The following is a 111,241-nucleotide window of genomic DNA, read 5'->3' as shown; positions in this document are numbered from 1 at the left end:
CATCGGACGTCTGCCGGGCTCGGTGCAGGACCAGCCGCAAGTCGTCAACGTCATTCCTCAAGCGCAATTGAAGCAGCAGAACACCACGTCCGTTGAGCAGGCGCTGCGCAACGTGCCGGGCGTCACGGTCGCCATCGGTGAAGGCGGCGGCGGCTTCAACGGCGACCAGTTCCGCGTCCGCGGCTTCGAGGCCAAGGGCGATCTCTATGTCGATGGCCTGCGCGATTTCGGTGTGTACGTTCGCGACAGCTTCGCCACGGAGGAGGTCCAGGTTCTGAAGGGTCCGTCCTCCGAGAGCTTTGGCTCCGGCACCACCGGTGGTGTCATCAACCTGCGCCAGAAGACAGCCCATCTCGGGGACGCCAACAGCGTCGACTTCAGCGTCGGAACCGACAACCTTTTTCGCGGTGTCGTCGACATCAACAAGCAGGTCAACGCCACGACCGCGATGCGCGGCGTCGCGCTCTATCACGATCAGGACATCCCCGATCGCGACCATGTCGAATCCGAGCGCTGGGGCTTTCTCGGCTCGATAGGATTGGGCCTCGGCACGGACACGACGTGGACCCTCAACTACCTGCATCAGTCCGGCGAGCGCACGCCCGACTATGGCGTGCCGAACGTAGTCGCCTCCCATCACGCGACAGGCGGTGCGCCGGTAACCGAGCTTGGCGTCGATCGCTCGACCTTCTATGGACGCGTCACCGATCATGACGAGACGGATGTCGACATCATCACGTCCAAACTGCAGCAACGGGTGAATGACGGGCTCACGCTTTTCAACGATAGCCGCCTCGCATTCTATCAGCGCGATTTCTCGACCACGGTTCCCGGTTGCGCGAATTTGGACGCAACGACCCCAAGCACGTGCACCGACAAGTTCCTTGCCGGCGACAATCCGAACGTCAGTTTTGGCGGTGGCAATCCGACGATCATGCAGGAGTCCTGGGGCTTCCAGAACGTCTCCAGCGCCCTGCTTCGGTTCAACACCGGCGCCCTGCGCCACGAAGCTGTGGCGGGTGTGGATGTCTTCTATCAGGAGGATGATCGGCCCGGATACGGTCAGGCTAACAAAGTTGCAAACTCGCCGATCAGAAATCCCGGCCTTCGCTACGCCAACGGCTACGACATCATTCCCAATCCTGCCAACGATCGCTCCAGCGAAGGTTTCGAAATTGGCCTGTTCGCGAGCGACCGCGTTTGGCTGACACAGGAGTTGTCCGTGCTCGCCGGCGCTCGCTGGACCAGCTTCGAGTATGACTTCTTCTTGCGCGGCGGCGCTCAGACCGTCCCCGGTACCGCAGTGGTCGCGGCTGATCGCCACTCGGAAGGTGACGTGTGGAGCCCCAAGGTCAGTGTGATCTGGGAGCCCACCAGTGCTGAGACCTACTATGTGTCCTGGGCACGGTCGGCCGCACCCATTGGCCAGTTTGCGACCAACGCACTGAACCCGATCGCAAATGATGACACTCAGGATGCGGTCGAAGAGCACGAAACCTGGGAAGCGGGCCTCAAGTACAACTTGCTCGACGGACGTCTCGGATTTACCGCCGCGATCTTCCAGGTCGACAAGAACAATGCCGTCGTTCCGGATCTGGATAGTCCCGGTGACGTCGTTCTGACTGGCGAGGCGCAGCGTGTTCGCGGCGTCGAATTCGGCCTCACGGGCCAGGTAACGAGGGCGTGGACCATCGCCGCTGGCTACACCTATCTCGACAGCAAGATCACCGACTCGGCGGCCACGAACCCCGCCACCCATAAATCAGTCATCGGCAACGAGATCGGCGGCGTGCCGGACAGCGCCTTCAGCATCTGGACCACCTACAATCTCTCCGAGAGCGTTATTTCGGGGCCTGGCAAGTGGATCGTCGGCGGTGGCATTCTCTATCAGTCCGACATGTTCGCCGTGAACAACAGCGCCAACCAGTACATCATTCCGGAGCTGTTCAGCCTTGATGCTATGGTGGCCTACGAGATCGAGGGCTGGAGGCTCGCCGTCAACGGCTACAATCTGACCGACGAGCTCAACTACGACCAGTCATTCAACAATCGCGCCATCCCCGGAGCGGGGACGACGGCCATCTTTTCGGTCGGCAAGAAGTTCTGAGGCGCGCGGACCTCGGTCGATTAGGATCCTGGGAAGGGCGCTGTCAGGCGCCCTTCTCTCGTTTTGCGGGCGGGCGCTTCGTCGAGATACGGGGAGGCAATTCCTGCTTTATCTTGATGCCATAGGTCATATATTGCTGGCCGCGGAGGCTGGAGCGCGCGGTATGGCGGCGGATATCAGGATCGAGGACGATTTCGAGCTGGCGGTGGCCGAGGGCCTCTCGTTCCGCACGCTCTATGTCCGCGTCCTCGAAAGCGAGCGTGTGCTGGCGCCCGAGATTTCCGCCGACGAGTTGCGCCAACGCGCGGTCGAAGGCTCCATTGATGCCCAGATCGGCTGGGCGCGCCGCCTGTTGCATGGCGCAGGCGTTGACCGCGATCCGGATGCCGCCTTGCGCTGGTTCAAGCTGGCGGCGCGAAGCGGCGATGCCGAAGCCCTGAATATGGTCGGCCGCTGCTACGAGATCGGCTGGGGCGCTGAGCCCGATCTCGCCGAGGCCGCCGACTGGTATCGTCAAGCCGCCGACAAAGGGCACGCCTGGGGCGAATTCAATCTCGCGAGCCTCTACGCCCAGGGCCGCGGTGTGCTGTTTGACGAGGCAAAGGCGCTGACGTTGCTCGTGCGTTCGGCCCGGCGCGGCAACCCCAAGGCCATGAACATGATCGGCCGCTTCCGGGAGGCGTCAGACCTTCCTCGCCGGCGCGCGCGGTCAGCCGCGCTCTGGTATAGATGGGCGGCGGAGCGCGGTTGTTTCCGCGGCCAGTTCCATCATGCCCGCTATCAGGTGGCCGATGGCCGCGTGAGCGACGGAATCCGCTGGTTCCGTGCGTCCTTGGCACAAGCGCCCGCGGATTTTCGCAGTGAGGTGCTCCACATGCTGAGCGCGCATCCCGCGCCCGAGCTGCGGGAGCTGGCATCCACGGAGCACGCGCGCGAACGGGGGACCAACGGGTGAACGTCAATGTGCGCGATGTCGCCACCGACCGCGCGGCCGAGGCCAACCGCCGCGCCCGGTGGATGCGCCAGCTCCGCCAGTGGCATTGGATCAGCGGCGCCGTGAGCCTCGTCTCCATCCTGCTGTTCGCCATCACCGGCATCACGCTCAACCATTCGTCAGCTATTGAAGCCAAGCCCGTGGTGTCGACGCAGGAGGCGGCGCTCGACAACGCCGTCGTCGAGGCGCTGGCGAAAGAACCGCGAACGGGCCGCACGCCCGTCCCGGCCCCCGTTGCCGCCGCCGTTCTCGCCGCCATCGGCATCGACGTCGTGGGCCGCGAGGTCGAGTGGTCGGAGACGGATGCCTACATTCCGCTCCCGCGTCCGGGTGGCGATGCATGGGTGTCGGTCGAGCGCGACACCGGCGCGTTGACCTACGAGCGGACCGACCGCGGCTGGATCTCTTACCTCAACGATCTGCACAAGGGCCGCCACACGGGCTCGGCCTGGAGCCTCTTCATCGACGTGGTCGCGCTCGCGAGCGTCGTCTTTTGCATCACCGGTCTTCTGCTGCTGCAGATGTACGCCAAGGGCCGCAGCATGACATGGCCGCTGGTCGGCGTCGGCATTGCCGTTCCCGTGCTGCTGGCCTTGCTCTTCATTCACTGAGTTTCCGATCCACAAGCGAAGGTGATCAATGCGCATACTCTTTTCGTTCGGTCTCACCGGGCTCATGGCGGCTCCCGCCCTTGCTGCCGACATGGAGATCTCGATCGAGGTTCCGAAGCTCGACGTGGCCGAGTATCACAAGCCTTACGTCGCCGTTTGGCTCGAGGGGCCCGACAAGAAGGTCGCCGCCAATCTGGCCGTCTGGTACGACATCGCCAATCCCAAGAAGGAAGGCGACAAGTGGCTCAAGGATCTGCGCCAGTGGTGGCGCCGCGCCGGTCGCGAGTTGAAGGTGCCGGCCGATGGATTGACGAGCGCTACCCGCGCCCCCGGCGGTCATACGGTGAAGTTCGACGGCACGAGCGCCGCCCTCAAGGATCTCTCCGCCGGACAGTATGAGCTGGTCGTCGAGGCGGCGCGCGAGGTCGGTGGACGCGAGGTGCTGCGCATCCCTCTGCAATGGCCGCCCAAGGAAGGCACCGCTTTGAGCGCCAAGGGCGAGCATGAGCTCGGCTCTGTTGCCGTCAACGTGAAGCCCTGATCCGACGAGGAGACCGACCCATGAAGTCCATCATTCGCACCGCCGTCGTCCTCGCGCTTTCCGCCGTCGTGCCTGTTGCCGCGCATGCGCACAAAGCATGGCTGCTGCCGTCGTCGACCGTGCTGTCGGGCACGGACGATCTCGCCGTCACCATCGATGCCGCGGCGTCCAACGACCTGTTCTATTTCGATCACCGTCCCCTGCAGCTCGACAGCCTGGTTGTCACCGCGCCGGACGGATCGAAAGTCGCAGCCGAGAACGCCAGCACCGGCAAGTATCGCTCGACCTTCGACGTTCCCCTCAAGGCGCCGGGCACCTACCGCGTCGCCCTTGTCATGGACAACCTGTTCGCGACCTACAAGGACGGCGGAAAGGAAAAGCGCTGGCGTGGCAAGAAAGAAAATATCGCCAAGGAGATTCCCGCGTCAGCAACGGATCTCGTGGTGACGCAAAGCACGCGCCGCCTCGAGACGTTTGTGACCGCCGGTGCCCCCGACGAAGCCGCATTGAAGCCCATCGGCGCCGGCCTCGAGCTTGAGCCCGTCACGCACCCCAACGATCTCGTCGAGAAAAGCGAGGCCGAGTTCAAGCTGCTGCTCGACGGCAAGCCGGCACCGGGCGTGAAGATCGAGATCGTGCGCGGCGGCATCCGCTACCGCAACCAGCTCGGCGACGCGACGGTGACCACCGACGCCAACGGCGTCTTCAAGTATACGTGGCCGGAACCGGGCATGTACTGGCTCGAAGCCTCCGTCGAGGACGACAAGGCCACCGTCGAGGGAGCCAAGCAGCGCCGCGCCGGATACGCCGTCACGCTCGAGGTGCTGCCCGAGTGACACGCGCCGGAAGAGAGACGCAAGCCGCAGAGAGCGAGCGGCGCGTGCTGATCCCCGAACGAATCGCGCCGCCGCCGTTTCCGGGTGAGCTGCGCGTCCTCGCCGTGAAGAAGCTCGGCGGCGAGACCATGGGCACCACTTGGTCCGTCACGCTCGCGGTTCGGCCCGGAACGGATCCCGCTCCGCTCCGGCGGGGCATTGAGGCGGTGCTCGCGCGCGTCATCGATGAGATGAGTCCGTGGAGCCCGGCGTCCCATATCTCGCGCTTCAACGCCGCGCCGGCCGGCTCGTGGCATCGCCTGCCGGCTGCTTTCTTCAAGGTTCTTGTGGCGGCGCTGGCCTGGGCCGGGCGCACGGACGGCGCTTACGATCCGACCGTCGGCGCGGCCGTCAACCTGTGGGGCTTCGGTCCCGAGCCGGCGCATGCGGCGGTGCCGGACGCTGAAACGGTTTATCGCGCACGCGCACGCGCCGGGTGGCAGCGCGTCGTCGTCGACCGCGAGACCCGAAGCGCGATGCAGCCCGGTGGGCTGTCGCTCGATCTTTCGTCGATCGCCAAGGGCTTCGCTGTCGACGAGGTTGCCCGCTTCCTGCAGAGCCAAGGCGTCGTCAACATGCTGGTCGAGATCGGCGGCGAGCTGCGCGGAGAAGGCGCGAAGCCGGACGGCACGCCGTGGTGGGTGGCTCTCGAACGGCCGCGTGCCGCAAGCGCCGAACCCGAAATTCCCGAAACGCTTCTCGCGCTTGCCGGCCTTTCTGTTGCCACCTCCGGGGACGAGCGCCGCTACTTCGATGTGGACGGTCGCCGCTACGCGCATACCATCGATCCGGCGACCGGTGCGCCGCTAACGCATGATCTCATCTCTGTGACCGCAGTTGCCGAGGATTGCATGACCGCCGACGCGGTTGCCACGGCCCTGCTCGTGCTCGGCCCCGAGAAGGCACCGGCCTTCGCGGTGGAGCATCGTTTGGCCGCCCGTTTTGTCCGGCGGGACGGCGGCCGATTGGCGGAGCAACTGAGTCCCGCCCTCGCCGCCATGCTTGACTGATCACCACCGAACGGCCACATGTGTGGGCGACAAAGACCATACGCATTGGGCTTGACCGCCCGCGAATCTTTAGGCTTTCCTGAGGCATGCGCCTGTTGGCTCGCCAGTTTCTGCGCCTTCTCGTTGTTGCCGCCGCCATCAGCGTCAGCGGCATCAACAGCTATGCCGGCGTTCTGGCAGCATTCGACGTGCATGAGCACGGTCATCACGGGCTGCATAGCCATCCTGCTCACGACCACGGGTCCGCACGCGATGTGGACCACGCAACGCTCGATCAGGATCATGACCGTCAGGATCCGGCCTCGAGCGAGCAGCCGTGCACGCACGTGCACGTCCACTGCTGCAGCACGTTTGCGGTTGCCGCGAGCGAATGCGGCCTGAAGTCTGTGACCTTTGCGCCCGCGGCGATTCCGTTTGCGAACTCTCACATTCCGCCCGGGCAGCTCGCCGCACCCCTTTTCCGCCCACCGCGCACGTCGGCCTGATCTCCCGCTCCCGCTTGCTCTCTGTGCTGGCTGGAGCGTCGTGAAGATCGGCGACCTGACAGGGTCTTGAGCGCTTTGCTGCATCCGCCTCGCGTCGCGAGCCGGAAGCAAGCTCCCATCCCATTGTTGGATCGCTGAAGTCTCCTTCGATTTCGAGGCTTGCAGCATGACCCGTCTGGGCTTGACCATTTTCGCCGGCTTCGCGCTCGCCGCGGCCGCGCTCTCGACACCCGCTCTCGCACACGGCGACGACGGAGGCGACCATGGAGCGCCGCCCGCCGGATCCGCTGCGCCCGCGGCGCCAAGGATCGTTGCCGAAAGCTCGGATCTCGAGCTGGTCGCCATCGCGAAAGGCCATGACCTCACCATCTACCTCGATCGGCGCGCCACCAACGAGCCCGTCGACGGCGCCAAGATCGAGGTCATGGGCGAAGGCATCCCGCAAACTGTCGCCAAGGAGATCGGCGACGGCACGTACGAGATCGAAGGTGAATGGCTGGACGCGCCGGGCTCGAAGCCTCTCACGTTCACGGTCGCCGTCGATGGCACCATGGACCTGCTGGCAGGTGTTCTAGTGATTCCGGACGAGGCGGAGGACCACGGCGGCACAACGTCGGTGTGGTCGACGCTCGTCTCCCGTCCCGAATTGTGGCTCTTGGCGCTTGCGCTCGTCGTCGGCGGGTTCGTTCTCGGATTTGCATTCCGCCCCGCGCGGCGGGAAGACCCGGCACCGCTATCCGAAGCCCAATCCGCGCCGCAGCAGGCTTCGGCCCCGAAAGCGCTGAAGAATGCCGCCGGGATCGTGCTTGCCGCAGCGTTCGTCGCATCCGTCCTGCCATGGCCGGCCATCGCCCACGAGGGGCACGATCATGGCGCCGAGGCCGCGCCCGCCCTGCCTGCCGGCACGGCACCGACCAAGCTGCCGACGGGCGAGGTGTTTATGCCCAAGTCGACGCAGCGCCTTCTTGAGGTGCGCACCCAGCCCGCGGCGCCCGAAAAAGCGCAGGCCGCCAGCGAGCTGGTCGGCACCATCATCGCCGATCCGGCGCACGAGGGCCGCGTCCAGGCACCCATGGATGGCCAGATCGAGCTGGCGCAGGGCCAAGTGTCCTTCGTCGGCAAGGAGGTCGAGGCCGGAGACGTGCTTGCTCACCTCGCGCCCGCGATGCCCGTCTACGAGCGGGGCACGCTCGCGCAGGTCACCGCCGACGTCGAAGGCAAGCTGCGCATCGCCGAGCAGAAGCTCGCGCGTCTGGAGCGCATCTCCGGCGATTACATCCCCCAACGCGAGATCGACGACACCAAGACCGAGATCGAGAGTTTGCGGCAGCAGAAGCGCGTGCTCGAACCGAAGAACGAGGAACGCTTGGAGCTGAAGGCGCCCGTCTCCGGCATCATTTCCCTCGCCACGGTTCGCGCCGGCCAAGTCGTGAGCGCCCGCGACACTCTGTTCGAGATTGTCGATCCGAAGCGCATCTGGATCGAAGCCATCGGCATCCCGGGCACCGATGATGAAAGCCAGATCTCCGCCGCCGCCGCTCTCGATGCGGAAGGACACAAGATCCCCCTCACCTTCATCGGCCGCGCCCCTGCCCTTCGCCAGCAGGCCCTGCCGCTCCTGTTTCGTGTCGACGACGCCCACGCGTCGCTCACGATCGGCGGCACCATAAAGGTGCTCGTGCAGCATGGCGCGCCCGTGGAAGGCTTCATTGTGCCGGATGCAGCCATCGTTCGCGCCGGCAACGGGCTGCCGCAGGTCTGGGTCAAGGTCGCGCCGGAGCGCTTTGCGCCGCGTCCGGTGCGCGTCGCGCCGCTGGATGGCGAGCGCGTTGTGGTGACCAGCGGTCTGCAGAAAGCCGACCGCGTCGTCATCCGGGCCGCCGAGCTGATCAATCAGGTTCGCTAGGAGAAACGGCACATGTTCAACGCCATTGTCCGCGGCAGCCTTGCGAACCGCCTTCTGGTGTTCGTCGCTGCCATCGCCATGAGCATCTACGGTCTCGTGACGCTTGCCCGTCTTCCGGTCGACGTGTTCCCGGACCTGAACCGGCCGACCGTCACCCTGATGACCGAGGCGGAAGGTCTCGCGCCGGAAGAAGTGGAGCAGCTCGTCACGTTTCCCATCGAGACGGCCATGAACGGCATGGCGGGCGTGTCGCGCGTCCGCTCGGTCTCCGGCGTCGGTCTGTCCATCGTCTACGTGGAGTTCGACTGGTCGGCAGAGATCTATCTGGCGCGCCAGCAGGTCGCCGAGCGCTTGCAGCTCGTGCGCGAGCAGCTTCCGCCGAATGTATCCGCGCAGATGGGGCCGATCTCGTCGGTCATGGGCGAGATCATGCTCATCGCCATGTCGAGCGAGAAGGCGGATCCGATGATGCTGCGCGAGATCGCGGATTTCACCGTGCGACCCCAGCTGCTCACGGTGCCGGGCGTTTCCCAGGTGATCCCCATCGGCGGCCAGGTGCGCCAATATCGCGTCATTCCCGACCCGCGCCGCATGTCCGGCCTCGACATCAGCTTCGCGTCCATCGAGCAGGCGATCAAGTCGTTCGGCGTCAACACCGGCGGCGGGTTTGTCGATCAGAAGACGCGCGAATACCTGATCCGCAACATCGGCCGCTCCACCCGTATCGAGGATCTGCGCAATCTTGTCGTCGCGTACCGCAACGGCCAGGGGGTGACGTTGAGCCAGGTTGCGGATGTCGATTTCGCTGCCCGCACCAAGCGCGGCGACGCAGGTCTCAACGGCAAGCCGGCTGTCATTCTCGGCGTGCAGAAACAGCCCAATGCCGACACCGTGACCATCACGCGCGAGATCGAGGCCATGCTGCCGGAACTTCAGCGCGTCATGCCGGATGGCGTGCGCGTCACGGATATTCAGTTCCGCCAGGCAACATTCATCGAGAGATCGATCGACAACGTGAAGCGCGTGCTGGTGGAAGCACTCGTCGTCGTCGCCGTCGTGCTCTTCGTATTTCTCCTGAACTGGCAGACGACGCTCATCTCGTTGCTCGCCATCCCGCTCTCGGTGCTGACGACCGTCATCGTGTTCGAGTTCATGGACCTGTCGATCAATACCATGACGCTCGGCGGCCTTGCGATCGCGATCGGCGCACTCGTCGATGACGCCGTAGTTGACGTCGAGAATATCTATCGAAGGCTAGGGCTTCACCGCGCGGAGGGCGGCCGTGACAAGCGCCCGATCGAGGAGGTCGTCGCCGCGGCGTCAATCGAGGTCAGAACGGGCATCCTCTACGCCACGGCCATCATCGTGCTTGTGTTCCTGCCGCTGTTCGCGCTGTCGGGCATCGAGGGGCGGCTCTTTGCCCCGCTCGGTATCGCCTTCATCGTTTCGATTCTGGCGAGCCTCCTCGTTTCGATGACCGTCACGCCGGTTCTCGCCTACTGGCTGATTCCGCGCATGAAGCATTTGGCCGAGCACGAAAGCCCGATCGTACGTGTTCTGAAGCGTTGGCAGAAGCGCGGCCTGGAGCGGTGCTTCGAGCGTCCGGCATTCGTCGTCGGCATGCCGGTGGTGGCCGTGCTGGCGGCGATCGCGGGCGGAATCATGTTGCCTCGCGCGTTCCTTCCGTCTTTCAACGAGGGCACGGTGTTGGTCAGCGTCATCCTGCAGCCGGGCATCAGCCTCGCCGAGTCCGACCGCATCGGGCGATTGGCGGAAAAGATCGTAGCCGAGGTGCCCGAGGTGCATTCGGTGGGCCGCCGCACGGGGCGCGCCGAGCTCGACGAGCACGCCGAGGGCGTCCACAACAGCGAGCTTGACGTCGATTTGCGCCCGTCGGAGCGCAGTCGTGAGGCCGTGCTGGCCGATGTCCGTGGGCGCCTGTCCGTGCTCCCGGCCTCCATCACCGTCGGCCAGCCCATCGCGCACCGGCTCGATCACATGCTCTCCGGCGTGCGGGCTCAGATCGCGCTCAAGATCTACGGTGACGATTTCGACACCCTGCGCGCGCTCGCGTCCGATATTGAAAACCGCCTGCGGCGCATTCCCGGCATTGTCGATCTTCAAACCGAAAAGCAGGTCCGCATCCCGGAGCTGCAGGTCCGCGTCGATTACGGGAAGGCCAAGCGCTATGGGCTCAACCCGAGCACGATCACGGAGCAGCTCGAAACACTGTCCAATGGCCGTGTCGTCTCGGAGATTATCGATCAGCAGAAACGCTTCGACGTCGTGCTGCGCCTCTCGGACGCCGACCGCACGACGCGCGCGCTTGGCGAGATGCTGATCGAGAGCCCGGCCGGGCGCATCCCGCTGAAGAACGTGGCCGAGGTCATAGAGACGGACGGACCGAACCAGATCTTGCGCGAGAACAGCCGGCGCCGCATCGCCGTGCTGGCCAACACCGACGGCTCCGACATGGCGCGCATCGTCGAGGCCATCCGCGCCGAGATCGCAACCGCTCCGCTCCCGCAGGGCTACTTCACGCGCCTCGAAGGCCAGTTCCAGGCTCAAGAGGAGGCCTCGCGCCTCATCGCGCTGCTGTCCGCCGTCTCTTTGGCGCTCATCTTCGTGGTGCTCTACACGCGGTACCGCTCGACGGCGCTCGCCCTCATCATCATGGGCAACGTGCCGCTGGCGCTGATCGGCAGCGTGGCGGCGCTTTGGATCGCGGGGCAGCCGTTCTCGGTCGCGAGCGCCATTGGCTTCATCACGCTGACCGGCATCGCCACCCGCAACGGCATCCTGAAGATTAGCCACTACATCAACCTCGTGCTCTTCGAGGGCGAGCGCTTCGGCCGCGAGATGATCATTCGCGGAACCCTCGAGCGGTTGACCCCCGTCTTGATGACGGCGCTCGCCGCCGGCATCGCACTGCTTCCGCTGATGATCGGCGCCGACGAGCCGGGCAAGGAAATCCTGCATCCGGTCGCCATCACCATTTTCGGCGGACTTTTCACCGCCACCCTGCTCGACGCCTTCCTCACGCCGGTCCTGTTTCTGCTCTTCGGCAGGAAGCCGCTGGAACGGCTCACAGTGGAGCGGGACGCCTCAGTTCACGCCGAAGCTTTCTAGTCCAACACAAAAGGAGACCCTTGATGATCAGACAACTTGCGCTGTCGCTGGCGGCCTTGGCCTTTGGAGCGGGCATTGCGCTCGCCGATGAGGGTCATGACCACGGAAAGGCGCACGACCACGCCGCCAAGCACGGCGGCATCGTCGAGCACACCGGCCACCATCATCTCGAGCTCGTCGCAAAAGGCGGCGCGCTGGAGCTCTACGTGACGCACGAGGACGGCGACGCCGAGGACGCAAGCGCCGCCAAGGCAACGGCGACCGTACTTGCCGACGGCAAGACCGAGCAGGTTACGCTGACGCCGGCTGGCGGCAACGGCCTCAAGGGCTCGGGCGGCTTCAATGCCGGCAAGGGTACGACGGTCGTGATTTCCCTGACCATGCCGGGTCACGAGCCGGAGCAGGTGCGTTTCAAGCTCGATTGAACGAGCCGCACGTGCTGCACACGAGGGCCGCGTTCGCGCGGCCCTTTTTTTGTTGCCTGACGTTCAGCTTCGGCCAACGTCTTTATGTCGCCGAATTTTCGCCGCTTATTCGCCGTTTGTTGCGAGCGAGCGGTAGAGGGCCTCCTGCTCCGGGAATCCGTCACTGAGCGGAACAACTACGAATTTGGGAGTGAGGTCCTATGCATCTGAAGATATGAATTTTTCTGCTGCTCTGACACGCATTCTGGTCGTTGCGATGTATTGCGCACCCGGATTGCGTTCAGTAAGAAGATTAAGCGTTGTCGGCCCCTGGGACCGTCGGCATCTCGAGTAAACCTCTCACGCTTTGAAACCCTCCATCGCGGGACAGCGGTCTTATGACTGGCAAAGCTGACAGGCGTCGCCCGCTCGTTGTCGTGGCCGTATTGTTCGGCGCGATTACAGCTGCGCTCGTCGCTCCGGTGATAATCGGCGCACGCCGGGGCGAGCCCATACCCGGCTCCATCGTTCGCGCCGACTCCCGCGATGCCGTCACCATCAATGCGCCTCTGTCGTTGTTTGCTTCGCCCTCGGTCGTGCTCGAAAAAGGCACGGTTGCACTTGTGAGCCCCGCTGCCGAAAGCCGGGTTGGCGCCCTTTTGCGCACCTTGGTGCTCGGCGGCGGCGCGGATCTCGTCCTCGACGGCGCCAGGCTGGTTGTCGACCGGAGGGCGGGAGTGACGGGCCTCGCGGGATCGCCCGCCAAGGCCGAGCTGGGTGCGGCTCCGGCCGACCTGCAGCCTGTCGTGGCGTCTCTGTCGAGCTTCAACTTCCGCAGTCTCGCCATTCTGGATTCGACCGTTGCCATCGACACCGGTCGCGGCGCGCCGGAGGAGATCAGCGTCCTCAACATCGAGATTGTGCCCGCCGGTCGCGGTCTCGTGAGCGCCAAAGGGCAGATCGAGTACCGCGGCGAGCGCCTGGACATCGACGCAGCCTTTGAGCGTACGGAAAGGACGCCGGCACCCCCGATCGAGGTTCGAGCCTCCGCCAAGGGAGGGCTGGCGACGGCCTCGTTCGATGGCCGCCTGTCGCAGACCGATCACGGGCAGATCGTAGCCGAGAACGCCGAGCTTGCCGTTTCGGACTTGCGCGGCTTTGCGGATTGGCTCGGCGCCTCGTGGCCCGATGGACCGGGTCTCGGCGCCTTCACCGCCAAGGGCCTGCTCACGCTTGAGGAGCGGCTGGTCTCGTTCGAGCACGCCGAGTTCAACCTCGACGGCAATGCCGCGACGGGAACGCTCATGATGAAGCTCGGCGCCGAGCGCCCCTCTCTTGAGGGCACGCTGGCGTTCGCCACCTTCGACGTCGCGCCATACTATGCCTCCCCGTCGCGTCCTTATGCGATCGCGCTGGCCTCGAGCTGGCTTTCGGCCATTCCGATCCCCGGTCTCGCCTCGCGCTCGTTCCTTACCGACATGGATGCCGACATCCGCCTCTCGGCCGGTAATGTGGTGCGGGGCCCCGATCGCCTCGGGCGCTGCGCCGCCAGCCTCTCCGTCAAGGGCGGCAAGCTTTATGGTGAGCTCGCCGAGCTCGAGCTGGAGCAGGGCGGTCGCGGTGAAGGCCAGTTTACCGTCGATGCGACAGGCTCCGATCCGCGCTACACACTGCGTGCCGAAATGAGCGACATCGATCTCGCAACGGTCGTTGCTCCGTACTTCGGTCCCACGGTGATCGACGGATCCGGCGACATCAGGCTCGACCTCAGCGCAGCCGGATCGAGCGAAGTCGCCGTAAAGAAATCGCTTGCGGGCAAGCTGTCGCTTGAAATGAGCGAAGGAGGCCGCATCGGCGTGGATCTCGCCGCCCTGCCGGCGGCTGCGACCGCATCGGCTCCCGTCGCGGGCTGGGGGGCGGTCGGAGCTGGATCGACGACGTTGAGCAGTTTGACGGCCAATTTCACCGCATTTCGAGGCGTCTTGACCACTGACACCGTCGAAGCGGCAACAAACGACCGCAGGATTGTCGCGTCCGGGGCCGTCGACGTCGACAACAGTGCCGTTGATCTCGAGATCTCCGTCGCGGGCGTCACAGTGGCCCCGGCGGCGGATCCTTCGGCCGGGTCCCAGGATGTGTTCAAAATTCATGGACCCTGGTCAGCACCGGCCATAACGCGCGCCGGGCCCGGCAAGGCCGCCGGAGCAACATCGGCAGGCGCCGATCCGGGTTGACGGACCCCCCCGCGACTTCCCATCTTCGGCACAAGGCCGCCGGACGGAAACCGCATGACACTGACACCGGACGAAATTCAACGCTACAAGCGCCACCTCGTGCTGCACGACATCGGCGGGCAGGGCCAGGCGAAGCTCAAGGCTGCGCGCGTGCTCGTGGTTGGCGCCGGCGGTCTCGGCAGTCCGGTGCTGCTCTACCTTGCGGCCGCCGGCGTGGGCACCATCGGCGTCATTGACGACGACGACGTCTCGCTCGACAACCTTCAGCGCCAGATCGTTCATGCGACGTCGTCGGTTGGGACGCCGAAGGTGGCGAGTGCCGAGGAAACCCTGGCGCGCCTCAATCCGCATGTTGCGGTCGAGACATTCCGCGCGCGCCTCGACGCCGGAAACGCGGCAGAGATCATCTCGCGCTTCGACATCGTTGCCGACGGATCGGACAACTTCGCGACTCGCTACCTCGTTTCGGACGCGTGCTATTTCGCGCGCCGCACGCTCGTTCATGCCGCCGTCGGTCCGTTCGACGGCTATCTCACCACCCTGAAGCCCTTCGCCAACACAGCGGACGGCAAGCCCTATCCCACCTACCGCTGCCTCTTTCCTGAGGCCCCGCCGCCGGGCACGGTGCCCAACTGCTCCGAGGTCGGCGTCCTCGGATCCGTGGTGGGCGTGATCGGTGCGCTGCAGGCGACCGAGGTGATCAAGGAGCTGACGGGCGTCGGTGAGGGCCTGGCCGGCCGCCTCTTGCTCTACGATGCGAAGGAGCCGCGCTTCGAGACCATGCGCATCGCGTGGGATCCCGAGAACCCGCTCACCGGCGACACCCCGACGATTGCCGATCTCTCGATCCACAAGCCCGGTGAGCCTGTTCCCGCCGTGACAGAATGATGCCGCTTTCTCCGCCATGACCTGAGCTCGATTTCGAGTTGATCATGAGCTATCGGGTGACGCGCCGGCTGCTGCAGCGCCCGGAGCCGGAGAGCCGCGCGATGACCTTCCTTGCCGACCTGTTCTGGAGCCTGTTTTTCCTGTTGCGCGGCACGGTGGACGCGCTTCTGCGCCGCCACCGCCGGAGCTACGTCACCTCCATCGATATCAGGGCGCCACGCGCCATCGTTTGGCAGGCATCGTCGGCCAACAAGATCGTCTTCGAAGGCCCTCCCCGCATGGAGATCGAGACGGCGCTCCGCCCCGGCACCTCGGATGTTTACGAGGGCACGGTGAGCTACGGCGAGATGGTCGTTCCGATGGCCTATCGGCAAATCGAAAGCAGGCCGCAGGAGGCGCTCCTGATCGAGGTCCTGAAAGAAGGCAGCGCTCCCAGCATCGCGCTCGGGCGGGACTACTTCGTCGGCTGCAAATTCGAGGACAAGAGCGACAGCACGGTGCTGACCACGGTGCACGAGCTCACGCACGACAACTTCCTCGGCCGCGTTCTCATCCCGCTCGGGGCCCGCCACAATGGGCGCCGCCTGCGCGACCATTGCGAGGCGCTCGCCGGCGCGCCAGCGCGGCCCACGAGCAAGATCTTCTCCGCGCTTCTCACCGGTGCTCTCACCTACGCGAGCTTCATCTATCTCTTCGATTGGATGTTTGCAGCCATGCTCCTCGTGCTCTTGCTCATCCACGAGGCCGGCCACGCCGTCGCCATGCGTTGGGTCGGACTTCCGGTGCAAGGCATTTATTTCATTCCATTTTTCGGGGGCGTCGCGGTATCTGCTGCCCCTCACAGGAGCGAAGCGGAGCGCGGCTTCGTGGCACTGATGGGCCCGGGCTTCAGCCTCATCACGACCGGGGCTTTCGTCTTCGCCGCGGCCCTCTCCGGCGAGCCGCTGTTCCAGCATTTGGCCCTCGTCAGCGCCATTCTCAACGGTATCAACTTGGCGCCGGTCCTGCCGCTCGACGGCGGCCATGTCCTCGACTCGGCGCTCTCGAGCTCGGATCCGGACATCGTTGCGATCATCAACATGCTGGCCCTGATCCTGGGTGTCGGGGCCTCGGTCTATCTCGAATGGTATGTGTTGACGGCGCTTCTCGTGCTGACGGCACCCATGCTCTTGCGGTCGGGAAAGACGAAGCGGCGCGCGGAGCCCATCACGCCCTCGGGCCGCAACTGGCTGGTCGCCGGCTACCTGGCTACGCTCGCCTTCTACATCGCCGTCGTCGCCCACTACATGGCGTGAGCGCGGCCTTCGCGCGCGCGAGCATCCCGCTAGAACATCGCGGGATGCACCTTGTCGGGCGGCGCGTGTCCGTCAAGGAACGCCTTGATGTTGATGATCACCTTCTCGCCCATGTCGATGCGCCCTTCGATGGTGGCGCTGCTCATGTGCGGCAGCGCGACCACGCGGTCGGAAGCGATGAGCTTCGGATTGATTGCCGGCTCGTGCTCGTAGACGTCGAGCCCCGCGCCCGCGATCGATCCCGCCTCGATCAGCCTGGCGAGTTCGTTCTCGTCGATCACCTCGCCGCGCGCCGTGTTGACGATATAGGCCGTGGGCTTCAACAGCTTGAGGCGTCGCGCCGAAAGCAGATGGTAGGTCGCGGGCGTATGCGGGCAGTTGATCGACACGATGTCCATGCGCGTCAGCATCTGGTCGAGGCTCTCCCAATAGGTCGCCTCGAGGTCTTGCTCGATCGCCTGCGCGATCCGCTTGCGGTTGTGATAGTGGATCTGCAGTCCGAAGGCCTTGGCGCGCTGAGCCACGGCCTGTCCGATGCGGCCCATGCCAACGATGCCGAGGCGCTTGCCGAAGATACGGTTGCCGAGCATCCACGTCGGCGACCAGCCGGCCCACTTCGTCTTCGGGTCCTTGAGATACGCCGCTCCCTCGGGCAGCCGCCGCGGCACGGCGAGGATCAGCGCCATGGTCATGTCCGCCGTATCCTCGGTCAGCACGCCGGGCGTGTTGGTGACGGTGATCGCCCGGTTGCGCGCCGTATCGAGGTCGATGTTGTCGACGCCGGTGCCGAAGTTGGCGATCAGCCTCAGCTGCGGCCCGGCCTGCGAGATGACCGCCCGGTCGATCCGGTCGGTGACGGTCGGCACCAGCACGTCAGCCGTCTTCGCGGCCTCTGCGAGCTGCGCTTGCGTCAGCGGTTTGTCATCGGCGTTGAGGCGGGCGTCGAAGAGTTCGCGCATTCGGGTCTCTACAACGTCGGGCAGCTTCCGCGTAACGATGACGACTGGCTTCTTCTGAGGGTTGGGCATATCTCTTCCACCGGCGGGGTATTTCGAGGTCTGGGGTGTGTCTAACAGAAGGTCACGCCCGTGACAAAGTCATGGATTGTCTGGGGGGCCGGAAACGCCGGGCCGAGGGCGGTGTGGAGCGGACAATGCGTTTGAGGAGCCGAAAGGCCGTTTGGTTGGCAATGCTGTCCGCGCTCTTAGGAGTTGGCGAGGCTTCAGCAGGAGGTGCGGAAACGCCAGCGCCCGCCGATCCGGCTGCCGCGGGTCCGGCGGCCGGCAGCAGCGGAAGCGGCCTGCCTCTGCCGCGGTTCGTGAGCCTCAAGGCGGACCGGGTCAACCTGCGCTCCGGCCCGGGAACCGAGTATCCGACGTCCTGGGTCTATCGGCAGGCCGGTCTGCCGATGGAGGTGTTGAAGGAGTTCGAGGGCTGGCGCCAGGTGCGGGATTCCGAGGGGGCGACGGGATGGGTCTCGCAGTCGCTCTTGTCCGGGCGGCGCACCGCCCTCATCACGCCATGGGACAAGAAGCCCGACCAGCCTGTCCCGCAAATCCCCGTGCGCAACAGCGACAGCGAGCGTTCGCGCGCCGTCGCCATCGTCGAGGCGGGCGTCGTGGCCAACATCCACACGTGCGATGGGCTTTGGTGCAGCGTGACGATCGATCGGTTCCGCGGCTATCTGCCCCAGAAACAGCTCTGGGGCGTCTACCCGAACGAGATCGTGAAGTAATGGCCAATCGCGAGGGGCGGGATCAGCCCTTCGGCACCAGCCGCACGACGACGTCGATGTGGCTGACTTTCATGCCTTCGGGCGGCTCGGGCAGTCCGTCGACCCGAATCGAATCGCCCGGGATATCCATCAACTCGCCATCCGCCTCGATGAAGAAGTGGTTGTGGTTCGAGGTATTGGTGTCGAAGTACGCTTTTCCGCCGTCGATGGCGAGCTCGCGCAGAAGACCCGCGCCGGTGAACTGGTGCAGCGTATTGTAGACGGTCGCGAGAGACACATGCTCGCCCGCGGTCAGCGCCTCCGCATGCAGCATCTCCGCCGAGACGTGCCGGTCCTCGCCGCCGAACAGCAGCATTCCGAGCGTCACGCGCTGGCGCGTCGGGCGCAGACCCGCCTCCCTCAGCCGTTTCGCAATGGCGGACTGAAGGGGTGCAAGCCCGGCTTCGGCCAGACTGTCATCGCCCGATGTCAAATCGTCGGAAATGTCTTCGTTCATGCCCGTGATCACGTGCCAACGGTCGCTGTATAGGCCCTAGCAGTCAAGCTCTTCGCGAAGCAGCCTGACGGCGATCGGGACCGGATTCCTCAACTACGTCAGTATAGAAGCAGTGCGCCTGGATCGCAACCCGCCCTCCAAGGTGCTGTTTTGGGGGGAGTTTCGACCCGTAGCCGAAGCATAGGATAGCAAAACCCCGCCGTCCTGTGCTTTGGACAATACGTCACCTTTTCCATTGGGCGACTTGACGGTGCCCCTGATTATCGATTGAACGTCAGTCGGATGTGCTAGGACAACGCGGCTTTGCGTGTGTCTGGAAAGATGTCGTCCCCGCAACTGATGACCGCGCTGTGACACGCAGGGCATCAGGCGGCGCCGAGCATGGCGCAGCCGGGGGACTGGCACGTGTGAGAGGGACGAAGCTGATCGATGGCCGAGCGCCGTTCTAGCTATGAGTATGAGGATTTGTTGGCGTGTGGGCGCGGCGAACTGTTCGGCCCGGGCAATGCGCAATTGCCGCTGCCGCCCATGTTGATGTTCGACCGCATCGCGCATATCTCCGAAAACCAGGGCACGCACGACAAAGGCCAGATCGTGGCTGAGCTTGCCGTCGAGGGCAACGCGAGGTTGGACTGGTTCTTCAAGTGCCACTTCCAAGGCGATCCGGTTATGCCGGGTTGTCTGGGGCTCGACGCCCTGTGGCAGCTCACCGGTTTCTTCTTGGGCTGGCTTGGTGCGCCTGGACGTGGCCGCGCTCTGGGCGTCGGCGAGGTAAAATTCACCGGCATGGTTCTCCCTTCGGTCAAGAAGGTCGAGTATGTGGTGGACCTGAAGCGTGTGATTCTGCGCCGCCTGAAGCTCGCCATCGCCGATGGTGTGATGAAGGCGGACGGCCAGGTGATCTACACGGCGACCGACATGCGCGTCGGCCTGTTCGAGGCAGGGGAAGCGCCGGCCGCCGTTTGAGCCGGTAGCGCAGCGGAAAATACGTATAAGATGGCGTTCGGGACTACGGCAGGCGGGCGAGGAAGGGGTTGTCGATGAGACGTGTGGTCGTCACCGGCATGGGGATCGTGTCCTCGATCGGGAACACGACTCAGGAGGTGCTCGCCTCCCTCAGAGAGGGCAAATCCGGAATCGTTCGCGCCGAAAAATACGCTGAGCTCGGGTTCCGCTGCCAGGTGCATGGTGATCCCAAGCTGGATTGGGAATCTCAGGTTCCGCGCAAGCCCAAACGCTTCATGGAAGCGGGCGTGGGCTGGAACTATATCGCCATGGATCACGCGATCCGCGATGCGGGGCTCGAGCAGGGCGACATCGTCAACGAGCGCACCGGCATCGTCGTGGGCTCGGGTGGTCCCTCCACGCGCGCCATCGTCTGGTCGGCCGACACCGCGCGCGAGAAGGACCCGAAGAAGGTCGGGCCCTTCGAGGTGCCCAAAGGAATGTGCTCGGGACCCTCCGCTGCACTCGCGACGAGTTTCCAGATCAAGGGCGTCAATTATTCCATCTCGTCGGCATGCTCGACCTCGGCGCACTGCATCGGCAATGCGGCCGAGTTGATCCAGTGGGGCAAGCAGGATGTGATCTTCGCCGGCGGCTGCGAGGAGCTGGACTGGACGTTGTCGGTTCTCTTCGACGCCATGGGCGCCATGTCGACCCGCTACAACGATACGCCGGCAACCGCGAGCCGCGCTTACGACAAGAACCGCGACGGCTTCGTCATCGCCGGCGGTGCCGGCGTACTTGTGCTCGAGGAGCTGGAGCACGCCAAGGCTCGCGGCGCCAAGATTTACGCCGAGATCGTGGGCTATGGCGCCACTTCGGACGGCTATGACATGGTGGCCCCGTCGGGCGAAGGCGCGGTGCGCTGTATGCGTCTCGCCATGAAGGGCCTCGACGGCAAGGGCGTTGGCAAGGTCGACTACATCAATCCCCACGCCACCGCGACGCCGGTCGGTGATCAGAAGGAGATCGAGGCCATCCGCGAGGTGTTCGCTGGTACCGAGATCCCGAAAATTTCTGCAACCAAGTCCCTTACGGGACATTCACTGGGCGCCATTGGCGTGCAGGAAAGCATCTTCTCGCTGCTCATGATGAACAATGGCTTCATCTGCGAAAGCGCGAACATCGAGGAGCTGGACCCGGCTTTCGAGGATATGCCGATCGTCCGGAGTCGCATCGACAACGCCGAGCTTAACTGTGTGATGTCGAACAGTTTCGGTTTTGGCGGAACAAATGCGACGTTGATCTTTAACCGATACGGCGGCTGAAGGCTTGCACGGCGCCGTCCGAGGAGGCATTCGCCCCCTTCGAAAGATGGCCCGGCATGAAGGTTTATAGAAACGGACGCGGCTGGTTCGAAACTGGCCGCCATTTTGGTATGAGTGTGAGGTCATCCATGGCCGAGTTTGATGTTGCAATTCCCGGTCCGCTGATGGCGGGCAAGCGCGGCCTGATCATGGGCGTCGCCAACGACCGCTCGATCGCCTGGGGTATCGCGCGGGCCCTCGCGGGCCAAGGCGCAAAGCTGGCCTTCAGCTATCAGGATGGCGCCTTCGGCCGCCGCGCGGTGCCGCTCGCCAAGTCCATCGGCGCCGAGATCATCGAGCCGTGCAACGTGCAGGATCTGGCCACCGTCGACAACGTCTTCGCCAAGGTGAAGGAAGTGTGGGGCAGTCTCGACTTCGTCGTGCATGCGCTAGCCTTCTCCGATCCGCGCGAGCTCGCGGGCCGCTACGTCAACACCACGCGCGACAACTTCGCCAACACCATGGTGATCTCCTGCTTCTCCTTCACGGAGATCGCGCAGCGGGCCATGGCGCTGATGCCGAATGGCGGCTCTCTCCTGACACTGAGCTACGGCGGCGCCACGCGCTCGGTCCCTTCCTACAACGTCATGGGCGTTGCCAAGGCCGCGCTCGAAGCATCCGTGCGCTACCTCGCCGCCGATCTCGGCCCGCAGAATATCCGCGTCAACGCACTCTCTGCTGGCCCCATGCGCACGCTCTCCGGTGCCGGCGTGTCGGATGCCCGCGTGATCTTCAATTTCCAGAAGGAGCACTCGCCGCTCCGCCGTACGCCGAGCTTGAATGACGTCGGCGGATCCGCGCTCTATCTGCTGTCCGATCTCTCGGCGGCGGTGACGGGCGAGGTGCACTTCGTCGATTGCGGCTACAGCACCATTTCCATGCCGAGCCTCGATGCGCTGAAGACCGCCGACCAGGAAGCCGCCCGCGCTGGCCGGCCGCCTTCGGAAGCGGCTGAATAGCACCCGGGTTGACCGCCGGGACGCTTCCGGGCAATCAAGGGGCCCCATGATTGGTGTCTTCGATTCCGGCCTCGGCGGGCTCACGGTTCTCCGCGCATTGACGGCGCGCTTTCCCGAGCAGCCTTTCGTCTACCTTGGCGACCACGCACACGTCCCCTACGGCAACCGCCCGTCCGAGGAGATCATCGATCTCACGCGCGCTGGCGTCGAGCACCTGTTCCGGCGCGGCTGCAAGCTGGTGCTCCTCGGCTGCAATACGGCGACCGCCGTCGCTGCGCGCCGCCTGCAGACGGCCTGGCTACCCGCGACGGCATGGAAGGCCGCCGGCCACAACGTCGTCGGCATTGTCGCGCCGACCGTCGAGGCGGCAACGCAAACGCCGTGGGCCGTCACCACGCCCCAGTATCCGCAGAAATTCCTGACCGACCGCATTGCCGTCTTCGGCACCACGCGCACCATCGCCTCCAACGTCTACGCAGAGGAGATCCGAAAGCGCTGCCCCAAGGTCACCGTGCTGCAGCAGGTCTGCTCGGAGTTGGCAGGCGCCATCGAGGAGGGTGAGACGGAAGCCGATCTCGAGCGCCTCGTCGTCGCCGGTATCGACGGTGCCATGCGCGAGGCCGGTGGCGAGCCGCCTCACCGCGCGATATTGGGCTGCACGCATTTTCCGCTTGTCGAGCATTTGTTCCGGCGCCATCTGCCGTCTGCAACGCGCATCCTCTCGCAGCCTGAGATTGTCGCCGATAGTCTCGAGGACTACCTCTCGCGCCATCCGCACTACAAGGGTGACAGTGCCCCGGGGGGGCGCCTCCAGCTGCTCACCACCGGCGATCCCGAGGAGGCGAGCGCCCGCGCCCGCGTCTTTGCCGGAGACGGATTGAGCTTCGTCCACCTTGGCTCGTGACGCGCTCTATGCGCTGCGATCCGTCGCGTTGCTCGCCGCGTCGCGCCGCTCCTGCGCCTTGCGTCTGAGGTGGATGCCGATCTCGGGGCTGGCAATCTCGAGCCGGTGAAAATCCTCGCGGTGCAGCTTCAAGAGCCTGCATTTCGTCTTGGTGACGAAAGAGCCCTGCGTCAGCTCCTGCTCCAGCATGGCCACCACGCCGAAAAAGTCTCCCTTCGCGTACGTCTCCACCGAGCCAGAAAGGGTTCGCGTCACCTGCCCCCAGGCCACGAAATACATCGCGTGACCCTCCGCTCCTTCGCCGAGAACTTCGATGTTCGGCGGCAGGTTGTGCGCGTGCAAGAGCGGCATGACCTTTTCGACCGCGCTCGCATCGAGCTCTGCGAGCAGCGGGATGCGCGACATCAGCGACCACGTGACGACGAAATCGCGCCGCCCGAGCTCCTGCGCAAATCCGGCGGAGATGATAGCGACCGGAAGCGCCAGGATGCAGAGACCAATCACCATCACCACCGAGCCGAAGACGCGCCCGAGCGGCGTGATCGGCGTGATGTCGCCGTAGCCCACCGTCGTCAGCGTCGCGATGGCCCACCACGCCGAATCCGGCACGCTCCCGAATTTGTCGGGCTGCACCGAGCCTTCGATGTAGTAGATGCCGGTGGAAGCGAAAAGCACGACCGTGGTCAGCAGCAGGCCGGCGCCGATCAGCGCCCGTTGCTCGTTGACGACGACGCGCAAAAGCGTGTGCATGGCCGGCGAGTAGCGCGAGAGCTTGAAGAAGCGGAGCAACCGCAGCGCCCGCAGCACCCTGAGATCGATGTTGAGCAGCATGCTGAGGAAGAACGGCAGGATCGCTGCGAGATCGATCAGCAAGGCAGGTCTCAGCGCCAGCTTGAGACGGGCCCGCCATGCCGGCAGCCGCTTGAGAAACGGAACCTCGACCGCGGTCCACAGCCGGAGGCCGTACTCGATACTGAAGACCGCGACCGAGAAGATCTCGAAGGCTTGGAAGTAAGGGCCATAGGCGGCCGAGAGCGACGGCACCGTCTCGGCAACGAACGCCGCGATGTTGAGCAGGATCAGAGCGACGATCGCCGTATCGAACACGCGGCTTGCGAGGCTGTCGCCATGTCCGATTTCGATGATCTCGTAGATCCGCCGCCGCCAGGTGGATTGGACATGGAGCGCCCGCCGCACGGCGCCGTGCCCGGCGCGCATCCGGACACGCAGCGGCACCGTTCTCGCGGCTCGTCGTTTTGCGGGCCCCTTCGTGCGCGCCTGATCCATTCCCCCTGAAACCCTCGTTTGTTAGGAGAGCAAGGGAATTCTAAGCTCCGCTCCCGCAACTGTCTCGCGCAGGCTCCAGGACTCGCTCGCGAGCGTTAAGAGCGCAGGGCCAGGATGCTCGCCGAGCATAGGAGAGGACGAAATGGCCGAAACGACGCCTATTTGCGACTTCGGTTGGAAGGCCCCGGCCTTTCGGCTGCCAGCGACGGACGGCAGGATCTACAGTCTCGACGAGCTCAAGGGCCCGAACGGCACCCTGGTCATGTTCATCTGCAATCACTGTCCTTATGTGCAAGCCATCATCGACCGCATTGTGCGCGACGCCGGCGACCTTACCGCCCACGGCATCGGGACGGTCGCCATCTCATCGAATGATGCGCTGACCTATCCCGAGGACAGCCTCCCGCGCATGAAAGAAGAGGCGGCCACGCGCCGGTTCCCGTTTCCCTATCTGTATGACGAGAGCCAGGATGTGGCACGGGCTTACGGCGCCGTCTGCACGCCCGACTTCTTCGGCTTTAACCGTGATCTCGGCCTCCAGTATCGGGGCAGATTGGACGCCAGCGGCCGCAACCCCGCCCCTTCGGGGAGCCGTCGGGAGCTCTTCGAGGCCATGAAAACCGTCGCTGAGACGGGCCATGGCCCGGCCGAGCAGGTGCCCTCCATGGGCTGCTCCATCAAATGGAAGGAGAACTGACCCTCTGTCGCGGCCGAAAAGCCCGAAAACCGGCCAAATCCGTTGACCGGCCAGGGGCCTCGCCGTTATAGACGGGCCACCGGACCGCGATCGTTCCGGACCCTAGTCGGTCTGAAACGCAAATCGCCGGTCCAACCGAAACGCCGCTCGGGACGCGTGTTCCGGGCGGTGAACGCATTTGAGCTTGCGCTTGCACGGCTGGGAGCGTGTCCGCGATCGAGAGAGCGGGCTGCGGATCGGGCGAAGGCGCAGACACATTTGTCAGCAAGTCACAGCAAAGTCATGGAGCCGCCCGACAGTGGGAAGGCCCAAAAAGAAGGACAGCCTCGATGGCAAATACCAAGTCGGCAAAGAAGGCCGCGCGCCAGATGGTGCGCCGGACGGAAGTCAACAAGACCCGTCGCTCGGCCGTTAAGACGGATGTTCGCAAGGTCGAGGAAGCCATCGCTTCCGGCGATAAAAACGCTGCAATTGCAGCGCTGAAGACGGCTCAACCCTCGCTCGTGCGCACCGCTCAGAAGGGTGTGATGCATCCCAAGACGGCGAGCCGCAAGGTGTCTCGTCTCGCGCAGCGCATCAAGGCGATGGGCTGACGCCCGCTTTCTCCCGCACTCATTTCGCGAACCCGATCGTCCGCAAAATGAGTGTGCTCTGTTCGCCACATGGAAGGCCGCGCGGCAGAATCGCCGGCCCTCCGATCTCCCCTCTAAGTGACGGATTCATGAGGGTGACCGGCCGGGGGCCAATCCATCGCTCCCCGCGCGCCCCTCTCGCCGCCCCGCCCGCCAAACAAAAAAGTGGCCTCCAACGGCGTGTCATAGGTTTGCCGCATTTCAAAATCGGCCGCTCTTTCCCGCTTCCAATTAAGCTTTAGCCTCAACGAGTTTCCCCACTGGTCCTGTGGAGAGGACTCAAGTTTTCCACGTTGCACCCACCGCTCGTCCCCGCACTCTGGGGCCCTTTCTCCACCCATCCCGGCGCTTGCTAAGAGGTTAAAGACCCCTTAAAAGAGTCCCTGTCAGCGCGACGGGGCTGGACGGGCTGTTAATGCCTAGTATCGCCCCGCCCGGACTCAGGGTTTAGTTGCGTAGCGTCATCCTGAAATCTTCGGTACTTCAGTGGAGTACAAGTATCCTGCTGGTTTTAGCAGGGTGCCGGTGCTGCTTTACTGATCAATACTGATAGTTGTTTTGATTAACTGTGCCAGTTCGGGACGCTAATCCTGAGTTCGGCATTGAGGGTTGAGGGTAAGGGTTTGGCCGATCGCGTCAATATTGAGGATGTGCCTGTGGATGAAACCTGGGCGCGTCTTGGAGCTGACGCGGGGTCTGTTCTGGTCGATGTGCGGACTCGAGCGGAATGGACCTTTGTCGGGACTCCTGATCTCGGCACGCTGAACAAGCGTGTGTTGACCGTCGAGTGGCAGACGTTTCCCGACAACCGGGTTGACCCGGACTTCGTCGAAAAGCTGTCGAGCCAACTCGAAGGTGCCGGTGTGTCGAAGGACGCTGAGCTGTTCTTCGTCTGCCGGTCGGGGGCGCGCAGCCGGTCGGCTGCGATTGCCATGGCGGGCGCTGGCTATACGCGCTGCCGCAACGTGGCGGATGGCTTCGAGGGTCCTCTCGATCCCACCCAGAAACGAGGACAAGTCGCGGGCTGGAAAGCAGCCGGGCTGCCCTGGCGGCAGGGATAGAGCGTCTCAAGGGACTGGCCGGGCTCGTTTGGGCGAACGGGCGAAGCCAAGGACTGTCTGCCTTTGCGGAAGGCAGGCGTAACAAGTGCGGGGTAAGAAGAAATGCAAGCCATCTCGAAAGCGGAGCTATCTTTTTCTGCGCCTGAACGGGCCATGCGTGCGCCGTCGGGCGATCTGGTCGTCGGTGATGCGAAAACCGCAGCCGAGGGCGACAGCGCCGAAGGCAAGGGATTGAAAGTGCGAGCCATGCTGCGCGCACGCCTCGGCGAAGACATCTATGTGAGCTGGTTCAAGGCGCTCGAGTTCGATTCCTTCGACGGCAAGACCGTCAAGGTCTCGGTGCCTGTCGTGTTTCTCCGCAAGTGGATCGAGTCGCACTACATGGAGGAGCTCCTGAAGTGCTGCAAAGCGGAGTTCAAGACCGCTCAGCAGGTTTCGGTTTCGGTTCGCCAGCCGGGCTCCAACGCGGCCCGCAGTGTCGGCCGTGAGGTCGAGCCGCTGAAAACCGCGCGTGAGGCGGTGGCCGAGCCGCGCGCCATCGGCATTTCCGAAGCCGTGCGGATGCCGGCGATCCGCCCCGTGGCCGGACGCACCAGCGTCGACGGCTTCGAAGGCTCGCCTTTGGATCCGCATCACACCTTCGACAACTTCGTCGTCGGCCCCGCGAACCGCATGGCCCACGCTGGTGCCATTCAGGTTGCGGAGACGGTGCTGACGGACAATCCCGCCTTCAATCCGCTCTACCTCTATTCGTCGGTAGGCCTTGGCAAGACGCACCTTCTGCAGGCCATCGCCTGGGAAGTGAAGCGTCGCGCCGAGAACGCGCAGGTGCTCTATCTCACGGCCGAGCGCTTCCGCTATCAGTTCGTCGAGGCGCTCCGGGCGCAGGATCCGCTCTCCTTCAAGGAGAAGTTCCGCTCGATCAACATTCTGCTCATCGACGACCTCGAGTTCATGCAGGGCGAGAAGACCGAGCAGGAGTTCGATCACATTATAAATGCCCTGCTCGACGGCGGTCGCCAGGTTGTCGTTGCCTCGGCACGCCATCCGGCGCAGATCGAACGCTTAAACGAGCGCATGCGCTCGCGTCTTCAGCGCGGTCTGGTGGCGGAGATCGGCGGCTTCGATCATGAGCTGCGCCAGCGCGTTCTCGATCAGCGCATCGCCGAGAAGCGCGCGGCCGATCCCGGCTTCGAGCTGTCGCGCGAGGTCGTGGATATCCTGGCCAGCCGGCTGACGGAGAGCGGCCGCGAACTCGAAGGCGCCGTGAACCGGCTTTACCTCACATGGCAACACATGCGGGCGCCCATCACGCCCGACATCGCCGAAAGTGTGGTGCGCGACCTGTTCCAGGGCGTCGAGCCGCGCCGCATCAAGATCGAGGACATCCTGCGCATCATCTCGCGTCACTTCGGTGTTTCGAAGGGCGATTTGCTGTCGCAGCGCCGTCACCGCTCGGTGGTCTGGCCGCGCCAGATCGGCATGTACCTCGCCAAGCAGCTGACCCACCGCTCGCTGCCCGAGATCGGCCGCCGTTTCGGCAATCGCGATCACACGACCGTTCTGCACGCAATTCGCAAGATCGAGACCGTGATCGCTGGGGATGCCGGCCTCAGAGATGAAATTGACGAGTTGAAGAAGCTCATATCCCACTAGGTGTAATGGACTGACATAATTGAGAGTTTAGGCACGGGGTGCGGTGTGACGAGGGAGATCGGCGCCGCGCTCTAGCGGGGCGGGAGCGGCGTCTAACGATGCTGCTCCCGATGTTTATTGGCAGGTCCGCATCAAAAGCGTGCGCCGAGCAACGGAATGCGCGAACAACGGCGCAGGACCCCTTGAAATTCAAGGCGCAATCGGGGCAAGTTGTGCCTCCACGCCATTACTTTCATCCATGACGAAAGCTGGGCTATTCATCCATCCGCGTATCGGAGGACGTCGGGCTACCTTTTGTCCACCTGCGATCTCGTGCTTCACTGGGAAGCGGAAAAACGTCGAGGCGAACGATGCGGCTTGTGATCGAACGCGGTGAACTCTTGAGAGCGCTCGGACATGTGACGAGCGTCGTCGAGCGCCGCACGACCATTCCGATCCTCTCTAACGTGCTGTTGAAGGCATCCGGCCAGGCGCTCGAGCTCAAGGCGACGGATCTCGAGCGCGAGGTGATCGAGGAGGTCCGCGCCGAGGTCGCAGCACCGGGCGCCGTCACGGTTCCCGCCCACATCCTGCATGACATCGTGAGGAAGCTCCCCGAAGGCAGTCAGGTCGACATTCGCCGCGACGCCGAGAAGGAGCGCCTGACCCTTGCCGCCGGACAGGCCCGCTTCGCTCTGCAAACGTTGGGCCCCGAGGATTTTCCCGATCTCAACGCCGGCGATCTCGGGACCACCTTTGAGGTCGCCGCGAAGGACCTGAAGCGCATGATCGACAAGACGCGCTTCGCCATCTCCACCGAGGAGACGCGCTACTATTTGAATGGCATCTACTTCCACATCGCCGATGCCGGAAAAACGCCGACGCTGCGCGCCGTCGCCACCGATGGCCACCGTCTCGCCCAGGCGGAGCTTCCGCGTCCCAAGGGCGCCGAGGGCATGCCCGGCGTGATCATTCCGCGCAAGACGGTGCACGAGCTGCATCGCCTGATCGAGGAAAGCGCCGAAACCGTCAAGGTTGCGGTCTCGGCATCCAAGGTGCGCTTCGAGATCGGCTCCGTGACGCTGACGTCGAAGCTCATCGACGGCACCTTCCCCGACTATGGCCGCGTCATTCCGCAAGGCAACGACAAGGAGCTGCGCGTCGCCAACGCCGACTTCATAAGCGCCGTCGATCGTGTCTCCACCATTGCCAGCGAGCGCGGGCGCGCCGTGAAGCTCAACATCTCACAGGGCAAGCTCGTGCTCTCCGTCAACAATCCCGAGGGCGGCAGTGCCACCGAGGAGATTGGCGTCAACTACACCGCCTCGCCGCTCGAGATCGGCTTCAATGCCAAGTACCTGCTCGACATCGCCGGCCAGCTCGAAGGCGATGAGGCCCGCTTCCTGTTGGCCGATCCCGGCTCGCCGACCATGATCCGCGGCGCCGAGGATCTGACGGCGCTCTACGTCCTGATGCCGATGCGCGTGTAGGTTTGTCGCAAGCCTCCGACACAGAAGCTTCATCCGCGCCGCAAGCCGCGCCCCGCCTCTGGATCGAGCGACTAGGGCTGACGGGCTTCCGCAACTATGCGGCGCTCGCCATGGAGCTCGGCCCGGATCCGGTTGTGCTGACCGGCCCCAACGGGTCCGGAAAGACCAATATTCTCGAAGCAGTCTCCCTCCTCGCCCCGGGACAGGGTTTGCGCCAGGCCCCCCTCGCCGATCTTGCCTGGGCCGGAGGCGATGGCAGCTGGTCGGTGTCGGCGCTCGTTCACACCGCGATCGGTCCCGTCACCATCGGCACCGGACAAGCCGCGGCCGCGATGCAGAGTGACCGCGCGACGAGCCGCATCGTGCGCATCGACGGCGAGACGAAGTCCGGCTCCGGCACTCTCGGCGAGTACGTTGAAATGGTCTGGGTCACGCCCGCCACCGACGGGCTCTTCACCGGGCCGGCGTCCGAGCGACGCCGCTTTCTCGACCGCCTCATCGTTTGCTTCGATTCCGGCCATCGCACGCGCGCCGGCCGTTTTGAGCGCGCCATGGCGCAGAGAAATCGCCTGCTCTCGGATGGCATGACACGCGGCGCCCAGCTCGACGGTCTCGAGGTTGTCATGGCGGAGATGGGGGTCGCTGTGGCGGCAGCGCGCGCGGAGGCCGTCGCGGCCCTCGCATCCGTGATCGCCGCCCGTCGCGTACGCGATCCCGCGAGCCCCTTTCCTTGGAGCCTGGCGCATCTCGAAGGAGCCATCGATCGCGATCTCTCACAACGCGCCGCCGTCGACGTGGAGGATGCATACGCGCGCCTCCTGCGCGACGTGCGCGAGCGCGACCGCGCCGCGGGACGTGCGCTCGACGGCCCGCACCGCAGCGACTTTGTCGTGACGCACGGCCCCAAGGCCACGGCGGCAAAGCATTCCTCTACGGGTGAGCAGAAGGCGCTCCTGATCGGCCTCCTGCTCGCGCATGCCGAGCTGGTCAGGGCGCGCCGCGACGGCCTGGCGCCCATGCTGTTGCTCGACGAGGTCACGGCTCATCTCGATGCGGATCGCCGCGCTGCGCTGTTCGAGGAATTGCTACGCCTCGGCACCCAGGCCTGGATGACGGGAACCGACAGTCAAGCCTTTTCGAGTCTGACGGGAAAGGCCCAGTTTTGGCGTGTGGCGGACGGCGCGCTCACGCGCTCCGGCTAATGCCGGGTGGACTTGCGGACGCACCAAGTCAATTAATTGAAATAAAACGGAAAATAAGCGTGGGCGGGTGGCCGTTTTTCGCGCTTTTTTGCGCCGTTCGAGGCCGTCATATGATAGACTTGAAACCAATCACGAGAAACGTCGCGACAGGCACCGAATGAGCGCTCAACCCGCTAAGAAAACACCCGCGCCCGAAGACTACGGCGCCGACAGCATCAAGATGCTGAAAGGCCTCGAGGCCGTGCGCAAACGCCCCGGCATGTACATCGGCGATACCGATGACGGCTCGGGCCTGCACCACATGATCTACGAAGTCGTCGACAACGCCATCGACGAGGTGCTGGCGGGGCACGCCAAGGTTTGCGACGTCACGCTCAATCCCGACGGCTCCTGCACCGTGCGCGACGACGGTCGCGGCATCCCGACCGGCATCAAGCAGGACGACGACCACGATCCGAAGCGCTCGGCGGCCGAGATCGTATTCACGGAGCTGCACGCCGGCGGAAAGTTCGACCAGAATTCGTACAAGGTGTCCGGCGGCCTGCACGGCGTCGGCGTATCCGTCGTCAACGCGTTGTCGACATGGCTCCGTGCGCGCATCTGGCGCGAGGGCAAGGAGCATGTGATCGAGTTCCGCGACGGCGCCGCGGCCGGTCCTTTGAAAGTCGTGGGCGACGCCAAGGACGAGCGGGGAACGGAGGTCACCTTCCTGCCGAGCACGGCCACCTTCTCGAAGGTGGAGTTCGATTACGCGACGCTCGAGCATCGCCTGCGCGAGCTGGCGTTCCTGAACTCCGGCGCCAAGGTCGTGCTGACCGACGCGCGCCATGCGGACATCAAGCGCGAGGAGTTCGTTTACGACGGCGGCACATCGGCCTTCGTCCGCTTTCTCGACCGCTCGAAGCAGGCGCTCATTTCCGAGCCCATCATGATCCGCACCGACAAGGATCGCGTCGGCGTCGAGGTCGCGCTGTGGTGGAACGACAGTTACCACGAGAACGTGCTCTGCTTCACGAACAACATCCCGCAGCGCGACGGCGGCACGCATCTCGCAGGCTTCCGCGGCGCGCTGACCCGCGTCATCAACAAGTACGCGGTCGACAGCGGCATCGCCAAGAAGGAGAAGGTCGACCTCTCGGGCGAGGACGCGCGAGAAGGTTTGACCTGTGTGCTCTCCGTCAAGGTTCCGGACCCGAAGTTCTCGAGCCAGACCAAAGACAAGTTGGTCTCGTCCGAAGTGAAGCCCGTCGTCGAGAGTGTGGTCTTCGAGGAGCTGTCCGCTTGGTTCGAGGAGCACCCGAAAGAGGCGAAAGCCATCGTCGGCAAGATCGTCGAGGCCGCGCTGGCCCGCGAGGCGGCGCGCAAGGCGCGCGAGCTCACGCGCAGAAAGAGTGCGCTCGACGGCATGCGCCTGCCCGGTGGGCTCGCCGAATGCCAGGATCGTGATGCCGCCAACACGGAGCTCTTCATCGTCGAGGGCGACTCGGCCGGCGGCTCCGCCAAGCAGGGCAGGAAGCGCGAATATCAGGCCGTGCTGCCGATCCGCGGCAAGATCCTGAACGTCGAGCGCGCACGCATCGACAAGATGCTCTCCTCCGAGCAGGTGACCAACATCATCGGCGCCCTCGGCACCGGCATCCGCGACGACTTCGATCTCTCGAAGCTGCGCTACCACAAGATCATCATCATGACGGACGCCGACGTGGACGGCGCCCACATCCGCACGCTGCTCTTGACCTTCTTCTATCGGCAGATGTCGGAGCTGGTGGAGAAAGGTCACGTCTACATCGCCCAGCCGCCGCTCTACAAGGTGAGCCGCGGCAAAAGCGGCACCTACCTCAAGGATCTGCGCGCGCTCGAGGATTACCTCATCGACAGCGGGCTCGAGGACAACGTCCTCGTCGCTGGCGGCGAGGAGCGTGCCGGAAAGGACCTGCGCGACATCGTCGAGCAGGCACGCGGCATCACGAGCCTCATCGATCAGCTCCACTCGCGCTACGCGCGCCCCATCGTCGAGCAGGCGGCCATCGCCGGCGCGTTCGACCCGACGCTCCTGCAATCGGCAACCTCCGCAAACGCTGCGGCCGCCACCGTCGCCGCGCGCTTGAACGAGGTGGCCGAGGAAACGGAGAAGGGTTGGTCCGGCGTCTACGGCAACGACGGCTTCCTGTTCCGCCGCGAGGTGCGCGGCGTGACCGAGGTTCACGCGCTCGACCGCGCGCTGCTCGCATCCCTGGATGCGCGCCGCCTGAACGAGAAGCGCAAGCATCTGGCCGAGGTCTACGGCTCGGGCACCAAGCTGCGCCGCAAGTCGGAGACGCTGACCGTCCATGGCCCCAAGACGCTCCTTGACGCCATCTACGAGGCCGGCCGCAAGGGGCTCTCGCTGCAGCGCTACAAAGGCCTTGGCGAGATGAACCCCGAGCAGCTCTGGGAGACGACGCTCGACCGCGACGTGCGCACGCTGCTGCAGGTCAAGATCGGCGACGTGTCCGAGGTGGACGAGATCTTCTCCAAGCTGATGGGCGACGTTGTCGAGCCGCGCCGCGAGTTCATCCAGGAGAACGCCCTCACCGTCGCCAATCTCGACGTCTAGCCTGCCGTCACGCCGCGGCAGGCGTCGGGGAGATCCGCGCCTCGCTGACCTCGTCCGTCCAGACTTTGAACGCGTTGAGCGTGTGCTGGCCGAACGTGTGCAGGAGTGATACGTCGGTCGCATCGCGTCCGTGTGCGACGACGATACGCCCGATGCGGGGCTTGTTGTGCCGCGCATCGAATGTGCACCAGCGCCCTCCCAGATAGACCTCGCACCACGCGCTGAAATCCATCGGCGCCGGATCTTTCGGCACCCCGATGTCGCCCAGGTAGCCGTTGACGTAGCGCGCCGGGATGTTGAGGCAGCGGCAGAGCGCGATGGTGAGATGCGCGAAGTCACGGCACACGCCGATGCGTTCCTCGTAGGCTTCGGCCGCGGAGCGCGTCGCGCGTGCATGCTGGTAGCCGAAGGCCAGCCGCTCGTGCACGAAATCGACGATCGCCTGCACGCGAGTCCATCCCGGCTTGAGGGTGCCGAAGCGCTGCCAGGCCATCTCGCTCAACTGATCGGTCTCGCAATAGCGGCTGCCGAGCAGGTAGACGAGAACGTCGTCGGGAAGCTTCGAGATCGGCACTTCGGGAAGGCTCTCGTCGATGAAATCCGGCAGCCCTGTGTCGCGAATGGTCCCGTCGAGCGTGAAGCTGAACTCGCCCTTGGGCACCACCATGCGCCGGCAGATATTGCCGAACAGATCGCGATACACCCTGACGGGGACCTCCGGGCGGGTTAGGAATGGACCCTCGCCCTTGAGATCGGCGCGTCGGCCGTCGCGAATGTCGAGAAGGGTGATGAGCGGCGTCGCTTGCGGAACGGTGATGGCGATATCGAAGCCGTAGTTGATCAGCATAGATGAGACCCTCTTCAGCTACGCATAACGCCACCATAGGCCCGCGCGTTCCAATCGGAAAAGCCCGAAAAATGTGCACTTGAATGCCGTTTCGCGCTAACGCAGTCTGCGTCGGCCATAGAGGCTTGCATCTGTTGGGAAAGCCGCGCGAACAAAGGTCTCGAGGTCCGATGAGTTTGCCAGTGCCGTCCGACATCCCTCGCCCGTTCGATGCCGTCATGCTTGACGCGGGCGATGGGCATTGGCTCTACGTGGAGGAGGTCGGCACGCGCGGCGGCGTCCCGGCGCTGTTCCTCCACGGCGGCCCCGGGAGCGGATCGCAGCACACCCATCGCTTGCTCTTCGATCCTGCCAGATTTCACGCGGTTCTGTTCGATCAGCGCGGCGCCGGCCGTAGCCATCCCTACCTCTCGACGCACGCCAACACCACGCAGCACCTCGTGGCCGACATCGAGCGTATCCGGACGCATATGGGCTTCGACAAGATGCTGATCGTCGGCGGCTCCTGGGGATCGACCCTCGCCCTCGCCTATGCCGAGACTCACCCCGAACGCGTCTCGGCGCTTGTGCTGCGCGCCGTGTTTCTCGGCACCGACAGCGAGGTCGATTGGGCCTTTCGCCAAGCCCCGGCCGAGATCCGCCCGGATCTCTACGAGACCTTCGTCGCGGCATTGCCCGAAAACGAGCGCGCCGATCCGCTCGCGGCTTATGTTTCCCGCCTAACCAGCACCGATCCCGCCATCCGCGATCCCGCCGCGCGTCATTGGTACCGGTTCGAGCGCATCCTATCGGAGTTCGCGCCCGGCGCGATCATGCTTCCCGAGACGCTGTCCGTTGAAGGGCGTGTTCCGCCGACGCCGATCATCGAGGCGCACTACATCGCCAATCATTTTTTTATGAAGCCCGGCGAGCTCCTGCAAGGTGCTCATCGTCTCGGCGGGATCCCCGGTGTGATCGTGCAGGGCCGCTACGACCTCCTCTGCCCGCCGCGCGCCGCTTTCGAGCTGGCCAGGCGCTGGCCCGGGTGCCGCCTCGACATCGTGCCGAGCGCCGGACACGCCATGACGGAACCGGGCGTCTTCGAGGCGATGAAGCGCGCCATCGACAAGCTTGCGGACAAGCGCTAGACCCGCCGCCATGTCGGTCACCGTCACAGCATTCTACAAGTTCGTTTCGCTCGCAGAGCTGCCGGAGCTGCGCGAGACGTTGCTCGCTCTTGGCCGGGACCATGAGATCAAGGGGACGATCCTTCTGGCGCCGGAAGGCATCAACGCCACCATTGCCGGCCCGGACGAAGGCATCCGCCAGGTGCTCGCGCATCTGCGCGCCGATCCGCGCTTCGCGGATCTGGTGAGCAAGGAGTCCTACGCCGACGAAATGCCCTTTGGCCGTCTCAAGGTGAGGCTGAAACGCGAGATCGTGACGCTCCGCCGGCCCGAGGCTGATCCCGCGCGACGCGTCGGCACCTACGTCAAGCCGGAGGACTGGAACGCACTCCTCGCCGATCCCGACGTGCTCGTCATCGACACGCGCAACGCCTACGAGGTCGGCATAGGCACCTTCGAGGGTGCCATCGATCCCGCCACGCGGGCCTTCAGCGAGTTTCCCGATTTCGTGGCCGCCAACCTCGACCCCGAGAAGCACAAGCGCGTTGCCATGTTCTGCACCGGAGGCATCCGCTGCGAGAAGGCGTCCGCCTTCATGCTCTCGCAAGGCTTCCCCGAGGTTTATCACTTGGAAGGCGGCATCCTGAAATATCTGGAGACGGTCCCGCCTGAGCAGAGCATGTGGCGAGGCGAATGCTTTGTCTTCGACGAGCGCGTCGCGCTGGAGCACGGCGTGCGCCCGGGCACCCATGCCATGTGCAAGTCGTGCGGCGCTCCCGTTCCGCGAGACGCCGAGACCGGCGGTGCGGGGTTATGCCCACGCTGCTCAGTCGGTGACGAGCTTTAAGCCGGCGATCGACGCTACGAGGAGCGCCAGAAAGACGATGCGCCAGAGCGTCACCGGCTCCGCGAAGTAGAGAATGCCGATCGCGGCCGTCCCGATCGCGCCGAGGCCGCCCCAAACGGCATACGCGGTGCCGAGTGGGATGGTCGCCGTGGATTTCGCCACGCATGTGAAGCTCAGCCCGGCCAGCGCCAGCACCAACAGCGTCGGCCAAAGTCTGGTGAAGCCGTCGGAGTAGCGGATGGCGGTGGTGAACGCGACCTCGAGCAGGCCGGCGAGCGCAAGATAGATCCAGCTCATTCGTCGTCTACCGCCTACCTGTACGTGCCCCAGCGGCGATCGTCCTCAGCCATTTCACTGTTGTCGTTGTCGGCGTGCCGGCTTGGCTCGGCGATACGGAGCGGCGCCCGGATGAGTAGACTTTCGAACAGCCGCACGAAGCTTTCGATTGCGAGCAACATGGCGGTCTCCTTTGCCCTTTGAATGTGTCAGCCAGTTGAGTTGCAGGCAGCGTGCGCCCTTTGTGCGCCAGGAACAAACGCCGTTGCTTTACAGGACATGTAAGATTTTGTTACATGCGCCATGGCGCGAAATCTTCCACCGCTCAATGCATTGAAGGCTTTTGAAGCCGCGGCCCGGCATGAAAGCTTTACGGCCGCCGCGGCCGAACTCAACGTCACGCACGCCGCCGTCAGCCGCCATATCCGCGAGCTGGAAGGCTGGCTCGGCACCAAGCTTTTCCTCCGCACCGGTCGCGGCGTCGAGCTGACGGAGCGCGGCAAAAGCTACGTCGCCGATCTCACGCGTGGTTTCGATATCCTCGCTGCGGCGACCGAGAACGTCTCCGGTCGCCGGCGCCGCCGCCGACAGAAGCTTTCCGTCAGCGTGGAGCCGTCGTTCGCGGCGCTCTGGCTGGTTCCTCGCCTCGGCCGCTTCACGGTGGCCAATCCCGAGATCGAGCTCATCCTCGACTCGACCCACCGCCTTGTCGATTTCTCACGCGACGAAGCCGACGTGGGCGTCCGCTACGGTCGCGGCGTGTGGAGCAATGTCGCCGCCGACCGCTTGGCCGCAACCAATCTGACGCCGGTCTGCAGTCCCGCGCTGCTGCGCGACAGGAGCATACGCATTCCCGCCGATATCCCGCCCGACCTCCTGCTCCAGGAGGAAACGCGCCGGTACTGGAACGAGTGGTTGTCGGCGGCCGGCGTTGCCGAACGCATCTCGCCGGAGGGGCCGACGTTGGGACTTCATCTCACGGTTCCGGCCGCCGAAGCGGGACAGGGCTTCGCGCTGGCCGACGAGGTGATCGCCGGCGACGCCCTCGTGGGAGGCCGCCTGGTGCGGCCGTTCGCGGTCGCGATCCGGGACTACGGCTACTATTTCGTGCGCGGCGCCGGCAGGAAGGAGACAAAGCCGATGACGGCCTTCCATGTCTGGCTGAATACGGAGATTGCTCAGACCCTGCAGGCGGTGGCGAACGCGACGGAAAAGGCGGCATCCGCCATCGCACCAGCCACGAAGCGCCGCGGGCGCTGAACGATCGGAAAGCTAGCCCCGTCGCCGCGACCCGAGCCACAGCCCGATGATCAGTCCGACGATGCCGCCCACCGGTCCGATGGCGAAAATCGCGGTCATGCTGCGCTCGCCTTCGAACTCGGAGAGCCCGAAATAGCTGCCAAGCAGTATCGTCGCTGCGGCCGCAAGAACCCATCCGGCGATTGCGCCGGCAAGGCCCAGAAGGACTGTGATCAGCGCTTTCATCACAGGATGAACTTCGAGAGATCGGTGTTCTTGGCCAGTTCGCCTACGCGGTTCGTAACATAGGCCGCATCGATCGTCACCGCATCGCCGCTGCGGTCGGACGCCTCGAACGAGATCTCGTCGAGCACGCGCTCCATCACCGTCTGCAGGCGCCGCGCGCCGATGTTCTCGACCGTCGAATTGACGAGCACGGCCGTATCCGCCAGCGCGTCGATGGCGTCCTCTGTAAATGCGATGGTGAGGCCCTCGGTGGCCATCAGCGCCGTGTACTGCTTGATGAGGCTCGCCTCGGGCTCGGTCAGGATGCGGCGGAAATCCTCGCGCGAGAGCGCTTTCAGCTCCACGCGGATCGGTAGCCGCCCCTGCAGCTCGGGCAGCAGATCGGCGGGCTTCGCCACATGAAACGCGCCCGACGCGATGAACAGCACGTGGTCCGTCTTCACGGGACCGTACTTTGTCGAAACGCTCGTGCCTTCGATGAGCGGCAGAAGATCACGCTGCACGCCCTCGCGCGACACTTCGGCGCCCGAACGGCCCGTTTCTCCGCGCGAGCAGATCTTGTCGATCTCGTCCAGGAACACGATGCCGTTGTTCTCCACCGCCCGGATCGCTTCGCTCGTGATCTGCTCGTTGTCGACCAGCTTGTCGCTTTCCTCGGCAATCAGCAGCGTGTAGCTGTCCTTGACCGTCACGCGCCGAGGCTTCGTGCGCCCGCCCATCATCTTGCCGAAGATGTCGCCGATGTTGACGGCGCCCATCGAGCCGCCCGGCATTCCGGGGATGTCGAGCATGGGCAGGTTGGGCCCCGCGTCGGCCACGTGGACTTCGATCACCTTGTCGTTGAGCTCGTTGCCGCGCAGCCGCTTGCGGAATGAATCGCGCGTCCCCGGCGATGCGGTCGGCCCGACCAGCGCGTCGAGCACCCGCTCCTCGGCGTTCTTCTCGGCCTGTGCGCGCACCTCGCGGCGTTTGGCGTCCCGCACGAGCTGCAGCCCTACCTCCACGAGATCACGGATGATGCTCTCGACGTCGCGCCCCACGTAGCCGACCTCGGTGAACTTGGTCGCCTCCACTTTGAGGAACGGCGCCCCCGCAAGCCGCGCCAGCCGCCGCGCGATCTCGGTCTTGCCGACGCCGGTCGGCCCGATCATCAGGATGTTCTTCGGCAGCACCTCGTCCTTGAGCGGACCCTCGAGCTGCTGGCGCCGCCAGCGGTTGCGGAGTGCGATTGCAACCGCCCGTTTGGCGTCGCCCTGCCCCACGATGTAGCGGTCGAGCTCGGAGACGATTTCGCGCGGTGAGAACGTGGTCATGGATTGTTCCGTCAAGCGGGGGGAATGGCATGCCGAACCGCATCGAGCGGTAGCAGCGGAAGGATGGCGCGTCGTAGCGATCGCCATCCCGCGGAAAGTCCGAGCACGAGCCCGGCAAGCAGAAGCAGTGTCAGCGACAGCCCCATGCCTTGCTCGACACTCTGCGAAAGAAGGTAGCCGATCGCAATGCCGGCGTAGGTAAGCCCCGACACCAGCAGGGCCCGCCGGTCGATAATCACGGCGACAAGCCCGAGCAGCGCAAATAGCACGAGGATCGCCACCGCCTGCAGAGTCTGCATCTCTCCGACATGCCCTGTGATGGCAGGGATCACCGCGTGCACGATCATCGGCGCCGCGACGAGATGCAGCCAGAACGCAATGTCGGCGCGCCGCGTTTCACGCCTCGGATCGCTGGCGTCGAAGCGGAGCGCGGCGGCGAATACGGCCAGCCCGAACAGCCCCGTCAGCAGCGACCAGTTCGCCCGCGTCCAGTCCGGCGCCAGCGCGCCGAACAGTCCGGCGAGCGCACACACGATCCCGCATGCCAGGATCGCCATGTCGATGGGAACCCGGAAGCGCCGCTCGTGCACGAACGCGGCCACCGCAACGGCGAGTCCGGCGAACAGGGTCCACAGCCCCGGCACCCACTCGGCGGACGTTTCGCTGTGCGCGAATATGCTGCCTGCGAGCGTGAAGCCGAGGTAGGCGGCCCCGCCTGCGAACATAAGCGCAAGCGTGATGGACGGCAGCGCGAGGCGCATGCGGCGCGAGAAGAACTCGGAGAGCGCCCACGCCGAGACCATCGCCAGAACGGCGAAGCCCGGCCGGAACTCGAGCACGTTCGCGAGGCCGAACAGCGAAGCGACGAGCAGCAGCACGCCGATCGTCACGAACACGTCGTTGAATCCGCCGATCAGGCGGAACTTCTCGTCGTCGGGGTCCGCAGCGGCTTCGACCGGAGGCGCGTCGGCTGGACTGGCGCGGGAGATTTCGCGCAGCCGCTCCGCCTGCTCTGCCGTGAGCACGCCCTGCGCAACCGCCGCATCGATATGCTCGTCTCTGATCATGGAGACTCCGAAATCACGTTGAGGCCTAGTCCGTAACCAGCTTCAGCCCGGCGATAGAGAGAATGAGCGTCGTGAGAAAGACCATGCGCCAAAGCGTCATCGGTTCGTCGAAATAGAGAATACCGATGACCACCGTGCCGATGGCGCCGATCCCTCCCCACGCCGCGTAGGCAGTGCCGAGCGGGATCAGCTCCGACGCCTTGGTCACGAAATAGATGCTGACGGTCGCCAGCGCCAGCACCAGCAGGCTCGGCCAAAGCTTCGTGAACCCCTCGGTGAAACGCATCGCCGTCGTGAACGAGATCTCGAACGCACCGGCGAGTAGCAGGTAGACCCAGGCCATGAGGCAGCTCCCGAGGAAGGGTGTCGTGTCCGCGCCGTGTTACTTCGACGACGGCAGGCTTTCGACGACGAGGTTGTCATTCGTATAGACGCAGATCTCGCCGGCAATCGCCATGGCGCGCCGCGCGATCGCCTCGGCGTCGAGCGGCTGGTCGAGAAGCGCGCGGGCTGCGGCCAGCGCGTACATGCCGCCCGAGCCGATCCCCATCACGTGGTGCTCGGGCTCGAGCACGTCGCCGGTGCCGGTGAGCACCAGCGTCACGTCGCGGTCGGCGACGATCATCATCGCCTCGAGGCGGCGCAGGAAGCGGTCCGTGCGCCAATCCTTGGCCAGCTCCACGGCCGCCCGCATGAGCTGGCCGGGGTATTGCTCGAGCTTGGCCTCGAGCCGCTCGAACAGGGTGAACGCGTCCGCGGTTGCGCCTGCAAATCCGGCGATAACGCCGCCTTTACCGAGCTGGCGCACCTTGCGGGCGTTGGCCTTGATGATGGTGGCCCCGAGGCTCACCTGTCCGTCTCCGGCAATGACCACCCGCCCGTCTTTGCGCACGGTGAGAATGGTTGTTGCGTGCCAGGAGGCGCCGTCGGTGGAGCTGTTCGGGGTTCTGGTCATAAATCCTGTGCCACGAAAGGGTGGAGCGCGCCCGAAAAGGCGCGGGAGGCGCTCTGGAACCGGGCCCCTGAAGCTGATAAACGCTGGGGTTCGTTAAGGCAACAACGGCAGGCGCGATAGCCGCTCCTGCCCATTGAGGATCGCCCGTGAAGCGGCAAGCCACCATCGCCCGCAGGACCAAGGAAACGCAGATCACCGCCACGGTGGATCTCGACGGCACCGGCGTGTCGGAAATTACGACCGGCATCGGTTTTCTGGATCACATGCTGGAGCAGCTCGCTCGTCACGGGCTGATCGACATCAAGCTCGAGGCCAAGGGCGACCTGCACATCGATTTCCATCACACCACCGAGGATGTGGGCATCGTGCTCGGCCAGGCGGTGGCGAAGGCGCTCGGCGACAAGCAGGGCATCGCGCGCTATGCGGACGTGCATCTTCCGATGGACGAGACCCTGACGCGCGTCGCCCTCGACGTATCCGGCCGCCCCTATCTGATCTGGAAGGTCGCCTTCTCACAGCCCAAGGTCGGCGAGATGGACACCGAGCTTTTCCGCGAGTGGTTCCAGGCGTTTGCCCAGAACTCTGGCATCACGCTCCACATCGAGAATCTCTACGGCGAGAACAATCACCACATCGCCGAGACCTGCTATAAGGGCCTGGCGCGTGCGCTCCGAGCGGCGATCGCGCTGGATCCGCGGCAGGCAGGCCGCGTTCCGTCCACCAAGGGAATGCTGGCCTGATGTTGGGATGGCTGTTGCATGGGATGGCGCGCGTGTCGGCGTACACGGTGCATGAGCCGCCGCAGGTTGGCGGCAGCAGGATCGACCGGGCGGAAAGCATCGTCTTGATCGGCGAGGGCTTCTCCTGGCGCACGGCAATTTTCGGCCCCTTCTATCTGCTCGTGGGCGGCCAATGGATGGCGCTCGCGATCTATGTTGCGGCCGCCATCGTGACCTCCGCGATCCTGGCGGCGGCAGGCGCCGGCAACCAATGGTACACGGTGGTCTTTCTCGTCTTGAACGTCATCGCCGGCTTCGAGGCGAGCGAGCTGAAGCGCTGGTCGCTCGGCCGTGCCGGCTGGCAGGAGATCGCAACCGTCAGCGGACACGGACGCGAGGACGCCGAGCGGCGCTTCTTCGACCTCTGGCTGCCGTCCATTGCCGATGTGACCCCGGGCGAGCGACATTTGGGCGCCTCCCCAGGCGCGGATGGCGACACCACATCCCGTGTCGAAGCCTCCATACGCCGCCTCTCCGAACGTCTCCGCAGCAAGTTCGCCCTGAAATCCTGAAGCTTCATGCAGCGCGTCGTTATCATCGACTACGGGTCCGGGAACCTGCACTCGGCCGCCAAGGCCTTCGAGCGCGCCTCCCGCGAGTCCGGCGCCAACGCCGAGATCCTGGTCAGCGCCAGGGCCGAGGACGTGCGCACGGCTGACCGCGTCGTGCTGCCGGGCGTCGGCGCCTTTGCCGATTGCAAGCGCGGCCTGGAGGCAGTGCCCGGCATGCGCGATGCGCTCGAGGAAGCCGTGCACGGCCGCGGCCGTCCGTTTCTCGGCATCTGCGTCGGCATGCAGCTCCTCGCCTCGCGCGGCCTCGAGTTCGAGGTGACGGATGGACTGGGCTGGATCGAGGGCGAGGTGCGCGCCATCCAGCCGGACGATCCGGCGCTCAAGATCCCGCACATGGGCTGGAATACGCTGGACGTACGCCGCCCTCATCCCTTGCTCGACGGAATTGCAACCGGCGCCGGCGGCTTGCACGCCTATTTCGTGCACTCCTACCATTTCGTGCCGAAGGACCGCGGCGTCGTCGTCGCCGAGACCGACTACGGCGGACCCGTGACGGCCGTCATCGGCAGGGACAACATCGTCGGCACGCAATTCCATCCCGAGAAGAGCCAGGCCCTGGGCCTTGCCCTCATCGCCAACTTCCTGAACTGGGCGCCGTGAGCGTGGCCTTCCTTTCGCAATGAAACGGAGGGTTTGCGCTTGATCGCAAGGATGGACGGCGCGGCCCCCGGCGACTAGAAGCGATCAACCCGTTTGCCGAAACCAGGTCGATACTCATGACGAACACAACTGACGCCCGCGCGCGCCTCTACGACATCATCAAGTCGAAGTCCTTCGTGCGCGGCCACGTCGTGCTCGCCTCCGGCAAGGAGAGCGACCACTACTTCGACATGAAGCCCTCGATGTTCGATCCCGAGGGCGCCGAGATCCTGGCCGACCTCATCTCCGCGCGCATCGCCGAGACCGGAGCCGATATCGTCGGCGGCCTCGAGATGGGCGCCGTGCCGCTGATCACGCCGGTGTCGATCGCCAGCCGCCGCGCCGGCCGCGCTCTGCCTGGCTTTTTCGTGCGCAAGACGGTGAAGGACCACGGCACCAAGAAGCTGGTCGAAGGCCTTTCGGACGTCGCCGGCAAGCGCGTCGCTATCGTCGAGGACGTGACGACCACCGGCGGCTCGGCCATGAAGGCCGTGCAGGCGCTCACCGCCGCAGGCGCCCGCATCGTGCTCGTGATCTCGATCCTCGACCGCGAGGAAGGTGCGTCGAAACTCTACGCCGACGCCGGCATCCCCTTCGCCTCCCTCTTCAAGGCCAGCGACTTTTTGAACGGCTGACGCGTCGCCGCCGCACGCGGAGATTGAGCCTGATCAAGATCAGGAATCGGAACAGCCGCCACACAGGCAGCGGAAGCGGCGGACGCGTTGCCGAAGCTGAGGGCACGAGCGTCGGCAACCCCGGGGTAGGCTCCGTCGCTTCCTTATTGCCGGCACGAAGCGCCACCGTGGCAAACGCATCACCGCGCGAATGGCCTGACTCTGCTATGATTCTGCACGAATCACATGAGGCCGACACATCGGGAGACGCGATGTCGGGCGATTGCCGACTGGTCATCATCCGCTGGCAGGACAGCCGCCAACCGTGCGGCCAGTGGCGCTATCTTGCGGCGCTGCCGGAGCAAAAGGCCGTTGAGGTGGCGTCCGTGGGCTGGCTCGTCAAGGACACCGCCGACGTCAAGGTTCTAGCCCAGAACATCGGCGATCTCGCACACCCTGAAAATGCACAAGCGAGTGGGATCATGACGATACCCACCCGCTGCGTTCTCTCGATTGAGACACTGACAGAAGATGCCGGACCTACCTTCTCTGCGGGTCCGACTGATTTTGCTGACCGCCGCGCGGGTTCTGCTGCGCCTGCTGTTGCCGGTCACGATCCGAGCTTTGATTCAGAACCGAAGCCGCGAGAGCTTGAACCTCTTCTGGCGTGATGGATTTCGGATTCTGTTGGGCGCGTTGTGCGATGGCTGCGACCTGAGCCGACGTCTTCTCATTGGATGCCATAGGGAAGAACTCCTCTACTTGACCAAACGAGTCGCGCCTGAGCGTGATCGTCTATGCTCCGGGCACGACGAGGCATCTAGCGCCTGCGAAAGTTGCCGCTTCAAGTTAAAGCGATCCCGTAAATCGGATATCCACAGATTTGCTCCGACGGCTGAAAAGGTGCCCAAGTTGTGGGCAGCCCTCACGAGCCTTTGACGCCCATCTCCATGTCCCGGAAGCGATCGATCTGCTCGCCGTCGCCGAACTCCTCGAGCTCGAACATTCGCCGGAGCTCGATCTCGCAGTCCTGATAATGCGGCTGCGGGAAGCGCTGGAACCAGTAGAGCGCGTCCTCCGGCGTTTTCACGTTGATCATGGTGTAGCCGGCGATGACCTCCTTCGTCTCAGCGAACGGGCCGTCGATCAGCGTGCGCTTGCCGTCCGAATAGCGGAGCCGGTAGCCCTTTGACGTCGGATGCAGGCCATTACCGTCGACAAGAACGCCCGCCTTCTGCAACTCCTCGTGGTAGTCCGCCATCGCCTGCAGCATGTCCTCCTTCGGCATGACGCCGGCTTCAGAGTCGGCCGAGGCCTTGACCAAGATCATGTAGCGCATGGGGCTTCTCCCTGGATGTGACCGCTACGGCGCGGGCGACGACGGCGCCGCTTCAACGGAACGACGAATGGCGGCCATCCGGTCCGACATTATTTCGCGAGCAGAGCATGAAAAAAGGGAGGCTCGAAAGCCTCCCTTGCAACAAGCAGATCGGGACCGCAGGGGGATGGGGGATGCGCCTGGCCTGCTTGCTGAACTTTCCGGCTCAGCACGCTTCCGCGAACGGCAGCTCCGGCTCGTCGGTCGGACCGGCCTTCGCCATCGGGAAAGCGATGATGTTCGAGTCGCTGCCGATCTCGATGCCCGCCTGGCGCTGCTTGAACCAGCGGATCGACGTGTTGGTGAGGATCGCCTCCTCCTTCACGCGCTGGATCAGGAGTCCGTCTTCGGAATCGAGGATGCGCGTCAGCTTGGCTTCCAGCGCCTCCTCGCTCTCCTCGGTGCGCACGTACCAGGTCTGCTCGAGCGGGCGCGCCCAGCTATGACCGGCGGCCATGATGGCCTGGGCGACGACGTGCTTGATGAGGTGCGGCTTCGCGAGATCGTACGAGATGAGGTAGGTGCGCATGGGGCTCTCCGTGGGCGAGAAGAGTGGGGGGACGCGGTGAGAACGTAGAGAGAACATGGCATGAGTCGCTCACCACGTCCAGAGTCCGTTCGAATTTTGTTCTCATGAGGGTCGGGACGCGGTCAGACCATGGCGGTGGTTGTCGCCGCAAGTGCCTGACCGGCCAGTGAGCGGATCAAAACATGCAAGGAATATCAAAGCAATAAGGCATATTGCTGCATGTGGCGAATGAGCCGGTTTGGCTCAATCGAACAGCCGCATTTGGTCCGGATGGGCCGCTTTTGAGAGGCGCACGTGCGGCCCCGGGTCGATCCGGTCGGCGAGCGCGGGAAACCGCGCCAGGAACAGCTCGAGCGCCTTCGCACGGCTGCCGGGAAAGCGCTCCTCCTGCCAGATTTCATAGAGACGGCGCGGGTCGCAGCCGTATCGGAATATGAGATCGCGCGGGCGGATTCTCAGCCAGCGGGCGATCCAGATGTCGACGGCATCCGCATCCGTGAGGGGGCGATACACGGGCCGGAATGTCGGCGCCTCGGGAAAGGACGAAATCGGCAGGGTCTGTGGCATGGACTTGACGCTCGGCGACAAACCCTGTTGATCGGGCACGACCGTAGCAATCTGATGGCAAAGCGCGGCTGTGTCGGCGAAATCGCCCCGGCCGTCCGGCGCGAGCCGTCGCACTTCGCATTTTTCCAACGGGATTGACCCGAGTGATCCTCTTTCCAGCCATTGATCTGAAGGACGGCAAGTGCGTCCGCCTGAAGCTCGGCGACATGAACGCCGCCACTGTCTTCAACGACGACCCGGCTGACCAGGCCCAGACCTTCGAGCGGCAGGGCTTCAAGTACCTGCACATCGTCGACCTGAATGGCGCCTTTGCGGGCAAGCCGGTCAATGCGCCGGCCGTGGAAGCGATCCTGAAAGCGATCACCATGCCGGCCCAGCTCGGCGGCGGCATTCGCGACCTCGCCACCATCGAGACCTGGCTCGCGCGTGGCATCCGCCGCGTCATCCTGGGCACCGTCGCCGTGCGCGATCCCGCCCTCGTGCGCGAGGCTTGCAGGATGTTCCCCGGCCGCATCGCCGTCGGCATCGATGCCAAGGGCGGCAAAGTCGCTGTCGAGGGATGGGCAGAGACGTCGGAGCTCACCGCCATCGACCTTGCACGTCGCTTCGAGGACGCCGGTGTCGCGGCCATCGTCTATACCGACATCGATCGTGACGGCGTGCTGAAGGGACTGAACCTGCCGTCCACCGCCGAGCTGGCACGCGCGACGCGCATTCCCGTGATCGCCTCGGGCGGCCTGGCCTCCATCGACGACGTGAAGGCACTTCTGACACCGGAGTATCGTCTGCTCGAAGGCGCCATCACCGGCCGCGCGCTCTACGACGGACGCATCGATCCCAAGGAAGCGCTGGCTTTGCTGGCGGCCGCTTAGAGGGCGTCAGTCACCCCCACCTCCGCCACCGCCGTCTCCGCCGCCAGAGTCTCCACTGCCTCCCGAGTGCGCGCCGCCTCCCGAGTGCCAATCGCCGCCATGGTGCCCGTCGTCGGAACCGGACGAGCCATCGAGAATGCGAGCCGCTGCAGAGTGGCGGTCGTAGTCGATCGCGGCAGAGATGTAGAGGGCCCGGGCCGTATTGTATTGCGGATCGGCCACGTCCATCTCCTGGTACGTCTTTCGGAGCAGCTCGAGCTCCCGCTTTGCCCATTTGCGCTTGAGGACGAGACCGATCCCGATGACGAAGAAGCCCAGGGCGCAGACAGCAGCAAACGCCGGGACCCAACCAAGAAATCCATCTGCCATGTGCGATCACCTGTCGTTGTGGTGTTCTGCTGGACAATGAAACCGGCCGTAGTATACCGCCGTTGGCGCCTCCCGGCTGTGACGAGCGAGACATGCTGAAAACCCGCATCATCCCCTGCCTCGACGTCAAGGACGGACGCGTCGTCAAAGGCGTGAACTTCGTCGACCTGATCGACGCGGGCGATCCCGTGGAAGCCGCCGCCGCCTACGATGCGGCCGGCGCCGACGAGCTCTGCTTTCTCGACATCACCGCTTCGCACGAGGCCCGCGACGTGATTTTCGACGTCGTCGAGCGCACCGCCGAGCGCTGTTTCATGCCGCTGACCGTTGGCGGCGGCGTGCGCACGCTGGACGACATTCGCAAGCTTTTGGAAGCCGGTGCCGACAAGGTGTCGATCAACACCGCCGCCGTCTTCAACCGTCAGTTCGTCAAGGAAGCGTCCGAGAAGTTCGGCGCCCAGTGCATCGTCGTCGCCATCGATGCCAAGCGCGTCTCGGCCGACGGCGAGTCGCCGCGCTGGGAGATCTTCACCCACGGCGGCAGGAAGCCGACCGGTATCGATGCGGTGGAATATGCCCGCGAGGTCGTGGCGCTCGGCGCCGGCGAGATCCTGCTCACCTCGATGGACCGTGACGGCACCAAGGCGGGTTTTGACATCGAGCTGACGCGCGCCGTTTCCGATGCGGTTGCGGTGCCCGTCATCGCCTCGGGCGGCGTCGGTAACCTCGATCACTTGGTCGAGGGCGTGACGCGCGGCCACGCCAGTGCCGTGCTCGCCGCGTCCATCTTCCACTTCGGAACCTTCACCATCGGCGAGGCGAAGGCGCACATGGCGGCAGCTGGCATCGCCGTCCGCAACGCCTGACGCCATCCGGCCGGATCCAGCGGCCCTTTATTGCGGAAGCGCTGTGGGTTTCGTCATTTGCGCGAGCTTGTCGACGCAGGCCACCACGGCCGCTTCGACCTCGAACGACGGCACGGGCTGGCCGAAATAAAAGCCCTGCATCTCCTGGCATCCCGCCACGACCATGCCCTCGAGTTGCTCGAGGCCTTCGACACCCTCCGCCACCGGCCCGATGCCGAGGGTTCTGGCCAATCCCGTCACCGCGCCGACGATGGCCATGCGATCGCGCTGGTCGGTTATTTCACCGACGAACGATTGGTCGATCTTGATTTTGTCGAACGCAAAGGTGCGCAGATAGTTGAGCGAGGCAAAGCCGGTGCCGAAGTCGTCGAGAACCAGCTGCACGCCGAGTGCGCGCAGCCGCTCCAGCATTTCGAATGTGCGGGCCTCGGATCTGAGGAGCGCGGATTCGGTGATTTCGATTTCGAGCCGCCGCGGATCGAGCCCGGACGCCCCGAGTGCGCTGAGAACGATGGTGTCGAGGTCGCCGTGATCGAACTGTACGGCGGAAAGATTGACGGCGACCTTGAGGCCGGACGGCCATGCGGCGGCGTCTTCGCAGGCCCGGTGCAGCGTCCATTCGCCCAAGGAAAAGATGAGCCCCGACCTTTCCGCGATCGGGATGAATGTCGAGGGCGGAACCAGGCCGAGCCGCGGATGCCGCCAGCGCATGAGCGCTTCGCATCCGGTGACGGTTCCGGCCTTGACGTCAACGATAGGCTGATAGTGGATTGCGAGTTGCCCGCTGTGCAGCGCGTCCTTGAGTGCGCTGGTGAGTTCCATGCGCTCGAGCGCCATGGCCTCGTCTTCGCTCTTGTAGATATAGGAGCTCCCGCGTCCGCACGTCTTTACGCGATAGAGCGCCATGTCGGCTTTTCGGAGCAGCGCATCGGCGTCCTGTCCGTGGTCGGGCGCGATGGCAATGCCGACGCTGGCGCCGATCCCGGCATCCGCGCCGAGCACCCGATAGGGAGCGTTGAGCGTTCGGACAAGGCGCTCTGCCAGGATCGCGGCCTGTGCCGGCCCGGCGACATCGGTTTGAACGATGGCAAACTCGTCGCCGCCCACGCGGCCGACGAAATCGTTGTCGCGCAGCGTGGCGCGCATGCGTTTGGCGACGGCCTTCAGAACCGCGTCCCCGGCGGCATGGCCGAGGGTGTCGTTCACCTGCTTGAAGTAGTCGAGGTCGATCAGATGCACGGCGAGCTTCTTGGAAGACCCGAGCCGCTGGATCGCCTCTTCGAGCGTCTCGCGCAGATGAAAACGGTTGGCGACCTCGGTGAGCGGGCAATGGCGTGCGAGCCACGCAATACGCTCCTGCGCCTCCGTCTCCGCGGTGACATCTTCCTGGATATCGACCCACCCTCCCTCCTGGAGCGGCTGCACGGTGACGAGGATGATGCGTCCGTCGGAAAGGTGGTGCGTGTGAGTGAAGGTCGTTCCGTGCTTGAGCTCGGCAGTTTGCTGTTCGATCCAATTCTGCTGGCGCCGCAGATCGTCGACGGTGTTGGGACATCCCTCCTTCGCAGCATGGTAGGCGATGATCCGCGACAGCGGAGTGCCCGGCTGTGTCAGTGCTTCGGGCAGGTCGTAGAGCTGGCGGTAAAGAGCGTTGCAGACGATGAGACACCCATCGGCGTCGAACATCGAAAGGCCGCGCGCCATGTTGTTGAGAGCGATCTCGAAACGCGTATTGAGCTGCGAGAGCTTTCCCGTTTGCGCGATGAGCTTCTTCGCCTCGAGGCTGGCCTCCGCTTCGATCTGAGCGGCAGACGCCGCATCCAAAAGACCAGGGCGAGTCATACGCGTGCCGACTCCAGGGGAAGCAGATGCAAAGGGTGCTGTACAATCCTGCAAACTCTAAAGGACCGCCGGTAATGAGGATATGAATCGTGCCGCCGGCGAACGAAAAGTTTGGATCAGTGGTTGACGAGAGCTTAAGCGCACTCGGAATGAGCGCGCGATCTGTTCAGAGCGTCTTGTCGGGAAACCGGCAGATGTCGCGGATCAGGCACGTGGGACACGAGGGCTTCCGCGCCTTGCACACATAGCGGCCGTGCAGGATCAGCCAGTGATGGGCACGCACGCCGTACTCGGCCGGCACCTTGGCCAGCAGGTCCGCCTCCACCGCCAGCGGCGTTTTGCCGGCCGAAAGGCCGATGCGGTTCGACACGCGCAGGACATGCGTGTCGACGGCCATGGTGGGCGCACCGAAAGCGACGTTCATCACCACGTTGGCGGTCTTGCGCCCGACGCCGGGCAGCGTTTCGAGAGCGTCGCGATCCTGCGGCACCACGCCCCCGAACTCGCGGATGAGCTTGTCGCTGAGCAGGATCACGTTCTTCGCCTTGGCACGAAAGAGGCCGATCGATTTGATGTGCTCGCGCACCGCATCCTCTCCGAGCGCCAGCATCTTTTGCGGTGTGTCGGCCTTCTGGAACAGCGCCCGCGTCGCTTTGTTGACCCCCGCGTCGGTCGCCTGCGCCGAAAGCACCACGGCCACCACGAGCGTGAACGGGTTCGAATGTTCGAGCTCGCCCTTCGGCTCAGGATTGGCCTCGGCGAAGCGCCGGAAAATCTCTTGGATTTCAGCGGTCGACAGCCCCCTCCCGCTGCGCCCGGATCGAGGTCCCGGCTTGCGGAGCGCGAGCCTGGGTGCGGCGGTGGAACGCTGGGCTGGGGAGATGCGCTTTGACAAGATGCGTCCTGAAGGTAGGCTCGAGACATGAACGATAGCGGACCACAAGCCCCTGACGCGAGCGTGTTTCGCGCCATTCTCCACCCTCATCGCTCGTTGCCGCCCAAGGGGTTCCTGATCCTGATGGTCGCCATCGGCAGCGTGAGCTTCGTTTCGGGAATGGTGTTCCTGATGATGGGGGCGTGGCCTGTGATGGGCTTCTTCGGCCTCGATGTCCTGCTTGTCTATATCGCCTTCAAGCTCAACTACCGGGCCGCCCGCGCTTACGAGCTGGTCGAGCTGACGCCGAGCACGCTGATCCTGAGACAGGTCTCGGCCTCGGGAAAGGCCGAGAGCTTTGAGTTCAACCCGTATTGGGTGCGCGTGCTGTTCACGGAGCGCCACGACGGCGGCAACCACCTGAAGCTTGCGTCCCACGGCCGGGAGTTGGAGTTCGGCCGCCTCCTCAACGACGACGAGCGTCGCGACTTCGCTCAGGCGCTGTCGCGCGCGTTGAGCGACGCTCGCTCCACCTTTTCCGCCTGATCGCCGAAAAAAATTGAAGGCCGGACGCACCCCCCGGAGCGCCCGGCCTTCCCCCCGTAGAACCGATGTGAATATGCGGCTTAGACGTCCGCAGGCTCCTTGCCCGAGGCGCGGGCGAGCGCCGGAATCCGGGGCTCGGCGATCTCGCGCTCGCGGCGGCGCGGCTGCGGCGGCTGGAACGCGCGGCGCGCATGAAACTCGCAATACGGCAGTCCGGTGACTTTGTTCTTGCCGCAGAAGTGGAAGTCCTCCGCCTGCGGGTCGCCGATCGGCCAGCGGCAGGAGCACTCGGTGAGCGTCTGGATCGTGCGCCGCTCCTTGAGCGGAATGACAAGTTCTTCGACCGACGGCACGAACGGTTCGGCCTCCGGCTGGAAGAGGTTGCGCAGCGCAGGATTGCCCTGCGGCGCGAAGCGCTTGGTCTGCTGCATGCGCCGTGCGGTGGCGGCAGCGCGAGCGCGCGGGCGGTGCGATTTCATGCGCGAGGTGGTGGCGCGTCCCGAAAGACCGAGCCGATGGACCTTGCCGATGACGGCATTGCGCGTTACCCCGCCGAGACGTCCGGCGATCTGGCTCGCGCTGAGTCCTTCGGACCACAGCTTCTTCAAGAGCTCAACCCGTTCGTCGTTCCAGGCCATAGTCGGTGCTCCTCAAAGCATGAGCCTTCCGGGCCGAAGACCCAGACAGGCAGGCGCGCAAGGAAGAGGGCGGCGGGACCACGCTTCGGCGGAAAACACACGCCAAGCGTGAACAGAGCCACACCCTGCTCGCAACGCGAACTGAAGATGACGCGGGAACTAGAGCGGACCGGCGGAGCAAAACCGCTGATACTGAGGTCCGAACGCACACCAGACGAACAAAAGGCCGGTCGGGTAACCGGCAACACCATGACCGCCGCGCTACAACGCGACATGTCGTGTCTGGACCCTGTTAACCTACAATAACTTGATTTTCTTGTACAAGCAGGCCCCACGTAAACGAGGCCATTGACAGGGGACGCGTGGCTGCTTCGCCACAGACTGAGTCGCGGGAGCTCAGGAAGAATGGCCTGCCGCGACTTTCCCCGACATTATTCCCGCTTCCCGAGGCGCAAAGATGGCCGGGGCAGCATCTGGGATTTGCGGGGCGCCGCCGCCGGCTGCGGAGTCCGGATAGAGACCTCGCGCTTTCGGACCGCGCAACGCGCCGGATCCGTTGACTTTACTACCCGGCGCGCGTATCACCCCTGCTTCCGCGGCCGCCGAAAGGGCGGCTTTCGTCATTTTTGGGGAGTGGGATGGGCACCATGTCCAAACCCCTCACAGCCTCGACCGCCGCAAAAACGGGCACTTCCAAGGGCCCGTCGCCTGCGGTCATGGGCACGTACGGCCGGCAGAACATCGTCTTTGCCAAGGGCGAGGGCGCCTGGCTCGAGACGGAAGCCGGCGAGCGGTACCTGGACTTCGGATCCGGTATTGCCGTCAATGCCCTGGGTCACGCGCACCCCCGCCTGGTCGCCGCATTGACGGAGCAGGCCGGCAAGCTTTGGCACACGTCGAACCTCTATCGCGTCGCCGGTCAGGAAAAGCTCGCCGAGCGCCTCGTTGCCGCGACGTTTGCCGACAAGGTGTTTTTCTGCAATTCGGGCGCCGAGGCCTGCGAGGGCGCCATCAAGGCCGCGCGCCGCTTCCACTACGTCGCCGGCCGCCCCGAGCGCACCCGCATCGTCACCTGCACCGGCGCTTTCCATGGCCGCACGCTGGCGACCCTCGCCGCCGCCGGAAATCCGAAATATCTCGAAGGCTTCGGCCCCGAGGCCCCGGGCTTCGACCACGTCCCCTACGGCGATCTCGATGCTTTACGCGCCGCCGTCGGGCCGGAGACCGCGGCCGTCATGGTCGAGCCCGTCCAAGGCGAGGGCGGCGTGCAGGTCGGCTCTTCCGACTATCTCAAAGGGCTGCGCGCGCTCTGCGACGAAGCCGGCATCCTGCTCGTCCTTGACGAGGTGCAGACCGGCGTCGGCCGCTCGGGCAAGTTGTTCTCCCATGAGTGGGCCGGCATCACGCCGGACATCATGGCCGTGGCGAAGGGCATCGGCGGCGGCTTTCCTCTCGGCGCCGTGCTGGCGACGGAGGCTGCGGCCGCGGGGCTGACGCCCGGCACCCACGGCTCCACGTTTGGCGGCAACCCGCTTGCGACCGCTGTCGGCGAGGCTGTGCTCGACGTCGTGCTCGAGCCTGGTTTCCTCGAAGGCGTACAGCAGAAGGCGCTGCGTTTGCGCCAGGGTTTGGCCCGCCTCAAGGATCAGTTCCCGGATCTGGTCGTCGAAGTGCGCGGCCAGGGTCTGCTCGCTGGCATCAAGATCGATGCAGCGCCGGCGGATGTCGTCGCGGCGGCTCTCGGTGAGCGCCTGCTCGTCGTCGGCGCCGGCGACAGCGTCGTCCGCATTATTCCGCCTCTCATCGTCGCCGATCACGAGATCAGCGAGGGCATCGAGCGCCTGTCGCGCGCCCTCGCCCACGTTTCCAAATCCAAAACTTGAGCTCAAACCCGGACTGGAGCCGGCCGCAGGCCATGGCAAAAGCTACCGCTATTCGACATTTTCTCGATCTCGACGAGATTGATGCCAAGACCCTGCGTCGCATTATCGACAATGCGCACGCCATGAAAAAAGCCGGCAAGCGCGTGCCCGCGAAGTTGAAGCCGAAGGGCATCGAGGACGATGTGCTGGTGCTGATCTTCGAGAAGCCGTCGACGCGCACGCGCGTTTCCTTCGATGTCGCCATGCGCCAGCTCGGTGGCCAGACCATCATGCTGAACCAGAACGACCTGCAGCTCGGCCGCGGCGAGAGCATCGCCGACACGGCCCGCGTTCTGTCGCGCTACGCCGACGCGATCATGATCCGCGCCAATTCCCATCAGACGCTCCTCGATCTTGCCAGGCACGCCAACGTCCCGGTCATCAATGGCCTGACCGACAAGACGCACCCCTGTCAGATCATGGCCGACATCATGACCTTCGAGGAGAGCGTCGGTCCCATTAAGGGCCGCTCCGTGGCGTGGGTCGGCGACGGCAACAACGTCGCCGCCTCGTGGATGCAGGCCGCCGCCAAATTCGGCTTCGAGCTGCGTGTCGCCTGCCCCGAAGCGCTTCGCCCCAGCGACGCCATTGTAGACTGGGTGCGCCGTGAAAAGGCCAACGTCACCATCACGACGGACCCCGCGAAGGCCGTGCGGGGCGTCGATTGCATCGTCACCGACACCTGGGTCTCGATGGGTGACACCGACGGCGCGCGCAGGAAGCAGCTCTTGAAGCCTTACGGTGTCGATGCAGCCTTGATGGCCAAGGCCAACAAGGGCGCGATCTTCATGCATTGCCTGCCGGCTTACCGCGGCAACGAGGTCACGGACGATGTGCTCGAAGGGCCTCAGTCCGTGGTCTTCGACGAGGCCGAGAACCGCCTGCACGCCCAGAAGGCCATTCTCGCGTGGTGCCTGGGCACCAACTGACAATAGGGCCTGGGAACCAACGAGCGCCGTAGGGGCCCACCGTCCTTCCCCCTGGCAGCAAAAGGTGCTGTAAGAGCAGCCGGGGACCTGACACGCTTCGGGGAAGGAAGGGACGCTTTCCTATGACAATTCATTCTGTTCTCGGCCTGGGCCTGCTCATGGCGCTCGGGCTTGCCGGTGTTGTTTTCTCCGCCGGCGAAAAGCTGCCGCCGGGCCTTCTGGCATCGGCGGGGTTCGTAAACCTGCTGCTGGCCGCGGTCGGCATCAGCGAGCGCCGCGCGCTCACACGCGCAGGCGCTGCAAAGAGCGCCATCGAAAGCGCGACGGCCCGCGCCATGGGCCTGATCTGGCTATGGGGCGCGGCTGCACTGGTGTTGGTCTACGTCCTCGTGCTTTCGTGGCGCGAGTGGACGCATTTCTCGGCTGCCTTTGCTGGCGCAGGGCTCCTCTGTCTCGGCTTTTCGGCCCTCCTTGCCAAAGACGCTGCCAAGGGTCGCGACGACGCTACGCTTCTGCGTCTCGGACGCTATCTCGGGATCGGCCAGCTCGTCGGTATGATCGCGACCCTCATCGGTCTCGCTGTCGATCCGGACAAGGAGATCTTTTTCGCGACCGACAGCGACTGGGCCGGCAATGGCATTTTTCTGTTTGGTGCCGTGGCCTTGGCTCTGGTTTCTGCGCACGCGTTGATTGACGGTAAGAAAAATTCCTCCTAGTGAAGAAGCTCACATGAGCATCGATCCGCATGGGCGTTCGTACGCGCCGGGAATCTCGCTGCGGCCGTTGCTGCCGTGGCTGCTGCTCGCATCGGCGTTGAGCATCACCATGATGGTGCTCGGAGCTGGCCGCGGCGATCAGTTTCTTCCGTCATTGGCGGCCGGACTCCTCGTGGCGCTGGTCGTCGGCACCGGCTTGGGCGTCAACGCACCGCTCTGGTCCAAGACCACCGGTGTCGCGGCGCGGCAGGACGGAGGGGTTTCCGTCCGTGAGGCGTTGAGGTGCAATGTCTGGCTGGCGGCGCTGGTCTACGCCTGGGGCGCCTCCGCACTGTTTGCCGTCTACTCTCTTTCGGACCTCGCCTGGCGCCATTCCTTTCAGTACGGCTTGGGCGCCGCTCTCTTCGCAGCTTGCCTCGGCGTCTACGGGGCGCGGCTTGACCGCAGGAACAACCTCAGCGTTCCGCCGCTGATCCTGACCGCCTCTCACGGGCTCGCCGCAGCGGGTGGCCTCGTCTATCTTATCGGTACCGACAAGCTCGCGACGACAAAGGGCGACTGGGCGGCCAACGAGGTGTTCCTCTGGGGTGGCTTCGCCATCATCGCCCTGTGTCTGATGTCCGCCGTGACGCAGACCCGCTCTACCGGTTCTTGAATGCCGCCCGCCGCTTCTCCGTGAATGCGGCCATGCCCTCTTTCTGGTCTTCCGTCGCGAACATGGCGTGGAACGTGCGGCGCTCGTAGCGGATGCCCTCGGCGAGGGTCATCTCGTAGGCCCGGTTCACGCAGTCCTTGGTCATCATCGCCGCCGTGAGCGACATCGAGGCGATGGTCTCGGCCGTCTTGAGCGCATCCGCCACCAGATCGGCGGCCGGCACGATCCGCGCCACGAGTCCGGCCCGCTCGGCTTCCGCTGCATCCATGAGGCGTCCGGTCAGGCAGAGCTCCATGGCCTTGGATTTGCCGACCGCGCGGATCAGCCGCTGCGTACCGCCGGCACCCGGCATGATGCCGAGCTTGATCTCCGGCTGTCCGAACTTGGCGGTGTCCGAAGCCAGGATGAGATCGCAGCTCATGGCAAGCTCGCACCCGCCTCCGAGCGCGAATCCAGAAACGGCAGCAATGGTCGGCTTGCGGCAGCGGCTGATGCGCTCCCAGCTGGCGATGAAATCGCTCTTGTAGGCCTCCATGTAGGTTTTGGCCTGCATCTCCTTGATGTCGGCACCGGCCGCGAAAGCCTTCTCCGATCCCGTGACGACAATGGCGCCGATGTTTTCGTCCGTCTCGAACGCGTCGAGCGCCAGGTTCAGCTCCCCGATCAATTGATCGTTCAACGCATTGAGCGCCTGGGGACGATTGAGAGTTATGAGACCCACGCGCCCGCGCGTTTCGGTGAGGATCGTCTCGTAAGCCATGGAGTGTCCGCCTTTCAGTGCTGGCAAACCGGGCAGAAGAAGCTGGATCGCCCGCCCTGCACGACGCGTTTAACAGTGCCTCGGCAAGAGGGCCTCATGCAAGGCTCGCCCTCGCGCCCATAGACCTTGAAGGTATTTTGAAAGGCACCGCTGCTGCCGTCCGCCTGCCTGTAGTCGCGCAGCGTCGAGCCGCCGGCGGCAATGGCCGCGGTGAGCACGCTCTTGATTCCGGCGACGAGCCGGGCCGCGTGCGGGGCGGGCTTGCCTCCCCGTGTCGCGAGAGCCGAGGCCGTCCGTGTCGGCTTGAGGCCGGCGTGGAACAGTGCCTCGCACACGTAGATGTTGCCAAGGCCGGCGACGATGCGCTGGTCCATGAGAAAAGCCTTGAGGTCGCTCCGCCGTCCGACGGCGCGCTGGGCGAGGTAGTCCGCCGTGAGCGCGTCCGAAAGCGGTTCCACACCGAGCCCGCGCATCATGGGATGCTGGGCGAGTTCCGACTCCGGGATCAGCAGCATGTAACCGAACCGGCGCGGATCCGCATAGGTGACGCGTCCGCCGCCCCGCATTTCGAACACCGCATGCTGGTGCTTCGGCGTGACATCCGTCTCGTATTCGTAGTCGCCGAGCAGGTGCGGAGCGTTGTCGCCCGGCCGCTGCACGTGAAAGCGCCCGGTCATGCCAAGGTGCATGAGAAGAGCTTCATCGCTGGAAAGATGGGCGAGCAGATACTTGGCGCGCCGTTCGAGGCTGAGCACGCGTGAGCCCGCGAGCCGCTTGGCGAAGTTCTCCGGAAACGGAAAGCGGAGGTCGGCCCGGTTGATCGCGACGCGTGCGAACGTCGCCCCGAGCAGCACCGGCTCGAGGCCCATGCGCACCGTTTCAACCTCGGGAAGCTCCGGCATGCTCGCGTTTCCAGCTGAATGTGCGAGCTAGGTAGCGACTGGAGAGGAGCCGGGCAAGCCTCGCCTGCGCCGAAATCAGCGCACCAGGAACAGCGGCCCGTCGATGAGCTCGGCGAACGGAGCCACATCCTGCTGGCGCCGGGCCAGCATGCCGCCGAAGCGGGTAATGACGAATCCGGCTCCCGCGCGGCGCATCATACCGGCAACGCTCCGCGGCGTATTGACCGACATGTCCACCACCTCGAAATTGACGCCGGGCGTATTGCCGAGCGCGAGGCGGATCTGGCCTTCGATCCAGTCCTGCCGCGCCTCGTCGTGCTCGAGCAGCCAGAGTCGGGCGTCGCCCCCCGTCGCGGTGGCGATGCGCTCGGCGGCACGCATCATGGGGACGACACGATCCAGCTCCTCGACGACGGCGATAACGGGCCCGCTCGTCCGCCGCGCCCTCGAACCGGCGACGACGATGCCGGTCGTCCCATGGACGCTCTCGAACAGCTCCGCGAGGCTGGCGCCGTTGTGTCCGGTCGCAGTGCCATTGCGCACGGCAGACCCGACGGTGACCACATTCCAAGGCCCGTTCTCGGCGCAGACGTCGGCCAGCGCCTTCACCGGCTCGTCGCGCACGATGCGGGCTTGCGCTTTCACGTCCGCTGCTTTGGCGCGGTCGAGCACGTTCCGCTGCAGCGCAGACGCGTGTGCGCGCATGTCCCGCGCCAGCGCGTCGCGCGACATGGTCCGGCTGCCGCGGCCCGACAGAGGAATTTCGCGCGCGAACGGCAGCTCCGCGAGATCGAACAGCTGACGATCCTCGATGAACACACTCTCGATTTCGGATTCGAATGCCTGCGCCAGGCGCACCGCCGCTTCGACGGCCGTATCCTGTGCTTCGCCGGCCGCACCGAGCCACAGCACGACGCGTCCGCGTTGCTCGTCAGCCTGTGCGACGTGGGCGATCATGCGCTGGCGGCTCCCGGTCCCTGCGTGCCGCTCTTGCTCGAAACGGACGAGAACGTGAGCGCCCGTTCCGCGAACGCCTTGAGGCGCGCCTCGACGCGACCGTTCACGGTGTCCGCGCCAAAACGTCCGTCGGCGCCTCTCTGCCCGGCCTCGAGACCGGTGAGCAGCGGGATCGCCTCGTCGATGGTCTTGATGGCGTAGATCGCGAAGCGGTCCTCGCGCACCGCCTTCACGATGTCTTCGCGCAGCATCAGGTTTTGGCGATTGGCGTCGGGGATGATGACGCCCTGCGTTCCGGAGAGGCCCCGTGCGGCACAGACGTCGAAGAAGCCCTCGATCTTCTCGTTGACGCCACCGACCGCCTGCACCTCGCCCAGCTGATTGATGGATCCGGTGATCGCCAGCTCCTGGCGCAGCGGCGTATCGGCGAGCGACGACATCAGTGCCAGAAGTTCGGCTGCCGACGCGCTGTCGCCTTCGACGGTGTCGTAGGACTGCTCGAAAACCAGCGTCGCCGCCAGAGCCAGCGGCACATCCTGCGCGAAACGTCCCGCTAGGTAGCCCCACAGGATCATCACGCCCTTGGAATGCAATGGCCCGCCAAGTTCGACCTCGCGCTCGATGTCGGTGACGCGCCCCTGGCCGAGATGCACGCGCGCGGTGATGCGCGCCGGGCGGCCGAACGAGAAGTGCCCTTTCTGGACCAGAGAGAGCGCGTTGATCTGTCCGGTCTTCACGCCGCCGGTGTCGACCAGCAGCATCCCGCGCTCGACCGATTCTTGCACATGGTCGCGCAAGCGGTCGTTGCGGCGCGTCCGTTCCTTGAGCGCGCGTTCGATATCGCCCACGGACGTCACCTTGGCCTTGCGGCTTTCGCTGTCCGCCCAGAAGTCGGCTTCGCGGATGATGTCGGAGATGCGTCCCATCTCCATGAAAAGCTTGTCGCGGTCCTCTGCGAAACGGGCCGCCTCCTCCATCAGGCGGGCAACGCCGCCGGCGTCGATCGGCTTCAAGCCGTGCTCGTCGACCAGCGAAGCGACCAGCCGGGCGAACACGCGGTCGTTGTCGGCGTTCCTGGCGAGCGTCTCGTCGAGGTCCGCCTGCACCTTGAAGAGTTGCGAGAACTCCGGATCGTTTTGCTCGATGGCGCCGAGCTGCTCGGGATCGAAGAACAGGATCACCTTGACGGCGAGCGGAATGGGCTCGGGTTCGAGCGCCGGCATGGGCACCGCGCCTTGCGCCGGAACCTCGCCGGCCGCCTCGATGCGGATCTCGCCCGCTTCGAGCGCACGTTTGAGTCCGTCCCAGGCCCCAGGCGTTGACATCACGCGACGCGCGTCGATCAACAGCGCGCCGCCGTTGGCGCGATGCAGAGCGCCCGGCTTGATCGCAAGGAAATCGGTTGCGAACGCTGCTCCATGTGGCTGCGGCTCGATGTGTCCGACAAGGTTCGAGAGCAACGGATGGGCCGCTTCGCAGACCGGCGCGCCGGCCTTGGCATCCTTGTGCGAGACAATGACGTTGACGAGATAGCGGCGGAACCGCGCATCCTGCGACGGGTCGACCTGCGCGGCGGCAGACGTGGCCTCCGTCTCCCCCACGGCGAAGAGAGCGCTGTTGGCCAGGATGTCTTTCTCGATGTCGGCCAGGAACGACGCCGCCTCGGGCAGGTCGGCAAATGCGGCGGAGAGAGAATCGAGCGCTTCCTCGACTGCGTGACGAGCCGCCTCCTCGTTGAGTTCCGTGAGCTGGCGCCGGCGGCGCTTGTCGGCATTGGGCGCGTTCTGGAGGATGGTTTCGAGCTCGCCCTGCAGCACGGTGATGCGCTTTTCCACGTCGCGGCGCATGGCTTCGGGAAGCTGGCTGAACACGTCCGGCCGCACCACCTTTCCGTCGTGCATCGGCGCCATGCCGAAGCCGAGCGGCGTGCGCAGCACGGCGATATTCTGTTGCGCCGCCCGCGCGTGCACGGCGTCGACAGCATCCTCGTGCGCGCCGCGGAATTCCTCTTCGATGGCGCGCCGCCGCGCCCGGTAGTCCTCGGAAGCGAATGCGGTGGGCAGCGTGGCCGCCAGTTCCTTGATGGCCACCAGCACGCCCTTGGCGAGCATGGCCGCGCGTCCTGCCGGTAGCGAGATGGCCCGAGGCCGGCGCGGATCCTCGAAGTTGTTGACGTAGACCCAATCGGACGGCCCTTGCGATGCAGCAGCGATCTTGGCAACGTGCGCCCGCACGGCAGCGCTCTTGCTGGACGAAGGCGCGCCGACAACATAGATGTTGAAGTCGCGCGCGCGCATGCTGAGGCCGAAATCGATAGCCGCCAGCGCCCGCTCCTGACCGACGAGGCCGGCTGCAGGCTCGAGGTCGGCCGTCGTCTTGAATCCGAGATCCTTGCCGTCGATCGTGCGGCGCAAGGCCGAGGTCGGCAACGGTTGCACGCCGACTTTTGCTTCTTTCACCAGGCTGGTTTTGACTTCGGATTCGACCACCGCTGCCGGAGCAGACGCGGATTTCGATTTGGTCAGCCGTTTGAAGAACATCGGGATTGCGATCTCTCGGTGTCTAGGAAATGAAAAGCGAAGCAACGCGGACCGTTGGTCCGGAGTGCGTGGGAATCTCGGAGTCCGGGCACGGACGAAGCAGGATGAGTGGGCGCAGTGTGATTACATCGCGGCAAACTAGTGGCACTGTCCAATGCACTAATGGCAGATCCATGACCGATATTGAGGACCATGTGGACAACGCGGTTAACCGAGTAACTATTCCTCCGGTGTCCCCCGGCGGCCCCCAGTCTCAAGCCGCCCGCGAGATTTGTCGCGGTGTGGTGCGTGTGTTGTCGGCACACGGGTTAACGGCCATTTCAGAGTTGCCGCTCCCCAATGGCCGGCGTGCCGACGTGATGGGACTAGCGGCCGACGGCGCGCTTTGGATCGTCGAGATCAAGTCGTGTATCGAGGACTTCCGCGCCGATCACAAATGGCACGAGTATCGCGACTACTCGGATCGGCTTTTCTTCGCCGTGGATCCGGATTTTCCGCGCGAGATCCTGCCCGAGGATGCCGGGCTCATCGTCGCTGACCGGTATGGAGGAGAGATCTTGCGTGCCGCGCCGGAGGTTCGCCTCCCCGCGCCAAAGCGCAAGGCCATGACGCTGCGTCTCGCCCGTGCCGCGGCGTCGAGACTGGCCGTCCAGCTCGACCCCACGCTTCCCGCGGCAGTCGGCCTCGGCATCGGTGACGTGTAGCGTATGTGCCGGCTTACTTCGGAGCGCGCTTGGCGAGGATGCGTTGCAGCGTGCGCCGATGCATGTTGAGGCGCCGCGCAGTCTCCGAGACGTTGCGGTTGCAGAGTTCGTACACGCGCTGGATGTGCTCCCAACGCACGCGATCCGCCGACATCGGGTTTTCCGGCGGCGCGGCCTTTGCGTTGTGGGGCGCAAGCAGAGCGTCGGTAACGTCGTCCGCGTCGGCGGGCTTTGCCAGGTAGTCGACCGCACCAAGCTTCACCGCAGAGACCGCCGTGGCGATGTTGCCGTAGCCCGTAAGCACGATGATGCGCGTGTCGGCGCGAACGCGCGTCAGCTCCGCGATCACGTCGAGACCGTTGCCGTCCTCGAGACGCATGTCGACCACCGCGAACGCGGGAGCCTGGGCCCGGATGAGTTCGATCCCCTCGGCGATCGAATGAGCGCTGCGAACCTCGAAACCGCGCAGCTCCATGGCGCGCGCGAGCCGCTGCAGAAACGGACGGTCATCGTCGACGATGATGAGCGAGCGGTCGTCGGGCAGCTCGTCCTTTTGAAATGATAGATCTTCAGTCACCACGGCGTACCTCCCGATTCTTGGGATTTATATTAGCCGAGATCGGTTCGCAAAGGTCACGTGCACAATTCGGCATGACTAATTAGTCGAATTTCTTAAGGTGAATGGTATTTGTGCGGTCCACGGCGCATTTCCGGCCTGGCGCCCTATGCAGCTAGGTCCTTTAAATTGCATCAGAAATTGGATCGTCCGGGCCGGGCGGCTCGCGCCGGAGAGTAGGACGCGGGATTCGTTCGTCCGCAGTGCTGGTCGTCGTCTCGAAGGCGGATCTCGGCCAGACGATCCGAACCACCGCGCCGTGCGCCGGCGCCTCACGGTTATCGAGATGCAGGCGTGCGCCGGATCGCTCGAGAAGTGTCTTTGCAATGAAGAATCCGAGACCCATCCCCGACACTTTGTTGCCGCTCTTGCGCTCCTTCCTGCCGGCTCCGCGGGTCGTGACGTAAGGCTCACCCAGATTGTCGATCACGTCGGGTTTGAATCCCGGCCCATCGTCGGCGATCACGGCCGTCACCGTTTGCGCGTCCCATTCGGCTGTGATCTCGACGCGGCTTTCCGCGTAGTCCGCCGCGTTCTCGATGATGTTGCCGAGACCATAGAGGACCCCCGGCCGCCGGATGCCGACCGGCTGTCGCGCGGCTGGCCCGGCGGCGGCGGCAGAAGGCGCCGCGCGGATATGGACCGCCTTTCGCCCATCCATGTAGGGCACCGCCGCGTCGTGCAGCATTTCCATGACGTTGAGGCTGCCGTGCAGCGGGTCTTCGTCCGGAGGGTGGCGCGTGAGCTTCTGCAGGATTTCACGGCAGCGCTGCGCCTGGCTGCGCAAGAGCAGGATGTCTTCGCGATGGGGATCGTCCTTGGCCATCTGCCGCTCTAGCTCGTTGGTGACCAGCGTCAGGGTGGAGAGCGGCGTTCCAAGCTCGTGCGCGGCTGCTGCGGCAAGGCCGTCCAACGCATGCAGCTTCTGCTCGCGCGACAGCACATGCTCCGTCGCTGCCAGCGCTTCCGACATCTGCCGGCCTTCCTGGGTGAGCCGCCAGACATAGAGAGCGAGGAACGGCATCGAAGCCGTGACGGCGGAAACGATCCCGACCTTGTAGAGGAATGGCAGCGCCAGCGGCGGGGCGTCATACCAGGGCAACGGCATGGCGTAGAACGCCAGCAGCCATGTGCAGACGAGCGCCAGCAGCCCAAGCCCGACCGTATAGACGAGAGGAAGCGTTGCTGCCGACACGGTCACCGGCGCGACGATGAGCATCGTGAAGGGATTGTCGATGCCGCCTGTCAGATAGAGCAGCGAGGCGAGCTGGATGATGTCGTAGGCGAGCAGCGCCGTCGCGAAGTTGACCGAGAGGCGATGCCGCGCCGGATAGTAGATGGCAAGAAACACGTTCACCCACGCCGAGACCGCGATCACCGTCAGGCACGGCCCGATGGGAAGGTTGAAGCCCAGCCAGAAATAGACGACGCACAGCGCCAGGATCTGGCCGATGACACCGACCCATCTGAGCCGCACGATGGTCTGCAGCCTGAGCTGGCTGTCGCCGCTGAAGCTGGCCTTGGATTCGAAAGTCTTGTTGAGGTGTCCTGTCACTGTGACGACTGCGTTTCTTGCGCGTTGCTTACGGATAGACGCCGAACTCTAGCACAGCTTGCAAGCGGGCGTTGCTTGCTCCAGATAAGATGAAAAAGGCGCCGGCCGGCACGAGAAATCTGCCCAAGGCCCAACCGAGCGGGACACCATGAGCAAGAAAGTCACCGAACCGAAGATAAGAGCCTCGCGCGGGACGCTCCTGCTGGCGCTGCTCATCGGCCTTGCCGGCGGCATCATGACCGCCGTGCTGCTCGCCACGCTACCCTCGGGAGCGCCGGCGACGGGAGACGCGACCGGCAAGGCGCTGATCGGGGGCCACTTCAGTCTCGTCGACGGGGCCGGTAAGCGCGTCACCGAGAAGGATTTCGCCGGAAAGCCGCTTCTCGTCTACTTCGGATTCACCAATTGCCCCGATGTCTGCCCGGCTGGGCTGCAGGTCATCGCCGCCGCCCTCGACCGCCTCGGCGACAAGGCCAAGGACATGGGCACGATCTTCATCACGGTCGATCCCGAGCGCGACACGCCCGAGCTTGTCGGCAAGTACGCCGCGAGTTTCCAGAGCAGCATTATCGGCCTTTCGGGCTCGCCCGAGGAGATCGGGGCGGTAACGAAAGCCTATCGCGTCTACGCCAAGAAGGTGCCGGACGAGACCAATCCTCACGAATACAGCGTCGATCACAGCTCGTTCATGTATCTCATGGACCGCAAGGGCGATTACATGAAGCACTTTCCCCATAGCGTCGACGCAAAGGACCTCGCTGACGCCTTGGCCAAGGCGATCGATGCGCCGGCGGGCGGGCCGGATACTTAGCCATCCGCCTCGAATCAGTGCATTCTCGCCACGGGGGACAAGAAAAAAGCAAAAAATGTGCGATTTCGGCGGCTTATAGCCGCGCTCACCCGCGTATGGATGTGGCCGGTTCGCTTGCTATCGTGTGCAGGGCTGAGGGGCGGCGTTCAGCGATCTGACGCCCCCGAGATCGGGAGGCAACACGCTTGCTTTACCACTGGTACGAGATGGGCCACGCAGCCCTGAGGCCCGCACGCGCCGTAGCCGAGCAGTTGCGCAGCCTCGTCGAAAATCCGCTGAACCCATTGTCCCACACCGCCGTCGGCCGCCACGCCGCCGCCGCCTTCGAGGTGTTCGAGCGCTCGACGCGCCGCTACGAGAAGCAGTCGTTTGCACTCGCCACCACGCGCATCGGGCGCAGAGACGTCAAGGTGGAAGAGGAGGTCGTCTGGAACCGCCCTTTTTGCCGCTTGGTCCATTTCCGGCGTGATATGCCGGCCGCGCAGCGGGCTGCCGATCCGCGCGTGCTGCTGATTGCACCCATGTCGGGCCATTTCGCAACGCTCTTGCGCGGGACCGTCGAAGCGCTGTTGCCGAGCCACGAGGTCTACATCACCGATTGGCAGGACGCGCGCGAGGTTCCTCTCGCCGCCGGCCGGTTCGGCCTCGATGAATACGTCGACTACGTGCGCGAAATGCTGACGGCCCTGCGTGGCGACGTCCACGTGTTCGCCGTGTGCCAGTCGGCGGTGCCGGCTCTCGCCGCGGTGTCACTCATGGAGGAGGACGGCGATCCCGCCGCGCCGCTGAGCCTGATCATGGCCGGCGGCCCGATCGACACCCGCATTTCACCGACGACCGTCAACGACGTCGCCGTCGAGCGCGGCACCGAGTGGTTCGCAAACCATGTGATCACGAGCGTGCCTTGGCCGAATGAGGGCGCAGGACGCGAGGTTTACCCGGGCTTCCTGCAGCTCTCGGGTTTCATGTCGATGAACCTCGATCGCCACGCCACTGCGCACAAGGACCTCTTCCGCCATCTGGTTACCGGCGACGGCGATTCCGCGGAGAAGCACCGGGCCTTCTACGACGAGTACCTCGCCGTTATGGACATGACGGCCGAGTTTTATCTCGACACCATCGACAGCGTTTTTGTGCGGCATGCACTGCCTAAGGGAGAGATGGCCATTCGCGGGCGCCGCGTCGATCCCGGTCGCATCCGCCGTGCGGCGCTGATGACGATCGAGGGCGAGAAGGATGACATCACCGGGCTCGGCCAATGCCGCGCCGCGCATGATCTCTGTCGCAGTCTGCCCGCCGAGAAGAAGTATCATGTCGAGTGCGCGGGCGTCGGCCATTACGGCATCTTCAACGGCTCGCGCTATCGCACGGAGATTGCGCCGCGCATCGCCCAGTTCGTGCGCCTGTTCGACCCGCGTGCGGAGTTGATCCTCACCCGTCCGATCGCCTCGCGCAGTCCGATCGCAGCCACCGTCGGCGGCTACGATCCCTCGTCGGTCGCCTTCACGTTCGCGCCCGCCAACGACACCGGCCCCACGCCGCAGACTGCCGGCGGTTAGGCGCGGGACTTTAGTCTCTTCGATCGTGCTCTACGGGATCCAGCCTTTGTCGAGGTCCATGGCCTGACGCGCCTTGGATTTGCCGTCACTGTCGAAATGCACGGCGGTCCATCCAAGGTGCGTGCCGGCGTCCTCCGACGACGATGAGCGCAACGTCACGAGCACGCTTTCTCCGCGATCCACGGCAATCGGTGTCAGCACGGGAAAATAGAGCTGCTCCCAATGCGTGCGTGGCGCATCCGGTGCCGTCGAAAGCGTGACGCCGTCGATGATCTCCGCCTCCCACCAGTAGGCAAAACCGAAGATCGTCTCCGCCGTCTCGAGCTTCCACGACGCTTCGCCTTTGCGCGCGCTCCTCGTGTCGGAGCCGAGCGTCACGCTATCCCACACTTTCGCCGCTGCGCCGCCCGCGAGCAGATCGTCCGCCGTGAAGCTTCGCACGTAGACGTTGTTGAGGCTCATCGCGCGCGCGTCCGAGAGATCGAGACCGAAGCCGACGTCGTCCCACGCGATCAGCTCGCGATGGAAGCGGCCCGTCACCACCGGCACCGCGAATTGCCGGATACGGGCCGGCATGATGAGGCCGCCGTCTTTCAAGTGACGCAGCCGCGCGTCCGCAAGCGTATCGACGATGTTCTCTTCCAGCGCGTAGTTGCCCAGTGTCTCCGACACCACCAGGTCGACGCGCGGCGGATCCTCCATCTCGGTCGAGTGGCACGGCATGAGATGGCATGCCTTCGCGCGGTTGGTCTTGATCGTGGCCGCTGCGACGCCCGCCACCTCGGCAGCCTCGTAAAGCAGCACCTCGCGCGCGCCGAGCTTCGCCGCCATGAGGCCGATCAGCCCTGTTCCCGCGCCGATATCGGCGACGGTCGTTTCGCCGCGGCGGATCACGCGCGAGAGCGCGTCATGGAAGGCTTGATTGCGGACGCGATCGGCGATCAGCGTGCGGTGGTATTCGATGCGCATGGAGCCTCGGATCGCCGGGCGGCTCCTATGCGGCGGTCGCGGGAGCCGAGCTTTTGACGGGTGCCGTTGTGTAGCTGATCCCTCGATCCTGCGCAAAGTGCAGCATGGCGCGTTCGGCGAGCGCCGTAATTGTCAGCAGCGGATTGACGCCGAGCGAACGCGGGATCACCGCGCCGTCGATGACGTACAGCCCGTCGTGCACGGCGGTATCGCCGGAGCCCCCCGCGCCTGAGAAGACGCGGCACTTGTGGTCCACGACGCCGTCACCGTTGTCCCGCCCCATGCCGCAGCCTCCGAGCGGGTGTGCGGTCGCGGGCTGATGCCCCATGACGGTCCCCGCGAGCGGGTTCTTGACGTAAGAGCCGCCGCTGGCCGTCACGAGCTGGGACAGGATGGCATCGAGCTTGGCGTAGACCGGCTCGTCCTTGGCGCCCGGCCAGTTGAGCGCGAGTTGGTTGTCCTCGAGCGAGAAGCGTCCCGACGCGCTATCGTGCGATACCGCAAAGAACGTCTGCAGGCTCGCGAACGGCCCCTTGTAGACGCCGTTGACGAGGCTCGAGAGCGCGCCGAGCAGCCGCCCGTTGGGCAGGAACAGCACGGGCAGCACGGAAGCGAAGGACGACGGTAACGCGCCTTCCTGCACGTTGAGCTCGTTGGCGAGCGTCTCCGCGTCACGGAACTCGATCTGGCCCGACACGGACGCACCGATTTCAAGCCCCTCGACCTTCGCCGGATACCCGACGCCGACTCCGTTGACGACAGTCTTGGCGCCGTAGCCGAAGGCGATGATATCGCCGTTAGCCGAGAACCGCTGTCCGAGCCGGTCGGAGACCTTGAGTCCCGCCTCCCGCGAGCGCAGCAGGATCTCCGTGGAGCCGAGCGTACCGGCGGCGAGCACGACGACCGGTGCTTCGATCACCGCTTCGGGCATGCTCCGATCCGGCCCCACCGATCGTGCCGAAACCTGCCAGATCCCGTCGTCGCCCTTGCGCACGGTATCGACCTTGATGCCGGTGAAGACCTCCGCGCCGGCTAGCACGGCATCCGGAAGATAGGTGAGCGCGACGGTGTTCTTGGCGCCGACGTTGCAGCCCCCGCAGCAGTCGCCGCATCGGGTGCAGGCTTTTTGATGGATGCCGGCAGGATTGATGTTGTCCTCGAAGCTGACCGCGATGCGCGGCGCCACCATGTCGCCGCCCAGGCCGCGCCCGGCTTGCTCCAGCACGCCGAACTTGGTCATCTCGCGCGCCCGTGGATCGGCCATCGGCCGGATCCACTGCTCGGCGCGCCGGTAGCCTTCCTCGAGCGTGCCGTCCTGCGCCACCTGGCCCGGCCATGCGTCGTCTGCGAACACGCGTTTGTCCGGAATGAGCGAGACACCGGCATTGACGAGCGACCCGCCGCCGAGCCCGCAGGCCACCAGCACGTGCATGTCGCGGCCGAGGCGCACATCGTAGATCGCCTGCTCGGAGCCGGTGCGGAAGCGCTCCCCGGTGACCTGGAACTCGCCCTTGAGCTCGCCGAACTTTTGCGGGAACTCGCCGGTTTGGATCTCGCGCCCGCGCTCGAGCACTGCGACGCGCTTGCCCGCGCGCGCAAGTCGCGACGCCGTGACGCCGCCGCCATAGCCCGAGCCGACGACGATCACATCATAGCGCCGCTTCAATGCGCTGAGCGGCAGGCTCATCCTCGACATACGACCGGTCCCCGTCTGACGCAAAAGTAGGATCTGCGCCGGAGTCCGCCGGGCAGCAACGGCGGTCACCGTGTAACCTCGTCCCCGTCGGCCGCTGTTCCGCGCGTGACGCCCCACCCATGGGCCTACCCCGGACGGCTGGAATTCGCAACGAAAGCGCGGTCGTCTGCCTAACGGAGGTTGGGGCGGTGGTTTTTGCGTAACGTTGCCGGACGGTCTGGTGGCGAACGGAATGGAATTTCGCCCAAATCGGCTGTTTACTGGCCGTTCCTGAATTGACGCCTCGTGCCCGGGCTCGTTGAGACCTGGCTGGCGCGCACCGCCCTGCGGCGGCGTGTTCCGCGTTGTTCGGGAGCAAAACGAGGCTGTAGCTCAGTGGCAGAGCATCCGGCGGTGCCGGAAGGTCGAGGGTTCGATTCCCTTTAGCTTCTCCAGTGGCTAGCTCATTTGGTAGAGCACGAGACTTTTAATCTCGCTGTGATGGGTTCGATTCCCATGCCAATCGCCTCCAAGCGATCTTCTTTTGGGAAGCTGGTCGTTGCTCCGGCCCAAGCTCTGGCCTCGAGGCTCCGGCTGAGAGGCGAGGGTGGACGGCAAGCGCCGATGCGCTCCGCGCCCTTCGCGGATACCGCCTCTCTGCGGAGCCGGAGCCGTCCGTTGCGCTTCCGCCGATCCCTCGGGAACGGCGTCGGCAAGACGGTCGGCATAAGGCCGAGCCGCGTGGCTCAAGCGGGGGCCCGCGTCATCGTCGTGGCGTAGCGGCCAGCGACCTGCGAGCCGAAATTCACGAACTGCACGGAATTGAATACCGCACGCACAAGGCACTGATTAAACCGGCTCGTTGTCTTCGGCCGGCCCCAAGTTTCCGGAGTTTTCCCATGTCTCGCTTGAGCTTTTGGACCACGGCAGTCGTGAAGGACGACGAGCGCGGCTTTCTGCGGCGCGATGGCCGCTTCGTGAAGCTGCTGGAGCCCGGCCGTTTCACGGAGTTCGATCCGTTGGGTCAGCTCTCGGTCGAGATCGTCAAGATCCTGCGCGCCGAGATCGCGTCCGAGAAGGCGCTGCTGCTCGCCAAGACCGATCCCGACGTTGCCGCCGACAACTTCACCATTGTCCAGGCTGGACCGACCGAGGTTGCCATCGTTTCGCTCGACGGCGAGCCGAAGCACCTCGTGCTGCCCAACACGACGCGCGCCTTCTGGAAGGCGTTGACGGCCGTCGACGTCGAGAAGATCGACGCCGCCGCGACGCTGCGGGCTGAAAAACGGCACATCGACAAGCTCGATCCCGCGCGCTCGGGCGGAACGCTCGTGGTCACGGTGGTCGAAGCCAACGAGGCGGGCCTCCTGTTCGCGGACGGCGTGCTCACCGAGCGTCTCGGTCCTGGCCGCCACGCCTTCTGGGCTGTCGGCCGTCAGGTGCGGGTCGCCAAGATGGATCTGCGTCCGCAGCCCCTGGAGGTCACGGCGCAGGAGATTTTGACCAAGGATCGCGTCGGCATCCGCGTCACGCTGACGGCGTTTTCGCGCGTCGTCGATCCGGAGAAGGCGGCTCTGTCGTCGACCGATGTCAACGCCACGCTCTACCGGTTGATCCAGTTCGCGATCCGCGAGGCCGTCGCCGCGCGCACGCTCGACGAGATTCTGGCCGCGCGTGACACCATCGACCGCGAGGTGCGCGCCTACGTGACGGAGCGAGCCGCGACGCTCGGTGCCGAGATTGGCGAGATCGGCGTCAAGGACGTCATCCTGCCCGGCGACGTGCGCGAGCTTCTGAACAAGGTCGTCGAGGCCGAGCGCATCGCCAAGGCCAACATCATCCGCCGCCAGGAAGAAACGGCCGCCACGCGCTCCCTGCTCAACACCTCGAAGCTGATGGAGAACAACCCGCTGCTCATGCGGTTGAAGGAGCTGGAGGCGTTGGAGAAGCTGGTCGAGAAGGTCGGTCGCATCGACCTTCATACCGGCGCCGGGGCCGGCGGCTTCGATGCCCTTCTGAACAACCTCTACAAGCTCGGCAACGAGAAGGCGTCTGGCGAGAAGTAGCCTTGTGACGAGCTTTCTGCGTTTCGCATGTCTGGCGGGGCTTGCCGCGGCGATGGCTGCGGCGGCCCCGTTCCTTTATCCGCACGTCGAGCTGGCGCCGTGGCGCTATCCCGTCGTCGGCGTGGACGTCTCCAACCACCAGGGCCGGATCGGCTGGACGGCACTTGCCGCGAGCGGGGTGGTCTTCGCCTACATCAAGGCGTCCGAAGGCGGAGACTTCCGCGACAAGTCCTTCGAGCGCAACTGGAGCGAGTCGAAGCGTGTGGGCCTGAGGCGCGGCGCCTATCATTTCTTCACGCTCTGCCGTACCGCCGCCGAGCAGGCGGAGAACTTCATCGCCGCTGTCCCAAGAGACCCGGAGGCACTGCCGCCTGTCGTCGACGCCGAGCACATGGGACCCTGCGTCGCGGCCATCGCCGAGCGCGATCACGTGGCCGTGCTGGCGGAGTTCATCGGCAGGCTTGAGAAGCACTACGGCCATCGGCCGATCATCTACACGACGGCGGAGTTCGACGCCGCCATGCTCGCTGGCGCTTTCCCGGGTGAGCGCTTTTGGGCCCGCAGCCTCCTTGTTCCGCCCCTCTTCCGCACCGGCCAATGGGTGATCTGGCAGTATCACAATCGCGGCCGCCGCCCGGGCGTCAAAGGCGACCTCGACCTCAACGTCTTTCGCGGAACGCGCGCGGAATTCGAGGCATTCTCCCGCGGCTCCGGGACTGCGGCAACCATACCCTGACGGAGGTCGGAACTGGCCATTGAAAACCAGGGTTAGCGGGCCGATATGTCGGAGCCCGTGCGACCCTCGCGCGCTACCGGAGGACAAGACCCATGCATGTCACAATCGACGACGCAAAGAAGATCATCGAAGCCGCCCGCAAGGAGGCCGAGAAAACAAAAACCAAGATGTGCATCGCCGTCGTCGACAGCGGCGCCAATCTGAAGGCGTTCCATCGCATGGACGACGCTTGGGTCGGCTCCATCGACATCGCCATCAAGAAGGCGAAGACGGCGGTCTTCTTCGGCATGCCGACCGGATCGATCGGCAAGCTCTCCCAGCCCGGCGGCCCCCTGTACGGCATCGAGCACTCGAACGATGGGCTCATCACGTTCCCGGGCGGCCTTCCGATCGTCGACAAGGAGGGCGTCCTTGTCGGTGCGATCGGCGTCTCCGGAAGCTCCGTCGAGAACGATCACAAGGTTGCGGCAGCGGGCGTGAAGGTGGTCGGCGTCTCCGATCTTCCGGAGCACCCCTGGCGCACCTGATCGGTCGTCGAGGCCAGAACGAGAGCCCTCCCGTTTCACGACGGGAGGGCTTCTTCATGCGTGGTGCACGTTATGTCGAGGCCGGCGGCCTCGGCCAGGATGTTGTCAAGGCTGACAACGCCGTAGCATGCCGTCGCGCCGCGCCGCATCTCGGCACCCGACGCAAGACGCTTCGCGAGCGCCACCGATGCAAGCGCGGGCACAAAGGGACCGTGACCGCTCTTGGCGACGAGCAGCCACGTGGCGCGTTTCCGGCGTCCGTCGAGACCTGTGCCGTCCATGATGATCACCATGCCGCCCCGGTCGCTTCCGAGCCACGTGAGCGCCCGCTTGACGGCGAGGAGACCCGGGGCCAGCGGCGCAAGGCTGCGCACGACGCCGCTCCGCACCAGCCACGACGCGCACCAAAGGCCGAAATGAAACAGGGAGACTTCGAGCCCGGCCCGGAACCGCACCGTCTTCAAGCCGGCATCCCGTGCCGGAAAAAGATCGAGGTCGGGCACATCCACATAGCCGAGCCAGCGCCATCCGGCTTCGCCGAACGAGCGCCGCGCTAATCCTTGCCACCCGTGCACGGTTCGCCGCGCCCCGTCGCGCAGCATCGAGAGCGGTTGCCCCACGCCGCCCAGCACGGACGCCACCGTCGCCACGCCAGGATCGAAAGCGTTACCGGGCGAGATGGCGATGTCGAGGGCGTCCAGCGTCGCGAACGAAGGACGAAGCTGCAGCACGACCGCAGACGAGAGGCCCGGCACTGAGCTGGCGCCGCTGACGGCGAGAACGCCGGCATCGCGCGCCACCGCATCGAGCGCACCGAAACCCGTGACGAAGCCTCTGGCATCCGCGAGATCGACATAGTGGCAGCGCGCCGCAATCGCCGCGCGAGCGAGCCGGTAGTCGCTGCCCTGATAAGGGCCCGACGCGTTGATGACGAGACGCGCGCCCAGTCGCGCGATGTCGCCCGCGTCGACGCCATCCGCATCGAGCACCACCCGCCGCACCGGACGACACATGACTTTGGAAAGAGCGCGAGCTTGCTCATCGAGCGACGAGAGGGTGCGCCCGGCAATGACGAGATCGATATTGGGGTCTCGCGCCAGGAGTTCGGCAATCCTCGAGCCGAAGGCTCCGGTGCTGCCGATGATCGCGATGGAAAAGGCGTCGGCGGCCATGCGGAAGCCGTGGGCTCCTAAAGGATTTGCTAACCACGAATGGCGTTTTGCCAAAATAGCTCAAATGCCAAGCATTTAGGCATCGGATAATCGTACGTATTCGGTCAATCGGGATGCTGAGATGGATGGATCGAAGTAGGGATGGGTAAATTGGCTGTTCCCGAGTCACCCGTCGATCAGGAGTAACGCGCTGTCCCGCTTTGCGACGCATCCGCTGCCCATTAAGCGAGCAATTATACACGTATTTCAGGGCATTGCGGCGTTGTAGCTCAGCACCCTGAGAAAGGCGTCGTTAAGCCTCGCTGTCGATACTCCACGAGCACAAGCGAGCGACCGGGGCAGTACAGGCACGATCATGAAGCGGCGGAAATTCGAGAAACATCCCAAACCACTCGGCCGGCGGCCGCTGCGCGCGGCGCTCAAGGTGCTGAGCGGCGCTGCTGCAACCCGTCATGGCGCCGACGCTACCGCGCAAAAAACCGAGCTCGAATCCGCGCTCGAGATGGCCGTGGAGGAAGCCCGCACAGCCGACAAGCGCCTGCGCGAGGCCATCGACATCCTGCCTCAAGGCATCGTGTTCCTGGATTCCGAAGGCCGCTACGTGCTCTGGAACGAGGAATACGCCAAGGTCTACCATCGCTCGGCGGACTTGTTCAAAGTCGGCGTACGGCTGGCCGATACGCTCCGCGTCGGCGTCATGCGCGGCGATTACCCCGCCGCCAAGGGGCGCGAGGAGGAATGGATCGCCGAGCGTCTCGAGAAGATGACGAGCCCGAGCGAGCGCCATGAGCAGTGGCTCTCCGACGGCCGCTGCATCCTGATCCAGGAGCGGCGCACCGGCGACGGCGGCATCATCGGATTGCGCGTCGACATCACCGAGCTCAAAGAGCGCGAGGCGTCGTTCCGTCTGCTCTTCGAAGCCAATCCCGTTCCGATGTACGTCGTCGCGCAGAACGGCAAGACCATTCTTTCGGCAAACGCTGCGGCACGCGATCATTACGGCTATCGCGGCGCCGAACTGATCGGGCGCCCCGTGCACTGCCTGCACCATCAGGACGACCACGGCCGCTTGGAGGAGCTTTACAGCCCCGCGCCTGGCATCCTCGCCGATCACATCTGGAACCACTTGAAGCGCGATGGAACCGCCATCGAGGTCGCCATTTTCTCGCAGGCCATCGTCCACGAGCGCGCCCCGGCTGTGCTCGTGGCGGCGGTCGACATCACCGAGCGTCGGCGGGCGGAAGCACAGGTCGCTTATCTCGCCCACCACGATCCCCTCACGGGCCTGGCGAACAGAGCTCGCCATCTCGAGCATGCCGAGGAAATGCTGGCGGCCATGAGCCGCGGAGGGCGCGGCGGCGCATCCCTGTGTGTCGGGCTCGACAACTTCAAGTCCGTCAACGAGACCATGGGCCCTGCGGCCGGCGATGCACTCCTGCAGGCTGTTGCCCGGCGCATCACCGGCACCCTGCGCGACGGCTGCATGGCGGCGCGTCTCGGTGGCGACGAATTTGGAATCATCATGCCCGACGTCGTCGAGCCGGACGAGGTGAGCACCGTCGCACGACGTTTGATCGAGGTCATCAGCGCGCCGTTCACCATCCAGGGACAGCAGGCGACCATCGGTGCCAGCATCGGTATCGCCATTGCGCCGGGTGACGGCGACGAGGCCGGTAAGCTCTTGAAGAACGCCAACCTCGCCCTCTCGCAGGTGAAGCTGCGCGGCAAGGGATCGTTCCGCTACTTCGAGGCGGAGATGAATGCACGCGCCCAGGAGCGCCGGCGCCTGGAGCGCGATCTGCGCAACGCCATCGAGAGCCAGAGCCTCGAGGTGCATTATCAGCCCCTGGTCGCGCTGGACTCGGGGCACATCGTGGCCGCCGAGGCGCTGGTGCGTTGGCCCCACGCCGAGCGAGGCTACGTCTCCCCCACGGAGTTCATCCCCATTGCCGAGGAGGCCGGCCTGATCTGGGCGCTCGGCAATTTAGTGTTGAACCGCGCCTGCAGGGATGCGGCTGCCTGGCCCGCGCACATGCGCGTCGCCGTCAATCTTTCACCGTTGCAATTCCGTTGCGGCAGTGTCCACGAGATGGTGGCTGACGCGCTCGAGGCCTCCGCTCTGCCGCCTGAGCGCCTGGAGCTCGAGATCACCGAAAGCCTGTTCCTCGACCGCTCGAACATCGTGCTCGACACGCTCGCGGAGTTGCGCCGCCTCGGCACACGCATCGCCATGGACGACTTCGGAACCGGCTATTCGTCGCTGGGCTACCTGTGCAGCTTCCCCTTCGACAAGATCAAGATCGACCGCTCGTTCATCCGCGGCATCGAGGGCAACGTGGAGCAGCAGGCGGTTGTCCGCGCCATCGTCGGTCTCGGCGAAACGCTCGGCAAGACCATCACCGCCGAAGGCATCGAGACGTCCGAGGAGCTGGCGTGTCTACGCGCCATCGGTTGCGAGCAGGGGCAGGGGTTCCTGTTCAGCAAGGCGCGGACCCAGGCCGACCTTCTGCCGTTTATCGCCAAGCGCAAGCCGAAGCGCGCCGCCTGATCCCGGGATCAATGCTCGCTCTTGCCGGCCGGCGTGCTCTCGGACGCGGTCCCATGCCCGTTCCCGTGTCCGCCGCCGTGCCCGGAGATGCGGTCCGAAAGCGCGAGCAGCACGCTCGACACCACGAACACCACGTGGACCACCACCAACCAGAAGATCTCGCGCTCGGAGACGTTTTGAATCGACATGAACTGCTTGAGGAGCTGGATCGCCGAAATGGCGACGATCGAAGATAGCAGCTTCAGCTTGAGCCCCGAGAAGTCGATGGTGCCCATCCAGTCCGGCCAGTCGCGGTGCCCGCTGTGGTCGATCTTCGAGACGAAATTCTCGTAACCGGAGAAGATGACGATGATGAGCAGCGAGCCCGTGAAGGTGAGGTCCACGAGCGCCAGCACGCCGAGGATCACTTCGCTCTCCGTCGCCGTAAAGGCATGCGTCGCGATGTGAAACAGCTCGCCCATGAATTTGATGAGCAGGATGACCAGCGATACGGCGAGCCCGAGATAGAACGGCGCCAGGATCCAGCGGCTGGCGAAAATCAAAGCTTCGAGAATGTTCTCGGCCTTCTCTGTCAGCGATGCCCACATGGCGATCTCGGTCTCCGCGATTACTCCTGATCACGGGGATATCGCACGAGCCGATCCGGTGCGGCAAGCCGTTGGGTTGGCAAGTCTCATGACCGCTTCGCGTCGATCGCTTGCCGATTGCTTAACGGGTGCGGCCGGGTGTCTCGGTGCCGGCTTGGCCCTTACCCTCGGCCGTGACGACGACCGGCGCCGGACAACCGCTGCGAACCGCGCCAAGCATCATGTCGCTGCGTGACTTCCCGCGGCGCTTCTTGTCCGGGACATCCTCTTCAGCCGCCGCGACCGCCTTGGGCGCAGCGTCATCGACGCGATATTGCCCATCGCAGACGCTGACGCGCGGCGGCCTCCCGGTGCGCTCGAACGATTTGGATCCGGCCTGCAATGTCGACCAGAACCCGTGCCAGGGGCTCGATGCACGGGCAGCAAGCGCTTCGTCTGTCAGCCGGAACGGGAACACGTGCACGGGGACGTGACGCTGGCCTCCTTTGATGGCCGCGTTGGCGAGGCCATAGATCTCGCCGATGACCTGGTTCGTCATGGCAAAACACCCGACGGAGGAGCATCCGCCGTGCATGAGAATGTAGGAACCGTCGCGGTCATGCGCGCGGTCGTACGCGTTGGGAAAGCCGAGATTGATGGCGCGCGTCCAACGGCCGAAATGGCGCATCTGGCGGTTGGTGATGGTGTAGAATCCTTCCGGCGTCTGCTTGTCGCCTTCGCGCAGTTTGGGACCGAGCGTGCCCGACCAGTGACAGATGGGATAGGTTGCAAACAGGACGAACCTGTCGCCCTTCTCGAGCCAGAGTTCGAGTTCGCTCGTCTCTTTGAAGATGCGCATTAGCATCGGCGCGCCGGATTTGAGGCCGGCTTCCGCGAGCCGCTTCTCCAGGCGGCCGATCTCCGGCGTATCGGCCAGCGGCAGGCGGCCTTCGACGAAAGCCCGCTGTCGCTCGATGCGATCCGCCGCCACGTCTTTCAGCTCGATGGTGATGGCCGCCGCGGTTTGCACGGTCGACAGGAGCGCGGCCATGACAAAACCGGCACCCGCGGCCAGCCGTCCCGTCCTCCGTCCCGGAAACACGCCCGACATGTCACTCCACCATGCACGAGAGCAATGCATCCATTGAAAGCACGGCTTCTCTTGCGGCGAAACCCCGGCCTGCGATTTATCGGTAATTCCGCCTTGCCGAAGCCGCCCACCGGCAACAGTGACCGCCCGAGGGTGTGGAAAACTCGCCTATGGCGTCGCGAGAGAGCCGACCGGACACGCCGCCTCGATCGGGGCGCTGCCGTCGGAGCCTTCGGCGCCGGCGGCGAAGGCATAGCGCTTGTTGCAGACGCTGACTTTCGGCGGCAGCTGGCTCGCCTCGAAGAGGTCGTAGCCGGGCTTGAGGCTTGTCCAGAAGGCGCTGTTCCCCGTGCCGCCGTAAAGCGCCAGATTGCGCTCGGTCATTCGGAACGGGAAAACCTGCACCTGGAACCTTTGCTGGCCACTGTCGAGCGCCGCTGTCACCAGCCGCCAGATCTCATCGATCACGGGATTGGTCATCGCGTAGCAGCCGATCGACCCGCATCCTCCATGCACCATCAGGAAGGACCCCGTTCGCCCAAGTGTCTTGTCGAAGGTGTTGGGGAAGCCGAGGTTGAAGGAGCGATGCCACGCGCTTTTGGGGTTGAGCGCCTTTGCGTCCACCGTGTAGAAGCCCTCGGGCGCCTGCCGGTCTCCCTGCTTGATCTTCGGCCCGAGTTCGCCCGACCACTTGCAGATCGGATAGCTTGCGAAGCGATGGAAGCGCCCGTCGCGCTTCATCCAGAGTTCGAGCTCGAATTCACGCTTGAAGATGCGCATGAAGATGGCATCGCCCGCCTTGAGCCCATGCGAGGCGAGCCGGCCGTCGAGGTCGGCGAGGTCCGGCGTACCCGGCAGCGTGACCCCGAGCTTCGCCGCGTTGGAGCGCCAATGGCGCTCGAAGCCGATGCGCGCGCGCTCCCATTCGATCGGCTGCACAAAGGCAAAAATCAGGGCGACGATCGGCAGTGCGATCAGGCTCAGCGCCAGCAGGCGGAAGAAGTAAGAAACAACGCTTCTCCTGCGCGCGCCCCGCCGCCGGCCGGTTCGCACCGTCACCTCGCTGGCGGGGTCGGTGGATGGGGAATGGGGTGACCTGCTCACCGTCCGCGCTATGGATTGTAGCCGAGCGCCGATGCGCCGGGCGGCATGCTGTTGGACGAGGACAAGGATCCGGTCGTCGCGGCGTAGTCAGCTTGCGATTGCGCGGTCGTGGTCGCAACCTCCGCGGCGTCACGCGTCTTCGGACCGACCACGGTCAAGCGCTCCGCAGCGAGCTTCCAGTCGGCCGGGCGCGGCGAGAACGGCTGCAGCTGCGGCCGGAGGAAGCGCGGGCAGCGTCCCACCGGGTCCACCACCTGCGGCGCAGTCATCACCGCATTCACCACGTAGCGCCGCTCGCACACGGCGATGGCCGGCGGAATGCGGTTTGCCTCGAAGAAATCGTAGCCTTCCTTCAGCGTTTTCCAGAAGCCGTACCACTTGTGCTTCTTGAAGCGGTCGAGCTTCTCCTGCGTCATGCGGAACGGAAATGCATGCACCTCGAAGCTCGTCTGGCCGCTGCGGAAGGCATCGCGCGCCAGCCCGTAGATTTCCTCGGCCAGCGCATCCGTCATGGCATAGCAGCCCGCCGACTTGCACTTCCCGTGCACCATCAGCGCCTCGCCCGTGCGGCCGTGCGCGCGGTCATAGGCGTTGGGATAGCCGAGATTGAACGCCAAGTAGAACTTGGAGTTGGGATTCATCTGGGTCTGCGAGATCGTGTAGAAGCCTTCGGGCGCCTGCTTGTCGCCCTGCGCCTGCTTGGGCCCGAGCTCGCCCGACCAATTGCAGATCGGGTAGGTCTTGAAGTGATAGAAGCGCCCGTCGTCGCGCATCTTCCACACTTCGAGCTCCGACTCCTCCTTGAAGATGCGCACAAAGATCGGCGCGGCAGTGTTCATGCCCTTCTTGTCGAGCAGCGACACGGTCTCGGGAGCGAGCGGTTGTTCGGCCGGAGGGATCAGCGCTGCCGTGCTGGCGCACGCGCCAACGAGCACGCTCACGAGCATGGCGGCGAACCAATGCCTGAGACGCGCGAGTCCCATTTCACCGAGGATGTTTAGACGCACACGCATTCCCCCTGGCGCATACGAATGACCATCGGACCGCAACCGTGAAGATTCCTTTAACGTTACGGATTCATGAAGTTTTTCAGTGCGAGAGCGCGAATGTCAAGCCTGCCCGGTGAATGCGGCAGGCATACGGCCAGCAGGGTGTGGATCTACAGCTGACGTCCGATGGCGAGGAAGCGGTCATGCCGCAAGCGCCTGATTTCGGCTGGGGATTTGCCGTCGAACTCGGCCAGCGCCTTGGCGATGGCGTCCCCGGAGGTCTGGATCGCAAGCGCCCGATCGCGATGCGCGCCGCCCACAGGTTCGCGAATAATGACGTCGATGACGCCCAGTGAGTCGAGATCCTGTGCCGTGATCTTCATGTTGGTGGCCGCGTCGATGGCCTTCGCCGAGTCGCGCCACAGGATCGACGCCGCCGCTTCCGGCGACGCGACCGTATAGATCGAGTGCTCGAGCATCAGGATCCTGTTGGCAGCCGCAATGGCGATCGCACCGCCCGAGCCGCCTTCGCCGATGACCAGGGCGATGATCGGCACGCCGACCTCGAGGCACTTGTCCGTCGAGCGCGCGATGGCCTCCGCCTGCCCACGCTCCTCGGCGCCGATGCCGGGATAAGCGCCCGCCGTATCGACCAGGGTGATGACGGGCAGATTGAACTTGTCGGCCATTTCCATGAGCCGCACGGCCTTCCGGTAGCCCTCCGGCCGCGCCATGCCGAAGTTGTGGCGGATGCGGCCTTCCGTGTCCGATCCCTTCTCGTGGCCGATGACGACCACCGGACGCCCGCGGAAACGCCCAAGCCCGCCCATCACGGCTTCGTCCTCGGCGAAGTAACGGTCGCCGGCGAGCGGCGTGAACTCCTCGATCAGAGCCCCCACGTAGTCGAGGCAATGCGGCCGATCGGGATGGCGCGCCACCTGCGTCTTCTGCCACGGCGTCAGCTTGCCGTAGGTATCGACCAGGGCGGCCTTGGCCTTCTGCTCGAGCTTCTTGATCTCGTCCGAGATCTGAACACCTTCCCCGCCTTCGAGGGCCTTGAGCTCCGAGACCTTGCTTTCGAGCTCGGCAATCGGCTTCTCGAAGTCGAGATAGGTACGAACGGCAATTGGGCGGTCGGGCTTCGTGGGTTCCAAGGAGAGGCCTCATCTTCCGCGGACAGGGGGCGCGGCGTTCGGTCGGGATATCCGAGAATTCGGGGGCACGTTGACCGTTTCCCGGAAATTCTGTCAACACCTGCGTGCGTTTTCGTAAACGCCCCCTGTAAGGCCAGGGAAATGTGGGCTCAGGGCGCCTTTTTTGCCAGGGGATGATGGTCCGTGACTAGGCGTTTCAGCCGCTCCTCGAGCACGTGAGTATAGATCTCGGTGGTCGAGATGTCGGCATGCCCGAGGAGGCTCTGCACACTCCTGAGGTCGGCCCCCCGGTCCAACAGGTGGCTGGCGAAGGCGTGCCGGAGAACGTGCGGAGAGACCCGCTCCGGATCGAGACCTGCAAGAAGCGCGGTTTCCTTGAGATCTTGGGCGAAGCGTTGCCGGGTCAGATGGCCTCCGCCGGCCCGCGACGGGAAAAGATGCCGTGTGGCGACCATCGGCGCCACGCCGTCTTCGGGGGCCTCGCCAAGTGCGAGATAGCGCGTGAGCGCCGCGCGAGCGCCCGCGTTGAGCGGCACCAGACGCTCGCGTCCGCCCTTGCCGCGAATGGTGAGCAGGCGTGGGTCGCCCTTGAGCACGCTCCGCGGCAGCGACACCAGCTCCGACACGCGCATGCCGGTTGCGTACAGCATCTCGAGGAGACAGTAGTGGCGGACCGCCCGCACGAGATCGCGCCCGCTGGTTCCCGCGATTGCGCCCGCTGCCGCCTGGATCAGACGGTCGACCTCGCCTACCGAGAGCGTCTTTGGCAGAGCGCGCTTTTTGCTCGGAGCGGCAAGACCTTCGACCGGGCTCTCTGCGACGCTGCCTTCGGCTTCGAGAAACTTGTAGAGCTGGCGTACGGCCGAAAGGCGCCGCGCACGCGAGGCAGGCTTGAGACCCGCGGCTGAAAGCTCTTGCATGTAGCGTGACACGTCGGATTTCTTGGCCTCGGCGACCGCCAGCCCGTCGCGTTCCAGAAAGCCGGAAAAATCGGCGAGATCGCGCCGATAGGCATCGAGCGTGTTCGCCGCGGCGCCCTTTTCCGCCGCCATCATCTCGAGAAATGCGGCCACGTGGCGTTGATCGTCGCTGCTCATGACCGGTGTCTCATTGACTGACGGAGCGTGGCCAGGATGCGAGCAGGGCCTCGAGCGCCAGCTGGCGCGCCTCTGCCTTGAGCCCTGCACGGTTGAGGGCACGGAGCGAATCTCCAAGCGCGATCATATGCGCCCCTTCCGCACCCTGCGCGCCGAGTGCGCGCATGACCAGGAGCACCGTGCGGCCGAACTGCCGCTTTTGCGAGGCATCCGCGAGTTCCGAAAGCACGCCCGTATCGGGCAGATGTCCGCCGGCAGGTTGAGGGGATCGGCTCGCCATCTCCCACAACCCCGTCGGCACGTGCATGTCGAGTGCATCGAGCACGGTGGCGAGCCGGTGCAGCAGCGCCGCATCGAAACGTCCGTCGATGGAGCTCAGCCCGCGCCCCCCGTCGGCAACGGATGTGGGATCGGCGATATCGACGAGCGCCGTCCAATGCACTAATGGCTGCGATGCTGCGGGGTTCGGCGTGCCGAGCTGTTCGCCGAGACGCGTCCAGGCGCGCGCGCCGTCGAAATTTCCGGCGGCGAGATTGACCTCGATCGCCGTTTCCGCGAACCAGCCGATCTCCGGCACCGGCTGCAGCGCCTGCGTCGGCTCGACCATCACCTTGAGCCCGGGCCAGTAGAGGTCGGCCCGCCGCGCGTCGTCGAGGAAGGCGCGAATCAGGCGCGCTTTCTTGAACGGTGTCCGCTCGCTTTCGGCCGATGTGAAGAGCTTCACGCGCTCCGATGCGCCGGCGTTGCTACGATAGAGCGCGGCGAGATCCTGGTACGAAATGGCGTTGAGGGAGGCGGCTGCCTCTCCGGCCGAGACCCGAATGTCGGCGGCGACCCTCGGATCGTGCGCGAGACCGGCAAGCAGCGCCGGCGAAGCCGAAGCAATGAGCTTGTCCCGGTCGGCTGCGCCGCCGAGTGCGGCGACGCGATAGTCGAGAAGGCTGAGCTTGCTGCCCGCCGGAATATCCGGCTTGAGCCCGCCGGCTACGGCATCGAGCAGATCGGCACCAGCGCCGCCGAGGTCGAGTTCGCGCATCAGGCCGGCCTGGATCGCCGCGCCCGCCGTGTCGCCCCGCATAGCGCCGCAATACCCGTTGATCAGCAGGACATCGCCCCGCATTGGTTTCGGCAGTGCCGATTGCCGTGCGAGCAGGCCGCGGCCGATCTCGCATCCGCGCTCGGAATTGCCGAGCCCGATTTCATTGCGCGCGGTAAGCGCAAGCAGAAGAGGATCGTTGCTCGCCGACGGGTCTCGCGCCAGCACCGCGGCGACCTCGTCGATCAAACCCGTCTGGTCGAGGGCCTCCACCCGGAGCGCGGTGAAACGGCTCCCATCGGTGCCGGAGACAGGGACCGTATCGGCCCCGATCAGGCGCCGCCATAAAGCGTGCAGCGCCGGGGAGCGCGGCGGCAGGTCGAGCACGGCGATGGCCTGGGCGAATTGCTCGGCGGACAGCCCGTTCCACAACTCGTGGGGCAGGCCGGAGCCGTCCGCTGCCATCACCGGATCGAGGTCTTCTCGAACGACGCCGCGCCCGTGTTCCTCGTAGGCAGCAGACGGAGCAAGATCCTCGCGTTTGACCGTTCCCTGCGCCACGGCAACCGATGCGGTGGCGAAAACGAGCGAGGCGGCCAATGCCGGATGGAAAAAGCGCAAAGGCGACTTTTCCGGCCCTGGGCTCATGGGCTTGCTTCGGGCTTCTTGATCTTGACCCCGGGCACGACCTTCACCACTTCGTGCCGGTCGGGCTCGAACTGGTGGGCAAGAACGTACAATCCGGCGGAAATCAACGCCACCAGCGACCCGGCGGAGAAAAGGAAGCGGAAGAGGCTCGGCATCGGAGACTATGTGCCTGGGATAGAGACCCGGGCCAGGCCCGGGCGAACGCTTAGGTATTCGGGACCCAACGTGGCGCGAATATGGCTGATAATTCCTTACCGTGAGCGAAAGAATAGGCCGTTGCGGGAGCGACGCCCCTCGCGTCGGGACAGGAAGTTGCAGTATGAGTGACCCGTCGGCATGAGTGACCCGCTGGCGGCCGTCGATCCGTGATCGCGCCCAACGGGCGGCCCGTAGGATGAATTCGATCGAGACCATGGAGCAGGACAAGGACATCGTCGACAAGGTGCGCCGCGCGCTGGGACAGCGCCCGCTGGTGCTGGTCGGCCTGATGGGCTGCGGGAAGTCCTCGATCGGCAAGCGCCTGTCCACCAAACTGGCCCTGCCGTTCATCGATGCCGATGAGGAGATCGAGCGAGTCGCGCAGAAATCCATCAGCGAGATCTTCGCCGACCATGGCGAAGCTTTCTTCCGCGATCGCGAAGCGAAAGTGATCGCGCGGCTGCTCGGCAACGGTCCTCAGGTGCTGGCGACCGGAGGTGGCGCGTTCATCACGGCCGAGACGCGACAGAAGATCCGCGAGGCCGGGATTTCCATATGGCTCAGGGCCGAGTTGCCGGTGCTCATGCGGCGCGTCGGCAAGCGGGATTCCCGCCCGCTGCTCAAGAACGGCGATCCGGAGCAGGTCATGAGAGACCTGATGGCGGCCCGTTATCCCATTTACGCCGAAGCCGATCTCACCGTCGAAAGCCGCGACATCCCGCACGATAGCATCGTCGCCGAAATCATTGCCGCGCTCGCCCGGCACCCTGCGTTGGCGCAAACGACCTCGATCTGATACGCGTGACGACTTGAAAACGAGCACTGGCAGCAGAAGATTAATGACATGCCGACCCTAGCCCATTCCATGGCCGCCACCACCCGCGCCGCCCGCACGGTGCCTGTTCCGCTGGGCGGGCGCTCGTACGATGTGCTGATCGGCCCTGATCTGCTGTCCGAAGCCGGGCGCTTGGTAGCCGGCCGCCTGGGCAAGGCCCGCTGCGGCGTCGTAACGGATGAGAACGTGGCACGGCATCATCTCGCGGCGCTGGAGGCGAGCCTCAAGGCGGAGGGGCGCCACAAGGGATCCATCGTGCTGCCGGCTGGCGAGCCGACCAAGAGTTTCCGCGAGCTGGGGCCTCTGTGCGAGCGCCTCCTGGAGCTGGGCCTCGAGCGCGGCGATCTGGTGGTGGCTTTCGGCGGCGGCGTCATTGGCGACCTTGCCGGGTTTGCGGCTGGCATCCTGCGGCGCGGTGTGCGCTTCGTGCAGATCCCGACCACGCTCTTGGCCCAGGTCGACAGCTCCGTCGGTGGCAAGACCGGCATCAACACGCCCCAGGGCAAGAACCTGATCGGCGTCTTTCATCAGCCGGCGCTCGTGATCGCCGACACCGATGTCCTGAAGACGCTCCCGCCGCGCGAGATGCGTGCCGGTTACGCCGAGGTCGCCAAGTACGGCCTCCTCGGCGACGCGGGCTTCTTCGGCTGGCTCGAGCAGGCGTACGACGGCATTTTCTCGTTTGATCGAGAGACGCTGGTGACGGCCCTTGAGACCAGCGTCAAGGCCAAGGCCGCCATTGTCGCGCGCGACGAGCACGAGACTGGCGATCGCGCGCTCCTCAATCTCGGACATACCTTCGGCCACGCGCTGGAAGCCTGGACCGGCTATTCGGATCGCCTCCTGCATGGCGAAGGCGTTGCCATTGGCATGTGCCTCGCCTTCCGCTTTTCGGAGAGCCTCGGCCTGTGTCCGCCGGGCACGGCCGAACGCGTGACGCGGCACTTGACGGCGGCGGGCCTGCCGACGCGGCTGTCCGACATCCCGGGCGGTAAGGCTGACGCTGGCGAGCTGGTCCGACTCATGGGGCAGGACAAGAAGGTCCGCGACGGACGCCTCACTTTCATCCTCGTCCGCGGGATCGGCGAAGCCTTCATATCGCGCGACATCGACGAGCCGGCCGTGCGCGATTTCCTCGCCCGCGAGATCGCCGCGTCCTGATCGTTCACATCCCGCTTGGGGGCGCGGCCCGGTAACGCGCTTCGAATAATGCCGAGGGCGGCTTATAAAGCAGGGACGCAACCCCCGCTTCGGTAGGCCCATGTCTTTGGAAATTGGACTTTTGATCGTGGCGATCGTCGTGCTGATCGCCATGAGCGCGTTCTTCAATATGAGCGAGACCGGCCTCACGGCGGCATCCCGCGCGCGCATCCACGCCCTGGATCAGGACGGCAATCCGAGGGCAAGGCTCGTCAACCGACTTCTGGCTTCGCCCGAGAAGTTGATCGGAGCCGTGCTGATCGGCAACACGCTGGTCGATGTGCTGGCCGCCGGCCTTGCCTCCGCCCTCGCCATCCGTCTCGTCGGCGAAGTTGGCGTCATCTACGCCACCGCCATCGTCACCATCTTGATCGTCATTTTCGCGGCCGTGCTGCCGAAGACCTACGCCTTGGCCTACTCCGAGCGCGTCGCCCTCTTCGTTGCGCCCCTGATGCGCGTGCTCATCGTCGTCCTCGGCCCCGCCACGCGTGCCATCGAGTTCGTCGTCCGCTGGCTCCTCTCCTTTACGCCGTCCACCAAGGACGACGATGCGAACATTCTCGCCGCCCGCGACGAGATCCGCGGCGCCATCGATCTGCAGACCAAAGGTGGAGCGGTCGCGCGCCACGACGCCAACATGCTGGGTGGCGTTCTGGATCTGGTCGAGCTTCAGGTCGCGGACATCATGATCCATCGCACCAAGATGGAGACCTTCGATGTCGCAGACAGCCCCCAGGATATTATCGACGAGGTCCTGCGCTCCCAGTACACGCGCGTCCCCATCTGGAAGGACGAGCCGGAGAACATCGTCGGCCTCTTGAACACCAAGGATCTGCTCGGCGCGCTGGCTGCCGCCAACTGGGACGTGAGCAAACTCGACGTCATGAGCATCGCCGCCACGCCCTGGTTCGTGCCCGATACGACGACGCTCAAGGATCAGCTCGCGCAATTCCTGAAGCGCAAGGCGCAGATGGCCATGGTGGTTGACGAGTACGGCGAGGTGCAGGGCCTGATCACGCTCGAGGACATCCTGGAGGAGATCGTCGGCCAGATCACGGACGAGCATGACAGTGCCGAGCTTTACATCCGCCCGCAGGCGGACGGCACCATCAACGTCGACGGCACCGTGCCGATCCGCGACCTCAACCGCCACATGGATTGGAACCTGCCGGAGGAGGAGGCCACCACCATCGCCGGTCTCGTCGTCCACGAGGCGCAGATGATCCCCGAGCCCGGCCAAGTGTTCACATTTTATGGCTATCGCATCGAGATCCTGCGCCGCAGCCGCAACAAGATTGCAGCCGTTCGCATCAAGCGCCTCGACAGTCAGGACCCGTCGGATCGCACGCAGCCGCCGCAGCCCGCCGTCCGCGAGAGCGACACGCGATAGCCGCATCCGGCCCCCGACGCCGCCATAATCGAGCGCCACACTCCACGTCGCGCGATCGCGTTGTGGAGCTCTGCATGCCTCAGTCCGTCCGTCCCTACGATCTCGTCATCGTCGGCGCGTCGTTTGCTGGTCTCGTCGCCGCCCGCACCGCCGCCATGCGCGGGCTCGATGTCGCCGTGCTCGAGGCCAAGCCTGAGGCGGGCCATCGCGTCGCCACCACCGGCATTCTCGTCAAGGAGGCCGCCGAGGAGATCGACATCCCTCACACCTTGACGCGCCGCGTCCACGGCGTGCGCCTCTACGCGCCGAGCCGCCGCCACATCGATCTCTTCGCACCCGGCTACTTCTTCCTGACCACGGACACCGCCAACGTCCTGCGCTGGCTGGCCGCCGAGGCCATGCGTGCCGGCGCCAAAATCCTTTACCGGGCCCGCTTCGAGGGAGCCGACCGCGTCGACGGCGTGTTCCGCTTCCGCGGTCTCAACATCGCCGCGCGCTACATTCTCGGCGCCGACGGTGCCCGCTCCGCAGTCGCGCGCGCCTTCGGACTCGGCACCAATCGCAAGTTTCTGACCGGCCTCGAAGTCGAGTTCGAAGGCCTCGCCGGCGCCGACCCGCGCTTTCTGCATTGTTTCCTCGATTCGAAGCTCGCGCCCGGCTACCTGGGCTGGGTCGCACCGGGACCCGTGGTCTCGCAGGCGGGCCTGGCCGTTGGGCCCGGGCGCCGTCCCGACCTCAAGGCCTTCCTGGCCGCCACGGAGTCCATATTCGGATATTCGAACGCGCGGCCCGTCGAGAGACGGTCCGGCCGCATCCCGGCCGGCGGTCTTGTGCATCCGTGGTCGGCGGAGGGCGTGATGCTCGTCGGCGACGCGGCTGGACAGGTTTCGCCTGCAACCGGTGGCGGCATCAAGCTCGCTTTCGAGCTGGGCCGGCGAGCTGCGCAAGTGATCTCGGATCATCTCCAGGACCTGGGTCCGCCGCCCGCGCGGGCCATGGCGGCTGATGTGCCGGCGTTCGGGGCGAAGAAGCTCATGCGCTTCGGGTTGGATCTGGCCCCGCCCAATTGGACCATCGATGCGGCGCTCGCGGTACCGCCCATGCGCTGGCTGGCGCAACAGGTCTACTTCCACCGCCGCAACCCGGGCGGCGTCTCGTTCGCGGAGTTCGAAGCCAAGCTGCGCAGTGAGCCGCTCGCCGGCTATCCCACAGCTTCGCCGGGCGCATAGGTCGAGAGCGCAAGCGCATGAATGCCGCCGCCCTTGAGCTCGTCGGCGATGACATCGTTCACCATGCGGTGACGGCCCACGCGCGAGACGCCCGTAAACATTGCTGAAACGATCAGGATGCGAAAATGGCTTTCACCGGTGCCCGGCGACGAGCGATGTCCCGCGTGCAACTCGCTCTCGTTGACGATATCGAGCCGCGTCGGCTCGAGCGCAACCATGAGCTTTTCACGCAAGCGCTTCTCGGCCGACATATGGTGATCTCCGGGCATTATATCACATCGCTGCGTGGTTGTCGGCAGAACAGTTCGTCTTGTCTGGCAACAACCGGCAGACCATAATCTAGGTCATGAAGCTCAACTCCAAATACTTCGATTCGATCCGGGTCGCGCCTAAACGCGAGGCCGACAAGACTGCTGAGCAGAAACATCCTTCTTGCCAATGGAAAGGGTGCGGCCGCCCCGCGCCTCACCGCGCGCCCAAAGGCCGCGGCCGCGATGGCGAGTACTTCGCGTTTTGCGTCGATCACGTGCGCGAGTACAACGCCGCCTACAACTATTTCGACGGCATGAGCGACAACGAGGTGACCGACTTCCAGAAGGACGCCATGACCGGCCACCGGCCGACCTGGAAGGTCGGCGCCAACTCGTGGGCTCACGGCACCAACGCCCGCGTTTCAGGGGCCACGGGCGGGGCGGGCTTCCGCCCCCATGACCCGCACGGCCTCTTTGCGGAGCGTGCGCGCCAGGCGCGGGAGGAGCCCGTCGTCAGCCGGCGCGTCCTGAAGCCGATCGAGAAAAAATCGCTCGAGGCGCTTCACCTCCCGGAATCCGCCTCCAAGACCGAAATCAAGGCGCGCTTCAAGGAGTTGGTGAAGCGTCACCACCCGGATTCGAACGGCGGCGATACGCGCTCCGAGGACACGTTGCGCGAAATTATCCAAGCCTATAACTATCTTAAGAAAGCGGGTCTCGTCTGAGCCGCAGTCGCTGGCCCCACGCGGGCCTGGCTGGGTGCAGGCAAAGCTCGCCGAACAGGCGGTGTTGCAAAAGACGCGAACCGCGAGCCCGGCCGGGATGCTCTCGGACGCGTTCCCCTTGCCCGAAAACAGGTCTCAATGCGCGCGCAATCTTCCAACGGCACGACCACGCCCCCGATTCCCGGCCTCCCGGATATGAAGCTTTCGGTCCGTCAGGTGTTCGGCATCGATTCCGATCTCGAGGTTCCCGCCTACTCGAAGGCGGACGAGCATGTTCCTGATCTCGATCCGGACTATCTCTTTAACCGCGACGTAACGCTCGCCATCCTCGCCGGCTTCAAGTTCAACCGCCGCGTGATGATCCAGGGCTACCACGGCACCGGCAAGTCGACGCACATCGAGCAGGTCGCGGCGCGCCTCAACTGGCCGTGCATTCGCGTCAACCTCGACAGTCACGTCTCGCGCATCGACCTCGTCGGCAAGGATGCGATCGTCCTCAAGGACGACAAGCAGGTGACGGAGTTCCGCGAGGGGATTCTCCCTTACGCGCTGCAGTCCAACACCGCCCTCGTCTTCGACGAGTACGACGCCGGCCGCCCCGACGTGATGTTCGTCATCCAGCGCGTGCTCGAGGTCTCGGGCAAGCTGACCCTGCTCGATCAGTCGAAGGTCATCCGTCCGCATCAGGCATTCCGTCTGTTCGCGACCACCAACACCATTGGCCTTGGCGACACGTCCGGCCTCTATCACGGTACGCAGCAGATCAACCAGGGTCAGATGGACCGTTGGTCGATCGTCGCCACGTTGAACTACCTGCCGCACGACGACGAGGCCAAGATCGTACTGTCGAAAGTCAAGGGCTGGAACAAGTCTGAAGCGAAGCGCAAAGCGGTCTCCGCCATGGTGCGCGTCGCCGATCTGACGCGCCAGTCCTTCATCAACGGCGATCTCTCGACGGTCATGAGCCCGCGCACCGTGATGACCTGGGCCGAGAACGCCGAGATCTTCGGCGACGTGGGCTTCGCGTTCCGCCTGACGTTCCTGAACAAGTGCGATGAGTTGGAGCGGCCGTTGGTCGCCGAGTTCTACCAACGCTCCTTCGGCGAGGAGCTGCCGGAGAGCGCTGCCAATGTCGCGCTCGGCTGACGTCGCGCCGCGGATCTGCCATGAGCTCAGCGAGCCTTCCGGTCATGGATGACGACCGAGAATATCGGGATGCACTGGCCGCCGCCGGATATACGGGCGCTCGCGGCGCGGTTTTGTTCTGTCTTCTGCTGGCCTTTGTCGGCGCGGCGTTCGGCTCTGTCGTGCTCGCAATTCTCTGGAACATCGCCGCACCCGGTACGCCGGAATCCATGACGACCGCCATCGGCGCCGCGGCCGGTGCCGCCCTCGGCATTGCCCTCGGTCTCCTCAAGATTCGCCAGGGCAATCTCGAAGCGCGAGAGCTGGTCGAAGACCGGCAGTGGCAGCGCCTCGTTCGCCACGAGCATTTCCACGGTCCGCGATGAGCCAGAATCCGAAACGCCGAGAGACGCCCTCCGAGCCGCTGAAGCGCGTCTTGGGGCTTGCCGTCCGCGCAATCGCCGGCGATCCGGAGGTCGAGGTCAGTTACGGACCCACCAAGCCTGCGCTCGACGGCAAGCACATTCGTCTCGCCGAGCCGTCGCGCGTTCCGACCAAGGCGGAGATCGCCGTTCTGCGCGGCTGGGCCGACAGCCTCGCGCTGACCGCGGCCTGCCATGACGAAGGCGTGCACCGCCGCCTCGCGCCCCCCGCCGGCCCCGCGCGCGAGGTATTCGAGGCCATGGAGCGCGCCCGCGTCGAGGCCCTGGGCGCCAACCGCATGAGCGGAATGGCCGACAATCTCACTGCCAAGTGCGAGGACGAGTACGGGCACGGCCGCTTCGAGCGCGTTTCCGACCGCAACGACGCCCCGCTCGGGAGTGCGCTTGCGCTTCTCGTGCGCGAGCGTCTGACCGGGCGTGCGCCGCCCGAGGCGGCGCGCGCCCTTGTCGACCTCTGGCGGCCGCATATCGAGGAGCGCGCCGAAGGCGTGTTTCGCCGCATGCACGGCCTGGCGGAAGACCAGGAAGGCTTTGGCCGCCTCGTGCGTGATCTTTTGAAGGCGCTGGAGCTCGCGGACGATCTCGCCGAAGGGCAGGCGGACGAGATCGAGGAGGATGCCGAAAGCAAGCCGGATACGGGCGAGGCCGAGGCCGAGAGCGAGGATGAAGGCGGCGAAGGCGGCGAGGAGGAACGCGAGCAGGAGAAGGGCGAAGGCGACGCCGGCGAGGCGCAGGAGCAGGCCGACTCGCCGGACCGCGACGAGCTCGACGCCGATAGCGAAGAGCCGGAAGGCATCGAAACCTCCGAGCCCTGGCGTCCCAACACCTCGGTTCTCGATAACCCAGAGCCCTTCGGCTACAAGGTTTACACGCGCTCCCACGATGAGGAGGTCGCGGCGGAGGACATCTCCAATCCGGAGGAGCTCGAGCGCCTCAGGACCTTCCTCGACAAGGAGTTGAAGGCGCTCGCGAGCGTCGTCGCGCGCTTAGCCAACCGCTTGCAGCGCCGCCTGCTGGCCCAGCAGAACCGCGCCTGGGACTTCGATCTCGAGGAGGGCGCTCTCGACGCGGCGCGCCTGACGCGCATCGTTACCGATCCCATGCACCCGCTCTCCTTCAAGCGCGAGCGCGATACCGATTTTCGCGATACGGTCGTCACATTGTTGCTCGACAATTCGGGATCGATGCGCGGCCGGCCGATCATGGTGGCGGCCTGCTGTGCCGATATCCTTGCGCGTACGTTGGAGCGATGCGGAGTAAAGGTCGAGATCCTGGGCTTCACCACCCGCGCCTGGAAGGGCGGCCAGTCGCGCGAGGATTGGCTCGCGGCCGGCAAGCCGGCGGCCCCCGGCCGTCTCAACGACCTGCGCCACATCATCTACAAGACGGCGGACGCGCCCTGGCGCCGCGCCAAGCGCTCGCTCGCGCTCATGATGCGCGAAGGCCTCTTGAAGGAGAACATCGACGGCGAGGCCTTGGCCTGGGCTCACGCGCGGTTGATGGCTCGCCCCGAGCAGCGCCGCATCCTGATGATGATCTCGGACGGCGCCCCCGTCGACGATTCGACGCTCTCCGTGAACTCCGGCAGCTACCTCGAGCAGCATCTGCGCAAGGTCATCGAGGAGATCGAGACCCGCTCGCCCGTGGAGCTGATCGCCATCGGCATCGGCCACGACGTGACGCGCTACTACGCCCGCGCCGTCACCATTTCGGACCCGAGCGAGCTTGCCGGCGCCATGACGGACAAGCTCGTCGAGCTGTTCGAGGAAGCGCCCAAGGTGCTGCCGAAGCGCGCGCCCCAGGGCCGCCGCCTCCACTGACGCAAGCCATCGAATGAGAGGGGACCTTCGCATGCGAGCTTGCTCGTCCATCGGTGCTGCGGTCGCGGTCCTTGCGACTGTCGGCGCCGCGTCGGCGCAGGTGAAGCCCGATACGGCCGGCATCGAGACGCAGCAAATCGAGGTGCGCGCGCACGCCATCGAGAGCTTTGCCAAAAGCGGTGCCGGGCCGACCGTGAGCCCGCGTTTGCAATGGCGCGGGGGACTGGAGCTGAGTTCGCCCTCGACGCACTTCGGCGGTTGGTCGGGCCTCGCGCTGGGCCCCGACGGCAAGAGCCTCGTCGCCGTCTCGGATTCCGGTATCTGGATGACCGGCGAGCTTGCCTACGACGGGAGGCGCCCGAAAGGCATCGTCTCGGCGCGCATCGGCGCGCTCAGGAATTTGAAGGGCGCCCCGCTCGCCAAGCCGCGCGAGCGCGACGCTGAAGCCATCACACTGGCATCCGGAACCCCTGCCACGGGCACGGCCTACATCGCGTTCGAGCAGGCCGACCGGATCGGTGTCTTCCAATTGGACGAGGACGGCCTTGGCAGGCCGTCGTCCTACATGGATATGCCCAAGGAAGCTGCGCGCATGCGCATGGACGGCATCGAGGCGCTGACGGTCCTCGCCGGCGGCCCCCACAAGGGCGCGCTGATCGCCTTCGCCGAGAACCCGCCGCGTGGCGAGAAAGTGCATCGCGGCTGGATCTGGATCTCCGGCAAACCGAAGGGCTTCACGGTCCCGGACATCGGCGGCTTCAGCATCACCGACGCCGCGAGCCTCGCCGACGGAAGCGTGCTCATCGTCGAGCGCCGCTTCCGGTGGACGGAAGGGTTGAAGGTTCGCTTGCGCCTGCTCGAAGCGGACAGCATCGCGCCCGCCGGCACGGCCAAGGGAGAAGTCCTCCTCGCGGCCGATAACGCGTCAGCGGAGATCGACAATCTCGAAGCGCTCGCCGTCTCTCGCGGTGAGGATGGCGAGACGGTCGTCACGGTGATGTCGGACGATAATTTCAACCGCTTCCTGCAGCGCACGGTGCTCTTGCAGTTCACGCTGAAAGACGAGCCCGCCACCGAAGCGGCGGTGAAAGAGACGGAAAGCGTGAGGAAGTGACGGCTACATTGCCGTCCCGATGACCAGGGTCCAGAACGACTTGAACTCCGTCTTCGGATCCTGAACCAGAGCGAGGCCCATCTCGCGACCGTCGGAAAGCAGCAGGTTTTTGTTGTGCCCGGGGCTTTCCTTCCAGCCTTTCAGCACCTCGTCGAACGAGGCCTGCCCGGTGCCGACATTCTCCGCCGCAACGCGCGGCTTGTAGCCCGTGCGTTTGACGCGGTCCCACGGATTGGACCCGTCGGAGCCGTAGTGCGAGATGCGGTCCCACTTTGCGAGATCGCGGCTATGCTCTTTCGCGGCTTCGGTGAGTGACGCATTGAGCCTCAGCGGCTTGAGCCCCTTTTCCGAGCGGTATTGATTGATCAGGTCGCGCGCTCTCTCTGCGTCGAGCGCGGTATGCGAGTAGTCGCGGTCGGAGAGCGCGCCGGGCGGCGCCTTCTCGAAGGAACCCTTGGGAGCTTTGTCGGGCGCGAGTGCCGCAACGCGCGTGCCGTTGAGTGATGAGCGGGAGCTGCGATCGATCGATCCGGTCGCGTTGCCGAAGCTGGATCCGCCGGACGGGCTGACCGACGCCGTGTCTCCTAGCTCGTTGAAGCCCGAGGAAACGGAGCTCGTGTTGAGGCTGCAAGCGCCCAGACCGAGCGTGGCCGCCAGAACGATTGAAAGGGCAACGCGGTACATTCCCGTAACTCCCGCTGTTTACGCGCGGTAACTGTGAGTCAACATCGCAGGTAGGAGTTAACTCGTCGTTAAGACTAAGACGGCGTCAACTCGAGCGATTCGCTGCGAGGGAAAGGCGAACTTGTTGTCTCCCCAGACACTTCGGCATGAGTTGCGCCATCAATCTTGCGCCCTCCACCATCGTGCTTCCCCCGAAGCCCTTGATAACTTTTGCTAACGAACATGTCGCCATTGGGGCAATCGGCGGAGCGGACGGGCGATCGGATCGGGAGTGCATGCAACTCGGCAAAAAATGAGCGACCCGTGCTCCCGAATCCCTTGGATCTCAAGACATTCTGACTCATTCTCCCTGAATCGAGCCGGTGATTCGCGCGTACGGCCTCTCGTCATCTTCAGCCCAGAGAAGGAGACGTGCGAAATGTCGGCGCTTGGCAGCGGTGCACCCCTTGCCGGGCCGCGGCGCAAAGGCGCTTCGGCCACCGGCCACCTGATCCTCGTCCGTGTGGCGGCAGCCGGCGGCGCGACTCGCGCCGAGGTCGCGACGGATCTCGCCCCGCTCTTCACGCATAAATTGTCTCCCGCCGACTGGCGCCGTCTCGCCGAGAAGGAGATCGGCCTTCTTATTGCCGGTGGTCTCGCGGTCGAGACCAAGAGCCGTCTTGCCCCCACGGACACCGGCGCATCCGCCACGGCCCGTTATCTCGGCCTGAAGTCCTGGGAGCCAAGGCCTTGGCCGGAGCTGCGCGACGTCGCCCTCATTGCCAAGGGACTGGGCCTCGAGAAAGAGACGGCGGCCCGCCTCAAACCGCTGGCCCGCGTCGAGGGCCTGCGCACGTTGATCGTCCAGAAAGCGTTCGGGCTTTCGGTGAAGAAGAACGCGCCGCCGACAAAGCTTCGCGCCCAGCTCGCCGTGGTGGCGCTGGAGCGCGCCTTCGGCAACCGCATCAAGGCCGGGTTCGGCAAAGGCTCGGCGCTCTCCGCCAAAGCCGGCCGCTTGCTCGCCGGACAGCTTTCCCAGAACCCGCGCGCATTCGCGACCGACGCCAAGCTCGTCTCGGAGCTTGCCAGCGAATGCGCGGGCGCCGCCGACTCGACGCTGGAAGCACTCCGCACCGGGATTCTGCGCGGCCTTGGCGCACGCGCGCTCGAAGCCTCGGAAGGCACGCCAGCCGAGACTGAAGCACCGGCAGTGATGCCGGTACGCGTCGCCACGCCCGTGCAGTTGCAGCCGGCGGCTAACGATCAGGCGCCGACCGCCGCGAGCCCGCCGAAATCCCTTCGCCCGGATCTCGCGGAGTTCGCGCGCGCCGTGAAGAGCGCGGCCGCCACCCGCGCCGAGGGGTGGGCCGGCAGCCGCAAGGCATTCATCTCTCATGTCTGGGAGGCAATTCGCGCCGGCCAGCCGTCGTGGCAGGTTTCCGAGATCGAGTTCAAATGCATGTTGGCCGAGGCGCATCGCTTGGGCGCGCTCGTGCTGGCCAACGCCGATCTCAAGGACAAGAAGAGCATGGCGGACATCGAAAGCTCCGCCGTTCCCTACAAGAATACCGTTTGGCATTTCGTGCGGGTGGACGAGTAGCACGCCCGCTTATTCCGAATATTTGCGTTGGAGACTGTTGACGCATGCACGAGGACGTCGTCGTCGAGGCCGGAGCCGCGGACAAGCTGTCCCAGGCTTTTGAGCACAGCATCACCTGGGAGGACGACATCTGGCGGGCCGATCCCGTCGATGTTCCCGAGGTGCATGTGAAGGCGCGCCGCAAGTTCGCCGATCTCCTGTCCCAGGTGACGGGCGGGCGCGGCGGCGCGGCGACGCAGTCGCGCATCCTCTTGTTCCACGGGCAGTCCGGCGCCGGCAAGACGCACCTCTTGCGCGCACTCCGCACGACGGCGCATCGCGAGGGTAAGGCCTATTTCGGCTACGCCCAGATGACGCCCGATGTCGCCAACTACGCCGACTACTATCTGCGCCGCCTCGTCCATTCTCTGGAGAAGTCCTACGATCCGGACAATGACGGCGAAAGCGCCCTGGCCCGGCTGACCGAACGCCTGGTCGGCGATCCCGACGTGCTGTCCAAGGCCGACTTGAAGGAGCTGCGCGACGGCTCGCTCGCCGACGAGGAGCTGGCGAGTCTGATCCTGCGCCTCGCCGACGGCGTCGTTGCGGCTCCCAAGTTCCGCGACCTCGAGCTCGACATCAACATCGTCCGCGCTCTTCTTTACCTCGAGCGCAAAGACCCGCGCATCGACCAGCGCGTCCGCCAGTACCTGTTCGGTCGCCAGTTGACGGCGCTCGCCCATCAGGCGGTGGCGGCGCTCGATCCCAACACCGGCGAGGATCGCGCCTTCGAGATCATCACCGCCCTCGGCACGCTGATGTGGACCGTCGACCGCGCGGCGCTGGTGTTCTCCATCGACCAGGTCGAGGATCTGCGCTTCTTCGACGACGCCGAGGAGCGCTTCCAGAGGGCGACACGCGATCTGATCCAGATTGCCAACCGGCTGCCCAACGCCATCATCATCATCTCGTGCCTTGAGGACTTCTACGGCCAGGTGCGCGGCGTTCTCGCCCAGTCGTACGTTGACCGCATCGAGAAGTCGGGCCCCGTGGCGCTGCACGAGACGCGCACGCCCGAGGAGGCGCGCCTGATCATCGCCAAGCGCCTGGGCCATATCGCCGAGCAGGGCGGCGGCCTCGGCTTCCCCGACCCCGGCAAGTTCTTCGGCCCTGACTTCTTCGAGGAGTTCGGCGGCTTGTCCACGCGCCGCCTCCTGGAGCACGCCCAGAGCCGCCTGCGCGACAAGACTGCGCCGGAAGAGGGCGATGAGCCTGCCGGCGATCAGGGGTCATGGACGTCGACTCTCGCGTCCGTCCTTGGTGGCATCTTCGGCGGAGCGGATGGCGGCGGCGACACCGCGCGCCCGCTTTCGCCGTCCGTCGACTACCGCGACGCCTGGGAGCGCTTCCAGAGCGCATCGGAAGCCGAGATCCCCTCGGACGAGAACGAGCTCATGGACGTGTTCGCGTCCGCGCTGTCCCTCGCCAAGGAGGAATGGGGCGGCACCATCAAGCTCAATGTCGGCGGCCTCGAGGTGTCCGACGAGGTTCCGGGCCTGGATCTCAGGGTCAACCACAAGTCCGGCCACATGAGCGAGCTTCGCGTCTTTCTGTGCAACCGCCCGACTCAGGGTGGCGGCCTGAAGCGTCAGCTCGACAAGGTGCTGCCGATGACCGCCGGCAAGAGCTGCGTCATGCTGCGCGCCAGCGATTACCCGCCCAACAAGAAAAACCAAACCGCACAGGCCTTCCGCAAATTCCGCGAGGGCGGCGGCCGCCTGTTCACGATCCCGATCCCCGAGTGGGAGCGCATGATGATGGTGCGCGAGTTCCACGCTCACTACCGCAACGACCCGGGTTTCCAAGCCTGGTTCGAGGACGCCAAGCTGCTCTCCAACATCATATCCATCATCAGCGTCCTGCGCCTCGATCTGCTCGGCCGCGCGCTGCCGCGCGCCGTACGCGAGACCGAAGCCACCCCCGAGGCGGCCGCAACAACGCACGCCGCAGCCGAGCTGCGCGCTCAGGATCCGGCGCTGCCGCCGCCCTGGTCCTTGGACAGCGGCGCGGCCGAGCCGCTGCCGGCCAACGACGACGAGCTGCCGCTCTCCGTCCTCCTGGACGAGACGGGAAGCGTCGGGACGAGCATCCTCGCCGGCCGCGAGAACGGACGCGGCGGCAAGCCCGTCACGCTCAACATGAACGTGTTGAAACGGCACGCCGCGGTGCTTGGCGGCTCGGGCTCCGGTAAGACGACGCTCGCGTTGTGTCTCATCGAGCAGCTTCTGCTCAAGGGCATCCCGGCCGTCCTCATCGACCGCAAGGGTGACCTCTGCAGCTACGCCAACCCCGACGTCTGGCGCGCCAACGACGACGAATACACGGAGCGGCGCGGCGAGCGCGAGAAGCTGGCCGACGCCATCGACGTGGCCGTCTACACGCCCGGCCGCTCGTCCGGCCGCCCGATCTCGATCACGCTGCTCCCGAACGGCATCAACGAGCTGCCCGATCACGAGCAGCAGTTGCTCGCCAACCTGTCGGCCGCCGCTCTCGGCGACATGCTGCATCTGAAGAACTCGGCGACCCACCAGAAGCAGTCCGGCACGCTCTCGGTTGCGCTCCGCATCCTGGGCTCGCGCCACAGCCGCGAGGTCACGCTGGGAGACCTCATCCACCTGCTCGAGGACGAGGATGCGGAGCTGACCGATCTCACGCAGCGCATGGATCCCTCGGGCAAGATCCGCCGCGATCTTGTCGCTCAGCTCGACAGCCTCCGCCACCGCAACGCCGCGCTCTTCGAAGGCGGCGGCGAAAGCCTGCGCATGGACAGCCTGCTCGGCATCGGTCCCTTCGCGCGCGACGGCCGCACGCGACTGTCGATCATCTACACGGGCTTCCTCGGCGACAACGAGAACATCCTGTTCTGGGTCTCGCAGTTCCTGTCGGAGGCGCTTCGCTTCTGCCAGAGGAACCCCAACGACGAGCTGCAAGCCGTCGTCATGTTCGACGAGGCGGACCTTTACATCCCGGCCAACGCCAAGCCGGCGACCGCCGAGCCGCTGCAGAGCCTCTTGAAGCGAGCGCGATCCGCGGGCTTGGGCCTCATGCTGGCGACCCAGTCGCCGGGCGACCTCGACTACAAGAGCCGCGATCAGATCACGAGCTGGTTCATCGGCCGCGTGCGAGAGGACACCGCGCTGCGGAAGCTCAAGGCCGCATTCCAGAGCGAGAGCGGGCTCGACCCCGCCGCCGTGCTTCCGGGCCAGACCGTCGGCGAGTTCCATCTCGTCCAGGAAGGTCTTGTCCGAAGCATGAAGGCGCAGCGCTCGTTGATCGAGGCCGAGCAGGTGCCCTTCGACCGCATCGAGCAGCTCGCGCACGAGACCAAGGGCCAGGACGAGCGCCAGCTCCGCCTTTTCGACGCCCTGAGGACGTCCACAGCCCGTCGCGGCTGATGGCCGCTTCGGCGCCAGGCCTGTGTCCAAACGGCAACAAAAAACGCGGTCGCGCCGAGCGCAAACGGCGCAGCGCCCAATTCAGGACGCGAAACTTTGGTTTGATCCACGAGCTGAAGAATTTGAAATAGCGAAGGAAAGAATGCCTATTTGACGAGGGTTATCGCATTGCAGCAACGGCGCCTCGCTTTCGCGAATAAGAATGTGGCAAAAATTGGAAAGACCCATAGAGGGAATTTATTCCCTATTGTATTATATCCCCGTTTCGTGGGTGAGGGGTCTCCGCGAGACAAACGGAAGACACCGGTGAGGAGTGGGCGGCCTCGCGGGTGGGTGCGTAGTGTGCGGGGTTTGTCGTGTTATGCTTGGTAGATCATTTTTGATGTTGGTGGTGGCCACCTTATTGGGTCCGGCTGTCGGAGTGGGTCTATTCGTCCTGCTCAACACCATGTAAGCGTCCGCCACGCGGCGGTCTCGGGGATCGTGGTCGTGTCGGCTTCGGACTGATCCGGAGCGTCTGCGGTCGCGCTTGAGCGCACGTGAAGCGTCGGCATCCAAAATCTCCTGATTTTTGGATCGCCGCTGGAATTGTTTCTTTTGATGTCGGCCGCGCTGCGCCGGCGCCCGCAAGGGGTGCCGTTTTCGCAGCGCCCAATTTCCCCCGAGCTTCCGCCATAAAGCGCCCTTACCAAAGAGGGGCCGCCGCCGGGCTTGGCCACCTCTTTGCCCTCTGTCACGCGATGCTGTTCCTGTTTCGCCTTCTCGCCCGTGCGCGTGAGATCCTCATCGCTGTTCCGATGCGGATCGTGAGCCTGTTCGGCGAATGGATCGCATTCAATCCGCGCCTCGACCCGCTCCGCTACGTGGCAATGGCCGCGACCGCCTATCTCGTCTTTGCAATTCTGCTGGTCTACATCGTGGCTCCCCTGCGCGGGATCGCGGGTCACTATCTCCTCGGCGAAAAGATCCGCTACGACGCAGAGCGCTGGCTTGCGACCGCCATCTATGATCGCGGCGGCGGCTTCGTCGGCACCTTCGATGCCCGCCTCGACAGCCAGCGCGACGTCAACTACACGGACGCCGCCATCGACGTCGGCGACTACACGGCCAACCCCGACCACAAGTCGATCCCCGTACGCGCGGTCCCGCCCTACTACTGGCAATGCCTCGTCCACCACGAGGATCGCTATCTCGGCACCTGGCGCAATCCTTTCGGCATCGACTTGCCGGGCGTGCTGAAGATCCCGTACTCCTCGCTGATGCGCTCGATCGCGCTTAGACGGCCGAGCCTCGGCGTCGGCGGCTCGACGCTCTCCATGCAGCTCGTGCGCGTGATCTACAATACGCCGCCCCACAGCGGCGAGGGGGCTGCAACCAAACTCTCGCGCAAGTTCTCCGAATGGTGGCTGGCCCCCGTCGTCCAGCACGAGCTGACCCACGGCGGGGATTTCACCCCGTTGCAGCAATGGGCCGCGAACCACCTCTGGCTTGCGCAGCGAACCGGCGGGCAGCCGTTGCACGGCATCGAGGTCACGAGTCGGGTCGTGTTTGGCAAGGACACGAGTTCACTTTCCGTCGCCGAGCAGTTCGTTCTGGCCTCCGCCGTCAACAAGCCGATCATCCTGCTGCCGGGTGACGCCCGCCTGAACGCGGTCCGCCTCGATCGCTGGCGCTTCATCGTCGAGGTGCGCGCCCGCGTTTGTGCCGAGGCGTTGATCCCGGATGAGGATCTGAAGAAGCAGGTCCTGTTCGAGCTGATCGAGATGGCGAGCGGTCCGCCCGATCCCAAGGTCAAGCCGAAGCTGCAGGCGGCTCTCGACCTCTACGCGCCCGGTGAAGCCAAGCGTGCCGAAGCCAATCCGGTCGCACGCGCCAACGCGCTGATGCCGTCGGCGCGCTTCGGCCTGCGCGAGGAAATGAAAGAGATCTACGGCTTCGGCTGGCGCGAGCATGTGCGCGGTGTAACGACCACCATCGATGCCGCGGCCAACCTTGCCTTTCACGAAAGGATCAAGGCCGGGCTCGCCAGGATCGATGCCGCCGTCCACGCCAAGCTTGCGCCTGGCTTTACGCTGGACCCCGCCAAGGCCGGTCCCGACAGGAAGCTGCCCACCGTCACCGTTGTCGCCGCCGATGCCAAAGGCGAAATCGTGCGCTACTACGAGGCCGGCGAGACCGCGCCCTACTTTGGCGCCCACGTGGCCCGCGATTCCGCGACAGGCCGCTACGACCCCGCGCGCGACCCGCGCATGATCGCCTCCACCGGCAAGATGATCGCAGCCATTGCCATCGCCAACAGCGGCCGCGACAACGCGGCATCTCTCTATTTGGACACGGAAGCCCCGGATCGCGGCCTCGACACCTGCGCCAAGGGACACGGCCGCTACGGCCGCCGGGCGATCGTCACCTTCGCCTGCTCCCTCAACGCCCCGCTCCTCAACCGCGCCGCACGCGCGGGCCAAGTCCGCGTACGGGCGCTCATCGACGGCTTCGGCTTCACCATGCCACCGCGGGATGCCTTCGGCCACGACACGCCGCCGTCGACGGCCGCCGTGCTCGGACAGATCTCGGGCGCCCCGCGCAAGGTGCACCATATGTCGGCCGTCATCCTGGCCGCAATGCTCGGTCGAGGCGCCACCCCGGTGCGCGAGCCGACGCTCGTCAAGCGCTACGACTTCACGGGCATCGAAAGTCTTCTCGCCGGAAATACGGATCCGCGCGCGCCGATCATCCCCAACCGGCTCATCCGCCGCCACGCCGTCCCGCTGCTCAGGGTCCTCCTGTCGGCGCCGCTCTGCTACACCGCCCACGGCGCGTCGGTTGGCACGCTGAAGTCGCTCGCGCCGTGGTGCGCGGCGCGCCGCAAGGGCGTGCGCCTGCACTTCGCCAAGACCGGAACGCAAGTGACGGCCGACCCAAACGCCACCGTCGATGTCTGGACGACGGGCGGCCTGCAGTTCTCGAACGGAGCCGCTTATTCTTATGTGGTGCTGGTCGGCACGGGATCCGGCTCCGAGCCCTGGGCCACCAAGGTCCACGCGGCGGATGTCGCGGCACCGCTGCTCGAAATCCTGCTCGAAGATCTCGCCGGACACGCACGCGAGAACCCGATGCCGTCGCTGCTTCCGGCCAAGCCGTCGGCTCCGCGCCCCGTCGCCAGCAACTAGACCATGATCGCTTTGGACCCTATCAGTCCAAAGCGTGAATCATCGGTCTCATAGAAGAACCTAAACTTCGAACACCACCGCGCCGCCGGTGAGACCCGCGCCGGCCGCCGACATCAAGATCCGCTGGCCGGTCCTGAGCGGCGTCTGCTCGGCCGCGAGCGACAGCGTAAGCGGGATCGTCGCCGCCGAGCTGTTGGCATAGAGCGCGACCGAGGACAGCAACTTCTCGTCCGGCACGCCAAGCTGCCGCTGCGCCGCGCCGATGATGCGCGCGTTCGCCTGATGCGGCACGAAGAAGTCGATGTCGTCGATGGAGAGACCGGCCCGCGCCAGCGCTTTGTTCGACGCGTCTGTCATGATCTTCACCGCGCGCGTGAATACGGCGCGTCCATCGCTGATGTGCATCAGCGCGGCATCGGGGCCGAGGCCATCGACAAACGGTCTGCGGCTGCCGCCGGCCGGAATCTGGATCAGGTCGTACGCGGCACCCTCCGACGCGAGATGCAGCCCGCGCACGCCGGCCGTCTGCCGTTCCGAGGGCACGAGCAGCGCCGCCCCCGCGCCGTCTCCGAACAGCACGGCGCTCACCGGATCGTCGAGGTTGAGCCGTCGCGAAAGAATGTTGGCCGCGATCACGAGCGCTGGCGCTTGGTTCTGCCGCACGAAGCCGTCGGCAAAGCTCAAGGCATAGAGAAAGCCGCCGCACGCCCCCGCCATGTCGATGGCGCCGGCGCTTCCAGCACCGAGGCGGTGTGCGACCAGTGGTGCGGTCGGTGGCAGCAGATGGTCCGGAGTCGATGTCGCGAGCACGACGAGACCGAGCGAAGCGCGGTCGAGTCCGGACTTGGCCAGCGCCATCTCGCCAGCCTTGACCGCGAGATCCGAGAGCGCCTCGTCGGGTGCTGCGAAGCGGCGTTCCGCAATGCCGGTCCGCTTGAGCGTCCAGCCCGGCTCCACACCCAGTCGCGCTTCGATTTCAGCGTTTGTCACGCGCCGCTCGGGCGCATAGTGTCCGAGCGCAAGAAGCGCCGATCCCACGTTTCCTGTCTGCATGGCCCCTCTATAGAGGCCAGCGTCGCCCACACAAGGTCCAAATCACCTCATGACTAAGCCGATCCTGCTGGTGGTCGCCGCCGCGCTCGTCGATCGTGACAATCGCGTTCTCATTTCCAGGCGGCCCGAGGGCAAATCGCTGGCCGGCCTGTGGGAGTTTCCCGGCGGCAAGGTCGATGCCGGTGAGACGCCCGAGGCCGCGCTGCGCCGGGAGCTCAAGGAGGAGCTTGGGATAGAAGTGTGTGAGACCTGCCTGGCGCCGTTCACGTTCGCCAGTCATTCCTACAAGGATTTCCACCTTCTCATGCCGCTGTTTCTTTGCCGCAACTGGGAGGGCGAGGCGGAGCCCCGGGAAGGCCAGGAGATAGCCTGGGTGCGTGCCAAGCGGCTCGCTGACTATCCGATGCCCCCAGCCGATGCGCCGCTCATTCCCTGGCTGCGCGATTTGCTCGGGTAGACGCTCACATCGAACGCCTGTTTGCAGCTCCCCAATGTCGGGTCCGGGCTTGACCCCACCATCCGGGGCCGAGCATGCTGCGCGAGAGCGAGGGAGGTCGAGATGCACGTCGAGTTGGGACGAGGAGCCTGGCGTCAGATGACGACGGCGGATTTGCCCTCCGTATGCGCCATCGCCGATCGCATTCATCTCGCCTATCCGGAGGACGACGCCGTATTCGTCGAGCGCTTTCGGCTCTATCCGGCCGGTTGCGCGACGCTCGAGTCCGACGGCAAGGCCATGGCCTATGCCGTGACCCACCCTTGGCACTACGCTGAGCCGCCGGCCCTCAACGTCATGCTTGGGACGCTGCCGGATCCGCCCACGACCTACTACATCCACGACATCGCCCTGCTCCCCGAGACGCGCGGCACCGGCGCCGGCTCGGCGATCGTCGAAGCCATCATCGCACATGCGGCCTCCACGGGCGTCTCCAACGTGTCGCTGGTCGCGGTGAACAAATCGGTGCCGTTCTGGAGTCGCTTTGGCTTCGCGGTGACCGAGGAGCCCAAGCTCGCCGCCAAGCTGCTGACCTACGACGCCGACGCCCGCTTCATGGTCCGCCGGCTCTAGAGTTTCCGCTCCGGCACGCCGAGGGCGTCCGCAAGCCGTGACGTGGCGGAGCCGGGCTTCAGGGGTTGCGGCTGGCTCTCGTGCGGCGCCCAGGCCGTCAGCGTCAGGATCTCGAACGTCGCCACGACGCGACCGTCCGGGCGCCCGAAGCGCTCGGCATAGATCTCTGCCGCCCGCAACAGAAGCCTGCGCGTCACCGGCACCCGCCGCCGCTCAGCCAGCATGTTGGATGCGCCCATCCCCTTGAGGTCGCGCATGAGCGCCAGCGGATCGGCGTAGGCGACGGGGACGGTATCGGAATCGACCACCGGCAGCGCAAAGCCCGCCCGCTGCAGAAGGCCACCGAGATCGCGCACGTCCGCGAACGGCGCCACGCGCGGCGACACCCCGTCCGCGATCTCGCCCTCTGCCGCAAGCCATGCTTCGCGTAGCTCCTGCAGCGTGCGCCCGCCGAGCAGCGCGGCGAGCAGCAGGCCGTCCGGCTTCAACGCGCGCCGGATTTGGATGAGCGCTCCCGGAAGATCGTCGACGAGGTGCAGCGAAAGACCGGATACGGCGAGATCGAGGGACTCGGGCGCGAGCGGCAATGCGTCGAGATGTGCGACCACGCGCGGCGCCGGCGCCTTTTCGAGCAGGCGCGCCGCCGGGTCGAGGGCTACGATGCGTCCCACGTTGGGCGCCGCACCGATCCGTCGCGTCAGGATGCCGTGGCGCGCGCCGATATCGGCAGCAACGGCAAAATCCCGCCGCACGATGGCGAGGCGCTCCGAAAGATCGTCCGCCACGCGCCGCAGGAGAAAATCATGAGCCGCGGCGCCAGGCGCGGCCCGGTTGCTCCGCGCCGTGAGCAGGGCCACATCGAAAATGGCGTGGGGAGCCGACATTCCGGGGACGCGAAGCCTTTCAGGATCCAATGAAACCCGTGCTAGAAAGACCATTCTAGCAGACGCTGGAGATTGAGTGTGGCGGAATGGAGCCTGGAGGAAGATTGCGGCCCGGAGGGCGCGCGTGGGCCGCAGCCGGGGCTCCTCCGCCGATCGCTTCGTGCGCTCTCCGATATGGTGATGCCGCCCGTCTGCCTCGTGTGCCGGACTCGGATCGAGGCGCACGACGCGCTTTGCGCCCGGTGTTGGCGCGATATCGACTTTATTCGCCCGCCACTCTGTGATCGCTTGGGGCTGCCGCTTCCGTTCGATACGGGTGGCACCATGATATCGGCTGCGGCAGCAGCCGATCCGCCCCCATTCGCCCGCGCCCGCGCGGTCGCGGCGCACACCGGATCCATGCGCACGCTCGTTCATGCGTTGAAGTTCCATGACCGCCAGGACGCGCGACGGCTGCTCGGAAAATGGCTCGTCGAGGCCGGTCGCGAGCTTTTGGTGGACAGTGAGGTCGTCGTCCCCGTGCCGCTCGCCCGCGGCCGCCTTCTGGCACGCCGTTTCAATCAGTCGGCCATCCTCTCGCGTGAGGTGGCCCGCTTGGCGAAGCTTTCGTTTGAGCCGCTTTTGCTGGAGCGGACCCGCGCCACCGCCAGCCAGGTTGGATTGTCCCGCGGAGAGCGCCAGCGCAACGTGAGAGGCGCTTTCGCTGTTCCCACGCGTCTCGCGGCACGCGCCAAGGGCCGCAATATCCTCCTCATCGATGACGTTATTACCACCGGCTCGACGGTCGGCGCCTGTGCACGTGCGCTCATCCGCGCGGGCGCCGGGCGTGTCGACGTGCTGGCCCTGGCGCTTGTCACCGATCAAGCCCCGATTCCCGGCTGAAAAGACGGTCCAAATACTGGAAAAATGCCGCAAATCATTGTGACATGAGGCGCAGCGGACTTTGCAGCGCAGCATTACGCGGCTACATTTCCCGCAGAAGCTCAAGCCGGCCGTCGAGGAACCCGGAAGGACATGGCCAAAGTCACGATCTACACCACCATCCTTTGCCCCTATTGCCACATGGCGAAGGAGCTTCTGCGCGCCAAGTGCGTGCTCTTCGAGGAGGTGGACGTCACCGGCAAGGCCGCTCTGCGTGCCGAAATGAAATCCAAGGCAGGCGGGCGCAATACCGTGCCCCAGATTTGGATCGGTGAACGCCATGTGGGCGGCTGCGACGACCTCATGTGTCTCGAGCGCAATGGCAAGCTGGACCCGCTCCTTTCGGCGAGTGCGTGATCGCAATGCCGGCCGGTGAGCTTCCGAAGACATTGCGTGTCGGCCTCGTCCAGATGTGCTCGGGGCGCGACATCGCACGCAACGTCGCAGATGCCACGGCGCTGATCAAGGAAGCCGCAAGCGGCGGAGCGGCCTACGTCCAGACGCCCGAGGTTACGACGCTGATGGAGCTCGATCGCGAGCGCCTGTTCACCGTAGCCGAGCCCGAGAGCTCCAATTCCGCACTCGACCAGTTTGCGGCCCTCGCGAGCGACCTGGCCATCTGGCTGCACATTGGCTCGATGGTGGTGAAGGCGAGCGACACCAAGCTTGCCAACCGCTCGTTCCTGATCTCCCCCGCGGGGAAGATCACGGCGCGCTACGACAAGATCCATATGTTCGACGTCGATCTCCCGAACGGCGAGGTTTACCGCGAGAGCGCCAGCTACGATCCGGGCGCACGCGCCGTTGTCGCTCCGCTACCGTGGGGAAGCCTCGGCTTCTCGATCTGCTACGACCTGCGGTTTCCTTATCTCTATCGCGCGCTCGCCCAAGCCGGCGCGTCGTTTCTTGCTGTCCCGGCGGCTTTTACGCGCCTGACCGGCGAAGCGCACTGGGTCACGCTGCTCCGCGCTCGCGCAATCGAGGCGCAGTGCTATGTGCTCGCGGCCGCGCAGGGAGGATTGCACGAGCACGGCCGCGAGACGTTCGGTCACAGCCTCGTCGTGTCGCCCTGGGGCCATATTCTGGCGGAAGGGGGCATTCATCCGTCAGTCATTTTCGCTGACCTAGAGTTGGCCATGATTGAGGATGTCCGCTCGCGCGTGCCGTCCTTGCGGCACGACCGGGAGTTCGTAGTCGAGGCGGACGGAAAGGCCGCCACAAAGGTCAAGCCATGATCAAGTTCAGCCTCGTTTGCCACGAGGGCCACGAGTTCGAAGCCTGGTTCCGGAGCGGTGCTGCCTATGAGGCTCAGAGCGCCCGCGCCCAGGTCGCCTGCCCGCACTGTGGCAGCCACACGGTCGACAAAGCCATTATGGCCCCCGCCGTCGCCAAGCGGACGGAGGCGGTGCCGGCGAGTGGGCCGCGCACGCAGCCGACGCAGCAGCAGTATCGGTTTCTCCGCAGGCTGCGCGACGAGATCCACGCCAAGACGGAGTACGTGGGGGGGCGGTTCGCCGAAGAGGCGCGCAAGATCCATTTCAACGAGGCTGAGCAGCGCGGCATCTACGGTGAGGCCACCGCCGACGAGGGGAAGGACCTTGCCGAGGATGGAATCCCGTTCCTCCCCGTGCCGCGCCTCCCCGAGGACCTGAACTAGCGTCGCGTCTTTAGCAGCCGAGCGCGGACCGGATGCGCATTCCGATCTGGTCGAGCGGCAGCACCTCGTCCGCGCCGCCGGCCTCGATCAGCGTACGCGGCATGCCGTACACCACGCAGGATGCCTGGTCCTGGGCGATATTGTGCGCGCCGAGCTTGCGCAGCTTTCCAAACTCGATCGAGCCGTCGCCGCCCATGCCCGTCAGCATGACGCCGAGCACGTTCTTGCCGAAAGCGCTGCGCGCACTTTCAGCGAGGACATCGACGGACGGCTTGTAGAGGCTTTCGCCATGGTCGGGGCTGATCTTGATCTCGGTCGCCGAGATGCGCGTTTGCATGCCGCCTGGCGAGATGTAGACGGTGCCCTTTGTCAGCGCCATTCCGTCCGCCGCCTCGACGATCTTCGGCTTGCAGGTGTCATTGAGCCGATTCGCCAGCGCGTTCGTGAAATTCGGCGGCATGTGCTGGGCGACAACGAGCGGCACAGGCAGCGCCTCTGGCAGCTGCGACAGCACCGCTTGTAGCGCCTGCGGCCCGCCGGTGCTGGAGCCGATGATGCAGACCTTCGCATTGACGCGGGCGCCTCCGGCGGCGCGGGGCGGCGCCGTCGTTGGCCTGAGAACCAAGGTCGGCTTCGGCGTCGACAGGCGAGATTTGTGCGTCTTGGCTTCGACGGCGGCCAAAAGCTTTTCGTGAATTCGATCCACGCCGCGGGATTTCGGAATGAAATCGACGGCACCGAGAGCCAGCGCTTCGAGCGTGATGGCGGCGCCTTGCTCGGTCCTGGCCGACAGCATGATCACGGACGCCGTGCTTTGCCGCACGATCTCTTTGAGCGCATCGAGACCGTTCATGATCGGCATGTCGATGTCGAGCGTCACGACGTCGGGCTGCAGCGCCAGCGTCTTCTCGACGGCATCACGCCCGTCGACGGCTGTGCCGACAACCTTGAACCGAGGATCTGATTCGATCTTGGGGGGCAGTACGCCCCGCATGAAGGGCGAATCGTCTACGACAAGGACGCGAATGAGAGGTGCGGACATGCGCGCGTTCCCTTGGAGGTGCCTGGGCCGGACACCGGGTTTGTTATTGGTGACCTCGGGCGCATGCGGTGGGCCCCGAGGACAACCTGGAAACGCATAGTTAACATCGAGAAGTTTCTTTTCCGTTACGTCCGCAACCGTCGTACCCCGCAGAAAAGACAAGTTGGGGCACATTTGGTTGTCCGTAGAAAGAACAGGTTAAGACTATTGCAAGCAATGTCACGGCATACTTGCCCTCACATCGACAGAGCGCGTGGCGCTTCTGGCTCGCAGAGCGCGAGTCGTCGGCGTACGTGATGGGTTGAAGGGGACAAGGGTTATGAGCGCGAACAACATGCCTGTACTCGTCGTGGACGACTACAGCACCATGGTCCGGATCATTCGCAAGCTTCTGAAGCAGATCGGCTTCGAGAACGTGGACGAGGCTTCGAGCGGCGCGGCAGCGCTCGAGAAGATCAAGGCCAAACAGTATGGCCTCATCATTTCTGATTGGAACATGGAGCCGATGACGGGCTACGAGCTCTTGAAGGTCGTTCGCGCCGACCCCGAGATGGGCAAGACCCCGTTCATCCTGGTGACGGCGGAATCGAAGCAGGACAACATCAACGCCGCCAAGAGCGCTGGCGTTTCGGGCTACATCATCAAGCCCTTCAACGAGAAAGTCCTGAAAGAAAAGATCGATCTCGCACTGGCCGCCCCCGTGGCCGCCTGACGCTCGAGATCTCGAACGGCGAATATCAAAAAGCCCGGATGTTCTGTCCGGGCTTTTTTGTGGCCCGTCCGACGGACGAGCAAACGCGTTACATATAGCCGCGCTGCATCAGGTCCTTGGTGTGTAGCACGTCGACCACCGTATCGCCGTCGACCACGACCACGTTTGCGATGCGCCGCTCCTTCATCAGCGAAACCGCGGTGCTCATCAGGTCTTCGGCGCTCACCGTCACCGGCCGCG

General features: G+C 65.1%; 107 protein-coding genes, 2 tRNA genes and 1 pseudogene (2 of these 110 only partly in view). 69 read left to right on the top strand and 41 right to left on the bottom strand.

The features are described from left to right. The 13 genes from QZV93_RS03085 to QZV93_RS03025 all read left to right on the top strand — a co-directional run. Positions 1 to 2,107, top strand: the 3' portion of a protein-coding gene (locus tag QZV93_RS03085) for a TonB-dependent receptor (RefSeq protein ID WP_295555866.1). Its footprint begins 332 nt before the window's first position; 2,107 of the gene's 2,439 nt are visible here — the last part of the coding sequence; its start codon lies off the left edge, out of view; its stop codon occupies positions 2,105 to 2,107. A gap of 163 nt (positions 2,108 to 2,270) precedes the next feature. Then, positions 2,271 to 3,062 (top strand): tetratricopeptide repeat protein, encoded by a 792-nt coding sequence (locus QZV93_RS03080; RefSeq protein ID WP_295555865.1) that lies wholly within the window; start codon positions 2,271 to 2,273, stop codon positions 3,060 to 3,062. Further along, complete coding sequence (locus QZV93_RS03075; RefSeq protein ID WP_295555863.1) at positions 3,059 to 3,712, top strand: PepSY-associated TM helix domain-containing protein; 654 nt, start codon at positions 3,059 to 3,061, stop codon at positions 3,710 to 3,712. The genes QZV93_RS03080 and QZV93_RS03075 overlap by 4 nt, the downstream gene beginning before the upstream one ends. A 28-nt stretch (positions 3,713 to 3,740) precedes the next feature. Beyond that, a complete protein-coding gene (locus QZV93_RS03070) occupies positions 3,741 to 4,253 on the top strand; it encodes a DUF2271 domain-containing protein (protein WP_295555861.1) in 513 nt (170 codons plus the stop codon). A gap of 20 nt (positions 4,254 to 4,273) precedes the next feature. Further along, positions 4,274 to 5,089 (top strand): DUF4198 domain-containing protein, encoded by an 816-nt coding sequence (locus QZV93_RS03065; RefSeq protein WP_295555860.1) that lies wholly within the window; start codon positions 4,274 to 4,276, stop codon positions 5,087 to 5,089. Continuing rightward, entirely contained in the window at positions 5,086 to 6,138 is a 1,053-nt protein-coding gene (locus QZV93_RS03060; protein ID WP_295555858.1) for an FAD:protein FMN transferase, read from the top strand. Before QZV93_RS03065 ends, QZV93_RS03060 begins: the two co-directional genes overlap by 4 nt. A gap of 86 nt (positions 6,139 to 6,224) precedes the next feature. After that, positions 6,225 to 6,623, top strand: a complete 399-nt coding sequence (locus QZV93_RS03055; RefSeq protein WP_295555856.1) for a hypothetical protein — start codon at positions 6,225 to 6,227, stop codon at positions 6,621 to 6,623. A gap of 166 nt (positions 6,624 to 6,789) precedes the next feature. After that, complete coding sequence (locus QZV93_RS03050) at positions 6,790 to 8,529, top strand: HlyD family efflux transporter periplasmic adaptor subunit (protein ID WP_295555854.1); 1,740 nt, start codon at positions 6,790 to 6,792, stop codon at positions 8,527 to 8,529. 12 nt (positions 8,530 to 8,541) lie between these two features. Next, entirely contained in the window at positions 8,542 to 11,658 is a 3,117-nt protein-coding gene (locus tag QZV93_RS03045; RefSeq protein WP_295555852.1) for an efflux RND transporter permease subunit, read from the top strand. Between the two features lie 23 nt (positions 11,659 to 11,681). Next, positions 11,682 to 12,083 (top strand): hypothetical protein, encoded by a 402-nt coding sequence (locus QZV93_RS03040; RefSeq protein WP_295555850.1) that lies wholly within the window; start codon positions 11,682 to 11,684, stop codon positions 12,081 to 12,083. Between the two features lie 377 nt (positions 12,084 to 12,460). Beyond that, positions 12,461 to 14,296, top strand: a complete 1,836-nt coding sequence (locus tag QZV93_RS03035; protein WP_295555848.1) for an AsmA-like C-terminal region-containing protein — start codon at positions 12,461 to 12,463, stop codon at positions 14,294 to 14,296. Positions 14,297 to 14,350: 54 nt separating this feature from the next. Then, complete coding sequence (moeB, locus tag QZV93_RS03030) at positions 14,351 to 15,184, top strand: molybdopterin-synthase adenylyltransferase MoeB (protein WP_295555846.1); 834 nt, start codon at positions 14,351 to 14,353, stop codon at positions 15,182 to 15,184. A gap of 44 nt (positions 15,185 to 15,228) precedes the next feature. Continuing rightward, a complete protein-coding gene (locus tag QZV93_RS03025; protein ID WP_295555844.1) occupies positions 15,229 to 16,479 on the top strand; it encodes a site-2 protease family protein in 1,251 nt (416 codons plus the stop codon). 29 nt (positions 16,480 to 16,508) lie between these two features. On the opposite strand, the gene QZV93_RS03020 is transcribed toward QZV93_RS03025, so the two are convergent. Beyond that, positions 16,509 to 17,507 (bottom strand): D-glycerate dehydrogenase, encoded by a 999-nt coding sequence (locus tag QZV93_RS03020; RefSeq protein WP_295555843.1) that lies wholly within the window; start codon positions 17,505 to 17,507, stop codon positions 16,509 to 16,511. 125 nt (positions 17,508 to 17,632) lie between these two features. On the opposite strand from QZV93_RS03020, the gene QZV93_RS03015 reads away from it, so the two are divergent. Then, the gene (locus tag QZV93_RS03015) at positions 17,633 to 18,214 is read left to right on the top strand and encodes an SH3 domain-containing protein (protein WP_295555842.1); all 582 of its coding nucleotides are present in this window, start codon (positions 17,633 to 17,635) and stop codon (positions 18,212 to 18,214) included. Positions 18,215 to 18,236: 22 nt separating this feature from the next. Here the strand turns inward: QZV93_RS03015 and irrA are convergent, their stop codons facing one another. Then, positions 18,237 to 18,710, bottom strand: coding sequence for an iron response transcriptional regulator IrrA (gene irrA / locus QZV93_RS03010; RefSeq protein ID WP_295555840.1), 474 nt, complete (start codon positions 18,708 to 18,710; stop codon positions 18,237 to 18,239). Positions 18,711 to 19,139: 429 nt separating this feature from the next. On the opposite strand from irrA, the gene fabA reads away from it, so the two are divergent. The 4 genes from fabA to QZV93_RS02990 all read left to right on the top strand — a co-directional run bounded on the left by fabA (position 19,140) and on the right by QZV93_RS02990 (position 22,885). Beyond that, positions 19,140 to 19,676, top strand: a complete 537-nt coding sequence (gene fabA / locus QZV93_RS03005; RefSeq protein WP_295555839.1) for a 3-hydroxyacyl-[acyl-carrier-protein] dehydratase FabA — start codon at positions 19,140 to 19,142, stop codon at positions 19,674 to 19,676. 74 nt (positions 19,677 to 19,750) lie between these two features. Continuing rightward, complete coding sequence (gene fabB / locus QZV93_RS03000) at positions 19,751 to 20,983, top strand: beta-ketoacyl-ACP synthase I (protein WP_295555838.1); 1,233 nt, start codon at positions 19,751 to 19,753, stop codon at positions 20,981 to 20,983. A gap of 128 nt (positions 20,984 to 21,111) precedes the next feature. Further along, a complete protein-coding gene (fabI, locus tag QZV93_RS02995; RefSeq protein WP_295555836.1) occupies positions 21,112 to 21,981 on the top strand; it encodes an enoyl-ACP reductase FabI in 870 nt (289 codons plus the stop codon). Between the two features lie 46 nt (positions 21,982 to 22,027). Further along, positions 22,028 to 22,885 (top strand): aspartate/glutamate racemase family protein, encoded by an 858-nt coding sequence (locus QZV93_RS02990; RefSeq protein ID WP_295555834.1) that lies wholly within the window; start codon positions 22,028 to 22,030, stop codon positions 22,883 to 22,885. A 6-nt stretch (positions 22,886 to 22,891) separates the two neighbouring features. Here QZV93_RS02990 and QZV93_RS02985 read toward each other — a convergent pair whose 3' ends face one another. Beyond that, positions 22,892 to 24,121, bottom strand: a complete 1,230-nt coding sequence (locus QZV93_RS02985) for a cyclic nucleotide-gated ion channel (RefSeq protein ID WP_295555832.1) — start codon at positions 24,119 to 24,121, stop codon at positions 22,892 to 22,894. 193 nt (positions 24,122 to 24,314) lie between these two features. On the opposite strand from QZV93_RS02985, the gene QZV93_RS02980 reads away from it, so the two are divergent. The 7 genes from QZV93_RS02980 (at position 24,315) to gyrB (ending at position 33,485) form a co-directional block, all read left to right on the top strand. After that, positions 24,315 to 24,869 carry a thioredoxin family protein gene (locus QZV93_RS02980; protein WP_295555831.1) on the top strand — a complete coding sequence of 185 codons (555 nt, stop codon included), beginning with the start codon at positions 24,315 to 24,317 and terminating at the stop codon, positions 24,867 to 24,869. 329 nt (positions 24,870 to 25,198) lie between these two features. Then, positions 25,199 to 25,462 carry a 30S ribosomal protein S20 gene (gene rpsT, locus QZV93_RS02975; protein ID WP_295555829.1) on the top strand — a complete coding sequence of 88 codons (264 nt, stop codon included), beginning with the start codon at positions 25,199 to 25,201 and terminating at the stop codon, positions 25,460 to 25,462. A gap of 662 nt (positions 25,463 to 26,124) precedes the next feature. Beyond that, the gene (locus tag QZV93_RS02970) at positions 26,125 to 26,562 is read left to right on the top strand and encodes a rhodanese-like domain-containing protein (RefSeq protein ID WP_295555828.1); all 438 of its coding nucleotides are present in this window, start codon (positions 26,125 to 26,127) and stop codon (positions 26,560 to 26,562) included. 153 nt (positions 26,563 to 26,715) lie between these two features. Beyond that, complete coding sequence (gene dnaA / locus QZV93_RS02965; RefSeq protein WP_295555826.1) at positions 26,716 to 28,218, top strand: chromosomal replication initiator protein DnaA; 1,503 nt, start codon at positions 26,716 to 26,718, stop codon at positions 28,216 to 28,218. Positions 28,219 to 28,568: 350 nt separating this feature from the next. Continuing rightward, the gene (gene dnaN / locus QZV93_RS02960; RefSeq protein ID WP_295555824.1) at positions 28,569 to 29,687 is read left to right on the top strand and encodes a DNA polymerase III subunit beta; all 1,119 of its coding nucleotides are present in this window, start codon (positions 28,569 to 28,571) and stop codon (positions 29,685 to 29,687) included. Between the two features lie 2 nt (positions 29,688 to 29,689). Continuing rightward, the gene (recF, locus tag QZV93_RS02955; protein WP_295555822.1) at positions 29,690 to 30,889 is read left to right on the top strand and encodes a DNA replication/repair protein RecF; all 1,200 of its coding nucleotides are present in this window, start codon (positions 29,690 to 29,692) and stop codon (positions 30,887 to 30,889) included. A gap of 157 nt (positions 30,890 to 31,046) precedes the next feature. After that, a complete protein-coding gene (gene gyrB / locus QZV93_RS02950) occupies positions 31,047 to 33,485 on the top strand; it encodes a DNA topoisomerase (ATP-hydrolyzing) subunit B (RefSeq protein ID WP_295555820.1) in 2,439 nt (812 codons plus the stop codon). A 7-nt stretch (positions 33,486 to 33,492) separates the two neighbouring features. Here the strand turns inward: gyrB and QZV93_RS02945 are convergent, their stop codons facing one another. Further along, positions 33,493 to 34,332, bottom strand: coding sequence for a transglutaminase family protein (locus QZV93_RS02945; protein WP_295555819.1), 840 nt, complete (start codon positions 34,330 to 34,332; stop codon positions 33,493 to 33,495). A gap of 170 nt (positions 34,333 to 34,502) precedes the next feature. Here QZV93_RS02945 and pip point away from each other — a divergent pair, with 170 nt between their 5' ends. Together pip and QZV93_RS02935 are read left to right on the top strand one after the other, a co-directional pair. After that, the gene (pip, locus tag QZV93_RS02940) at positions 34,503 to 35,459 is read left to right on the top strand and encodes a prolyl aminopeptidase (RefSeq protein WP_295555818.1); all 957 of its coding nucleotides are present in this window, start codon (positions 34,503 to 34,505) and stop codon (positions 35,457 to 35,459) included. 10 nt (positions 35,460 to 35,469) lie between these two features. Then, a complete protein-coding gene (locus QZV93_RS02935) occupies positions 35,470 to 36,285 on the top strand; it encodes a rhodanese-related sulfurtransferase (protein ID WP_295555816.1) in 816 nt (271 codons plus the stop codon). Here the strand turns inward: QZV93_RS02935 and QZV93_RS02930 are convergent. Further along, positions 36,265 to 36,582, bottom strand: coding sequence for a multidrug efflux SMR transporter (locus QZV93_RS02930; protein ID WP_295555814.1), 318 nt, complete (start codon positions 36,580 to 36,582; stop codon positions 36,265 to 36,267). The genes QZV93_RS02935 and QZV93_RS02930 overlap by 21 nt on opposite strands. Before the next feature lie 14 nt (positions 36,583 to 36,596). After that, a complete protein-coding gene (locus tag QZV93_RS02925) occupies positions 36,597 to 36,743 on the bottom strand; it encodes a hypothetical protein (protein ID WP_295555812.1) in 147 nt (48 codons plus the stop codon). Between the two features lie 121 nt (positions 36,744 to 36,864). Here QZV93_RS02925 and gcvA point away from each other — a divergent pair, with 121 nt between their 5' ends. Next, positions 36,865 to 37,821 carry a transcriptional regulator GcvA gene (gcvA, locus tag QZV93_RS02920; protein WP_295555811.1) on the top strand — a complete coding sequence of 319 codons (957 nt, stop codon included), beginning with the start codon at positions 36,865 to 36,867 and terminating at the stop codon, positions 37,819 to 37,821. Between the two features lie 12 nt (positions 37,822 to 37,833). Here gcvA and QZV93_RS02915 read toward each other — a convergent pair whose 3' ends face one another. The 5 genes from QZV93_RS02915 to hslV are packed head-to-tail and all read right to left on the bottom strand — an operon-like array spanning position 37,834 to position 41,381. Next, positions 37,834 to 38,046 carry a hypothetical protein gene (locus QZV93_RS02915; RefSeq protein ID WP_295555809.1) on the bottom strand — a complete coding sequence of 71 codons (213 nt, stop codon included), beginning with the start codon at positions 38,044 to 38,046 and terminating at the stop codon, positions 37,834 to 37,836. Next, entirely contained in the window at positions 38,046 to 39,359 is a 1,314-nt protein-coding gene (gene hslU / locus QZV93_RS02910; RefSeq protein ID WP_295555807.1) for an ATP-dependent protease ATPase subunit HslU, read from the bottom strand. The genes QZV93_RS02915 and hslU overlap by 1 nt, the downstream gene beginning before the upstream one ends. A gap of 11 nt (positions 39,360 to 39,370) precedes the next feature. After that, positions 39,371 to 40,426 (bottom strand): hypothetical protein, encoded by a 1,056-nt coding sequence (locus tag QZV93_RS02905; RefSeq protein ID WP_295555805.1) that lies wholly within the window; start codon positions 40,424 to 40,426, stop codon positions 39,371 to 39,373. A gap of 25 nt (positions 40,427 to 40,451) precedes the next feature. Beyond that, positions 40,452 to 40,769 carry a multidrug efflux SMR transporter gene (locus tag QZV93_RS02900; protein ID WP_295555804.1) on the bottom strand — a complete coding sequence of 106 codons (318 nt, stop codon included), beginning with the start codon at positions 40,767 to 40,769 and terminating at the stop codon, positions 40,452 to 40,454. A gap of 39 nt (positions 40,770 to 40,808) precedes the next feature. Continuing rightward, entirely contained in the window at positions 40,809 to 41,381 is a 573-nt protein-coding gene (hslV, locus tag QZV93_RS02895) for an ATP-dependent protease subunit HslV (RefSeq protein ID WP_295555802.1), read from the bottom strand. Positions 41,382 to 41,527: 146 nt separating this feature from the next. On the opposite strand from hslV, the gene hisB reads away from it, so the two are divergent. The 5 genes from hisB (at position 41,528) to QZV93_RS02870 (ending at position 44,656) form a co-directional block, all read left to right on the top strand. After that, a complete protein-coding gene (hisB, locus tag QZV93_RS02890) occupies positions 41,528 to 42,121 on the top strand; it encodes an imidazoleglycerol-phosphate dehydratase HisB (RefSeq protein WP_295555800.1) in 594 nt (197 codons plus the stop codon). A gap of 32 nt (positions 42,122 to 42,153) precedes the next feature. Then, the gene (locus tag QZV93_RS02885) at positions 42,154 to 42,672 is read left to right on the top strand and encodes a DUF2628 domain-containing protein (RefSeq protein ID WP_295555798.1); all 519 of its coding nucleotides are present in this window, start codon (positions 42,154 to 42,156) and stop codon (positions 42,670 to 42,672) included. A gap of 6 nt (positions 42,673 to 42,678) precedes the next feature. Further along, complete coding sequence (hisH, locus tag QZV93_RS02880) at positions 42,679 to 43,332, top strand: imidazole glycerol phosphate synthase subunit HisH (protein ID WP_295555797.1); 654 nt, start codon at positions 42,679 to 42,681, stop codon at positions 43,330 to 43,332. A gap of 116 nt (positions 43,333 to 43,448) precedes the next feature. After that, positions 43,449 to 44,006, top strand: coding sequence for an orotate phosphoribosyltransferase (gene pyrE / locus QZV93_RS02875; protein WP_295555796.1), 558 nt, complete (start codon positions 43,449 to 43,451; stop codon positions 44,004 to 44,006). A 251-nt stretch (positions 44,007 to 44,257) separates the two neighbouring features. After that, entirely contained in the window at positions 44,258 to 44,656 is a 399-nt protein-coding gene (locus QZV93_RS02870; protein WP_295555795.1) for a hypothetical protein, read from the top strand. Positions 44,657 to 44,910: 254 nt separating this feature from the next. On the opposite strand, the gene QZV93_RS02865 is transcribed toward QZV93_RS02870, so the two are convergent. From QZV93_RS02865 to QZV93_RS02855, 3 genes are all read right to left on the bottom strand, one after another. Continuing rightward, complete coding sequence (locus tag QZV93_RS02865) at positions 44,911 to 45,324, bottom strand: YciI family protein (RefSeq protein ID WP_295555794.1); 414 nt, start codon at positions 45,322 to 45,324, stop codon at positions 44,911 to 44,913. Positions 45,325 to 45,529: 205 nt separating this feature from the next. After that, positions 45,530 to 45,892, bottom strand: a complete 363-nt coding sequence (locus QZV93_RS02860) for a hypothetical protein (protein WP_295555792.1) — start codon at positions 45,890 to 45,892, stop codon at positions 45,530 to 45,532. A 243-nt stretch (positions 45,893 to 46,135) separates the two neighbouring features. Next, positions 46,136 to 46,459: a hypothetical protein gene (locus tag QZV93_RS02855; protein WP_295555791.1), complete on the bottom strand. Its 324-nt coding sequence runs from the start codon at positions 46,457 to 46,459 to the stop codon at positions 46,136 to 46,138. A gap of 143 nt (positions 46,460 to 46,602) precedes the next feature. Between QZV93_RS02855 and hisA the strand changes: the two genes are divergently transcribed. After that, positions 46,603 to 47,331, top strand: coding sequence for a 1-(5-phosphoribosyl)-5-[(5-phosphoribosylamino)methylideneamino]imidazole-4-carboxamide isomerase (gene hisA / locus QZV93_RS02850; protein WP_295555789.1), 729 nt, complete (start codon positions 46,603 to 46,605; stop codon positions 47,329 to 47,331). Positions 47,332 to 47,337: 6 nt separating this feature from the next. Here the strand turns inward: hisA and QZV93_RS02845 are convergent, their stop codons facing one another. Continuing rightward, the gene (locus tag QZV93_RS02845) at positions 47,338 to 47,700 is read right to left on the bottom strand and encodes a hypothetical protein (RefSeq protein ID WP_295555787.1); all 363 of its coding nucleotides are present in this window, start codon (positions 47,698 to 47,700) and stop codon (positions 47,338 to 47,340) included. A 92-nt stretch (positions 47,701 to 47,792) separates the two neighbouring features. On the opposite strand from QZV93_RS02845, the gene hisF reads away from it, so the two are divergent. Continuing rightward, positions 47,793 to 48,566 carry an imidazole glycerol phosphate synthase subunit HisF gene (hisF, locus tag QZV93_RS02840; protein ID WP_295555785.1) on the top strand — a complete coding sequence of 258 codons (774 nt, stop codon included), beginning with the start codon at positions 47,793 to 47,795 and terminating at the stop codon, positions 48,564 to 48,566. A 27-nt stretch (positions 48,567 to 48,593) separates the two neighbouring features. Here the strand turns inward: hisF and QZV93_RS02835 are convergent, their stop codons facing one another. Continuing rightward, entirely contained in the window at positions 48,594 to 50,408 is a 1,815-nt protein-coding gene (locus tag QZV93_RS02835; RefSeq protein ID WP_295555784.1) for an EAL domain-containing protein, read from the bottom strand. 166 nt (positions 50,409 to 50,574) lie between these two features. Continuing rightward, positions 50,575 to 51,303 (bottom strand): endonuclease III, encoded by a 729-nt coding sequence (gene nth / locus QZV93_RS02830; protein WP_295555782.1) that lies wholly within the window; start codon positions 51,301 to 51,303, stop codon positions 50,575 to 50,577. A 27-nt stretch (positions 51,304 to 51,330) separates the two neighbouring features. On the opposite strand from nth, the gene QZV93_RS02825 reads away from it, so the two are divergent. Next, positions 51,331 to 51,828, top strand: a complete 498-nt coding sequence (locus QZV93_RS02825) for a DUF2244 domain-containing protein (protein WP_295555780.1) — start codon at positions 51,331 to 51,333, stop codon at positions 51,826 to 51,828. An 80-nt stretch (positions 51,829 to 51,908) separates the two neighbouring features. On the opposite strand, the gene QZV93_RS02820 is transcribed toward QZV93_RS02825, so the two are convergent. Beyond that, a complete protein-coding gene (locus tag QZV93_RS02820; RefSeq protein ID WP_295555778.1) occupies positions 51,909 to 52,466 on the bottom strand; it encodes a GcrA family cell cycle regulator in 558 nt (185 codons plus the stop codon). A gap of 716 nt (positions 52,467 to 53,182) precedes the next feature. On the opposite strand from QZV93_RS02820, the gene QZV93_RS02815 reads away from it, so the two are divergent. From QZV93_RS02815 to QZV93_RS02800, 4 genes are all read left to right on the top strand, one after another. Beyond that, positions 53,183 to 54,349 carry an aspartate aminotransferase family protein gene (locus QZV93_RS02815; protein WP_295555903.1) on the top strand — a complete coding sequence of 389 codons (1,167 nt, stop codon included), beginning with the start codon at positions 53,183 to 53,185 and terminating at the stop codon, positions 54,347 to 54,349. Between the two features lie 32 nt (positions 54,350 to 54,381). Next, positions 54,382 to 55,317: an ornithine carbamoyltransferase gene (argF, locus tag QZV93_RS02810; protein ID WP_295555777.1), complete on the top strand. Its 936-nt coding sequence runs from the start codon at positions 54,382 to 54,384 to the stop codon at positions 55,315 to 55,317. Between the two features lie 122 nt (positions 55,318 to 55,439). Further along, positions 55,440 to 56,033 carry a hypothetical protein gene (locus tag QZV93_RS02805; RefSeq protein WP_295555775.1) on the top strand — a complete coding sequence of 198 codons (594 nt, stop codon included), beginning with the start codon at positions 55,440 to 55,442 and terminating at the stop codon, positions 56,031 to 56,033. 13 nt (positions 56,034 to 56,046) lie between these two features. Then, entirely contained in the window at positions 56,047 to 56,688 is a 642-nt protein-coding gene (locus tag QZV93_RS02800) for a hypothetical protein (protein ID WP_295555773.1), read from the top strand. Here QZV93_RS02800 and QZV93_RS02795 read toward each other — a convergent pair. The 4 genes from QZV93_RS02795 to QZV93_RS02780 all read right to left on the bottom strand — a co-directional run bounded on the left by QZV93_RS02795 (position 56,675) and on the right by QZV93_RS02780 (position 61,847). Next, the gene (locus QZV93_RS02795) at positions 56,675 to 57,448 is read right to left on the bottom strand and encodes an enoyl-CoA hydratase (RefSeq protein ID WP_295555771.1); all 774 of its coding nucleotides are present in this window, start codon (positions 57,446 to 57,448) and stop codon (positions 56,675 to 56,677) included. The two genes, QZV93_RS02800 and QZV93_RS02795, sit on opposite strands and share 14 nt — an antisense overlap. A 14-nt stretch (positions 57,449 to 57,462) precedes the next feature. Beyond that, complete coding sequence (gene mutM / locus QZV93_RS02790) at positions 57,463 to 58,350, bottom strand: bifunctional DNA-formamidopyrimidine glycosylase/DNA-(apurinic or apyrimidinic site) lyase (RefSeq protein WP_295555770.1); 888 nt, start codon at positions 58,348 to 58,350, stop codon at positions 57,463 to 57,465. A gap of 75 nt (positions 58,351 to 58,425) precedes the next feature. Next, complete coding sequence (locus QZV93_RS02785; protein WP_295555769.1) at positions 58,426 to 59,307, bottom strand: hypothetical protein; 882 nt, start codon at positions 59,305 to 59,307, stop codon at positions 58,426 to 58,428. After that, entirely contained in the window at positions 59,304 to 61,847 is a 2,544-nt protein-coding gene (locus QZV93_RS02780; protein ID WP_295555767.1) for an ATP-binding protein, read from the bottom strand. The genes QZV93_RS02785 and QZV93_RS02780 overlap by 4 nt, the downstream gene beginning before the upstream one ends. 29 nt (positions 61,848 to 61,876) lie before the next feature. Here QZV93_RS02780 and QZV93_RS02775 point away from each other — a divergent pair, with 29 nt between their 5' ends. Further along, on the top strand, positions 61,877 to 62,551 hold the full coding sequence (locus QZV93_RS02775; RefSeq protein WP_363156440.1) for an MmcB family DNA repair protein: 675 nt from the start codon (positions 61,877 to 61,879) through the stop codon (positions 62,549 to 62,551). A gap of 13 nt (positions 62,552 to 62,564) precedes the next feature. On the opposite strand, the gene QZV93_RS02770 is transcribed toward QZV93_RS02775, so the two are convergent. Next, the gene (locus tag QZV93_RS02770) at positions 62,565 to 63,131 is read right to left on the bottom strand and encodes an ActR/PrrA/RegA family redox response regulator transcription factor (protein ID WP_295555763.1); all 567 of its coding nucleotides are present in this window, start codon (positions 63,129 to 63,131) and stop codon (positions 62,565 to 62,567) included. Between the two features lie 160 nt (positions 63,132 to 63,291). After that, complete coding sequence (locus QZV93_RS02765; protein ID WP_295555762.1) at positions 63,292 to 64,722, bottom strand: ActS/PrrB/RegB family redox-sensitive histidine kinase; 1,431 nt, start codon at positions 64,720 to 64,722, stop codon at positions 63,292 to 63,294. Positions 64,723 to 64,870: 148 nt separating this feature from the next. Here QZV93_RS02765 and QZV93_RS02760 point away from each other — a divergent pair, with 148 nt between their 5' ends. Continuing rightward, positions 64,871 to 65,533 (top strand): SCO family protein, encoded by a 663-nt coding sequence (locus QZV93_RS02760; protein WP_295555761.1) that lies wholly within the window; start codon positions 64,871 to 64,873, stop codon positions 65,531 to 65,533. Between the two features lie 206 nt (positions 65,534 to 65,739). Beyond that, a complete protein-coding gene (gene phaZ / locus QZV93_RS02755; RefSeq protein ID WP_295555901.1) occupies positions 65,740 to 67,092 on the top strand; it encodes a polyhydroxyalkanoate depolymerase in 1,353 nt (450 codons plus the stop codon). 30 nt (positions 67,093 to 67,122) lie between these two features. Here the strand turns inward: phaZ and QZV93_RS02750 are convergent, their stop codons facing one another. Together QZV93_RS02750 and QZV93_RS02745 are read right to left on the bottom strand one after the other, a co-directional pair. After that, positions 67,123 to 68,061: a 50S ribosomal protein L11 methyltransferase gene (locus QZV93_RS02750; RefSeq protein ID WP_295555759.1), complete on the bottom strand. Its 939-nt coding sequence runs from the start codon at positions 68,059 to 68,061 to the stop codon at positions 67,123 to 67,125. Between the two features lie 25 nt (positions 68,062 to 68,086). Further along, positions 68,087 to 69,757: a GMC family oxidoreductase N-terminal domain-containing protein gene (locus QZV93_RS02745; protein ID WP_295555758.1), complete on the bottom strand. Its 1,671-nt coding sequence runs from the start codon at positions 69,755 to 69,757 to the stop codon at positions 68,087 to 68,089. 361 nt (positions 69,758 to 70,118) lie between these two features. On the opposite strand from QZV93_RS02745, the gene QZV93_RS02740 reads away from it, so the two are divergent. The 5 genes from QZV93_RS02740 (at position 70,119) to QZV93_RS02720 (ending at position 73,065) form a co-directional block, all read left to right on the top strand. Next, positions 70,119 to 70,191 (top strand) — tRNA-Thr (locus tag QZV93_RS02740). A 3-nt stretch (positions 70,192 to 70,194) separates the two neighbouring features. Next, positions 70,195 to 70,268, top strand: a tRNA-Lys gene (locus QZV93_RS02735). 367 nt (positions 70,269 to 70,635) lie between these two features. Then, positions 70,636 to 71,802 (top strand): slipin family protein, encoded by a 1,167-nt coding sequence (locus QZV93_RS02730; protein WP_295555757.1) that lies wholly within the window; start codon positions 70,636 to 70,638, stop codon positions 71,800 to 71,802. Between the two features lie 4 nt (positions 71,803 to 71,806). Continuing rightward, positions 71,807 to 72,538, top strand: a complete 732-nt coding sequence (locus QZV93_RS02725) for a GH25 family lysozyme (RefSeq protein WP_295555755.1) — start codon at positions 71,807 to 71,809, stop codon at positions 72,536 to 72,538. Between the two features lie 92 nt (positions 72,539 to 72,630). Continuing rightward, positions 72,631 to 73,065: a heme-binding protein gene (locus QZV93_RS02720; protein WP_295555753.1), complete on the top strand. Its 435-nt coding sequence runs from the start codon at positions 72,631 to 72,633 to the stop codon at positions 73,063 to 73,065. Positions 73,066 to 73,100: 35 nt separating this feature from the next. Here the strand turns inward: QZV93_RS02720 and QZV93_RS02715 are convergent, their stop codons facing one another. Continuing rightward, positions 73,101 to 74,237: a saccharopine dehydrogenase NADP-binding domain-containing protein gene (locus tag QZV93_RS02715; protein WP_295555751.1), complete on the bottom strand. Its 1,137-nt coding sequence runs from the start codon at positions 74,235 to 74,237 to the stop codon at positions 73,101 to 73,103. Between the two features lie 355 nt (positions 74,238 to 74,592). On the opposite strand from QZV93_RS02715, the gene QZV93_RS02710 reads away from it, so the two are divergent. Beyond that, a complete protein-coding gene (locus QZV93_RS02710) occupies positions 74,593 to 76,785 on the top strand; it encodes an EAL domain-containing protein (RefSeq protein WP_295555749.1) in 2,193 nt (730 codons plus the stop codon). 8 nt (positions 76,786 to 76,793) lie between these two features. Here QZV93_RS02710 and QZV93_RS02705 read toward each other — a convergent pair whose 3' ends face one another. The 8 genes from QZV93_RS02705 to QZV93_RS02670 form a co-directional block, all read right to left on the bottom strand. Beyond that, the gene (locus tag QZV93_RS02705; protein WP_295555747.1) at positions 76,794 to 77,372 is read right to left on the bottom strand and encodes a TIGR00645 family protein; all 579 of its coding nucleotides are present in this window, start codon (positions 77,370 to 77,372) and stop codon (positions 76,794 to 76,796) included. Positions 77,373 to 77,493: 121 nt separating this feature from the next. After that, positions 77,494 to 78,462 carry a murein L,D-transpeptidase family protein gene (locus tag QZV93_RS02700; protein ID WP_295555745.1) on the bottom strand — a complete coding sequence of 323 codons (969 nt, stop codon included), beginning with the start codon at positions 78,460 to 78,462 and terminating at the stop codon, positions 77,494 to 77,496. A gap of 147 nt (positions 78,463 to 78,609) precedes the next feature. Further along, positions 78,610 to 79,545: a L,D-transpeptidase family protein gene (locus QZV93_RS02695; protein ID WP_295555744.1), complete on the bottom strand. Its 936-nt coding sequence runs from the start codon at positions 79,543 to 79,545 to the stop codon at positions 78,610 to 78,612. Between the two features lie 8 nt (positions 79,546 to 79,553). Beyond that, positions 79,554 to 80,558 (bottom strand): murein L,D-transpeptidase family protein, encoded by a 1,005-nt coding sequence (locus tag QZV93_RS02690; RefSeq protein ID WP_295555743.1) that lies wholly within the window; start codon positions 80,556 to 80,558, stop codon positions 79,554 to 79,556. A 146-nt stretch (positions 80,559 to 80,704) separates the two neighbouring features. Next, positions 80,705 to 81,661, bottom strand: coding sequence for an acetyl-CoA carboxylase carboxyltransferase subunit alpha (locus QZV93_RS02685; RefSeq protein ID WP_295555899.1), 957 nt, complete (start codon positions 81,659 to 81,661; stop codon positions 80,705 to 80,707). 176 nt (positions 81,662 to 81,837) lie between these two features. Next, on the bottom strand, positions 81,838 to 82,785 hold the full coding sequence (locus QZV93_RS02680; protein WP_295555741.1) for a site-specific tyrosine recombinase XerD: 948 nt from the start codon (positions 82,783 to 82,785) through the stop codon (positions 81,838 to 81,840). Between the two features lie 10 nt (positions 82,786 to 82,795). After that, the gene (locus QZV93_RS02675) at positions 82,796 to 84,469 is read right to left on the bottom strand and encodes a hypothetical protein (RefSeq protein WP_295555739.1); all 1,674 of its coding nucleotides are present in this window, start codon (positions 84,467 to 84,469) and stop codon (positions 82,796 to 82,798) included. Beyond that, a complete protein-coding gene (locus QZV93_RS02670) occupies positions 84,466 to 84,624 on the bottom strand; it encodes a hypothetical protein (protein ID WP_295555737.1) in 159 nt (52 codons plus the stop codon). Before QZV93_RS02670 ends, QZV93_RS02675 begins: the two co-directional genes overlap by 4 nt. Positions 84,625 to 84,863: 239 nt before the next feature. Here QZV93_RS02670 and QZV93_RS02665 point away from each other — a divergent pair, with 239 nt between their 5' ends. The 4 genes from QZV93_RS02665 (at position 84,864) to QZV93_RS02650 (ending at position 89,321) form a co-directional block, all read left to right on the top strand. Continuing rightward, positions 84,864 to 85,463 (top strand): shikimate kinase, encoded by a 600-nt coding sequence (locus QZV93_RS02665; RefSeq protein WP_295555735.1) that lies wholly within the window; start codon positions 84,864 to 84,866, stop codon positions 85,461 to 85,463. Between the two features lie 48 nt (positions 85,464 to 85,511). After that, positions 85,512 to 86,663, top strand: coding sequence for a 3-dehydroquinate synthase (gene aroB / locus QZV93_RS02660; RefSeq protein ID WP_295555734.1), 1,152 nt, complete (start codon positions 85,512 to 85,514; stop codon positions 86,661 to 86,663). Positions 86,664 to 86,763: 100 nt separating this feature from the next. Further along, complete coding sequence (locus QZV93_RS02655; protein ID WP_295555732.1) at positions 86,764 to 88,092, top strand: HlyC/CorC family transporter; 1,329 nt, start codon at positions 86,764 to 86,766, stop codon at positions 88,090 to 88,092. A gap of 74 nt (positions 88,093 to 88,166) precedes the next feature. Further along, on the top strand, positions 88,167 to 89,321 hold the full coding sequence (locus tag QZV93_RS02650) for an NAD(P)/FAD-dependent oxidoreductase (RefSeq protein WP_295555731.1): 1,155 nt from the start codon (positions 88,167 to 88,169) through the stop codon (positions 89,319 to 89,321). Here the strand turns inward: QZV93_RS02650 and QZV93_RS02645 are convergent. Then, positions 89,294 to 89,572: a BolA family protein gene (locus QZV93_RS02645; RefSeq protein WP_295555729.1), complete on the bottom strand. Its 279-nt coding sequence runs from the start codon at positions 89,570 to 89,572 to the stop codon at positions 89,294 to 89,296. The two genes, QZV93_RS02650 and QZV93_RS02645, sit on opposite strands and share 28 nt — an antisense overlap. 95 nt (positions 89,573 to 89,667) lie before the next feature. Here QZV93_RS02645 and QZV93_RS02640 point away from each other — a divergent pair, with 95 nt between their 5' ends. The 5 genes from QZV93_RS02640 (at position 89,668) to QZV93_RS02620 (ending at position 94,799) form a co-directional block, all read left to right on the top strand. Beyond that, positions 89,668 to 90,297 carry a DnaJ domain-containing protein gene (locus QZV93_RS02640; protein ID WP_295555727.1) on the top strand — a complete coding sequence of 210 codons (630 nt, stop codon included), beginning with the start codon at positions 89,668 to 89,670 and terminating at the stop codon, positions 90,295 to 90,297. A gap of 138 nt (positions 90,298 to 90,435) precedes the next feature. Then, a complete protein-coding gene (gene cobS / locus QZV93_RS02635; RefSeq protein ID WP_295555726.1) occupies positions 90,436 to 91,443 on the top strand; it encodes a cobaltochelatase subunit CobS in 1,008 nt (335 codons plus the stop codon). Between the two features lie 20 nt (positions 91,444 to 91,463). Beyond that, positions 91,464 to 91,808 (top strand): hypothetical protein, encoded by a 345-nt coding sequence (locus QZV93_RS02630; protein WP_295555724.1) that lies wholly within the window; start codon positions 91,464 to 91,466, stop codon positions 91,806 to 91,808. After that, entirely contained in the window at positions 91,805 to 93,685 is a 1,881-nt protein-coding gene (gene cobT, locus QZV93_RS02625; RefSeq protein WP_295555723.1) for a cobaltochelatase subunit CobT, read from the top strand. Before QZV93_RS02630 ends, cobT begins: the two co-directional genes overlap by 4 nt. A gap of 31 nt (positions 93,686 to 93,716) precedes the next feature. Then, positions 93,717 to 94,799, top strand: coding sequence for an esterase-like activity of phytase family protein (locus QZV93_RS02620; protein WP_295555721.1), 1,083 nt, complete (start codon positions 93,717 to 93,719; stop codon positions 94,797 to 94,799). Positions 94,800 to 94,802: 3 nt separating this feature from the next. Here QZV93_RS02620 and QZV93_RS02615 read toward each other — a convergent pair whose 3' ends face one another. Further along, a complete protein-coding gene (locus QZV93_RS02615; protein WP_295555719.1) occupies positions 94,803 to 95,483 on the bottom strand; it encodes a CAP domain-containing protein in 681 nt (226 codons plus the stop codon). Positions 95,484 to 95,901: 418 nt separating this feature from the next. Here QZV93_RS02615 and QZV93_RS02610 point away from each other — a divergent pair, with 418 nt between their 5' ends. From QZV93_RS02610 to QZV93_RS02600, 3 genes are all read left to right on the top strand, one after another. Next, entirely contained in the window at positions 95,902 to 97,062 is a 1,161-nt protein-coding gene (locus QZV93_RS02610; RefSeq protein ID WP_295555718.1) for a hypothetical protein, read from the top strand. A 44-nt stretch (positions 97,063 to 97,106) separates the two neighbouring features. Continuing rightward, on the top strand, positions 97,107 to 100,496 hold the full coding sequence (locus tag QZV93_RS02605) for a helicase HerA-like domain-containing protein (RefSeq protein WP_295555716.1): 3,390 nt from the start codon (positions 97,107 to 97,109) through the stop codon (positions 100,494 to 100,496). 740 nt (positions 100,497 to 101,236) lie between these two features. Continuing rightward, on the top strand, positions 101,237 to 103,663 hold the full coding sequence (locus QZV93_RS02600) for a transglycosylase domain-containing protein (RefSeq protein ID WP_295555715.1): 2,427 nt from the start codon (positions 101,237 to 101,239) through the stop codon (positions 103,661 to 103,663). Positions 103,664 to 103,723: 60 nt separating this feature from the next. On the opposite strand, the gene QZV93_RS02595 is transcribed toward QZV93_RS02600, so the two are convergent. Continuing rightward, positions 103,724 to 104,716 carry a beta-ketoacyl-ACP synthase III gene (locus tag QZV93_RS02595; protein ID WP_295555713.1) on the bottom strand — a complete coding sequence of 331 codons (993 nt, stop codon included), beginning with the start codon at positions 104,714 to 104,716 and terminating at the stop codon, positions 103,724 to 103,726. Positions 104,717 to 104,765: 49 nt separating this feature from the next. Between QZV93_RS02595 and mutT the strand changes: the two genes are divergently transcribed. Together mutT and QZV93_RS02585 are read left to right on the top strand one after the other, a co-directional pair. After that, the gene (gene mutT / locus QZV93_RS02590) at positions 104,766 to 105,173 is read left to right on the top strand and encodes an 8-oxo-dGTP diphosphatase MutT (RefSeq protein WP_295555711.1); all 408 of its coding nucleotides are present in this window, start codon (positions 104,766 to 104,768) and stop codon (positions 105,171 to 105,173) included. Between the two features lie 102 nt (positions 105,174 to 105,275). After that, positions 105,276 to 105,785 (top strand): GNAT family N-acetyltransferase, encoded by a 510-nt coding sequence (locus QZV93_RS02585; RefSeq protein ID WP_295555709.1) that lies wholly within the window; start codon positions 105,276 to 105,278, stop codon positions 105,783 to 105,785. Here the strand turns inward: QZV93_RS02585 and QZV93_RS02580 are convergent. Next, positions 105,782 to 106,669, bottom strand: a complete 888-nt coding sequence (locus tag QZV93_RS02580; RefSeq protein WP_295555707.1) for a methyltransferase domain-containing protein — start codon at positions 106,667 to 106,669, stop codon at positions 105,782 to 105,784. The two genes, QZV93_RS02585 and QZV93_RS02580, sit on opposite strands and share 4 nt — an antisense overlap. A 174-nt stretch (positions 106,670 to 106,843) precedes the next feature. Here QZV93_RS02580 and QZV93_RS02575 point away from each other — a divergent pair. The 5 genes and pseudogenes from QZV93_RS02575 to QZV93_RS02555 form a co-directional block, all read left to right on the top strand. Continuing rightward, positions 106,844 to 106,963 (top strand): annotated as a pseudogene (locus QZV93_RS02575) (double zinc ribbon domain-containing protein); the annotation flags it as partial. A gap of 30 nt (positions 106,964 to 106,993) precedes the next feature. Beyond that, a complete protein-coding gene (locus tag QZV93_RS02570) occupies positions 106,994 to 107,551 on the top strand; it encodes a ComF family protein (RefSeq protein ID WP_295555905.1) in 558 nt (185 codons plus the stop codon). A 132-nt stretch (positions 107,552 to 107,683) separates the two neighbouring features. Continuing rightward, positions 107,684 to 107,947 carry a glutaredoxin 3 gene (grxC, locus tag QZV93_RS02565; RefSeq protein WP_295555705.1) on the top strand — a complete coding sequence of 88 codons (264 nt, stop codon included), beginning with the start codon at positions 107,684 to 107,686 and terminating at the stop codon, positions 107,945 to 107,947. Positions 107,948 to 107,952: 5 nt separating this feature from the next. After that, entirely contained in the window at positions 107,953 to 108,825 is an 873-nt protein-coding gene (locus tag QZV93_RS02560; RefSeq protein ID WP_295555897.1) for a carbon-nitrogen hydrolase family protein, read from the top strand. Further along, complete coding sequence (locus QZV93_RS02555) at positions 108,822 to 109,247, top strand: DUF1178 family protein (RefSeq protein WP_295555703.1); 426 nt, start codon at positions 108,822 to 108,824, stop codon at positions 109,245 to 109,247. The genes QZV93_RS02560 and QZV93_RS02555 overlap by 4 nt, the downstream gene beginning before the upstream one ends. Positions 109,248 to 109,257: 10 nt before the next feature. Here the strand turns inward: QZV93_RS02555 and QZV93_RS02550 are convergent, their stop codons facing one another. Then, the gene (locus tag QZV93_RS02550; RefSeq protein WP_295555702.1) at positions 109,258 to 110,289 is read right to left on the bottom strand and encodes a chemotaxis response regulator protein-glutamate methylesterase; all 1,032 of its coding nucleotides are present in this window, start codon (positions 110,287 to 110,289) and stop codon (positions 109,258 to 109,260) included. A gap of 319 nt (positions 110,290 to 110,608) precedes the next feature. On the opposite strand from QZV93_RS02550, the gene QZV93_RS02545 reads away from it, so the two are divergent. After that, positions 110,609 to 111,001 (top strand): response regulator, encoded by a 393-nt coding sequence (locus tag QZV93_RS02545; protein ID WP_295555701.1) that lies wholly within the window; start codon positions 110,609 to 110,611, stop codon positions 110,999 to 111,001. 88 nt (positions 111,002 to 111,089) lie between these two features. Here QZV93_RS02545 and QZV93_RS02540 read toward each other — a convergent pair whose 3' ends face one another. Next, on the bottom strand, positions 111,090 to 111,241 hold the 3' end of the coding sequence (locus QZV93_RS02540; RefSeq protein WP_295555700.1) for a KpsF/GutQ family sugar-phosphate isomerase. 823 nt of this gene lie beyond the right edge of the window; only the last 152 of its 975 coding nucleotides appear in the window; its start codon lies off the right edge, out of view; its stop codon occupies positions 111,090 to 111,092.

The organism is uncultured Hyphomicrobium sp., assembly GCF_902826555.1.
Taxonomy (GTDB): Bacteria; Pseudomonadota; Alphaproteobacteria; order Rhizobiales; family Hyphomicrobiaceae; genus Hyphomicrobium_C.
Note: the sequence above shows the minus strand (reverse complement) of the source record. Positions and strands in the feature narration are given on the sequence as shown.

Excerpts from the sequence above, each read along its gene's own strand:
- QZV93_RS03080 (WP_295555865.1), top strand. The coding sequence starts at position 2,271 with ATGGCGGCGGATATCAGGATCGAGGACGATTTCGAGCTGGCGGTGGCC.
- QZV93_RS03070 (WP_295555861.1), top strand. The coding sequence starts at position 3,741 with ATGCGCATACTCTTTTCGTTCGGTCTCACCGGGCTCATGGCGGCTCCC.
- QZV93_RS03065 (WP_295555860.1), top strand. The coding sequence starts at position 4,274 with ATGAAGTCCATCATTCGCACCGCCGTCGTCCTCGCGCTTTCCGCCGTC.
- QZV93_RS03055 (WP_295555856.1), top strand. The coding sequence starts at position 6,225 with ATGCGCCTGTTGGCTCGCCAGTTTCTGCGCCTTCTCGTTGTTGCCGCC.
- QZV93_RS03050 (WP_295555854.1), top strand. The coding sequence starts at position 6,790 with ATGACCCGTCTGGGCTTGACCATTTTCGCCGGCTTCGCGCTCGCCGCG.
- QZV93_RS03045 (WP_295555852.1), top strand. The coding sequence starts at position 8,542 with ATGTTCAACGCCATTGTCCGCGGCAGCCTTGCGAACCGCCTTCTGGTG.
- QZV93_RS03040 (WP_295555850.1), top strand. The coding sequence starts at position 11,682 with ATGATCAGACAACTTGCGCTGTCGCTGGCGGCCTTGGCCTTTGGAGCG.
- QZV93_RS03035 (WP_295555848.1), top strand. The coding sequence starts at position 12,461 with ATGACTGGCAAAGCTGACAGGCGTCGCCCGCTCGTTGTCGTGGCCGTA.
- moeB (WP_295555846.1), top strand. The coding sequence starts at position 14,351 with ATGACACTGACACCGGACGAAATTCAACGCTACAAGCGCCACCTCGTG.
- QZV93_RS03025 (WP_295555844.1), top strand. The coding sequence starts at position 15,229 with ATGAGCTATCGGGTGACGCGCCGGCTGCTGCAGCGCCCGGAGCCGGAG.
- QZV93_RS03020 (WP_295555843.1), bottom strand. The coding sequence starts at position 17,507 with ATGCCCAACCCTCAGAAGAAGCCAGTCGTCATCGTTACGCGGAAGCTG.
- QZV93_RS03015 (WP_295555842.1), top strand. The coding sequence starts at position 17,633 with ATGCGTTTGAGGAGCCGAAAGGCCGTTTGGTTGGCAATGCTGTCCGCG.
- irrA (WP_295555840.1), bottom strand. The coding sequence starts at position 18,710 with ATGAACGAAGACATTTCCGACGATTTGACATCGGGCGATGACAGTCTG.
- fabA (WP_295555839.1), top strand. The coding sequence starts at position 19,140 with ATGGCCGAGCGCCGTTCTAGCTATGAGTATGAGGATTTGTTGGCGTGT.
- fabB (WP_295555838.1), top strand. The coding sequence starts at position 19,751 with ATGAGACGTGTGGTCGTCACCGGCATGGGGATCGTGTCCTCGATCGGG.
- fabI (WP_295555836.1), top strand. The coding sequence starts at position 21,112 with ATGGCCGAGTTTGATGTTGCAATTCCCGGTCCGCTGATGGCGGGCAAG.
- QZV93_RS02990 (WP_295555834.1), top strand. The coding sequence starts at position 22,028 with ATGATTGGTGTCTTCGATTCCGGCCTCGGCGGGCTCACGGTTCTCCGC.
- QZV93_RS02980 (WP_295555831.1), top strand. The coding sequence starts at position 24,315 with ATGGCCGAAACGACGCCTATTTGCGACTTCGGTTGGAAGGCCCCGGCC.
- rpsT (WP_295555829.1), top strand. The coding sequence starts at position 25,199 with ATGGCAAATACCAAGTCGGCAAAGAAGGCCGCGCGCCAGATGGTGCGC.
- dnaA (WP_295555826.1), top strand. The coding sequence starts at position 26,716 with ATGCGTGCGCCGTCGGGCGATCTGGTCGTCGGTGATGCGAAAACCGCA.
- dnaN (WP_295555824.1), top strand. The coding sequence starts at position 28,569 with ATGCGGCTTGTGATCGAACGCGGTGAACTCTTGAGAGCGCTCGGACAT.
- gyrB (WP_295555820.1), top strand. The coding sequence starts at position 31,047 with ATGAGCGCTCAACCCGCTAAGAAAACACCCGCGCCCGAAGACTACGGC.
- QZV93_RS02945 (WP_295555819.1), bottom strand. The coding sequence starts at position 34,332 with ATGCTGATCAACTACGGCTTCGATATCGCCATCACCGTTCCGCAAGCG.
- pip (WP_295555818.1), top strand. The coding sequence starts at position 34,503 with ATGAGTTTGCCAGTGCCGTCCGACATCCCTCGCCCGTTCGATGCCGTC.
- QZV93_RS02935 (WP_295555816.1), top strand. The coding sequence starts at position 35,470 with ATGTCGGTCACCGTCACAGCATTCTACAAGTTCGTTTCGCTCGCAGAG.
- QZV93_RS02930 (WP_295555814.1), bottom strand. The coding sequence starts at position 36,582 with ATGAGCTGGATCTATCTTGCGCTCGCCGGCCTGCTCGAGGTCGCGTTC.
- QZV93_RS02925 (WP_295555812.1), bottom strand. The coding sequence starts at position 36,743 with ATGTTGCTCGCAATCGAAAGCTTCGTGCGGCTGTTCGAAAGTCTACTC.
- gcvA (WP_295555811.1), top strand. The coding sequence starts at position 36,865 with ATGGCGCGAAATCTTCCACCGCTCAATGCATTGAAGGCTTTTGAAGCC.
- QZV93_RS02915 (WP_295555809.1), bottom strand. The coding sequence starts at position 38,046 with ATGAAAGCGCTGATCACAGTCCTTCTGGGCCTTGCCGGCGCAATCGCC.
- hslU (WP_295555807.1), bottom strand. The coding sequence starts at position 39,359 with ATGACCACGTTCTCACCGCGCGAAATCGTCTCCGAGCTCGACCGCTAC.
- QZV93_RS02905 (WP_295555805.1), bottom strand. The coding sequence starts at position 40,426 with ATGATCAGAGACGAGCATATCGATGCGGCGGTTGCGCAGGGCGTGCTC.
- QZV93_RS02900 (WP_295555804.1), bottom strand. The coding sequence starts at position 40,769 with ATGGCCTGGGTCTACCTGCTACTCGCCGGTGCGTTCGAGATCTCGTTC.
- hslV (WP_295555802.1), bottom strand. The coding sequence starts at position 41,381 with ATGACCAGAACCCCGAACAGCTCCACCGACGGCGCCTCCTGGCACGCA.
- hisH (WP_295555797.1), top strand. The coding sequence starts at position 42,679 with ATGCAGCGCGTCGTTATCATCGACTACGGGTCCGGGAACCTGCACTCG.
- pyrE (WP_295555796.1), top strand. The coding sequence starts at position 43,449 with ATGACGAACACAACTGACGCCCGCGCGCGCCTCTACGACATCATCAAG.
- QZV93_RS02870 (WP_295555795.1), top strand. The coding sequence starts at position 44,258 with ATGTCGGGCGATTGCCGACTGGTCATCATCCGCTGGCAGGACAGCCGC.
- QZV93_RS02865 (WP_295555794.1), bottom strand. The coding sequence starts at position 45,324 with ATGCGCTACATGATCTTGGTCAAGGCCTCGGCCGACTCTGAAGCCGGC.
- QZV93_RS02860 (WP_295555792.1), bottom strand. The coding sequence starts at position 45,892 with ATGCGCACCTACCTCATCTCGTACGATCTCGCGAAGCCGCACCTCATC.
- QZV93_RS02855 (WP_295555791.1), bottom strand. The coding sequence starts at position 46,459 with ATGCCACAGACCCTGCCGATTTCGTCCTTTCCCGAGGCGCCGACATTC.
- QZV93_RS02845 (WP_295555787.1), bottom strand. The coding sequence starts at position 47,700 with ATGGCAGATGGATTTCTTGGTTGGGTCCCGGCGTTTGCTGCTGTCTGC.
- hisF (WP_295555785.1), top strand. The coding sequence starts at position 47,793 with ATGCTGAAAACCCGCATCATCCCCTGCCTCGACGTCAAGGACGGACGC.
- QZV93_RS02835 (WP_295555784.1), bottom strand. The coding sequence starts at position 50,408 with ATGACTCGCCCTGGTCTTTTGGATGCGGCGTCTGCCGCTCAGATCGAA.
- QZV93_RS02825 (WP_295555780.1), top strand. The coding sequence starts at position 51,331 with ATGAACGATAGCGGACCACAAGCCCCTGACGCGAGCGTGTTTCGCGCC.
- QZV93_RS02820 (WP_295555778.1), bottom strand. The coding sequence starts at position 52,466 with ATGGCCTGGAACGACGAACGGGTTGAGCTCTTGAAGAAGCTGTGGTCC.
- QZV93_RS02815 (WP_295555903.1), top strand. The coding sequence starts at position 53,183 with ATGGGCACGTACGGCCGGCAGAACATCGTCTTTGCCAAGGGCGAGGGC.
- argF (WP_295555777.1), top strand. The coding sequence starts at position 54,382 with ATGGCAAAAGCTACCGCTATTCGACATTTTCTCGATCTCGACGAGATT.
- QZV93_RS02805 (WP_295555775.1), top strand. The coding sequence starts at position 55,440 with ATGACAATTCATTCTGTTCTCGGCCTGGGCCTGCTCATGGCGCTCGGG.
- QZV93_RS02800 (WP_295555773.1), top strand. The coding sequence starts at position 56,047 with ATGAGCATCGATCCGCATGGGCGTTCGTACGCGCCGGGAATCTCGCTG.
- QZV93_RS02795 (WP_295555771.1), bottom strand. The coding sequence starts at position 57,448 with ATGGCTTACGAGACGATCCTCACCGAAACGCGCGGGCGCGTGGGTCTC.
- mutM (WP_295555770.1), bottom strand. The coding sequence starts at position 58,350 with ATGCCGGAGCTTCCCGAGGTTGAAACGGTGCGCATGGGCCTCGAGCCG.
- QZV93_RS02785 (WP_295555769.1), bottom strand. The coding sequence starts at position 59,307 with ATGATCGCCCACGTCGCACAGGCTGACGAGCAACGCGGACGCGTCGTG.
- QZV93_RS02780 (WP_295555767.1), bottom strand. The coding sequence starts at position 61,847 with ATGTTCTTCAAACGGCTGACCAAATCGAAATCCGCGTCTGCTCCGGCA.
- QZV93_RS02775 (WP_363156440.1), top strand. The coding sequence starts at position 61,877 with ATGAAAAGCGAAGCAACGCGGACCGTTGGTCCGGAGTGCGTGGGAATC.
- QZV93_RS02760 (WP_295555761.1), top strand. The coding sequence starts at position 64,871 with ATGAGCAAGAAAGTCACCGAACCGAAGATAAGAGCCTCGCGCGGGACG.
- phaZ (WP_295555901.1), top strand. The coding sequence starts at position 65,740 with ATGGGCCACGCAGCCCTGAGGCCCGCACGCGCCGTAGCCGAGCAGTTG.
- QZV93_RS02750 (WP_295555759.1), bottom strand. The coding sequence starts at position 68,061 with ATGCGCATCGAATACCACCGCACGCTGATCGCCGATCGCGTCCGCAAT.
- QZV93_RS02745 (WP_295555758.1), bottom strand. The coding sequence starts at position 69,757 with ATGTCGAGGATGAGCCTGCCGCTCAGCGCATTGAAGCGGCGCTATGAT.
- QZV93_RS02730 (WP_295555757.1), top strand. The coding sequence starts at position 70,636 with ATGTCTCGCTTGAGCTTTTGGACCACGGCAGTCGTGAAGGACGACGAG.
- QZV93_RS02720 (WP_295555753.1), top strand. The coding sequence starts at position 72,631 with ATGCATGTCACAATCGACGACGCAAAGAAGATCATCGAAGCCGCCCGC.
- QZV93_RS02715 (WP_295555751.1), bottom strand. The coding sequence starts at position 74,237 with ATGGCCGCCGACGCCTTTTCCATCGCGATCATCGGCAGCACCGGAGCC.
- QZV93_RS02710 (WP_295555749.1), top strand. The coding sequence starts at position 74,593 with ATGAAGCGGCGGAAATTCGAGAAACATCCCAAACCACTCGGCCGGCGG.
- QZV93_RS02705 (WP_295555747.1), bottom strand. The coding sequence starts at position 77,372 with ATGTGGGCATCGCTGACAGAGAAGGCCGAGAACATTCTCGAAGCTTTG.
- QZV93_RS02700 (WP_295555745.1), bottom strand. The coding sequence starts at position 78,462 with ATGTCGGGCGTGTTTCCGGGACGGAGGACGGGACGGCTGGCCGCGGGT.
- QZV93_RS02690 (WP_295555743.1), bottom strand. The coding sequence starts at position 80,558 with ATGCGTGTGCGTCTAAACATCCTCGGTGAAATGGGACTCGCGCGTCTC.
- QZV93_RS02680 (WP_295555741.1), bottom strand. The coding sequence starts at position 82,785 with ATGAGCAGCGACGATCAACGCCACGTGGCCGCATTTCTCGAGATGATG.
- QZV93_RS02675 (WP_295555739.1), bottom strand. The coding sequence starts at position 84,469 with ATGAGCCCAGGGCCGGAAAAGTCGCCTTTGCGCTTTTTCCATCCGGCA.
- QZV93_RS02670 (WP_295555737.1), bottom strand. The coding sequence starts at position 84,624 with ATGCCGAGCCTCTTCCGCTTCCTTTTCTCCGCCGGGTCGCTGGTGGCG.
- QZV93_RS02665 (WP_295555735.1), top strand. The coding sequence starts at position 84,864 with ATGAATTCGATCGAGACCATGGAGCAGGACAAGGACATCGTCGACAAG.
- aroB (WP_295555734.1), top strand. The coding sequence starts at position 85,512 with ATGCCGACCCTAGCCCATTCCATGGCCGCCACCACCCGCGCCGCCCGC.
- QZV93_RS02655 (WP_295555732.1), top strand. The coding sequence starts at position 86,764 with ATGTCTTTGGAAATTGGACTTTTGATCGTGGCGATCGTCGTGCTGATC.
- QZV93_RS02650 (WP_295555731.1), top strand. The coding sequence starts at position 88,167 with ATGCCTCAGTCCGTCCGTCCCTACGATCTCGTCATCGTCGGCGCGTCG.
- QZV93_RS02645 (WP_295555729.1), bottom strand. The coding sequence starts at position 89,572 with ATGTCGGCCGAGAAGCGCTTGCGTGAAAAGCTCATGGTTGCGCTCGAG.
- QZV93_RS02640 (WP_295555727.1), top strand. The coding sequence starts at position 89,668 with ATGAAGCTCAACTCCAAATACTTCGATTCGATCCGGGTCGCGCCTAAA.
- cobS (WP_295555726.1), top strand. The coding sequence starts at position 90,436 with ATGCGCGCGCAATCTTCCAACGGCACGACCACGCCCCCGATTCCCGGC.
- QZV93_RS02630 (WP_295555724.1), top strand. The coding sequence starts at position 91,464 with ATGAGCTCAGCGAGCCTTCCGGTCATGGATGACGACCGAGAATATCGG.
- cobT (WP_295555723.1), top strand. The coding sequence starts at position 91,805 with ATGAGCCAGAATCCGAAACGCCGAGAGACGCCCTCCGAGCCGCTGAAG.
- QZV93_RS02620 (WP_295555721.1), top strand. The coding sequence starts at position 93,717 with ATGCGAGCTTGCTCGTCCATCGGTGCTGCGGTCGCGGTCCTTGCGACT.
- QZV93_RS02615 (WP_295555719.1), bottom strand. The coding sequence starts at position 95,483 with ATGTACCGCGTTGCCCTTTCAATCGTTCTGGCGGCCACGCTCGGTCTG.
- QZV93_RS02610 (WP_295555718.1), top strand. The coding sequence starts at position 95,902 with ATGTCGGCGCTTGGCAGCGGTGCACCCCTTGCCGGGCCGCGGCGCAAA.
- QZV93_RS02605 (WP_295555716.1), top strand. The coding sequence starts at position 97,107 with ATGCACGAGGACGTCGTCGTCGAGGCCGGAGCCGCGGACAAGCTGTCC.
- QZV93_RS02600 (WP_295555715.1), top strand. The coding sequence starts at position 101,237 with ATGCTGTTCCTGTTTCGCCTTCTCGCCCGTGCGCGTGAGATCCTCATC.
- QZV93_RS02595 (WP_295555713.1), bottom strand. The coding sequence starts at position 104,716 with ATGCAGACAGGAAACGTGGGATCGGCGCTTCTTGCGCTCGGACACTAT.
- mutT (WP_295555711.1), top strand. The coding sequence starts at position 104,766 with ATGACTAAGCCGATCCTGCTGGTGGTCGCCGCCGCGCTCGTCGATCGT.
- QZV93_RS02585 (WP_295555709.1), top strand. The coding sequence starts at position 105,276 with ATGCACGTCGAGTTGGGACGAGGAGCCTGGCGTCAGATGACGACGGCG.
- QZV93_RS02580 (WP_295555707.1), bottom strand. The coding sequence starts at position 106,669 with ATGTCGGCTCCCCACGCCATTTTCGATGTGGCCCTGCTCACGGCGCGG.
- QZV93_RS02570 (WP_295555905.1), top strand. The coding sequence starts at position 106,994 with ATGATATCGGCTGCGGCAGCAGCCGATCCGCCCCCATTCGCCCGCGCC.
- grxC (WP_295555705.1), top strand. The coding sequence starts at position 107,684 with ATGGCCAAAGTCACGATCTACACCACCATCCTTTGCCCCTATTGCCAC.
- QZV93_RS02560 (WP_295555897.1), top strand. The coding sequence starts at position 107,953 with ATGCCGGCCGGTGAGCTTCCGAAGACATTGCGTGTCGGCCTCGTCCAG.
- QZV93_RS02555 (WP_295555703.1), top strand. The coding sequence starts at position 108,822 with ATGATCAAGTTCAGCCTCGTTTGCCACGAGGGCCACGAGTTCGAAGCC.
- QZV93_RS02550 (WP_295555702.1), bottom strand. The coding sequence starts at position 110,289 with ATGTCCGCACCTCTCATTCGCGTCCTTGTCGTAGACGATTCGCCCTTC.
- QZV93_RS02545 (WP_295555701.1), top strand. The coding sequence starts at position 110,609 with ATGAGCGCGAACAACATGCCTGTACTCGTCGTGGACGACTACAGCACC.